The sequence below is a fragment of the Paraburkholderia fungorum genome (assembly GCF_046026025.1).
GTDB lineage: Bacteria > Pseudomonadota > Gammaproteobacteria > Burkholderiales > Burkholderiaceae > Paraburkholderia > Paraburkholderia fungorum_E.
Genome location: NZ_JAQQFL010000029.1, coordinates 1 through 114984 on the forward strand (window position 1 = coordinate 1; position 114984 = coordinate 114984).

At 60.1% G+C, this 114984-nt stretch carries 105 protein-coding genes and 3 pseudogenes (1 of these 108 only partly in view); 47 read left to right on the top strand and 61 right to left on the bottom strand.

Annotated elements, in window-relative coordinates; translation table 11 throughout:
- Positions 1 to 683: 683 nt before the first annotated feature.
- Positions 684 to 2516, bottom strand: coding sequence for a tetratricopeptide repeat protein (locus tag PQR67_RS26980; RefSeq protein WP_408465877.1), 1833 nt, complete (start codon positions 2514 to 2516; stop codon positions 684 to 686).
- Positions 2517 to 2910: 394 nt separating this feature from the next.
- Here PQR67_RS26980 and PQR67_RS26985 point away from each other — a divergent pair, with 394 nt between their 5' ends.
- The 6 genes from PQR67_RS26985 (at position 2911) to PQR67_RS27010 (ending at position 8285) form a co-directional block, all read left to right on the top strand.
- Positions 2911 to 3384, top strand: coding sequence for an NADH-quinone oxidoreductase subunit E (locus PQR67_RS26985; RefSeq protein WP_408465879.1), 474 nt, complete (start codon positions 2911 to 2913; stop codon positions 3382 to 3384).
- 288 nt (positions 3385 to 3672) lie between these two features.
- On the top strand, positions 3673 to 5514 hold the full coding sequence (locus PQR67_RS26990) for a hybrid sensor histidine kinase/response regulator (protein WP_408465881.1): 1842 nt from the start codon (positions 3673 to 3675) through the stop codon (positions 5512 to 5514).
- A gap of 11 nt (positions 5515 to 5525) precedes the next feature.
- Positions 5526 to 6275, top strand: a complete 750-nt coding sequence (locus PQR67_RS26995; protein WP_408465883.1) for a response regulator — start codon at positions 5526 to 5528, stop codon at positions 6273 to 6275.
- Positions 6276 to 6867: 592 nt separating this feature from the next.
- Positions 6868 to 7137 carry a hypothetical protein gene (locus tag PQR67_RS27000; RefSeq protein ID WP_408465885.1) on the top strand — a complete coding sequence of 90 codons (270 nt, stop codon included), beginning with the start codon at positions 6868 to 6870 and terminating at the stop codon, positions 7135 to 7137.
- A gap of 312 nt (positions 7138 to 7449) precedes the next feature.
- On the top strand, positions 7450 to 7824 hold the full coding sequence (locus PQR67_RS27005) for a CHAP domain-containing protein (protein WP_408465887.1): 375 nt from the start codon (positions 7450 to 7452) through the stop codon (positions 7822 to 7824).
- Positions 7825 to 7832: 8 nt separating this feature from the next.
- Positions 7833 to 8285 (top strand): DUF3828 domain-containing protein, encoded by a 453-nt coding sequence (locus PQR67_RS27010; RefSeq protein WP_408465889.1) that lies wholly within the window; start codon positions 7833 to 7835, stop codon positions 8283 to 8285.
- Between the two features lie 44 nt (positions 8286 to 8329).
- Here PQR67_RS27010 and PQR67_RS27015 read toward each other — a convergent pair whose 3' ends face one another.
- Positions 8330 to 8902, bottom strand: coding sequence for a P-loop nucleotide/nucleoside kinase family protein (locus PQR67_RS27015; RefSeq protein ID WP_408465891.1), 573 nt, complete (start codon positions 8900 to 8902; stop codon positions 8330 to 8332).
- Positions 8903 to 9706: 804 nt separating this feature from the next.
- Here PQR67_RS27015 and PQR67_RS27020 point away from each other — a divergent pair.
- Entirely contained in the window at positions 9707 to 10048 is a 342-nt protein-coding gene (locus PQR67_RS27020; protein ID WP_408465893.1) for a hypothetical protein, read from the top strand.
- 120 nt (positions 10049 to 10168) lie between these two features.
- Here the strand turns inward: PQR67_RS27020 and PQR67_RS27025 are convergent, their stop codons facing one another.
- Genes PQR67_RS27025 through PQR67_RS27035 form a run of 3 tightly spaced genes read right to left on the bottom strand, consistent with a single transcriptional unit; the run spans position 10169 to position 11362 of the window.
- On the bottom strand, positions 10169 to 10594 hold the full coding sequence (locus PQR67_RS27025; protein WP_408465895.1) for a DUF6691 family protein: 426 nt from the start codon (positions 10592 to 10594) through the stop codon (positions 10169 to 10171).
- Position 10595: 1 nt separating this feature from the next.
- The gene (locus tag PQR67_RS27030; protein WP_408465897.1) at positions 10596 to 11030 is read right to left on the bottom strand and encodes a YeeE/YedE family protein; all 435 of its coding nucleotides are present in this window, start codon (positions 11028 to 11030) and stop codon (positions 10596 to 10598) included.
- Positions 11027 to 11362: an ArsR/SmtB family transcription factor gene (locus PQR67_RS27035; RefSeq protein WP_408465899.1), complete on the bottom strand. Its 336-nt coding sequence runs from the start codon at positions 11360 to 11362 to the stop codon at positions 11027 to 11029. Before PQR67_RS27035 ends, PQR67_RS27030 begins: the two co-directional genes overlap by 4 nt.
- An 88-nt stretch (positions 11363 to 11450) precedes the next feature.
- Here PQR67_RS27035 and PQR67_RS27040 point away from each other — a divergent pair, with 88 nt between their 5' ends.
- The 5 genes from PQR67_RS27040 (at position 11451) to PQR67_RS27060 (ending at position 14566) form a co-directional block, all read left to right on the top strand.
- Positions 11451 to 12311: an MBL fold metallo-hydrolase gene (locus PQR67_RS27040; protein ID WP_408465901.1), complete on the top strand. Its 861-nt coding sequence runs from the start codon at positions 11451 to 11453 to the stop codon at positions 12309 to 12311.
- A gap of 232 nt (positions 12312 to 12543) precedes the next feature.
- Positions 12544 to 13131, top strand: a complete 588-nt coding sequence (locus tag PQR67_RS27045; protein WP_408465903.1) for a DUF6817 domain-containing protein — start codon at positions 12544 to 12546, stop codon at positions 13129 to 13131.
- Between the two features lie 231 nt (positions 13132 to 13362).
- Positions 13363 to 13647: a hypothetical protein gene (locus PQR67_RS27050; RefSeq protein WP_408465905.1), complete on the top strand. Its 285-nt coding sequence runs from the start codon at positions 13363 to 13365 to the stop codon at positions 13645 to 13647.
- Between the two features lie 141 nt (positions 13648 to 13788).
- Positions 13789 to 14145 (top strand): hypothetical protein, encoded by a 357-nt coding sequence (locus tag PQR67_RS27055; RefSeq protein ID WP_408465907.1) that lies wholly within the window; start codon positions 13789 to 13791, stop codon positions 14143 to 14145.
- Positions 14146 to 14260: 115 nt separating this feature from the next.
- Entirely contained in the window at positions 14261 to 14566 is a 306-nt protein-coding gene (locus tag PQR67_RS27060) for a DUF6881 domain-containing protein (protein ID WP_408465909.1), read from the top strand.
- 84 nt (positions 14567 to 14650) lie between these two features.
- On the opposite strand, the gene PQR67_RS27065 is transcribed toward PQR67_RS27060, so the two are convergent.
- From PQR67_RS27065 to PQR67_RS27090, 6 genes are all read right to left on the bottom strand, one after another.
- A complete protein-coding gene (locus PQR67_RS27065) occupies positions 14651 to 15091 on the bottom strand; it encodes a hypothetical protein (protein WP_408465910.1) in 441 nt (146 codons plus the stop codon).
- Positions 15092 to 15231: 140 nt separating this feature from the next.
- Positions 15232 to 15639 (bottom strand): hypothetical protein, encoded by a 408-nt coding sequence (locus PQR67_RS27070; protein ID WP_408465911.1) that lies wholly within the window; start codon positions 15637 to 15639, stop codon positions 15232 to 15234.
- A gap of 218 nt (positions 15640 to 15857) precedes the next feature.
- Positions 15858 to 16481, bottom strand: a complete 624-nt coding sequence (locus PQR67_RS27075) for a type VI secretion system amidase effector protein Tae4 (RefSeq protein WP_408465912.1) — start codon at positions 16479 to 16481, stop codon at positions 15858 to 15860.
- A 2-nt stretch (positions 16482 to 16483) separates the two neighbouring features.
- Positions 16484 to 17029: a PAAR domain-containing protein gene (locus tag PQR67_RS27080; protein WP_408465913.1), complete on the bottom strand. Its 546-nt coding sequence runs from the start codon at positions 17027 to 17029 to the stop codon at positions 16484 to 16486.
- 29 nt (positions 17030 to 17058) lie between these two features.
- A complete protein-coding gene (locus tag PQR67_RS27085; protein ID WP_408465914.1) occupies positions 17059 to 17313 on the bottom strand; it encodes a hypothetical protein in 255 nt (84 codons plus the stop codon).
- Positions 17314 to 17666: 353 nt separating this feature from the next.
- On the bottom strand, positions 17667 to 19973 hold the full coding sequence (locus PQR67_RS27090; RefSeq protein WP_408465915.1) for a DUF2167 domain-containing protein: 2307 nt from the start codon (positions 19971 to 19973) through the stop codon (positions 17667 to 17669).
- A 187-nt stretch (positions 19974 to 20160) separates the two neighbouring features.
- Between PQR67_RS27090 and PQR67_RS27095 the strand changes: the two genes are divergently transcribed.
- The 6 genes from PQR67_RS27095 to PQR67_RS27120 all read left to right on the top strand — a co-directional run bounded on the left by PQR67_RS27095 (position 20161) and on the right by PQR67_RS27120 (position 26968).
- Positions 20161 to 20856 carry a response regulator transcription factor gene (locus PQR67_RS27095; protein ID WP_408465916.1) on the top strand — a complete coding sequence of 232 codons (696 nt, stop codon included), beginning with the start codon at positions 20161 to 20163 and terminating at the stop codon, positions 20854 to 20856.
- A gap of 41 nt (positions 20857 to 20897) precedes the next feature.
- Positions 20898 to 22694: a sensor histidine kinase gene (locus PQR67_RS27100; RefSeq protein ID WP_408465917.1), complete on the top strand. Its 1797-nt coding sequence runs from the start codon at positions 20898 to 20900 to the stop codon at positions 22692 to 22694.
- 226 nt (positions 22695 to 22920) lie between these two features.
- Entirely contained in the window at positions 22921 to 23655 is a 735-nt protein-coding gene (locus tag PQR67_RS27105) for a FadR/GntR family transcriptional regulator (protein ID WP_408465918.1), read from the top strand.
- Positions 23656 to 24096: 441 nt separating this feature from the next.
- Positions 24097 to 25194 carry a sugar ABC transporter substrate-binding protein gene (locus tag PQR67_RS27110; RefSeq protein ID WP_408465919.1) on the top strand — a complete coding sequence of 366 codons (1098 nt, stop codon included), beginning with the start codon at positions 24097 to 24099 and terminating at the stop codon, positions 25192 to 25194.
- A gap of 8 nt (positions 25195 to 25202) precedes the next feature.
- Positions 25203 to 26192: an ABC transporter permease gene (locus tag PQR67_RS27115; RefSeq protein WP_408465920.1), complete on the top strand. Its 990-nt coding sequence runs from the start codon at positions 25203 to 25205 to the stop codon at positions 26190 to 26192.
- Positions 26192 to 26968: an ATP-binding cassette domain-containing protein gene (locus PQR67_RS27120; protein ID WP_408465921.1), complete on the top strand. Its 777-nt coding sequence runs from the start codon at positions 26192 to 26194 to the stop codon at positions 26966 to 26968. The genes PQR67_RS27115 and PQR67_RS27120 overlap by 1 nt, the downstream gene beginning before the upstream one ends.
- 46 nt (positions 26969 to 27014) lie before the next feature.
- On the opposite strand, the gene PQR67_RS27125 is transcribed toward PQR67_RS27120, so the two are convergent.
- Positions 27015 to 28445, bottom strand: coding sequence for a hypothetical protein (locus PQR67_RS27125; protein WP_408465922.1), 1431 nt, complete (start codon positions 28443 to 28445; stop codon positions 27015 to 27017).
- 443 nt (positions 28446 to 28888) lie between these two features.
- Here PQR67_RS27125 and PQR67_RS27130 point away from each other — a divergent pair, with 443 nt between their 5' ends.
- The 4 genes from PQR67_RS27130 to PQR67_RS27145 all read left to right on the top strand — a co-directional run bounded on the left by PQR67_RS27130 (position 28889) and on the right by PQR67_RS27145 (position 34114).
- Positions 28889 to 30250 carry a tetratricopeptide repeat protein gene (locus PQR67_RS27130; RefSeq protein WP_408465923.1) on the top strand — a complete coding sequence of 454 codons (1362 nt, stop codon included), beginning with the start codon at positions 28889 to 28891 and terminating at the stop codon, positions 30248 to 30250.
- 488 nt (positions 30251 to 30738) lie between these two features.
- Complete coding sequence (gene ald / locus PQR67_RS27135; RefSeq protein WP_408465924.1) at positions 30739 to 31857, top strand: alanine dehydrogenase; 1119 nt, start codon at positions 30739 to 30741, stop codon at positions 31855 to 31857.
- 276 nt (positions 31858 to 32133) lie between these two features.
- Positions 32134 to 33702: a flavin monoamine oxidase family protein gene (locus PQR67_RS27140; protein ID WP_408465925.1), complete on the top strand. Its 1569-nt coding sequence runs from the start codon at positions 32134 to 32136 to the stop codon at positions 33700 to 33702.
- Positions 33695 to 34114: a c-type cytochrome gene (locus PQR67_RS27145; RefSeq protein ID WP_408465926.1), complete on the top strand. Its 420-nt coding sequence runs from the start codon at positions 33695 to 33697 to the stop codon at positions 34112 to 34114. Before PQR67_RS27140 ends, PQR67_RS27145 begins: the two co-directional genes overlap by 8 nt.
- A 107-nt stretch (positions 34115 to 34221) precedes the next feature.
- Here PQR67_RS27145 and PQR67_RS27150 read toward each other — a convergent pair whose 3' ends face one another.
- The 7 genes from PQR67_RS27150 to PQR67_RS27180 all read right to left on the bottom strand — a co-directional run bounded on the left by PQR67_RS27150 (position 34222) and on the right by PQR67_RS27180 (position 45415).
- Positions 34222 to 35856, bottom strand: coding sequence for a D-alanyl-D-alanine carboxypeptidase/D-alanyl-D-alanine-endopeptidase (locus tag PQR67_RS27150; RefSeq protein WP_408465927.1), 1635 nt, complete (start codon positions 35854 to 35856; stop codon positions 34222 to 34224).
- Positions 35857 to 35904: 48 nt separating this feature from the next.
- The gene (locus tag PQR67_RS27155) at positions 35905 to 37146 is read right to left on the bottom strand and encodes a serine hydrolase domain-containing protein (RefSeq protein WP_408465928.1); all 1242 of its coding nucleotides are present in this window, start codon (positions 37144 to 37146) and stop codon (positions 35905 to 35907) included.
- Positions 37147 to 37492: 346 nt separating this feature from the next.
- The gene (locus PQR67_RS27160; protein WP_408465998.1) at positions 37493 to 38131 is read right to left on the bottom strand and encodes an HAD family hydrolase; all 639 of its coding nucleotides are present in this window, start codon (positions 38129 to 38131) and stop codon (positions 37493 to 37495) included.
- A 36-nt stretch (positions 38132 to 38167) separates the two neighbouring features.
- Entirely contained in the window at positions 38168 to 40630 is a 2463-nt protein-coding gene (locus PQR67_RS27165; RefSeq protein ID WP_408465929.1) for a DNA-binding protein, read from the bottom strand.
- A 183-nt stretch (positions 40631 to 40813) separates the two neighbouring features.
- Positions 40814 to 42370, bottom strand: a complete 1557-nt coding sequence (locus PQR67_RS27170) for a T6SS phospholipase effector Tle1-like catalytic domain-containing protein (RefSeq protein WP_408465930.1) — start codon at positions 42368 to 42370, stop codon at positions 40814 to 40816.
- A 66-nt stretch (positions 42371 to 42436) separates the two neighbouring features.
- The gene (locus tag PQR67_RS27175; protein WP_408465931.1) at positions 42437 to 44362 is read right to left on the bottom strand and encodes a potassium transporter Kup; all 1926 of its coding nucleotides are present in this window, start codon (positions 44360 to 44362) and stop codon (positions 42437 to 42439) included.
- A 246-nt stretch (positions 44363 to 44608) separates the two neighbouring features.
- Complete coding sequence (locus PQR67_RS27180) at positions 44609 to 45415, bottom strand: helix-turn-helix domain-containing protein (protein WP_408465932.1); 807 nt, start codon at positions 45413 to 45415, stop codon at positions 44609 to 44611.
- 155 nt (positions 45416 to 45570) lie between these two features.
- On the opposite strand from PQR67_RS27180, the gene PQR67_RS27185 reads away from it, so the two are divergent.
- Both PQR67_RS27185 and PQR67_RS27190 read left to right on the top strand, forming a co-directional pair.
- On the top strand, positions 45571 to 46698 hold the full coding sequence (locus tag PQR67_RS27185) for a DmpA family aminopeptidase (protein ID WP_408465933.1): 1128 nt from the start codon (positions 45571 to 45573) through the stop codon (positions 46696 to 46698).
- A gap of 48 nt (positions 46699 to 46746) precedes the next feature.
- Positions 46747 to 47856 (top strand): polyamine ABC transporter substrate-binding protein, encoded by a 1110-nt coding sequence (locus tag PQR67_RS27190; RefSeq protein WP_408465934.1) that lies wholly within the window; start codon positions 46747 to 46749, stop codon positions 47854 to 47856.
- A gap of 96 nt (positions 47857 to 47952) precedes the next feature.
- Here PQR67_RS27190 and PQR67_RS27195 read toward each other — a convergent pair whose 3' ends face one another.
- The gene (locus tag PQR67_RS27195) at positions 47953 to 48735 is read right to left on the bottom strand and encodes an ABC transporter substrate-binding protein (protein ID WP_408465935.1); all 783 of its coding nucleotides are present in this window, start codon (positions 48733 to 48735) and stop codon (positions 47953 to 47955) included.
- On the opposite strand from PQR67_RS27195, the gene PQR67_RS27200 reads away from it, so the two are divergent.
- Positions 48725 to 49042, top strand: a complete 318-nt coding sequence (locus PQR67_RS27200; RefSeq protein ID WP_408465936.1) for a hypothetical protein — start codon at positions 48725 to 48727, stop codon at positions 49040 to 49042. The two genes, PQR67_RS27195 and PQR67_RS27200, sit on opposite strands and share 11 nt — an antisense overlap.
- Positions 49043 to 49648: 606 nt before the next feature.
- Positions 49649 to 51190, top strand: a complete 1542-nt coding sequence (locus tag PQR67_RS27205; protein WP_408465937.1) for a hypothetical protein — start codon at positions 49649 to 49651, stop codon at positions 51188 to 51190.
- Between the two features lie 105 nt (positions 51191 to 51295).
- On the opposite strand, the pseudogene PQR67_RS27210 reads toward PQR67_RS27205, so the two are convergent.
- The 7 genes and pseudogenes from PQR67_RS27210 to tssF form a co-directional block, all read right to left on the bottom strand.
- Positions 51296 to 52384: pseudogene (locus tag PQR67_RS27210) on the bottom strand (SEL1-like repeat protein); the annotation flags it as partial.
- Between the two features lie 13 nt (positions 52385 to 52397).
- The gene (locus tag PQR67_RS27215) at positions 52398 to 53696 is read right to left on the bottom strand and encodes an SEL1-like repeat protein (RefSeq protein WP_408465939.1); all 1299 of its coding nucleotides are present in this window, start codon (positions 53694 to 53696) and stop codon (positions 52398 to 52400) included.
- Positions 53697 to 53699: 3 nt separating this feature from the next.
- Positions 53700 to 55706 (bottom strand): phospholipase D-like domain-containing protein, encoded by a 2007-nt coding sequence (locus PQR67_RS27220; RefSeq protein WP_408465940.1) that lies wholly within the window; start codon positions 55704 to 55706, stop codon positions 53700 to 53702.
- Positions 55703 to 58375, bottom strand: coding sequence for a type VI secretion system Vgr family protein (locus PQR67_RS27225; RefSeq protein ID WP_408465941.1), 2673 nt, complete (start codon positions 58373 to 58375; stop codon positions 55703 to 55705). Before PQR67_RS27225 ends, PQR67_RS27220 begins: the two co-directional genes overlap by 4 nt.
- Before the next feature lie 182 nt (positions 58376 to 58557).
- On the bottom strand, positions 58558 to 59097 hold the full coding sequence (gene tssJ, locus PQR67_RS27230; RefSeq protein ID WP_408465942.1) for a type VI secretion system lipoprotein TssJ: 540 nt from the start codon (positions 59095 to 59097) through the stop codon (positions 58558 to 58560).
- A gap of 13 nt (positions 59098 to 59110) precedes the next feature.
- Positions 59111 to 60244 carry a type VI secretion system baseplate subunit TssG gene (tssG, locus tag PQR67_RS27235; protein WP_408465943.1) on the bottom strand — a complete coding sequence of 378 codons (1134 nt, stop codon included), beginning with the start codon at positions 60242 to 60244 and terminating at the stop codon, positions 59111 to 59113.
- Positions 60241 to 61290: pseudogene (tssF, locus tag PQR67_RS27240) on the bottom strand (type VI secretion system baseplate subunit TssF); the annotation flags it as partial. The gene tssG and the pseudogene tssF, both read right to left, overlap by 4 nt.
- Before the next feature lies 1 nt (position 61291).
- Between tssF and tssD the strand changes: the two are divergent.
- Positions 61292 to 61564: pseudogene (gene tssD, locus PQR67_RS27245) on the top strand (type VI secretion system tube protein TssD); the annotation flags it as partial.
- A 155-nt stretch (positions 61565 to 61719) separates the two neighbouring features.
- On the top strand, positions 61720 to 62142 hold the full coding sequence (gene tssE / locus PQR67_RS27250; RefSeq protein WP_408465944.1) for a type VI secretion system baseplate subunit TssE: 423 nt from the start codon (positions 61720 to 61722) through the stop codon (positions 62140 to 62142).
- Positions 62143 to 62238: 96 nt separating this feature from the next.
- On the opposite strand, the gene PQR67_RS27255 is transcribed toward tssE, so the two are convergent.
- From PQR67_RS27255 to PQR67_RS27270, 4 genes are all read right to left on the bottom strand, one after another.
- Entirely contained in the window at positions 62239 to 63282 is a 1044-nt protein-coding gene (locus PQR67_RS27255; RefSeq protein ID WP_408465945.1) for an alpha/beta fold hydrolase, read from the bottom strand.
- Positions 63283 to 63537: 255 nt separating this feature from the next.
- Positions 63538 to 64854, bottom strand: a complete 1317-nt coding sequence (locus tag PQR67_RS27260; RefSeq protein WP_408465946.1) for an ATP-binding protein — start codon at positions 64852 to 64854, stop codon at positions 63538 to 63540.
- Entirely contained in the window at positions 64851 to 65591 is a 741-nt protein-coding gene (locus PQR67_RS27265) for a response regulator (protein ID WP_408465947.1), read from the bottom strand. The genes PQR67_RS27260 and PQR67_RS27265 overlap by 4 nt, the downstream gene beginning before the upstream one ends.
- A gap of 126 nt (positions 65592 to 65717) precedes the next feature.
- Entirely contained in the window at positions 65718 to 66089 is a 372-nt protein-coding gene (locus PQR67_RS27270; RefSeq protein ID WP_408465948.1) for a GFA family protein, read from the bottom strand.
- A 236-nt stretch (positions 66090 to 66325) separates the two neighbouring features.
- Here PQR67_RS27270 and PQR67_RS27275 point away from each other — a divergent pair, with 236 nt between their 5' ends.
- Together PQR67_RS27275 and PQR67_RS27280 are read left to right on the top strand one after the other, a co-directional pair.
- Positions 66326 to 66907 carry a thioredoxin family protein gene (locus PQR67_RS27275; RefSeq protein ID WP_408465949.1) on the top strand — a complete coding sequence of 194 codons (582 nt, stop codon included), beginning with the start codon at positions 66326 to 66328 and terminating at the stop codon, positions 66905 to 66907.
- Between the two features lie 244 nt (positions 66908 to 67151).
- Positions 67152 to 67376 (top strand): DUF4148 domain-containing protein, encoded by a 225-nt coding sequence (locus tag PQR67_RS27280; RefSeq protein WP_408465950.1) that lies wholly within the window; start codon positions 67152 to 67154, stop codon positions 67374 to 67376.
- 96 nt (positions 67377 to 67472) lie between these two features.
- Here the strand turns inward: PQR67_RS27280 and PQR67_RS27285 are convergent, their stop codons facing one another.
- The 16 genes from PQR67_RS27285 to nac all read right to left on the bottom strand — a co-directional run bounded on the left by PQR67_RS27285 (position 67473) and on the right by nac (position 83356).
- The gene (locus tag PQR67_RS27285; protein WP_408465999.1) at positions 67473 to 68228 is read right to left on the bottom strand and encodes an SDR family NAD(P)-dependent oxidoreductase; all 756 of its coding nucleotides are present in this window, start codon (positions 68226 to 68228) and stop codon (positions 67473 to 67475) included.
- A gap of 19 nt (positions 68229 to 68247) precedes the next feature.
- Entirely contained in the window at positions 68248 to 68844 is a 597-nt protein-coding gene (locus PQR67_RS27290; RefSeq protein WP_408465951.1) for a gluconokinase, read from the bottom strand.
- A gap of 57 nt (positions 68845 to 68901) precedes the next feature.
- Entirely contained in the window at positions 68902 to 69750 is an 849-nt protein-coding gene (locus PQR67_RS27295; protein WP_408465952.1) for a transporter substrate-binding domain-containing protein, read from the bottom strand.
- A 105-nt stretch (positions 69751 to 69855) separates the two neighbouring features.
- Entirely contained in the window at positions 69856 to 70584 is a 729-nt protein-coding gene (locus PQR67_RS27300; protein WP_408465953.1) for an amino acid ABC transporter ATP-binding protein, read from the bottom strand.
- A gap of 27 nt (positions 70585 to 70611) precedes the next feature.
- The gene (locus PQR67_RS27305; RefSeq protein WP_408465954.1) at positions 70612 to 71361 is read right to left on the bottom strand and encodes an amino acid ABC transporter permease; all 750 of its coding nucleotides are present in this window, start codon (positions 71359 to 71361) and stop codon (positions 70612 to 70614) included.
- A gap of 1 nt (position 71362) precedes the next feature.
- Entirely contained in the window at positions 71363 to 72064 is a 702-nt protein-coding gene (locus PQR67_RS27310) for an amino acid ABC transporter permease (RefSeq protein ID WP_408465955.1), read from the bottom strand.
- A 372-nt stretch (positions 72065 to 72436) separates the two neighbouring features.
- On the bottom strand, positions 72437 to 73447 hold the full coding sequence (locus PQR67_RS27315) for a 2-hydroxyacid dehydrogenase (RefSeq protein WP_408465956.1): 1011 nt from the start codon (positions 73445 to 73447) through the stop codon (positions 72437 to 72439).
- A 68-nt stretch (positions 73448 to 73515) separates the two neighbouring features.
- The gene (locus PQR67_RS27320) at positions 73516 to 76299 is read right to left on the bottom strand and encodes a phosphoenolpyruvate carboxylase (protein WP_408465957.1); all 2784 of its coding nucleotides are present in this window, start codon (positions 76297 to 76299) and stop codon (positions 73516 to 73518) included.
- 8 nt (positions 76300 to 76307) lie between these two features.
- Positions 76308 to 77066, bottom strand: coding sequence for an SDR family oxidoreductase (locus PQR67_RS27325; RefSeq protein ID WP_408465958.1), 759 nt, complete (start codon positions 77064 to 77066; stop codon positions 76308 to 76310).
- Positions 77067 to 77263: 197 nt separating this feature from the next.
- On the bottom strand, positions 77264 to 78031 hold the full coding sequence (locus tag PQR67_RS27330; RefSeq protein WP_408465959.1) for a LamB/YcsF family protein: 768 nt from the start codon (positions 78029 to 78031) through the stop codon (positions 77264 to 77266).
- 83 nt (positions 78032 to 78114) lie between these two features.
- Positions 78115 to 78576: a biotin/lipoyl-containing protein gene (locus PQR67_RS27335; protein ID WP_408465960.1), complete on the bottom strand. Its 462-nt coding sequence runs from the start codon at positions 78574 to 78576 to the stop codon at positions 78115 to 78117.
- A gap of 3 nt (positions 78577 to 78579) precedes the next feature.
- On the bottom strand, positions 78580 to 79596 hold the full coding sequence (locus tag PQR67_RS27340; RefSeq protein WP_408465961.1) for a 5-oxoprolinase subunit C family protein: 1017 nt from the start codon (positions 79594 to 79596) through the stop codon (positions 78580 to 78582).
- On the bottom strand, positions 79593 to 80264 hold the full coding sequence (gene pxpB / locus PQR67_RS27345; RefSeq protein WP_408465962.1) for a 5-oxoprolinase subunit PxpB: 672 nt from the start codon (positions 80262 to 80264) through the stop codon (positions 79593 to 79595). The genes PQR67_RS27340 and pxpB overlap by 4 nt, the downstream gene beginning before the upstream one ends.
- Positions 80265 to 80347: 83 nt before the next feature.
- Entirely contained in the window at positions 80348 to 81700 is a 1353-nt protein-coding gene (gene accC, locus PQR67_RS27350) for an acetyl-CoA carboxylase biotin carboxylase subunit (RefSeq protein WP_408465963.1), read from the bottom strand.
- A 6-nt stretch (positions 81701 to 81706) separates the two neighbouring features.
- Complete coding sequence (gene accB, locus PQR67_RS27355; RefSeq protein WP_408465964.1) at positions 81707 to 82207, bottom strand: acetyl-CoA carboxylase biotin carboxyl carrier protein; 501 nt, start codon at positions 82205 to 82207, stop codon at positions 81707 to 81709.
- Between the two features lie 222 nt (positions 82208 to 82429).
- Positions 82430 to 83356 (bottom strand): nitrogen assimilation transcriptional regulator NAC, encoded by a 927-nt coding sequence (gene nac, locus PQR67_RS27360; RefSeq protein ID WP_120342553.1) that lies wholly within the window; start codon positions 83354 to 83356, stop codon positions 82430 to 82432.
- 275 nt (positions 83357 to 83631) lie between these two features.
- On the opposite strand from nac, the gene PQR67_RS27365 reads away from it, so the two are divergent.
- The 6 genes from PQR67_RS27365 (at position 83632) to PQR67_RS27390 (ending at position 90359) form a co-directional block, all read left to right on the top strand.
- On the top strand, positions 83632 to 84840 hold the full coding sequence (locus PQR67_RS27365) for an aspartate transaminase (protein WP_408465965.1): 1209 nt from the start codon (positions 83632 to 83634) through the stop codon (positions 84838 to 84840).
- 169 nt (positions 84841 to 85009) lie between these two features.
- On the top strand, positions 85010 to 86083 hold the full coding sequence (locus tag PQR67_RS27370; RefSeq protein ID WP_408465966.1) for a porin: 1074 nt from the start codon (positions 85010 to 85012) through the stop codon (positions 86081 to 86083).
- A 207-nt stretch (positions 86084 to 86290) separates the two neighbouring features.
- Complete coding sequence (locus PQR67_RS27375) at positions 86291 to 87433, top strand: Re/Si-specific NAD(P)(+) transhydrogenase subunit alpha (RefSeq protein ID WP_408465967.1); 1143 nt, start codon at positions 86291 to 86293, stop codon at positions 87431 to 87433.
- A 10-nt stretch (positions 87434 to 87443) separates the two neighbouring features.
- Positions 87444 to 87776 (top strand): NAD(P) transhydrogenase subunit alpha part 2, encoded by a 333-nt coding sequence (locus tag PQR67_RS27380; RefSeq protein ID WP_408465968.1) that lies wholly within the window; start codon positions 87444 to 87446, stop codon positions 87774 to 87776.
- Complete coding sequence (locus PQR67_RS27385) at positions 87773 to 89212, top strand: NAD(P)(+) transhydrogenase (Re/Si-specific) subunit beta (protein WP_408465969.1); 1440 nt, start codon at positions 87773 to 87775, stop codon at positions 89210 to 89212. Before PQR67_RS27380 ends, PQR67_RS27385 begins: the two co-directional genes overlap by 4 nt.
- 112 nt (positions 89213 to 89324) lie before the next feature.
- Complete coding sequence (locus PQR67_RS27390) at positions 89325 to 90359, top strand: L-idonate 5-dehydrogenase (protein WP_408465970.1); 1035 nt, start codon at positions 89325 to 89327, stop codon at positions 90357 to 90359.
- A gap of 146 nt (positions 90360 to 90505) precedes the next feature.
- Here the strand turns inward: PQR67_RS27390 and PQR67_RS27395 are convergent, their stop codons facing one another.
- Together PQR67_RS27395 and PQR67_RS27400 are read right to left on the bottom strand one after the other, a co-directional pair.
- Positions 90506 to 91174 carry an RraA family protein gene (locus tag PQR67_RS27395; protein WP_408466000.1) on the bottom strand — a complete coding sequence of 223 codons (669 nt, stop codon included), beginning with the start codon at positions 91172 to 91174 and terminating at the stop codon, positions 90506 to 90508.
- A gap of 167 nt (positions 91175 to 91341) precedes the next feature.
- Positions 91342 to 91731: a hypothetical protein gene (locus PQR67_RS27400; RefSeq protein ID WP_408465971.1), complete on the bottom strand. Its 390-nt coding sequence runs from the start codon at positions 91729 to 91731 to the stop codon at positions 91342 to 91344.
- Between the two features lie 460 nt (positions 91732 to 92191).
- On the opposite strand from PQR67_RS27400, the gene oxlT reads away from it, so the two are divergent.
- From oxlT to PQR67_RS27420, 4 genes are all read left to right on the top strand, one after another.
- Positions 92192 to 93523, top strand: a complete 1332-nt coding sequence (gene oxlT / locus PQR67_RS27405; protein ID WP_408465972.1) for an oxalate/formate MFS antiporter — start codon at positions 92192 to 92194, stop codon at positions 93521 to 93523.
- A 64-nt stretch (positions 93524 to 93587) separates the two neighbouring features.
- Positions 93588 to 95330 (top strand): oxalyl-CoA decarboxylase, encoded by a 1743-nt coding sequence (oxc, locus tag PQR67_RS27410; protein ID WP_408465973.1) that lies wholly within the window; start codon positions 93588 to 93590, stop codon positions 95328 to 95330.
- A gap of 26 nt (positions 95331 to 95356) precedes the next feature.
- A complete protein-coding gene (gene frc, locus PQR67_RS27415; protein WP_120342772.1) occupies positions 95357 to 96607 on the top strand; it encodes a formyl-CoA transferase in 1251 nt (416 codons plus the stop codon).
- Positions 96608 to 96739: 132 nt separating this feature from the next.
- Entirely contained in the window at positions 96740 to 97171 is a 432-nt protein-coding gene (locus PQR67_RS27420; RefSeq protein WP_408465974.1) for a PAS domain-containing protein, read from the top strand.
- Between the two features lie 77 nt (positions 97172 to 97248).
- On the opposite strand, the gene PQR67_RS27425 is transcribed toward PQR67_RS27420, so the two are convergent.
- Positions 97249 to 97389: a hypothetical protein gene (locus PQR67_RS27425; RefSeq protein ID WP_408465975.1), complete on the bottom strand. Its 141-nt coding sequence runs from the start codon at positions 97387 to 97389 to the stop codon at positions 97249 to 97251.
- A 296-nt stretch (positions 97390 to 97685) separates the two neighbouring features.
- Between PQR67_RS27425 and PQR67_RS27430 the strand changes: the two genes are divergently transcribed.
- Positions 97686 to 98120, top strand: a complete 435-nt coding sequence (locus PQR67_RS27430) for a universal stress protein (RefSeq protein WP_408465976.1) — start codon at positions 97686 to 97688, stop codon at positions 98118 to 98120.
- Positions 98121 to 98159: 39 nt separating this feature from the next.
- The gene (locus PQR67_RS27435) at positions 98160 to 98315 is read left to right on the top strand and encodes a hypothetical protein (RefSeq protein WP_408465977.1); all 156 of its coding nucleotides are present in this window, start codon (positions 98160 to 98162) and stop codon (positions 98313 to 98315) included.
- A gap of 38 nt (positions 98316 to 98353) precedes the next feature.
- On the opposite strand, the gene PQR67_RS27440 is transcribed toward PQR67_RS27435, so the two are convergent.
- Positions 98354 to 98671 (bottom strand): DUF1840 domain-containing protein, encoded by a 318-nt coding sequence (locus PQR67_RS27440; protein WP_408465978.1) that lies wholly within the window; start codon positions 98669 to 98671, stop codon positions 98354 to 98356.
- A gap of 533 nt (positions 98672 to 99204) precedes the next feature.
- Here PQR67_RS27440 and PQR67_RS27445 point away from each other — a divergent pair.
- From PQR67_RS27445 to PQR67_RS27460, 4 genes are all read left to right on the top strand, one after another.
- Complete coding sequence (locus PQR67_RS27445; protein WP_408465979.1) at positions 99205 to 100368, top strand: HPP family protein; 1164 nt, start codon at positions 99205 to 99207, stop codon at positions 100366 to 100368.
- A gap of 90 nt (positions 100369 to 100458) precedes the next feature.
- A complete protein-coding gene (locus tag PQR67_RS27450; protein ID WP_408465980.1) occupies positions 100459 to 100872 on the top strand; it encodes a MarR family winged helix-turn-helix transcriptional regulator in 414 nt (137 codons plus the stop codon).
- A gap of 6 nt (positions 100873 to 100878) precedes the next feature.
- Positions 100879 to 102669: a chloride channel protein gene (locus PQR67_RS27455; protein WP_408465981.1), complete on the top strand. Its 1791-nt coding sequence runs from the start codon at positions 100879 to 100881 to the stop codon at positions 102667 to 102669.
- Positions 102670 to 102933: 264 nt separating this feature from the next.
- Positions 102934 to 103416 (top strand): universal stress protein, encoded by a 483-nt coding sequence (locus PQR67_RS27460; RefSeq protein ID WP_408465982.1) that lies wholly within the window; start codon positions 102934 to 102936, stop codon positions 103414 to 103416.
- A gap of 83 nt (positions 103417 to 103499) precedes the next feature.
- On the opposite strand, the gene PQR67_RS27465 is transcribed toward PQR67_RS27460, so the two are convergent.
- The 5 genes from PQR67_RS27465 to PQR67_RS27485 all read right to left on the bottom strand — a co-directional run bounded on the left by PQR67_RS27465 (position 103500) and on the right by PQR67_RS27485 (position 108167).
- On the bottom strand, positions 103500 to 103844 hold the full coding sequence (locus tag PQR67_RS27465) for a hypothetical protein (protein WP_408465983.1): 345 nt from the start codon (positions 103842 to 103844) through the stop codon (positions 103500 to 103502).
- Positions 103841 to 104899, bottom strand: coding sequence for a sugar-transfer associated ATP-grasp domain-containing protein (locus PQR67_RS27470; RefSeq protein ID WP_408466001.1), 1059 nt, complete (start codon positions 104897 to 104899; stop codon positions 103841 to 103843). The genes PQR67_RS27465 and PQR67_RS27470 overlap by 4 nt, the downstream gene beginning before the upstream one ends.
- Positions 104900 to 104975: 76 nt before the next feature.
- Positions 104976 to 106358, bottom strand: coding sequence for an undecaprenyl-phosphate glucose phosphotransferase (locus tag PQR67_RS27475; RefSeq protein WP_408465984.1), 1383 nt, complete (start codon positions 106356 to 106358; stop codon positions 104976 to 104978).
- A gap of 40 nt (positions 106359 to 106398) precedes the next feature.
- On the bottom strand, positions 106399 to 107916 hold the full coding sequence (locus PQR67_RS27480; RefSeq protein ID WP_408465985.1) for a mannose-1-phosphate guanylyltransferase/mannose-6-phosphate isomerase: 1518 nt from the start codon (positions 107914 to 107916) through the stop codon (positions 106399 to 106401).
- A 98-nt stretch (positions 107917 to 108014) separates the two neighbouring features.
- Positions 108015 to 108167 (bottom strand): hypothetical protein, encoded by a 153-nt coding sequence (locus tag PQR67_RS27485; protein ID WP_408465986.1) that lies wholly within the window; start codon positions 108165 to 108167, stop codon positions 108015 to 108017.
- A gap of 279 nt (positions 108168 to 108446) precedes the next feature.
- Here PQR67_RS27485 and PQR67_RS27490 point away from each other — a divergent pair, with 279 nt between their 5' ends.
- Entirely contained in the window at positions 108447 to 109694 is a 1248-nt protein-coding gene (locus PQR67_RS27490) for an O-antigen ligase family protein (RefSeq protein WP_408465987.1), read from the top strand.
- Position 109695: 1 nt separating this feature from the next.
- Here PQR67_RS27490 and PQR67_RS27495 read toward each other — a convergent pair whose 3' ends face one another.
- The 5 genes from PQR67_RS27495 to PQR67_RS27515 form a co-directional block, all read right to left on the bottom strand.
- Positions 109696 to 110889, bottom strand: coding sequence for a glycosyltransferase family 4 protein (locus PQR67_RS27495; protein WP_408465988.1), 1194 nt, complete (start codon positions 110887 to 110889; stop codon positions 109696 to 109698).
- A 53-nt stretch (positions 110890 to 110942) separates the two neighbouring features.
- A complete protein-coding gene (locus tag PQR67_RS27500) occupies positions 110943 to 112259 on the bottom strand; it encodes a lipopolysaccharide biosynthesis protein (protein ID WP_408465989.1) in 1317 nt (438 codons plus the stop codon).
- Positions 112260 to 112288: 29 nt separating this feature from the next.
- On the bottom strand, positions 112289 to 113299 hold the full coding sequence (locus PQR67_RS27505) for a glycosyltransferase family 2 protein (protein WP_408465990.1): 1011 nt from the start codon (positions 113297 to 113299) through the stop codon (positions 112289 to 112291).
- A 122-nt stretch (positions 113300 to 113421) separates the two neighbouring features.
- Positions 113422 to 114882 (bottom strand): hypothetical protein, encoded by a 1461-nt coding sequence (locus tag PQR67_RS27510; protein ID WP_408465991.1) that lies wholly within the window; start codon positions 114880 to 114882, stop codon positions 113422 to 113424.
- Between the two features lie 3 nt (positions 114883 to 114885).
- On the bottom strand, positions 114886 to 114984 hold the end of the coding sequence (locus PQR67_RS27515; protein WP_408465992.1) for a glycosyltransferase family 4 protein. Its footprint extends 1017 nt past the window's final position; 99 of the gene's 1116 nt are visible here — the last part of the coding sequence; its start codon lies off the right edge, out of view; it ends in the stop codon at positions 114886 to 114888.

The window sequence follows — 114984 nt, forward strand, 5'->3', positions numbered from 1 at the left end:
TCTGTTTCCAGGATAGCTCAGCAGCAACACAATGCCAGGTCTTTTGCAGACCTTCCTTAACAGCCGCCGACTTTCCCGTGCCACAAAACGCGCAAGTATTTCCTTTGAGCCCTCTCGCTATGGCGCTCCATCTCGTTCGGATAGGCGAGCTTTATGAGTCTTGGCAAAGTCGTATTCTTCATGCGAGCTTTGGTTGCGAAGCCTCATCGACGATAACTTCTAACTGCTGTTGGACAATGAGCAGGTGGGCGAGCGACTCTCGCTGCAAGCCGAGAGTCGTGTCCAACGAAGCGCGGCATCGGATGATGCATGGTGGACGCCCTGATCACGTTCACCTATGAAGTGCTGCCTATGGAAAAGCCGAGCATCGAAACGTACGTGGGCTGGCCAGTCAGCGTTAGATGGCGCTGTCGAATGACCGTTGTCGAGCAAGGCCAACGTCTGTTCCGGGTCGCAAGTAAGCATCCGCTTGCGGTGAGACCCGTCACTCGCATTCGCCGATGTGCGAATGACTGGAAAGTGATTCGTAGCCGCCTTATCAACGCCGATGCTCGAATGACGGCAAAGGCCGTCAACTACGGTCTTAGACCTACCATCGAAATGGCCATTCGCTGCACCCGGGCAACGATGCGTCGGGAGCCACCGCTCGCGCCGACAACCACCCACCCATCGCAAATCCCCTGCTACTTCACCCCCTCCGCCATCCTCACCAACTCCCGCCTCACCATGGCTCTCTCAATGAAATTAACCGGGCACTCCACGCTCGCCGCGTCAAAACTCTGCCTTGCGCCGGTCGCATCGCCTTGAGCCAGCCGCCACTCTCCAAGATAAGCGTCTGCTTCGCATAGCTGGCCCTCTCGATCCTGCATGCTGCTGCGATTGATAGCCGACTGCAACATCGCAGCATTCGCTTTACCCATGTAGAACGCCAGCACCGGGAACGGCCAAACAGCCGCATCCAAGTGCGCGGCCCCCTCCTCGAGGACCGTTCTATCGTCGACATTCAACCTAAGCGCAACAAGATGTCGCCAGATCGCGACATAGTACGAAGTTGCTGCCAAAGCATCGATCTTCCCTTTGCGCTGCAATTCTTGCCATCTTTCAAGGTCCGCTTCTGCTCGACGAAAGTCCCCGGTGTAAAACGACAACTGCGCGCGTCCGTAGAGGAGCTGTCCTTTGTCCGGGGCAGCGCGATTGGCGATTTCGTAGTCGTGGGCGGCGTCCTGGTATTGGCCCAGCGTGGTTTCATCGTCAGCGAGAAAGATACGGTTGTCTATATCCGTCGGGGAGATCCGCAAGATTGCCTGATATTCCTTAATCGCAGATGCGTAGTCACCTCTGTGTTCCAACGCGACCGCAAGGTCATGCCGAAGACTTATGTCGGCTGGCATCAGCCGGATTGCGCGCGCGAGAACTTCCATCGATTCTTCGCTGCGGTGTGAATGTTCAAGCGCTTCCGCCCACAGCGAGTACCCTCTCGCACTGCTCGGAGCAAGGCGGGTCGCTTCAACAAAGTCTGCAATAGCATTGTCGTAGTTCCCCTGATGATCATAGGCCAGTCCCCGCAGTCGAAGCAGAAGGTCGTCACTCGGTTGAAGTGCAATCGCTTGCGAGTAGTCAGAAATCGTGTGCGTCAAATCGCCCATTTCTAGATATGACTCCGCGCGTCCGCTGAACAACAACGCATCGCCCGGCTGCATTTTTAAGGCCGATGTGTAGGCTTCTATCGATTCAGAATACTTATGCTGATCGCGCAAGGCGATCGCCAGACCCCGCATGGAATTCAGATCGCTCGGGTCTAGTCTCAACGCGGTGTTGAACTCAGATTCGGCGCCATCCAGATTGCCCATAGTGTAAAAGGCGACCGCTTTTCCAAAATGGGCGCGAGGATCGAATGGTGCCTGTGCAATAGCGGCGTCATAGTCAAGAAGTGCGTTCTGCGCGTCGCCCTTGCCGCAATACGCATTACCTCTAGAAATATAGACGTTCGCGCTTTGATTGCCGCTATTGATAGCATGGCTAAAGCTCTCGATGGCCACGGCATATTGCTTGAGCGCGAACTGCAGGTTGCCAAGGTTCAACCAGGCGTGTGGGTCGTCATGCTGGAGTTGCAGCGCCGATGTGAAATCTCGCGCGGCCGCGTCGGTCTCGCCAAGTTGCCGGTGCGCAAGGCCACGATTGTTGAAAGCCGCCGCGGTTGGATGTATGTCGAGCGCCCGAGTGTAGTTCCGTATGGTGCTCAGGTACTGTTTCGTTTTGGCAGACAGCTTAGCCTGCTCAAAATACAGCGCAGATCTCGCGGGTGCTCCAATCGCGGGGTCGTCGCTGATGTCGCGTCCGAAGACTGCCATGGCTTCGGGGGCATGCCGATAACGCAGAAACTCGCTGCTGATATCGATAGGCTTGGTGAAGTTGGCGTATGCAGAAAGACTAACTGCCCACAATGAGAAGAGTAAGGTTCGATGGATGTTCACTATTTTTGACCGTTTCGCGCTTCTCTTAATATCGACGGTCAATTCTGAATCTTTAGGCCCGGAGGCAGGAAAGCCGCGGCGAGCAAGTCGCCGATTGTGCTTGCCGCCATGCCAATGCCTTACCCAACCAGCCAAACGCAAACACTTAGCCCGCTTGGTTGAACGCTACGCCGCTGCCTTGATTTATAATCATCAAGCCATCGGGAAACACCCGGCGGCCAGGTTTAGCAGCCTGCCTCTGTACCCGCACACCCGCTCAGGCGGGTCGTGCGTCTACCTTTGCACGTCTGTTGTTTTCAATGGGCGGGCTGTGGTGGGGGAGCCGCAAGGCTCGCCGGTATGGTATAGGCCGGTCTGCTAACCCTTCTACGTGCCCGCTCACCCACTTCCCCAAGCGAGTGTCGGGCGATCCAAGAAGTATCAGGGAGGTCGCACCATGAACACCAAATCTACAAAGCAATCCCAACCCGCTTCACGCCCGCCTGTCGACGCGCTCCAGTACGAAAAACTTGCACTCTCCACCTTCGACCTCTGCAACCGGCAATTGAGCCAACTCAACACACTGATCACACTCGGGTCTTCAATATGTAGGAATCCTGCCATCACGAGCGATGAAAGACGACGTCAGCAGACCATGCTTGAATTGCTTGTCGACACAGCAGAGCAATATCAGCGGGAGCTCGAGTGTGACCGTGAGCTGTATCAGGTGATCGCACTCGATGCGAAGGGCATCCCTCAAAGCCGCATCACCGCAAACCGTGCAGCGCGCCTTCTAGCAGAGGCATCACAAATAGCGGCGACAGAAACACCGGCAACCACGAAGCCCAGCCCGGCCAAACAAACGTCAGCCAAACCCGCAACGAGCGTAGAAGCAGACGCTGCCCAACAGCCGGCTCCCACGCAGCACTAACCATCGAGAACGTGAGCGACTTCAGTCGTTCAAATTTGTAGGATGCCTGCCCCAAAATCACAAGCATGGACGAGCGCCACAAGCAGACGTGGGCAGGCGTCGTACAAACCCAAACACTTTCAACCGTTCGCCATCGATCGAGCCCGGAAAGATGTAGCCGCTCCTGCTCTGCCAGCCGCCTCCAAACCGCTACATTTGTAGGTATAACTTTGAACCGCGCCCTGCTATCCTGTTCGAATTGCACGCTGCCCTATCCGCAGGCGGCGAATTTCCTGATCGAGCGTCGTCATGAGATCGTCGGGCCTCAGGGTGCGCAGGTTCAGCTCGGCGGCTCAGGAGCGCGCGTTCCGGTGGGACTACGCGCGCCGCTTCTCCGGACAGCGCAGACTCGCCATCGCAATCTTCACGGCGTTGTGGATCGTATTTTCCATCCGCGATTTCCCCCGGTTAAACGTACTCGATCCCGCCCATCTGCACCACAACGAACTCATTCTCCTGCGAGTCGCCGCAGCGATCGGAATGGCGATTCCCGTACTGTTCTGGACCCCGCGCGCGCTCGATGAGCGTTGGGCCGTCGGGCTGCTCAGTGTCTGGACGATCAGTTGCTGGTTCGCCACCCTGAGAATGCTGCAGTTCTATCCGGGCGACCTTGGCTGGCGGGAAGTCTATCCGGTGCTGATGCTTTGTCTTTTCGTGATATTCATGGCCTTTCGGCTTCGGGTCATCACGGCGGCCTGGTTAATCGGGATATGCATCGTCAGCTATCTGATCATGCTTTATTTCAAACCCGTCGGCGGGAGTGTCGAACTGCGCGTGGAGTCGGTGGCTGCGCACGCCACGATGCTGCCGTTGATGGCTGTCGTAGGTGTGCTGCTCAGCATCCCGCTGGAACGCGCCGCGAGGCGCGAATTCATGTACCGGCGCACCTTGCGCGCGGCCAAGGCTCGCGTCGAAGCGGCATCGCGCGCGGTCAACGAGCAGAACAGACGCATGCAAGAGCTCGTCAAGGAGAAAGAGCGATTCTTTTCATCGGCGTATCACGACATTCAGCAGCCTCTCGCCGCCATCAACCTTTTCATCCGAAGCGCCCGGACGAGGATCAGGGACGGATACTCCGTGGATCGCGAGCTCGATGTCGTCGAGGAGACCGCGTCCGACATCCTCGAAATGTTCAAGGACATTCAGGACTACAGCGAGCTGGGTTCCTATGTTCCCCATGTCGTACCAGTCGATACCCACGGCCTGTTGACCGAGGTCTTCGAGCAATACCGGGAGACGGCCCGATTGCGTGGCATCGATCTAAGAATCGCGGGGCGGCGAAGGTACCCGCCGTCCATCGAAACCGACCGATCGCTCTTCAAGCGGTCAGTATCGAATCTCGTATCGAACGCGATCAAGAACACGTCATCGGGTGGCGTTGTGCTTGGCTGGGTGCAACTGAATGACCGGCTGCGCGTCGATGTTTGGGATACCGGCATCGGCATTGCGCCCGCCCATCGGGACGCGATCTTCTCCGAGTACTATCAGATCAACAATCCGGGGCGCGACCGTTCGAAAGGGCTGGGACTGGGGCTGTCGATTGTGCATCGTGCGATCCATATTCTGCCGGGACACGGTATGAGTTTCGCCTCCGTGGAAGGGCGCGGATCGCGCTTTTCCCTTTACGCGACGGTATCGGCATCAACCCCGGCCGTCGGGGCACGTGCTCAGGATGGCGACGTCTACACGCCCGATCTCACTGGCACGTTCATGCTCCTGTGCGACGATGAACCTACCGTCCTCGAAGGCCTGCGGCGTCTTTTCTCAAGCGCGGGCGCGCTCGTGTACGCCGCCGAGTCGATGGCCGGATTCGAAGCCATCCTTGCCGATGACAGCCGCATTCCCGATCTCATCGTCGCCGATATCCGTCTGCGCGAAGGCGCTACCGGCAAGGAGGTCGCTAATCGGATCAGACGTCATTTCGCGTGGGCGGGTGTTATTCCCGTCGCATTTATCACCGGCGAGCTACTGTCCGATCACGTCCTTCGCGACTTCCCCGAACCGTTCGTGCTATTGCGCAAGTCCCCGGCCCCCAAAGACCTGCTGGCGGATATCAGCCGGTACGTGACCGCTCAGCGGAGACAGTTCTAGGAGGCGATGGAATGCGCGTACTGATCGTCGACGACCATGAACTGTTCAGAGCCGGATTGGCGCTTCTACTGACGGAGCTCTTTCCGAACATCGAGTTGCTGCACGCGAGCACATTGTCGCAGGGGGTGAATCATGCGCTTTGCGAGCTCCTGAACATCGTTTTTCTCGATCTCGACCTGCCCGATGGCAACGGTTGCAACGCGCTTGCCGAATTGAAGGAGTCGCGACCGTCGCTACCGGTGATCGTGATATCGGCCGATGAACGAGTGGAAACCATCAGTCGATGCATCCAGCTTCGCGCCATGGGATACGTGCCCAAATCGTCGCCGCCTGAAGCGCTTCGTGCGGCGATAAGCGCGGTGCTTGTCGGGGGCGTGTTCCTGCCAGCCTCCAGCATCGCCAGCCTCAGTCGTGATATGGACACTGACAAGGCTCCGGCAAATAGCCCTGCGGATAGACAGCCGCGCGCTAAATCGGAAACGAGCAATGCATCCGAGTTGGGACTCACACCGAGAGAGTTCGAAACGTTGGCGTGGCTGGCGCGCGGACTTCCGTCCAAGGCCATTGCCCTGAGAATGGGGCTCGAGGACATTACGGTACGGAAATACGTCAGTCATCTGCTTGCGCATTTCAATCTGCGGCGCCGTACAGAACTCATCGTCATGCTGGCGAATAGAGGGGTCAAGCTCGGCGTCCCACCGGTCACGGATCCGGCGCTTGACCGAAGCCTGCCGGCTGCCGGCGGGCACCCAACCGACTGACTTCAACCGGCGTGCCTTCGATCGATCGCGACCCGGTATGTCACCGGAATCGGCCGATCACAGTACCTACATCTTTCGCCGACGATTGCTGTTCACTGCCTACGCATGTGCGTTGCGACGGCGTTTCGCCTGACCAAGAATGAATATGACAGCAACGCTGATGGGGCATTCGTCGAGTGCACCCGGAGCGGTGGGTCGTCGTGATGAGCTAAACCGGCCTTGGCTCGTGCGAAACGCGGATAACGAATCGCACGAATGGAAAACTCAACGTAGATAAAGGAACCAACATGAAATCACCTCTGATAGTCGCATCCACTGTCGTGCTGTTTGTCGCGGCCAGTGTTGCGCATTCGCAAGGCACACCGCAAGCCTCTCAACCCGCCCCGCAAGAAAACACCGCGACACAAGCGTCTGACCCGAGTGCGGGGATGGAAGCATACGGCGGTACGCCCGACACACGAGTACAAAGCGGTGCAAAAAATGTCAGACCGTGCCGGGTGGATCCACAATGCAACGTTTTTTTCGGAGGGAGCTAACAAAAGTCTGACGGCGCGGGAGCCATGCAACTCGTCGATGACGAAAAGGTGAAGAAATGAAAGTGCAACCCTCGGCCGTAACCATCGCGCTATTCCTGCTCACCGCGGCCGGCGCTGCCGACTCTCAGGAAATGCAACCGTCAGACGTCGCTAGCCACTCATCCAGTCAACAACCAATAAATTCATCGCAGCGGGCGATGCCGATGGACGGCGACAGTACGTGGGACTATGGCGCCCAACCGGGCGGACGCAATGGTTACGGCAAAACCCGAGACGGTCAACCGTGCGTGGTGGGCCTATCGTGCGATATCTATCAGGGCAGCTAATCTGGGTGGCTGTGCGCGATAAACCATATAGCTGACGTAGAACCGAGCCCGCTCCAACGTCAGCTATGGCCGATGAGCCACCGGGCAGAGCCAAAACGCAACTCAGCGCATACCGCTACACAACGGTCCAAGCATGTCGTGGATGCCGAACGTCATCATCGCGAGAAACGCCACCAGCCCATTAACATAATGATCGGGCCACAATGCAACCGGCATAACATCACCGCTCCAGACCGAATTTCACCGCGGCGACGAATCCCATGTGTTAGCGTTCCAACGCGAGCGCCAACTCAATCTTTAAGGGAGATAAAAATGCCGTTCGATAAATCCTCAGCAGCGAGCTACGCAGACGACCATGCACAATCGCACAGCACAGGTAACTGCGCAAAATACGTGCGCAAGGCCATCGAATCGGGCGGAATCTCCCTGCACCACGCCCACTACGCCAAAGACTACGGCCCACTTCTTGAGGCCGTCGGCTTTCGTCAAGCGACCGGCGAACCGCAAACAGGCGATGTGATCGTGATACAGCCAGCCCCAGGAAATCCTGCAGGCCACATGGCGATCTTCGACGGCTCCGTATGGGTGTCCGATTTCAAACAAACGCACTCTGACTCTCAAGGCTTCTATCCGGGCGCGTCTTATCGACAATCGAAGCCGGCATACAAAATCTACCGATACAACTGAGACGAAAGATGAAGAAGCTATTAACCCTCGCCGTGTCGGTACTGCTGCTGGTTGGCGGCTTGCTTTTCCAGCAAAGAGCGTTCGCGGATAGCGCAACTCCTGACGCAAGCACGAAAGCGTTTTACGCCTGGTATATCAAGCTGGAATCCAAAGACACCTACCCTTTGCTGGACAAGGGCATCTATGTCTACGTGACCAAAACCACGGTCGACAAACTCCGAAGCGCTTACCGCCATAACAGGTTGCCCGGCGACGCCGACTATTTCACGAAGGTCCAGGATTACGACGAACAGGACTGGTCGAACAACATCGCAACACACCAGGCGATCATGCTCGACGATGTTGCGATTGTTCCAGTTACTTTCGGCTCGAAAGACAAGATCAGCGTGCTGGTGTTTCTGCGCAAGCAAGGCGACGGATGGAAGATCACCAAAGTCGATGACACGCTCGATTTTCAATAGCCACGCCTAATGCAAGCGGCCAGCTGCAGCCATTAGGATTGCTGCTACCCCGACAATCCGATGCCGTCCGCGCTCCGACAACGGACATTCCCTGTCTCGTCGTACACCACGATGTCGAATCCTTCGCCTGGCGCGGGCGGGACGAAATGGCGGGTGATTAGCTCATACTCCGCTTCGGATGTCTGGAACGGATGCTCGCCTGACGCGTTCCTCGCCCTTAAACGAGCTTTGCAAATTTCATCGCTCACATCCAGATAGTGAAGCCGATGATCGCACCCGGCGGTTCGAAATAAAGAGTGCCCCCACGCACGGGTGTTAGTCGTATTAAACGGGAAATCCAGAACCACCGACGTTCCTGCTGAAAGGAGCGATTGAATGTGATCGGTGAGGACCGTCTTGATGCGCCCTGCACAACGCACATAGTCGGCCAGTGTATGGATTTCGTCCGGATAAAGATGTGCCATCCATACATCTTCGCTAATCAGGATCGCCCGCTGGTCCTTCATCAAGCGCGCGGTCAGCGTGGACTTGCCCGAGGCAATTTTGCCGCAGACCATATGGAGAACCGCTGCGTTATTAGCGGCAACACCCTCAACTAACCTGCTCTCACTCGTCATTTCCAGGCACTCCGATTAAGGCCCAGAAAGCAAAAACCCGCCTTCTGGGCGGGTTGTGATTGCGTATGGTCAACCCAATAGCTATCCCGCCGAGACTGTCGCGGCGCTAATAATCGAGTTGATCTGAGATTGATTCATGTGCGAAAGCATACGGCAGTGGGCGAATCGAGACAAGCAAGCGTTGCGCTGAATAATCCAATCACCTGGAAATGACCAAAACAAAGTGGACATCGTGGCTAAAGTCAGCCATAGAAAAGCCGATATCAAGTCATGGAGTCAAGCAGACGGTTGACGATAAAACTGGTCAGGATGGCGTGAAGGAATCGAAACTGACAGTTGCGCCGACGGCTGAAGCCAGCGCGGCCAAGTGATGCTGGTTTGCTGAGTATCGCAGTGGATTCCGACACAGCAACGCCCGCATAACGCGGGCGTTGCTGTGTCGAAGCGAACGGTTATAGCAAGACCGGGAATCGTGCAACCGGCGACCGGAACGGCAGGAACATGTGGAGTCTTATTTCCCGCGAATCGGAGCCGATGCGCGCAATACCTTGGGCACGGCTATCAGCAGTTGGGAGCCTCTGCCGATGCTCGCAAACCAGGACGTTGTCACAATTGTTTCCGTTCGCGCCGTCGACCTCGGCATCGCCTCCTGGCGAACACAGGTTTTTGAAAGTTGGCCGGGCCGCCAATGGCCATCGAAGATGAATTCCCCATGAGCGTCTCGTCGGTCGGCTTACGTCTTTTGCATGACGCGGGCAACGAGACCGCGATTCTCGAGAAACGACAATTACAGGAGTAACTCGCATGAGCTTTCATACGCTAGTTTGGGTCCATCCATTCGACGGCGAACCGCTGGCTATATCGAGCGCCCAGGATGAGATTACGACGTTGCTTGACGAACGTGCTCTGAGCCACGATGTCCTGAAGAATTTGTTCGAAGCGTGTGGTTCAGCGCTGCCGGCGTCATCTCCCACTTTATTCTTTCTTGATAGCTGGTCGGTTGCCGATCTGTTCGGAGAAGTTGCTCGATGTTTACCGCACGCTTCGTTCGCGGTAAAGGGAGTCGGGGAAGAACCGCGTGACATATGGGTGCGAGAGTACGCCGACGGAGCCGCGACGTTCGAGGCCGGGCCATTCCAAGAATAAGGTAGACGTTGGCAAACCACGTTCGAAGATGCGACGTGGTGTCGAACGGCTGCTGTTGAATTGATCCGGTGTATACGGCGGGTCGCTTGGCCACACACGGGAATGTGTGCGAGGTTACGGTCAGTTGGTTTGGGTAGCGCGTGGCTCGGCCAGAGCGAAAATCTTCATGCCAACGAGCATGGCGATGACGAACAGCGTCGCTTTAAACTCGCCGCTGCCGGCGCTCACGAGGGCCGGTCCCGGGCAGAATCCTGCCAGCCCCCAGCCGGCGCCGAACATGGCGCTGCCAGCAAGTAGGCGGCGGTCAATGCGCGTCGCGGTCGGCAGCGACATGGGCGCGTTGAACACGCTCCGCTTGAGCCTGCGTGCAATCGCGAAGCCGACACTGCCAACTGCGATCGCGCCGGCCATGACAAACGCCAGTGATGGGTCCCAGTGGCCGGCGATATCGAGAAAGCCCAGCACCTTCGCTGGGTTGGCCATGCCGGAAACGATCAGTCCCGTGGCGAATATCAGACCGGCCAGCAGCGCGTTGAAAATCAGCATGTCAAAGCCCCAGCAGATGACGGGTCACGAAAACGGTCAAAAAGCCCATTGCCATGAACGTCGCGGTGGCCGCAAGCGAGCGGACCGAACCGCGCGAGAGGCCGCATACGCCGTGACCACTGGTGCAACCGGACGCATAGCGGGTACCGATGCCAACGAGCAGACCGGCCACAACGAGCACCGGCGGCGATGACGCAATCGTGACGGCCGGCAATGCCGCGAAAAGCCTGAATATCCAGGGCGCGGCAAATAGTCCGAGCAGGAACGCAGTGCGCCAGGCACGATCGCTGGATGTTGTGTCGAGCAGGCCACCAAGAATCCCGCTGATGCCGGCGATACGGCCGTTCCCGAGCACCAGCAGCGTTGCCGCGAGACCGATCAGCAAGCCGCCGGCGAGTGCGGGAAGCGGCGTGAAGTGAGCAAGGTCGATGCTCATTTCAGGCGTCCTTTGACTTTGCCGCAATAGAGGTTCGACAACGTCTCCATGATGCTTAAGACTTCGGCGCTCGCGAGACTGTAGTACATGTACTTTCCCTCGCGCCGCGTACTAACGAGGCCTTCTTCGCGCAGCACGCCAAGATGCTGCGAAAGGCTCGGCTGATGAAGGCCGACCGCCGCTTCCAGTTCTCCAACGTTGTGTTCGCCTTCGATCAGTTGGCATAGCAGCAGCAGACGGTCCTCCTGCGCCATGGCTTTGAGGAGGGCGCAGCATTTCGTCGCGGACTGCCGCAGCGAGTCGAGCGCGGCGGGAGACAAAGGTGTGTTCATCGATCGGCATCCTTCGACCTGACAATCAGGTTGACCTACAGTATATGAAAATATATATTGTTTTTCAATGTATTGACTGGAGCATTCGATGAAACCACTGGTAGAAGCGTTCTTTGATCGGACCACCTGTACCGTTACCTATGTCGTTCACGCCGGCGATGGCTCTGCGTGTGCCGTGATCGATTCGGTGCTCGACTACGACCCGAAGGCAGGCCGTACCTCGACTCAATCGGCCGACAAGGTCGTGGAATTTGTGCAGGCGCGCGGCCTGCGTGTTGAATGGCTGCTGGAAACGCATGCCCACGCGGACCATCTGTCGGCCGCGCAATATCTGAAGACACGACTGGGAGGAAGGATTGCCATCGGCGAGAGCATTCGCGCAGTGCAGGGTGTATTCAAGCGTATCTTCAACCTGAGTGCGCACCTGCCGGACGACGGTCAGCAGTTCGATCATCTGTTCACTGCCGGCGAGACGTTCCAGATCGGCGAACTGAGTGCGCACGCCATACACGTGCCAGGGCACACGCCGGCTGACGTGGCGTACCAGATCGGAGACGCGGTTTTTGTCGGCGACACGATGTTCATGCCGGACGTAGGTAGCGCACGGTGCGATTTTCAGGGTGGTGACGCGCATACGCTTTATCGCTCAGCACGCAAACTGCTGTCGCTACCTGACCAGACCCGGCTTTATATGTGTCATGACTACCCTCCGCAGTCGCGTGAACCACAATGGCAAACCACAGTGGCAGAACAACGCAAGGGCAATATTCATCTTTATGACGGCAACTCCGAAGTTGCGTTCGTCGCGATGCGCACCGCACGCGACCGGACGCTTGATATGCCTACGCTCATTCTTCCGGCTGTCCAGGTCAACATTCGTGCAGGCTCATTGCCTGAACCGGAAGACAACGGCACGCGTTATCTGAAAATTCCACTCGGCGCGTTGTAGAGCGCGCATTTACGCAAAACAGCGTCACGTTCAAGAGAGCGTTGCCGAGCGGCGATTGAAGCCTGAACGGCACGTATCTGACTGATTGGGGACGTTCACGGCCTCGCCCGGGAAGGTTGGCTCCGGGTCGACCTCAGCCGGTTGTCGTCGGACTCAGTTCGGCCACTTTGAGACGTTCGACAGGTTGGGCTAGATCGTTAACAATTCAGCACCGTTGACCGTGAGAGGGCTCATGCTTGAGCAACTACAACGCGAAGTCCGCAAGTTCGGCACCGATCAGATTTTTCATTTTGGAAGACCGCTCACATCGCATCTTGTCGAGACCAGCAGATGGCTTACGACATGGGGCAGCCCACGCGCTCTAGTTGCAGCCGGTGCCTTTCACAGTATCTATGGGACTGAAGAGTTTCGTGAAAGAGCCGTCTCGCTGGAGCGACGCCCAGAGATACGGGAGATCATTGGCGAAGAGGCCGAGGCGCTTGTCTATCTCTTTTGCCTGGCGGATCGTCATGCGCTCTTCTCTGCCCAAGCGGCAGGTTCTTACTCGGTTCCTCTTCCATCCCTTGGAACCCGCGCGGAACTTGATGAACCGACGTTCGCTGCACTTTTGGAACTGGAAGCGGCAAATATCGTCGATAGCGCATTGCATCAGGCGGACGCTCCATCCACCGCAGGACGGTTCTGGTTGGAACGGTTTGAGTCAGTCAAACCTTGGCTCTCTGACAGGGCCTACCACACTGCCCGCGACGTCTTGACGACTTGGCGCGCGGAGGCGGTTCGTGAGCGAATGAGGATGGAGGGATGGTTGACCGATATCTAGCCGGACGACTTTGTGTTGACGTCGCTCGGCTACGAAGGAATGAGTGACCGCTTTCAAGCGCGACGACTGTCCCTTGTGGGTCGACAAGGGAAATTCGCGGCGAGGTTGGGATAGGAGCCTGACGCGCGGTAGCCGAACTTCCGGGTTCGGCCAGTTTGTGCCACTCGACGTCTCCCGGACAATCGTCGACAATTCGCGCACCCAAAGGAAAAGCCATGAGGACGGCATTGGATGACGAAGGCGCTAGGTTACCTTCATGAAGTTTGGTATTGCCCAGACGGGCGCGGCAACTATCTTCCCGCATGCATCCCGCATGGGCCGGACGGAGACGCCGCTCGGAGCCTCAACGAACCTGGCAGTGAATGGGTATGGACGTTCTGGGCATCGTCACATATTCAGGCGATGAACACTTACTACGAGTTCGTCGGCTACGGAAAATACAGCGCCCGTTACGACGACGATCTCCTTCCCTATTCGCAAGCTATGTATGAACGCCAAGCCGCGTGCTTAAAGTGAGAATGACCGTCGTCCTCGGTCGTGCGACGCAGCGCGGCCATGAAGAGACGGTCGACTGATTCGCCAGGACTAGTGACAATTGCTGCTCCAGCCATATCGTGCCGTTATTAATTCGCAGGCTTTAATGTAGGGAGCATCAGTATGCGATTCGTGGTTCTTTGCGCAAACTGGCTGATAGCAGGCGCCATCGTGATCGGAATGGCTAATTCCGCGTTGCGATATCATGAAGTGGCTTTCTATCATTCGCTGGTGATCGCGCCGTTTGCCCTGGCCATTTGCGCGTTTCGCGCATGGTCACGTCGTTGGCTGAGATTTTTAGCATTTGGTGTGAACGCGGTGTACTCCCTAGTTTTTGTGGTTGGGATTGTCCAACTGTTGGGAATCTTCCAAGCCTCTTCGGCTGCGGCGTCGAGTGCTTTAGTTGCGCTGCCGTGCATCGCTAACGCTTGCCTTACGTGGCCGTGGACGAGTACCGCCAATGATCAACTTGCCGGTTGAGGAAAACTTGCCATCGGACCGGGATCGGCCAGGAACGGCGCGTCGACTCCGCCGCGCGAATCGTCGACAATGACAGTGCCGAAACAGGTCGGGGCAAACGCACGAGGAGGGAAAGATGGACGAGGCGTTCCAGCTGATATTTATCGATGTTGCATGGACACACGATTTCGAGGCGGAACCAATTCGACTCGTCTCGCAGCTTGACAACGAGCGTTATGAAGTTCGCAAGCTCGAGTTCTTCCGCGACGGCCGGGTTGGATACGCCGATGGTCACAAGTCGGAAATGGGAACTCAGCTTGGGAAGCTGCCTGTCCCGCCATTGGCCGAGATAAATTCAGATACCCAGTTCAACGCTCGCCTCATTGAGCCGACGCTGTTTAATCGCCTGTGGTCACAGCACGCCTCCGGCACCGGGGGATAAAGCGCCGTTCAGCCATGAAGAGACGTTCAACTGACAGTCGTAAGCGTGATTGCCAAGATCGTCGTTGCGACAACTCCCCCGCACTTAAATAAACGCTCTGTAGGCGTACCAAGATAGGTAGAAGGCAACCGTTCCAAAAAACAGAATTGACCCGGTGACAATCCATCGGCCAGTCGACCATTTTCGGCTGAGACCGACGTAACCGACAAATCCATAGATCATGGATGGACCCAAAAGCCATAAAACGAAGATTGTCAAAATCCACCAAGGGACGTCACAAGCATCAATTTCGTAACATCCGTGATATGGCTTTTCCGGCCAGTGGTTCAGCCGACCCAAATCGCCTAGAAGCAATGCCATGGCAAACCCGGTTGCCGTGGCAAGCAAAGTGCCCCATAGCCGCTTCATTTCATTTCCCAGAACGGAATCTGCTTTGACTTGCTCAAGTTCGCCGCCGACACGCGACGAACGGCCGGTCCGGAGCGTTAAGCGGCCTTCGTTGCTTCGATCGAGGAGCGTAGGCAAAGGCTGATCAACTGCCGGAGGCCGATGTTGACCGCGCAACTCTGACGACCACTAGTGGCCACCACACCGCTGCGATGAAAAAGGCGCGAGCGATCGCGCCTTTTCTCTGCACGATGACGACCAACCAGAATTTCAACGAATCAGTTATCGAGAATATTGCCAGGTGCACAAAGGTTCATCGACTTCATAGGCATTGATCCGCGAAGATCCTCCTTGGGGATAAGGGCGAACGCTGACCAGTCGGCTTCATTCACGTAGACCACGCCAGCTTTGCACAGCAGATGCGCTTGCCTTGGTTTCGTATCGCACCACGCACCATCTAGCGCGCATCGTTCCCATTGCGGTATGACGACGAGCGGTTTCACTGCTCCCTTATCCACCTTCGTGTACGACTGCACGTCGCGCGTCGCTATGGACATGCGCATGAAATCGAAGTTTGCACTTACTGGACGTGCAGCTTCGGCATCCGCGTAATGTCTGTGAAGGTTGACTACATAAAAGCAGGTCGCCCCAAACAGTACCGTCACCGTCGAAAGGACAGCGACCAAGGACACTCTTCTGGAGGTCAATCGAGCACCGCGCGTGAACAAGTACCCAAACAACGTGAACCCTACGAAACACGTGACGGCTATGAGGAACCATATACCGAATGACCGATTTTCGCAGTCGTATCCACACGCCGGCGCGAAGGTGAGCACTATGCAACCGGCAATCGTTCCGGTGAATGTCCCGGTCACAGCGAACACCAGAAGCGCGGCTAATCTCTTCACTTGATTTCCCAAAACAGTATTTTCTTCGATTGGCGCAAATCCGAAAATCCGAACGGTGTGCCCGAAGCAAAGGAGTTGAGGCCAAATCGTCTGCTAATGGTAGCTATAGAGTCTATCGGGCCACTTATGGTCAATCGTGCTCCGTTCCAGAGGTCGATGTGGCCGCCGCTCAGGTTGTCTGGCGAGTCGCCCTCTTGTCGCCAATACCCATAGAACAGGATGATACCCGTCCGACCTTTAACCTTTGCTTCCCAAGCAGAGCCGGTAATGTCCTCTGCGTTCGGAAGTCCACCGAATGGACGTAGCCGCAACCATTCGCCTAACTCGTATGCTCGGGTAGCCGTGGGCTTGCCGTCGAGTAGGATTCGCCCGAGCGTAGCCTTCCCTGGCATCGGTTTAACCAGCTTTTGCGAAAACGACTTCATTTCGCTTCCGACCCGATGGAACGTGACACTCATCCGTATAGCGCATTGATTCTTGTATTCCCCGGTTGGATCGTCATAAGGGTCCCCCGACGGATAGTTGTCCCACAGTTCCTGAAACGTCAGCGCTCTCAGTTCCACTACCTTGATGGAACCAGGTGTCGAGTTGGTTCGAACCACAGTCGGTTTGTTCGGCATTGTCAGTGTCCCGGTTGTTTCGCAAGGGCGGCATCGCCCCAGTAGACCGTGTAGTCGTTGACTTCCTGTGTATCGACGCGGGGCAAGTTGCCGTCCGCATCGGTACGACCAGAAAAGGTCCGGCCGTCTCCGGTCTCGATGAAATACGGATAGCCGTTCAAAACCGCTCGGGCGGTTACAGAGCGGACCTGCTCATCAAAATTGGCGTTCGTCGAATGAGCGGCGACTGCACTGCCGCAATTGGCCCGGCTGGGTAGAGACGCTTCGCTTTCCCGATCCAGGTGGCAACCGGCATCGCTGTCAGCGATCACGCGATTGTTACCGCAGGGGCATAGCACCTTGTCACCATGCACGACCGCAACGCGGCCACCTTCAGAAACGCCCTCGCCGGTTCCGTAGATCCAGTAGGCGCCTTTGCAGTTTCCACAGGTTGCCTTGTCGCCAGACAGCGCGATCTTTTTCCCGTCATCGTGCATGGTGGATGAAAAGGCCATCACAAAACCGCGAGTGGTTGTCCGATCGCCATGTCGAACCAGAGCTAGTCTCATACGCTGTCACTCCGTTGGCTGGTGTCGGATCAGTGAACTGAAATGCTGGAGCGAACGGGCACAAACGCGACCGCACGATCCCGACGGTCTGGGCTATCGTTAATCACATCCTCGTTGTCGAGCACACTACCGTCTGGGTATGTGGCTACGTCGCCGACACGTGCCATGCCCAGACTCGCGATGGCGGAACCTCTCGTCGCCGTAGTGACACGGCCGCCTCTCTCGGTGAGTGAGCCGATTGTGGCAAGCAGATAGGTGATTTCGTTGGTCGAGTCTTGCTTCATGCGCCGGTCTCCTTCAGGGTTGAACAAACTTTTCCTGAAAGCCTAGCTTTGTTTGTAGAGTCGGAGACGAGATAAATCAGAAACCATTGAAGAGATTGACAGGCATCAAAGTTGACGCCGCGCACGTTTAATCCCATGAATCACGCTAGTGCTGGCAAATTTATATGGAGTACGCAACATGACAATGAGAATAACCAACGAAGATTCCCTCAATCACGAACACGGTCGAGCGCCACAAGCAGATGTGGGCAGGCGTCGTATAAACCTAAACACTTTCCGCTTGCTGTTGTTCACCCCGCAAGCACTCGAAAAATTTTGAGCCGTCGCGCCACTCTGCGAGAAACCAGACCCCGTCACTTCCTTTTACCACGCCCCCTCACGCCCAAGGCAAGAAGCCCCAACGCAAGTACCGGCAGCACCCGCGTCAACACACTGCTCCAGAAGTGCCTTTCCTGCGCATGCTGCAACTGCTCGGGAAAGCGCTTCTCCTCCGGTGTCTGCGGCCCTTCGATATACCCCGTCAGTCCGAGCGCCGCGCGCTTGTCTCCTGGCTGGACGTCCGCATAAGTTTCGCCGGCATCGAAAGTCACGCCCTTAATCAGCGTGTCGAACGACTCCTGGGCGATCAGTGCGCGATCTTCGTTGTCAGCACCACCTATGACGATCTGCATAGCCGCGGTCCACCGTCGACCAAGCGTCGCGGTCGCCAGATACACAGCGCTTCCCCCACCGGCGCCGCCAATGGTGAAATCCTTGTAAATCCAGTCGAGGCGATGCTCGCTCGCATCCCAACGCGGTTGACGCACCCAGCTAATGTTATGAATCGTCGGCTGAGCGTCGTGCGTCTGCGCAAGAATATTGGTCGTGTGATCTTCCATGTTCTTGCGCAGCGTCTCCGGGTCGAGATCGACGTGATCGGTATCGATGTGCCCCTGCTCCATCAACAGCACGCTCATCTTCCAGGTCGCATCATCCGGCGCCAGGATAGCCATCGGCAAGGTCTCAGCCTCCTTGGCCTTGCTCGCGCTCATCATGCCGCCGGCGACCAGGCGATCGCGCAACGCACGCACCGCTTCCGGCGCGAGATAGCGGAACCCCGCGGGCAGCACCAGGCTCGCCGGTCCGGCAAGGCGCACCGTGCGCGGACCATGCTGCCAGGCGGGATCGTTCCATAGCTCCGGCGGCGGCCCGGCGAGTTGCGGCATCGAGCCGAGGCCCGTGCGCCCCGACTCGCGTTGCATCACATCGACTTGCGCATCCACGGACTCCCGCGCTTTCGCAAGCCTGACCGCGGCAATCCGGTCCGCCGGCACGGCCGCATCCTCGGGTGCCGGTGTGCCGGCTTGCTGCCGCGCGACCGCGCAGGTGGCGGCAACGTCGCGCGGCCAGATCGTCTCGCCGGCGCCGTTCAGCACCACCTGAATTCCGCAGTCGATATGCTTCACGCTCACGAGCTTCCGGCCGCTCAAATCGACCCACTCCGTGGCGCGCAGATCATGCGGCGGATCAGGATAGCTGACCTGCCAAACATCCCCGGCTCGCGGCGTCTGCGCACTGTCGTCCCAGGCGGTATCGATCGACCCATCTAGCGACACAGGGGCAATCAGCGCGTGGCCCTGCCGGTCGATCAGTTGCCAGCCTTTGCCGGGGTACCTCACCACGCTCACCCCGTCGGCGAACGGCATGACGCTCTCGTACTGAGCCGCGGGCAACACGTCCCGCCCCTGCCGGTCGATCAACGTATAAGTCTCGGGTTGCGTGGAAGTCCGGATGTGAACCCACGCCACACCGTCCGAGAAGGTGCTGCCGCCTTGCCAGTCCTTGCGCGGTTCGACCACGGGCTTCGCCGTTTGCAGATCCAGGAGACCAATGCTCGCACCGTCATCGAGCGTGTAGAAAAGCCTGCCTTCCACTGCCTCGCCACCGCCCTTGGTGGTGAACAGAACCTCGCCCTTGCTGTTGCGCAGGATCGGCCCGGAAGGACCGTCGTCGACGACCCGGTCCGGCAGCACCGCCTGGAAGTGGTAGCGCTGCATCCACGGCAAGATCACCCGGCCTTGCCGGTCGATCAACGCGATCTCCTGTTGATTGACCTCGCCACGAGTGATCTCGGCGACGCCATACGCGAACGCGCCGGCGCGCTCATAGGTGCCCGGAACGGCCTGGGCGCCCTGCGGATCGATATAGACATCCTGCGTCTGTCCGGCCCGGCGGACCGCGGCCACCCCATCGCTGAACTCGGCGGCCGCCTCGAAAATTTGTGGCAGCACCCAATTGCCATGGATGTCGATGTAACCCATCCTGGGATTGTCCCAGCGCGACGCAGGCGCGATTCCGTTACGGAAATGACCAATGTATTCGAAGCCCGGCGCGATTAACTGCTGGCCCTTTGCGTCGAGCAACCCCGCTCTTCCGGACGGCGTATTGGTGACCCACACGTCGTCCATCGCATAGAAGTTGCCCGGGCGCGGCTCGACGGCCCAGTGACCTTTGCGATCGAGCAGGCCGCATTCGTGAGTGAAGACCGTGAGACACACCGGGATCAACGCGGGCGAGTCTTTCGGATGCGTAGCCGGAAGCCCGGCGCTAGCACGCGTGGCGATCAATGCCGTGCAAACGGCAATCGTGAGGAAGCGAAATACGGGGCGCCGTTTATGCATCGGTCAGAATAAGCGTTAGTGGGCACAGAAACCTGCGAGGCAGAGGATACTTGATTCCAGGTATAGCCAGCGCGATGCGACTGGAATACCGTCATGAATCCATGTCACTATTGCCGCTGTCGTCGGTTGAGCGTTGCCGGCTGTTCCGGCAATTCCCCCACCGGTTCACTCCTCCTACGCAGCCCCTATGGCGCAAGCTTCGTCCGACACCATCGAATCCGTCCTACCCGGCCCACTCCTCATCGTCGAGGACGAACCCCCGATGCAGGTCCGGCTGCGCGCAATCCTCGCCACTCTGGGTTACACGGACGACATCCTGTCATTCGCGGGCAGCATTGCCGAAGCCAACGCGCTGCTGGCCAGCCAACCGTTCGCGATGCTGCTGGTCGACGTCGGCCTCCCGGACGGCAACGGCATCGATCTGATCCGTGCCTTGCATGGGCAGGATGAGGCATTACCGATTCTGGTAATCTCCGCCTGGAGCACCGAGCAGGTGATCGTGACCGCCCTCCAGGCGGGTGCAACGGGCTACCTGCTCAAGGAACGCGACGACGTTGAAATCGCGATGTCGATCCGCAGCGCGTTGCGTGGCGGCGCGCCCATCGACCCGTTCGTTGCCCGACGTATTCTCGATCTGACCGGACTCGCCAGGCGCCCTAACGCGACGAATGCGAAACCGCCGACGCGCTCGCCGCTCAGTCCGAGGGAAATCGAAATCCTGGTGCTGGTCAACAAGGGGCTCACCAATCGTGAGATTTCCGATGTGCTATCCCTGTCCAGGCTAACGGTCGAATGTCACGTCAAGAACATCTACAAGAAACTGGCGGTCAACTCTCGCACGCAGGCCGTATTCGAAGCCCGTACGCATGGCTTGTTGCCCTGATCTGCAGCTTCATCACGTTCCACGCTGGTGCGTCGGCCGCCGTGCCAACGCACCCCTCCGACACCCTCGTCCATCTTCGCATCGAAGCAGCCCGCTCGGACTGGCAGGCCGACAACCCGCCATCGACAGGCTGGGTTCCCGTATCGCTACCCGACGACTGGTCCTCGCGCTGGCCCGAGTTCGACGGCGTCGTCTGGTACCGGCTCTCGTGGCAGCAAGCCGATGTGGCGCATCCCGCCGCGCTGATGCTCGACTACCTGAACATGGCCGGCGCGACTTATCTCAACGGCAGCTTGCTGACACGCGACCGGCACCTGGTTGAACCGTTGACGCGCGCCTGGAACGTACCTCGCTACCAGGTCCTGAGCCCTCCCTTGCTGCGGGAAGGCACCAATACACTGCTCATCCGCGTGTCGGGGCTCTCGCAGTATCAACCCGGACTTGGAAACGTGTCGATCGGCGATCCAGCCGTGCTTGAACGTCGTTACGAAACCGAATACTGGCTGCGCCACGATCTGCAACTCTCCAGCCTTGCGGTAACAGCCACGCTCGGGTGTTTCTTTTTCGCGTTATGGCTGATGCGACGGCAGGAAGCCGTGTATGGCTGGTTCAGTTTGATGTCGATCGCGTGGTGGTGGGTGGCGCTCAACCAGTTGGCAACCAGCCCATGGCCGTTTGCCAGCACCGACGCCTGGGAAAGCGCCAACTCGATCGCGTTGATGATTTACAGCGCCGCATTCACGATGTTCTCGATACGTTTTTGCGAGCGGCGTTTGCCACGCATCGAGACCGTACTCTGGCTACTCGTGGCCGTGGGCACGGCGGTCATGCTCGTGACGCCGCACAGCCATGCGGGCGCAACACGCGCTGTCCTGACAATCGCGCAAGCCTGCAGCTTTTTCTCAACCTGCTTTGCGTTTGTCTACGTCGCGTGGCGTCACGGCCGCACCGATCATCGCATCCTGTCGATTTGCATCGCCATTTTCCTGGCCGCCGGGGTGCATGACCTGCTGACGTTTCTCGGCATCTTTCACGACAATCGCTACTACTCCGCCCTCACCTCGCAATTGCAGATGATCGGTATGGCGCTGGTGCTGGCCTGGAATTTCGTCGCCAATCTGCGCCGCATCGAGCGATTCAACGAAGAGTTGAGCATCACAGTCGACGCAGCCAGGGGCGAACTGGCGACCACGCTGCACCGCAAGCACGAACTCGAAGTCGCCAATGTCAGGCTCAACGAACGGCTCAATCTCGCCCACGATCTCCACGACGGCTTAGGCGGCACGCTTGTTAGCAGCATTGCCACTCTCGAGCACACACCCCACGGCATTCCGTCCGGACGCTTCCTGTCGATTCTGAAAGAACTGCGCGACGATCTGCGCATCATCATCGATACGGCTTCTAACCAGCGGCCCGGCGAATCCCCGCTGGCCGATCAGATCGGTCCGCTGCGGCACCGCCTTACGAGCCTGCTGGAGAACCACGGCATAGCATGCCGCTGGTCGATCGCCGGTCTTGACGAGTGTTACCTGCCTGCCTCAAAGAGTATCGACGTCATGCGGATTCTTCAGGAAGCCCTGACCAACGTCTTCAGACACAGCCGCGCAAGCCAGGTTGAGATCGACCTGCACAGCGACGAGCGGACACTCGCACTCGCCGTTCGCGACAACGGAATCGGCTTCGATCCCGGCGCGCTCCAGCAACATGCCGGGACCGGCATGCGCAGCATGCAGGCGCGCGCGCAGCGGCTTGGCGGAACGCTGCGCATCCGATCCGCGGCCGGCGTCACCGAACTGGCTATGCAGGTGGCGCGAACGGAAACTGAGCGTCTTCGTTAGGCAGCGAGCTCGCCCCCTTTTCAGGGCGATGCGGCTGCATCATCGATGCGAGTGCAGCATCGGCACTGACACCAGGCGGCACGCCGAATATCGCGTGCTATGCTTGGATCAGTAACCTGTCTGCAAGAAAACAACCCGCCTCCGTGCCGACAACAAGGCAAGCGCCATCCAGAACGCTGCACGGACCGGCACCAGACTGCGCCGGACACGACCGCGATCGCCGACCATGGACTACCGTCATCTGCAACAGCGCAAGAGCTTGCACGGTCGCATTGTGCAGGAGCTCGGCATGGAGATCGTCGGCGGGAAAGTACAGCCGGGCCAACGCCTGCCTGCCGAGACGGTGCTGTGCGAGCGCTATGGCGTGAGCCGCCCCGTGCTGCGCGAAGCCACCCGTGTGCTCGTGGCAAAAGGGCTGGTCGTGTCGAAACCGCGTGTGGGCAGTGTGGTGAAACCTCGCGCCGATTGGCACATGCTGGACCCCGACGTCCTGTTCTGGACCATCAACAGTGTTCCGGAAGGCGAGTTCTTCGGTTCGCTGCTGACCGTGCGCCGCGTGATCGAACCCGCGGCGGCGGCACTCGCCGCCACGGCCGCGACAAGCGAGGATCTTGCGCGCATTGCATCGGCGTACGAGCAGATGGAACGTGCGGATACCGCAAGCGCGCTGCTGAATCCAGATCTCGAGTTTCACCGCGCCATCATGGCCGCCACGCATAACGACCTGCTGGCCTATATTGGCAACATGCTGTCGCTTGCCTTGTCGGAATCGATCAAGTTGACGAGTCGCCATCCCGACACGCATTCACTGTCATTGCCGCGTCACAAGGCGATTCTCACCGCAATCCAGAGCCGTGACCCGCTGGGCGCGCGACAGGCAAGCCTGGTCCAGCTCGACAATGCGCGCGCGGACGCCGAGAGCGTTCTGGAAACCGGCGGCCAGTTTCAGACGCAACCCTGATCCGAATCTGGCGGCTGAGTCCTCGCCGAACCATCGGGCAGAGCGCAGCGGACGCTCCCGTCACTCCTCTTTCATGCGGTAAGTTGATAGTCATACTATTCAACCGGCACGTTGTGCAGACCAATTCGGCTACCTATGGCCCGCGCTGAACAAGGCCGGTCTGTTCCATCATCGTGTTGCGCCGCATCGCCGGACACGCAGACGAAAGGCCGCGCTGCACCGCAAAAATTTAATTAGTCCGACTAGTTAAGGGTATACATCGATTAGTAGGTAAAAGGGCGTGATATAGCATTTTCTGGTGGGTTGTCATGCGTACGCGCGTGCACGTGGGTTTCATGAAAGAAATGATGCCCGGCTCCGGTGCTGTTCTTGCCGGAGCTTTTCCTGCTTGCGCCGTCATGGACAGTGAAGTGTTCACTAATTGAGAGACGGGAGATTGAAATGGCGCAAGCGAAGGAAGACAAAGACGAAGTGCAAGGCACGCGTCGGGGATTGTTGCAGGGCGCGGGCCTCTCTGCGGCCCTCGCGCTCATGGGCGGCATGGCTGGAATGGGTGGCATGATCACACCGGCCATGGCGGCCGAAGGCGGTTCGTTCCCGGCCCACAAGCGCTGGAAAATCGTCTTCGTCAACCACGTCACGACGAATCCGTTCTTCGTTCCCACGCAATACGGCATCCAGGATGCGACTGCCATGCTGGGAATGGACTACCAGTGGACCGGCTCGGCCAATGCCGACATCGGCGAAATGGTCAACGCGGTCAACGCGGCGATCGCCGCGAAAGCCGACGCCATTGCCGTACCGATCGTCGACCCGAAGGCGTTCGACAAGCCCATCCAGGCCGCGCTCGACGCCGGCATTCCAGTCTTCGCTTATAACGCCGATGCGCCGTCAGGTTCGACGAATCCGCGCCTCGCCTATATCGGTCAGGATCTCTATCTGTCTGGCTATCAGATGGGCGAGCGAATCTCAAACCTCATCGACAGCGGCCTCGTCGCGCTCTTTATCGCTACGCCGGGCCAGCTCAACATTCAGCCGCGGCTTGACGGCGCCGCGGCCGCGATCAAGAAATCGGGCAAGAAGATCGACGTGCAGACCATCGCCACCGGCGCGACCGTCAACGAAGAACTCTCGAAGATCAAGTCCTTCTTTCTCGGCCACCAGGATCTCAAAGGCATGTTTGCCGTGGACGCGGGCAGCACCCAGGGCGTCGCCGAGGTGATGAAGGAATCCAATCTGCCGTCCAAAGGCGTGCACGGCGGTGGCTTCGATCTGTTGCCGCGCACGGTCGATCTGATTCACGAGGGCTTCCTCGACTTCACGATCGACCAGCAGCCGTACGTGCAGGGTTTTTATACCGTCGTGGAGGCGTTCATCTTTCTCGCCTCCGGTGGGCTGGTCGGGCCGGCCAATGTCAACACGGGTCTGAAGTTCGTCACCAAGGGCACCGTCGACCCGTATCTGACCACGTCGACGCGTTATGAAGGCAAGAGCACGAAAGCCCAGATCGTGCCACGCACGGGTGCGATCAAAGGGTGACCTCTCCCGTGACGGACGTTCAAAAAACCACAATACGTCCGAGGCGCTGGTCAAGCGCGCTCGGACGGTCCAGCGAAATTCGCATCTTTGCGGTCGCGCTGATCCTCAGCATCTACTTCGAGAGCGTCAACCACGACTTCCTGCTGACTAGCGCGAGTCTTCAGAATCTCTCGCAATTCATCGCTCCGGTCGCGATCATTGCCTTTGGCGAAATCATGCTGATGATCGGCGGGGAGATCGATCTTTCCGCCGGAATGGTCTTTGCGTTTGCGCCTTTCATCATGTATTTCGCCATCGAAGCCGGCGTGCCCGCTTGGCTCGCGATCATTATCGGCGTGATTGCAGCGGGCCTCGTCGGTTTGATCAACGGCGCGGTGACGGTGTATCTGCGCATCCCCTCGTTCGTGACGACGCTCGGCACTTTGTTCTTCGTGAACGGCCTCACGCTGACGATCTCGCGGGGCACGCCGGTTTCGCCACCGGAAGATTCCGCGTTAGCCGCGTTCATGGGCGGATGGGGTTACAGCGAGATCATCTGGACACTTGCCATTGCCGCCTTCATGCATGTGTTGCTTCGTCACACGCGCTGGGGTTTGCATACGATCGCGTCGGGAGCGAATCAGCTTGGCGCGAGCGAAGCGGGGATACAGGTCAGGCGTCTGAAGCTCGGCAATTTCATTATTGCCGCTGTGCTTGCCGGGTTGACCGGGATTCTGGAAGGTTTTCGTATCACATCGATCGATCCGCAAGCAGGCGGTAATCAGATCATGTTTCTTGCGGTGGCCGCTGCCGTGATTGGCGGCACGCCGCTCGCCGGTGGATCGGGCACGATCATTGGTGGACTGATCGGTGCGGCGGTACTCGGCATTCTCAACGACGGCTTCACGCTGATCGGCATCAACGCGTTCACCTTCAACATGATTCTCGGCGCGGCGATTCTCGGGGCCATGATCTTCAACATCCACGTGGTTCGTCTCGCGCGCAAGGGAGAGTTGTGATGGCCGAGGTGCAGGGGGTGCTGGAAGCGCTGCGCGGCGAAGATATCGTCAAGCGTTTCGGCGCGGTCACCGCGCTCGATGGCGTATCGCTAACACTCAGACAGGGTGAGATTCTTGGCGTGCTTGGCGACAACGGCGCGGGCAAATCGACGTTGATCAAGATTCTGACGGGCTTTCATCAGCAGACCAGCGGCAAGCTGTTTATCGGTGGCGAGGAGACGTTGCTTCGTTCTGTCGATCACGCCCGCTCGCTCGGCATTGAATGCGTCTACCAGGATCTGGCGCTGGCCAACTCGTTGAGCATCTATCACAACATGTTTTTGAACCGCGAGATCATTCGCCGGGGGCCGTTTCGTTTGTTGAACAATCGCGCGATGCGTGAGCGCGCCGCTGAGTGTCTTGAGGAAATCGGCGTGCATGTGCCCTCGGTCGATCTGCCGGTCGAGCAGCTTTCCGGTGGACAGCGGCAGGCTATCGCGGTCGCTCGTGCGGTCAATTCGAATGCGAAGATCTTGCTGCTCGACGAACCGCTCGCCGCGATGGGTGCCCGTGAGGCTGGGCTGATTATCGATCTGATTCTTCGGCTCAAGAACAAAGGGGGGTTGTCGATCGTCATGATCATGCACAACTACGCGCAGACGCTCGATATCGCGGATCGGGTGATGCTGATGCAGCGTGGACGTGTGACTTATCAGCGCGAGGCCGCGAGTACGTCGGTCGAAGAACTGATGGATATCGTGCGGCGTGAGTATCGGGCAATGCGGGCGGCGGGCTAACGGCGAACCGTTGCACCCGCCTCAACCGATACAACACGTCGGACTCCTAGCAAGGGGTCACGGTAGAACCCTGCGCGCCGCACCGGATAACGTCCCACACCGCTTTGCTCGTAAAGTATCCCCCGTGCGCTGAAACCGGATTTTCGACGACAAGGAAGCGAGTCGCGTTGCGCACATAGACGTTCACGAATTGCAACGGATCGCGTTCATACTCGGGGGGAATCGACCATGACAGCAGATCGTCCGTATCGCTGAATGCCACAACGTCCAGTTTGGGACTCGCCGCCGGGACGGATTTCAGTGTAGCCGCCGGGACGGATTCGGCCTTCGCTGAAGCGAGAAGGCAGATGACGTCAGTGCACGGCCCCTGATCCGCAGCCGCGGCTGGCTGCCCCCCCACACCGACCGCCGGCTTGTGCGTAGCAGTCTTCGACGTATCCTGCGCCGTGATGTTGGCCATCCCGAGGAATGTGAGCTGGTTGGCCATCATGTAGATGACGGGCGTATTCGCCAACATTCCATGCACGTAACGCGTGGCGCCGGGGAATTCCCGCGTGAGCGCTGATTGATCCACACCCGGCGCGTTCTTTCCCAGCAGGCCTAGCAGCGTGTCATACAGCAGCCTGCTGCCGAGGCTGTGAGTCACGAAGATATACAGTGTTCCGGGATCCACGCGAGCCTCCCTCCAATCGCACGCGGGGTTGGGACCCGCCGGATTGAGCGGCGCGACCTCTTGCCCGGTTAATGCATGACACAGCGCATCCGCCATTCCCAGTTGCATAACGGTGTGGTACTGGCCCATATAGATGGCTGCGTCCGCCATTTTCCGATCCAGAATATTTTCCTTTACGACGCGGTTCAGTAGCAGTCTCGAAGGCGGCTGTGCCGGGTAACTCTCATCGACGTCCAAACACGAAAAAAAACCCGGTTCGGTGAAATCGTCCCGGAGCCGGTCATTCTTGACCCATTGCGTCAGCGGCGACCATGTCACCTCGATGGCTTCGACAGGTGTCTTTGTGGGCTGATACGTAAAGTTCTGCGCGCTGAGCGCAACAAAGGATTGCTCATCGTAGGGATGCGGCTTCCCTTCCGAGGGCGTCAGGAACTCGTTGCTGTATATCCGGTTCTGGGCGACGGGTTCACTTGTCCCCGGGTCGAGGCCAATCTTGCGTGCCATGTCATTACCGAGCCAGCCTTCGGTCTTGCTGTCGCCGCTGAGTGCATATCCTGGACAGAAGTCGCCCACTCCGTGGATAAAAATCAGTTTGATGTTTGTTACGTCTTTCCCGACATACATACTTAGCGGCTTTACGGTACCCGTTGGATTGCCGGGTAGATCGGCAGGCTTATATACGGCGGGGGTCGAGCACGCCGAAAGCAGTACGAAGGGCAACGCGATTGCACATCCGACGGCCGGGTTTTTCAAACGAATTTTGAGGCTGGTGATTCGACGAAACAGCCGGATAATCTTGTTCATTATGTCCTCACTGTTTTCAACCGATGCTGCAACATGCGCAGCTACATCGCGGCGTCACGGCCGATAGCGTTTATGCGCCAGGGTCCGTCTCATTCCGCCCTCCTGTGCCAGCATTGAACGCAGTGAGACTGCCCGTCACGATGTGAACCGCGATGGATTACTGAAACGGCAATTTTTGAAAATCACGGCACACTTGCCGCCATAGTGTTCTTCAACGACTCAAGGGATTCAGTTCTTAAGCGCTCCCTGCTCGACGTGCCGTTATCGTCATTCTGTACGTACTGCCTATGGATATAGGCGACTTGAAGAGTCTGTTCAAGCACTATCTGTTATCCATGACACGCGTGCGTATTTGACACGTGATAGACCATCGCCTACTTTAGAGAAGCTGCCGTAAGCGCAATCGCCGTCGATCGAAGAACGAAAGCTCTCCGGAGACCACAATGCCAGTCCCTACCCAGGATCCGTTCTCCCGTGGTGGCAAGACCGTGTTTCGTCGCCGGCAAGTGAAAAAGCGGCCGTCACGCACAATTCCGCAAATCGCGAAGCGGAAACTGCTGCCTTGGGTAACCCTCGTCCTCGGCTTTCTCCTGGGAGTCGGGGTCATCGTTTCAATACTCGAGGGTATCTATCAGCCGGATGGATTCACGATCACTACGATAGACGTACCGAAAACGCTTCTGGAACGTGGCCTTTCTTCGACCGCTGTTTCTGAACGATTGAGCGACAACATACAAAAAATCGTCGCCGATGCTTCGCAGCAACTTCAGGGGCCGCCCAGAGAACCCCCTGATATTACAATTCCCACCACGGGCATGTCGACCCAGAAGCTCGTAGCATGGATAAATTCCTACCTCCCCGAAAGCTGGCACCATTCAATAAATGGAGAAATTATCTCCAACGACTCATCAGGCCAGTCGTTCACCGTTGCCTTCCGAATGAATGGAAGGGCATTGCGAAAACAGACCATATATGCAAACGATATAAACACCGGTCTCGATCATGCGATGCGGCAAATTTCCATGGACATAATGGAGAAGATTGACTTATATCTGGTCACAACGGCTCTCATCGTAGATAGCAAATATTACGAAGCCGAGGACCGAGTGGACGAGATACTGTCTACCTATCCGCCGGATAGCCGAAAAATCCAGGCTGCCTGGAATCTGAAAGGTTATCTTGCCGAAAAGCGTGGGGACATCGTTGCGGCCAAAAAATACTACCGCATCGCAAACACCTCGACATCGATGGACAACCTCGCTGGCATCGAATTGAATGAATGCATGAAGGATTCGGAAAAATGCGATATTGACGAGATACAGAGCATTTACCAAAAGGCGGTGGATCTCAAGCCAGAATCGGCTTATGCGCATTACGCACTAGGAAACTATCTCTATCAAATCGGCTTCGAGATGTGCGACAGCGCGAAAAGAGATAGCGTATATCTTCAGTCTGAGAACGAACTCTCCAAGGCCATTCATCTGGATGGGACAGATGCAAACGCCTACGCCGGAATGGGGTTGATCAATTATTTTAAATATGATTCTTCCGGGCGCTCTGTATCGCTGGGCTATCTTGCGGCGGCCGTTCGACGAAACGCAACAGACGATAACCGGAAGAGTCAACTGACACTCCTTAGGATCATCGAACAGGATCCGAGGGTGAAATTGTTTGCGGCGCGAAACCCGGAGGACAACATGATAAGAAATGTCGCGGCTCGCGACAGCGCGTGCGCAACTAGTGAATCCGGAGCGGGCGCAGTCGCGTCGGCCCGTGGGCAATCTGCAGCCCTTCATGTGCCTTGACTGTCTCTTCGGGTTGCGTACTTTCGCAGGAAATGGGTGTCAGCGTAGCGCCGGGAGACAGGGAGAAAACAGGGAGAAGACATCGAGAAAGCAGGACTAGATACATACCCTTAGTCCTGCGATGTAAGGTGTTGGACACACCTCGCTGTATTCAGGTGTTTCAACCAAATTTCACCACAATTACATTAACAACCCCTACCACGCCGCCGATAGTATTGTGGAAATCACTACTCGTAGCAGGACTTAGCACCTACGTCACGCTCGGTTTCCGCACGCATCCCGTTCCGATGCTACCCCTCACATCCTTCTGCTTGGCAGGCGCCCGGTGATGGCGTCGCCAACTGGTGAATTCGGGTAGTCGGTGGCTCCTGCCGCCTGCATGCGTTAGCGTCGTCGGCGCCTCCCTCGCCAACGCTCTCCGCTCGTGCTGAGCGTCTGAGGAATCAGAACATTTCGCGGCAGACCGGCAGTCCCATCCAGGAGGCAATATGCACATAGGCGTTCCGAAGGAGATCAAGAACCACGAGTATCGTGTCGGACTCACGCCGTCTTCCGTGCGAGAGATCGTCGCGCACGGACACAGCGTGGACGTCGAGACGGGTGCTGGCGCAGGCATCGGCGCAACGGACGACGCGTACCGCGCCGCGGGCGCGCAGGTTGCGTCCAGCGCAGAAGCGGTGTTTGCCGCTGCCGACATGATCGTCAAGGTGAAAGAGCCCCAGGCGCCCGAGCGTGCGATGCTGCGCCGAGGACAGATTCTTTTCACCTATTTGCACCTCGCGCCCGACCCCGAGCAGTGCGCCGATCTTGTCCGGAGCAACGCGATCTGCATCGCCTATGAGACTGTCACGCAACGCGGCGGCGGACTGCCTCTGCTCGCGCCCATGTCCGAAGTGGCGGGCCGCATGTCGATTCAGGCGGGCGCGTTCAGTCTGGAACGCGCGCACGGTGGCAAAGGCATCCTGCTCGGCGGCGTGGCCGGCGTGCCCTCCGCGAAAATTGCGATCCTCGGCGCCGGCGTGGTCGGCACCAATGCCGCGCAGATGGCTGTCGGCACCGGTGCGCAGGTCGTCGTAATCGACCGCAATGTCGATGCGCTGCGACGCATGGACCGGCTGCTGGGTGCACGCGTGATCACCGTGTATTCGAATCAGGACAACATCGAACGATACGTGCTCGATGCCGACCTCGTGATCGGCGGCGTGCTCGTGCCCGGCGCCACTGCGCCCAAGCTCGTCACGCGCAAGATGGTTGATGCGATGAGCCCCGGCTCCGTTATCGTCGATGTCGCGATCGACCAGGGAGGATGCTGCGAAACAGCGAGGCCCACCACTCACGCGGACCCCACGTACAAAGTTGGCGAAGTCGTCCACTACTGTGTCGCAAACATGCCTGGCGGTGTGCCGCGCACGTCCACCTATGCGTTGAATAACGCGACCCTTCCCTTTGTTCTGCAAATCGCCGACCAGGGCTGGCGCAAGGCGCTTACCGACGACGAACATCTGCGTCGTGGCCTGAATGTCGCGTTCGGCAAGGTGACCTGCCCCGAGGTCGCCGAAGCCCTGGGCTACACCTGCGAGGATGCAGTCGCCGTCGTCACTGAATAGCAAAAACATCGAGGCGAAGCGCGGGCGGCGTAGCCGGTCGCGCTCTCGAGTCAACCTGGTGGCGAAATTCGCCCCCTGTCAGCCGTCCGGGTAACCTGGTAACGGACAGTCGCACGTGGTGACGAGAAACGGTTCATAGTCTAAATTCGTCTTAAGCCCAATGTCAGCGGAAACAGGCTCATCCCTTTGCGATCCGGGATGCCTCTGATTTCGTTTGCCATCGTTTCTCTCCAGTCGGGGCACCACGTCCTTATGTCGAGAATGACCACACATGCGATGAGCCGCCGGCACCTGCTGACGCTGATCGGCAAGAACCTCGGCGCGGCCGCCATGATGCAAGGCATGGACACGCTTGGGTTCGCCGCTGCCTCGACCTACGCCGGACCGATCAGACTCGATGGCGCACCGAAAGGAACGCGAATTCTCGTGCTCGGTGCGGGCATGGCCGGCCTCGTCGCGGCCTTTGAGTTGAGGAACGCGGGGTACCACGTGCAGGTGCTCGAGTACAACCATCGCGCGGGTGGTCGGGCCTGGACTGTCCGGGGCGGTGATCGCTATACGGAACTCGGCGGCGCCACCCAGACCTGTGATTTCGCGGACGGGCTTTATCTGAACCCAGGGCCGTGGCGCATTCCGTATCACCACCAGGGCGTACTCGACTATGCAAAGCGCCTGAAGGTCCCGCTCGAGCCTTTCATTCAGGTCAATTACAACGCATATCTCCATTCGACGAACGCTTTCGGTGGCAAGCCGCAACGATTCCGGGCGGTGCAGACCGACTATCAAGGCTATGTCGCCGAACTGCTTTCGAAAGCAATCCACAAAGACGCACTCGATGATGCGTTGTCGGTCGAAGATGCGCATCGCCTGCTCGAATCCCTGCGCCAATGGGGTGCGCTCGGTCGGGATGGTGCCTACCAGGCGAGCCGGCGCAGCAGTGAGCGCCGCGGATTCGCGACCCCGGATGGGGGTGGACTGATGCCCGGAGCCGTGCCGTCCGAACTGCTCCCGCGAGACCAGTTACTTGCATCGCGTTTGTGGCAATGGCTCTCGTCTGGAAATGAGCAGGATTTTCAGAGCACCATTTTCCAGCCCGTCGGCGGCATGGACAGGATAGCCCATGCGCTTTATTCGCAGGTCGCAAGCGCTGTAGTGTTCAACGCCAGAGTCACGGCCATCGCGCAGGACGAGCAAGGTGTCACGGTGCGCTATACCGATACGACCACCCGGACCGAACGAAACGCGCACGCGGATTGGCTGGTGTGCACCATCCCACTCTCGATTCTGAGCCAGATCGACATGGCGGTCGGCCCGGCCATGCGCGCCGCGATCGATGCGGTGCCCTACGAGACATCGGTGAAAATCGGCTTGCAATTCGGCCGGCGATTCTGGGAGGAAGACGAGCAGATCTACGGTGGCATCACGTATACCAACCTGCCGATCTCGACGATCGGCTATCCGGCAACCGGTTACGGATCGGCCGGTCCTGCGGTGCTGCTCGGCGCTTATATGTGGGGACCCGCCAGCTATGAGATGGGTGCGCTGCCCCCTGCCGAACGGATCGCGGTGGCATTGAGCCAGGGCAGCCAGATTCATCCACAGTACGCCCGCGAGTACCAGAACGGCTTCGCGATGAGCTGGAGCCGATCGCCGTTCACGAATGGCTGCTTCGCTGCATGGACGGATGCGTTGAGAGAAGCGCACTACGCGAACCTCTGTCAGATCGACGGACGGATCGTCCTTGCCGGAGAACACGCTTCGCATATCCCCGCATGGCAGGAAGGCGCCGTGCTCTCGTCGCTGGATGCGATCACCCGGCTGCATCGGAGAATCGTCAATGGATAGGCCGACGCTGATCCTCCGCGCGACGCTGATGGCCTTGCTGATAGGAAGCGCGACGTTGCCGGCTCGGGTCGCGGCACAGGACGCCCCGCGAACCTTCACGATTTCACCGGGCTACCGCTTCACCGAAAAAAGCGGCGAAGCGCTTTACAACGCTACCTGCGCGGGATGCCATATGCCGGATGGAAAAGGCGCACAGGGCGCGGGCCACTATCCGGCGCTCGCTGGCAACCCGGCAGTCGAAGCGGCACCCTACGTCATCCTCAACGTGCTGCACGGCCGAAAGGGGATGCCATCGTTTGACGACGAGATGAATGACGATCAGGTCGCTGCTGTTGTCAACTACACGAGAACCCATTTCGGCAATCGATTTACCGGAAGTGTCACGCCGAGCCAGGTGAGAAGTCTGCGCTGAGTTCGGGTGGAATGGCTCGCCAACCGCCGCAAATCAAGCACGGCATGGACGACCGGGCGCACGACCGACGGCAGTTCATCATCTATTCGACATACTGAGCGGCGATGCTATTGGAGCTTCCAGAGCATCGCCGCAATCGTGCCTTCGTCCTGGAAAACGTTCAGCACGTCCGCGATGTCCGTGATCGCGACATTGTTCACCGTCAGAAAGAACACGATCCGGCGGCCGCTCTGCGCGTCGATATACCCGGCGAGTGCCTGCGCTTTCAGGATCGGCGTTTTGGGCGCGGACGGGTACACGCCGACATAGGTGCCCGTTTTCGCATGCACCTGGCCTTTCGCGCCCGCCAGCGTCGCGTCGGCTTCGAAATTCGTGATCGTGGTGAGCGATCCATCCACGCCCAGCGTGGGCATCGAATCGAAATACGTCGCAAAATCCGGCTCCGAGCGCATGCCGCGCAGCATCGCAATGACGGCTACGCCATTCGCGGTTGTGTCGCCGCCACCGCTTCCGTCGATGAAGTGATACTGGCCCGGCGAAATGTTGAACGTCGACGCCAGTTCGCTCTGTTCCGTCGCGAGCGAGGCGGCCATCGTCGTCGAACCGTTCTTCGCGAGCCCGAACAACATCAGGGTCACGTCGGCGCCGATGTTGTAGCTGACTTTATTCACGTACCGGACGTCCTGCGCGAACGGTGCGGACGTGAGTTGCGCCACCTGCTGCGCGCTCGAGTACGAGCCTTGCGTGGGCAACAACTGCACCGGGTTGGCCGCAACGGGCGCCGCCGTCACCGTCACGCCCGCGCGCGCCAGCGCCTCGATGAATACCGTGCGCGCGTAGTTGGACGGCTCGGTCACGCGAAACGTGCGGATCAACGGATACGCATTGGTCGGAAACGGCACGAGACCCGCCGGCACGTTGCCGCTCACATTGCCCACGCAATTCGGCGACCCGATGCACAGCGGAGGCTCCGGATTGAGCCCGATGGCCAGCGCCGACGTCGCACTGCCAGTCGTCAGTGTCGATTGCACGACGAACGCCGCGGACTTCGGACGCCAGTCGAATGGAACGGCCGAGCCTTCCGCGCTCTGATCGAGCGTGACATCGACCAGATCGTCGTTGACGAAGATCGGCCGCACATCGAACTCCTCGCGGAAATCGAACGGTTCAAAAAGACGGTCGTCGATCGCGACATCGCCGTTGATCGTCTTGATGCCCGCGGCGGCCACCTGTGCCGCAAGGGCGTTGTACCCGGCAAGCGGGTCGGGTGTGGACAGCACCGCATTACCCAGGGAATTGGCTTCGTTGTGATCGAAGGTGGTGAGTGCAATCGTGCCGTCAGGATTGGCACGGCCGCCCATCGTCAGATCGCCGCTCGCCACCAGAATCAGATTGCCGTTGAGCGTGCCGCTCGCGTCGACCGTGCCCTGCCGGTAAACCGGTGTGACGAACTGGTGCTGTGCGCCGAGTGCATTGAGCGCGTTGCCGGTCGAAAAGACCTTGCGCACCGAGGCAATGAACATCTGTGCGCTGGAGTTCAGATCGTAGATCACGTGCCCGGAATCGAGGTCGACCACCTGCATCGACCAGCTCGCATTGCTGTAGGCGGGCTTTTGCATCACCTGCATGATCGAATCGGGGACCGCCGTACTCGAATTGACCGACCCATCGCACGACACCAGAAGAACCGCAGTTGCAATCACGGCCCAGCGCTTGCACTGCCGGTTGATTGTCGCGTTCATCGCAGGTCTCCAGATTCGATTTATCTTTTGCGATTCGGAAGGCTCGGATCAAGGCCTACCCTCGTCCGGCACTTCCGCAGCCTTGCTGAGCTCTCCGATCAGAATTTGCGCGATCACATTGGCGGGGGCGCGTCCATCAGGCGATTCAGCGCTTGTAGTCCATGTGATGATGGTGGTTTGCGTCGTCGGGTCGTATCCCATGAACGTGTTAAAGCCGGGAATCTCGCCGGTGTGTCCATAGAACGTGCCGAACTTGGCGAGGCCGAGGCAGTAACTCGCGGAGTTCGGGTCCGACGGTGCGACCGGCGTGCAACTGGCCAGCCGCTTCGCCTGCATATCGGCATTCAGATAGCCGCCGCCGACCATCCGCTGGACGTAGGCGGCCAGCTCCGTCACAGTCGATATGCCGGAGCCCGCCGTCCAGGCCCACGACGTGTTCACGCCGGTCACATCAGTGGGCTGCAGCGTGCCGTTCTTCGCAGCCGCCTGGAGTTCGGGGGACAGTGCCGAGCTCGTAGCCGTTTCGGCGTTCGTGCCCCACTGGTAGCCGTGCGGCGCCGGCGCTGGCAGCGACGTATCGTTCTGCGGCGGCATGAAGGTATTGGTTAGACCGAGCGGCGCGAAGAGGCGTGCTTCCATCGCGTCGGCGGCGCTCATTCCCGTGAGTTGCTCGATGATGAGTCCGAGCAGCACGGTATTCGTGTTCGAGTAGCCAAAGGCCGTGCCCGGCGCAAAATCCTCCGGCTGGCCAAACGCGATGCTGAGCAATTCATCAGTGGTCCACACTTTGTTCGGCTGCGCATCGAGTGTCTGGTTAAAGGTGAGATCTCTCGAGTAGTTGTAGAGTCCGCTTTGCATCGACAGGAGTTGCTCGATCGTGATCGCGCCGCCGTTGGGCACATTTGCGATGAACTTGCTGACAGGGTCACTCAGATTCAGCTTGCCCTCCTGCACCAGTTGCAGAATTACCGTGCCGGTCCAGGTCTTGGTCACACTGCCGACGCGAAAGTGCGCGTTGGTCGGAATTGGCGTGTTGGTGCCTCGCACCGCGGTGCCGAACGATTCGAGCCAGTTACCGCTCGGCGATTGGACGTAGACGACGGCGCCGGCCGTCAGCGTGTCTGTGAGCAGTTGATTGATCTGCGGGCGGGCTGCCGTGACATAAGCCGGCTCGCCGGACAACGAGCTGCCGCCACACCCGGAAAGAGGGAGTCCGATGACCAGTGCGAGGGCATGTACGTAGATTGCGAACGCAGACTTCGGTTGTGAACACAAGCGGGAGAGAGTCATTGATTTTCCCGTTTCGATCGTGCCGCAATGCCTTCCCGAAAGCGAATCGACAGGTGACTTGCCTCTGCTCACCAAGCACGTCGAATCGCCGACGCGTCAACCGTCCGATAAAGCCGCGCGGCGCTGCAATGCCTGAATGGCAGTGCAGCGGCTTTACCGCTTTCAGTTTCTCGCTAAGCAACTATAGGATGTAGTACGCGTGTATGAATGCAATTGATGCAAACATTGCGATTCGGGAAAGGAAATTTGACTGAAAAAGGCGATTTCAGCGTGACGTGCACGCACTGAAAGAAACTTAAGCAATGCGACCGCCAAATGGCGACACTGATGCGCCTTCATTCCCCCGCTACTCGTCGATGGAATGCATTTCACCATGACCGCGCAGCCAGCCATGATCAGCAAGCGCAAGCATTTCTTTGTCGCCTCGACTATCGCCATACGCATGGAGCACACGCGGCGGCTCGTTGCCGAACCATTGTTGCAATCTCCGCACTTTTTCTGCTCCCCAACAGTTCGGCGAAGCGAGGCGCCCGGAAAAGCGATCGTCACGAAACTCGAGCTCGGTTGCAAGTACAGCGTCGAATCCCGCCCCCCTGGCCCAAGCTCTTAGATAGAGCGCCGGGGACGCGCTCACCAGCACGAGTTGGTGACCATGCCGCTTATGCTCCTGGATTCTCTCGACCATTTCAGGTCGGATAAGGGCCGACAATCTATGCTCCACAAATTGCCGCGCAGCGTCCTCCAGTTTTGGCCGTGTCATTGCACCGATCGTCGCTGCAAGAAAATGCGCTTTCGCGACGCCCCGGTCGGACATACCGATCAGCATGCGGGCCATCCATGGTGCCGAGCGAATCGCACCGTAGACGAACCGTGGATTACCGACCGTATACTGGACAAAATCACGCAGACTGTCCAATACGGTGATGGTGCCGTCAAAATCAAAGGCGGCAACCACCCGCCCCCCGCTGGATGGAGATCTATCCAGATTCGCGGTATTGCGTTGGTTTGTTGAATCCGCCAATCAACGCTCGACTTTCGACATCACTGCCGTCGTCGGGTCATACCGGTAGCCCTTTTGCGAAAGCCGCTCGGCCATCGTCGCGCCGATAAGCTTCTGCTGCGCATCCCGCGATATCAACTCGCTATCCGGCTTGAAGCGCTCGAGTTCAGACGAAAGCTTGCGAATGAGCGCCACTTCCCCTGTGCTGCGTGAGTCGATGAACAGGAGTTTCTCGTTGGCCGAGCCGAGTCGGTCCTTGAGATCCTTCGCGTGCGTCACCCACTGTTCAGCAATGGCGCGAAGCTCGTTAAAAGCCTTCTCATGCGCTTTGGCCTGCGCCGCGATCTGGCGTTGCAACTCGGCGATTTCTTCCGCTGAAGCAGATTCGGACGCCTGATTGGCAAGTTGATGACTGCGCCGCGCTTCTTCCGCGCGAGCCTTCTCGACTTCTGCGAGACGCTGCGCCAACATCGCCGCGTGCTGTTCGGCGGCCTCTGCCCGTTCCTTTGCAGTAGACGCATCCTGTGAAATCTGGGCCAGTTCAGCGATCGCGGCCGCCTTCGCCGCCGTCATTGCGCTGACCTGCTCCCTCGCCTCCTCGAGTTCACGGGCAACACCTTGCAGTTCATTGCGCTGAACCGACGCTTCGCCGCTCCGTTCAGCGCTTGCCTGACGCTCCGCTGCAAGCGTGCTGCGCGCCTCACCCAGTTCAGCCTCGATCGCAGCGAACCGCGCCAGGCTTTCACTCGCCTGCGCGGTAGCCGCTTCTGCGCGCGATGACGCCGCGTCGGCCTCCTGTGACCATCGTTCCGCGTCGGCCGACTTCGCCTGCTCGACTTCTGCGAGACGTTGCTGCAACGTCGCCGCATGCTGTTCCGCGGCCTCTGCCTGCGCCTTGGCCGTAGAAGCGTCTTGTGCAACCCGTGCCAGGTCAGCGCTCGCAGCAGATGCCTCTTGCGAGACACGCACCAGCTCAGCATGTGTGGCAGAAGCATCCTGCGAAACGCGGGCAAGTTCAGCATCCGCCGCCGCTTTCGCGTCAGTCATCGCGCTAACCTGCTCTCGCGCCGCCTCAAGCTCCCGACTCACACGCTGCAGTTCGCCAAGTTGAGCCGACGCTTCCTCGTTCCGTGCTGCGCTCGTCTGACGCTCTGTTGCAAGCGCGAAGTGCGCCTCATCCCGTTCAGCCTCCAATGTGGCGGCCCGCGCCAGGCTTTCGCTCACCTGCGTGGCAACCGCTTCTGCACGCGAAGACGCCGCGCTCGATTCCTGGGCCCACCGTTCCGCTTCGGCCGACTTCGCCTGCTCGACTTCCTCAAGTCGCTGCGCCAACGTCGCGGCGTGCTGTTCCGCGGTTTCTGCCCGCTCCTTCGCGGCAGACGCATCCTGCGCAACCCGGGCCAGTTCTGCACTCGCTGCAGATGCCTCTTGCGAGACTCGCGCCAGTTCAGCATGCGCGGCAGACGCATCTTGCGAAACCCTCGCGAGCTCGGCATCCGCCGCCGCTTTCGCGTCAGTCATCGCGCTCACCTGCTCCCGCGCCGCCTCAAGCTCCCGGCTCACGTGCTGCAATTCGTCGAACTGAATCGCGGCTTCTTCGCGACGCGCTGCGCTGGTCTGGTGCTCCGCTTCAAGCGCGTGACGCGCCTCATCCCGTTCAGCTTCCAGTCCGGCGACCCGCGCGAAACTCTCGTTCGCCTGCGCCGTAGCCGCCTCCGCGCGCTGTGACGCCGCGCTCGCCTCCTGCAACGCTTTGTCCGCTTCGGCCGACTTCGCCTGACAGTCGAAGCCGAGCGAGCCGATCTCCTGCCGAGCCTCGTCGAGCTCCTGCTTCATCCGCGCGATTTCGTCGTTCTGGTTCGACACAGCAGCGGCCAGTTCCTCACGCGTCGTGCGCGCCTCGTCAAGTTCCGCCCTGGTGTGCTCCAGCGCGGCCTGTTCCACCGACACGCGCTGCGCCAATTCCTCGGCTCGCGCCTCGCCGGCTTCGGCGCGGCCAGTGGCGGCTGCGAGTTCCGCGGTGAGACGCGCGGATGTATCTTCGGCGGCGCCCAGCGCGTTCGTCAGCGCAATGTGCCGCTCACGCTCGGCCGTCACTTCTTCGGCCGACTTCTGGTACTCGAGTAAAACCTCGTCCCATTCCGCACGAACTGCGTCGATCTGCTGGTTCACGGCACTCAGATGCTGACTGATCGCCCTGTCAGCGTCTCCCTGAGCGGCCATCCAGAGCCGATCCGCAGCATTCATCATGGTTTCGGCAAGATGCGCCGGCAAGCCGGCCTGCACCTGCACAGGCGGCATAGCGGATGCAACGGGTTGCCGCGCTTCGCGCCAGCGTTGCAAGGCCGCCGCGATGGCAACGATCGACCCGCCGGGAATCTCCGGCCAAACGGTCACTGGGGAAACTTTCCTGCCGTCCTCGACCATGCGATCCGCGATTGCCGCGACCCGTTCATCCGTGGTTGTGTCTGCGTCCGTGAACATAAGCGCCTCAAAGCTCAATGTGGCTTGCCAGAAAAAAGAGTACCCAATACGTTACTCTATTCGAGCGTATTCCCGATGAAAGGACTGTAGGTTTGCTTATACCGCGCGGACCAGCAGGTTCGCGGGTTCAGTAATGGCGGTCACAAAGGCCACGTCATCGACGCCTGACAAATGCCTGACGCGTCATGATGGTTGACCTGATCCAAAGCCTCCCGGTGCCGTTGCAGGCGCGGTCAGGTCTTCGTCTGAAGGCGTGTATGCCGCCGCTTTGCCGGCCGGCATACCCGTCGACTCGACAATCTCAACCCGCAGACTGCCTTGATTATTCCAGTACGCCCAACTGGCGTCGTTGGCAAAGCAATACAGGTAGCCCGAATAGGGAGCCCTGATCTCCACCTCTTTGCCAATTCTGAAGTAGAAGGGTTGAGGCGGCTCGCCTGCCTCGTCAGGTTCCCCGGGATATGAAATTGCACCGCAGAGTTCGAACCAGTTCGCCCCCTTGACCCGCCTGGTCCAGGCAAACAGGCGCTGCAGCCAGTTACCCGGCGTTCCTTCCGCGCCGGACGCGCTGTCCCCGTCCAGCCACGTCTGACCTTCAGGCACCTTGAACCGGTAGCGCACCCCTTCCTTCATGAAGATACCGGTCCAATTCCACAACGGGCTGGCGAAAACCCGCACCTGGACCGGCACCGCCGGGTTTATGTTGGGTCGATAGGGCGCCTGAAAGATGGGCGGACTCGCCTGCCGCGCCAATGCCAGCTCCGAGATCGACTCAGAACATATTCGTGAGCCCTTCGCCAGATGCGGAAAGGCCCGCGGACGAAAGCCGATTTTCCGGTAGAAGCCAGTGAGTGAGTTGTGGAGAACGCCATGGACCGCGGAGAGCGACAACGGGTCCGCATGCGCTAACTGCTTCAGCATGTCTGACTGGAACACCGCGCCACACTGCGCGGCCTCGGAAATCATCCATTTGAGCGTGGCATCGGACAGGCCGGTCTCCTTGTAGCCACCGCCAACGTCGGCGTGGACGCCCGGGAACCACACTTGCGTCACGCGCACCGGATCGCAGCCATCCGCGTCGGTCCACAAGGTCGGAAAGAAGTTGTTCCGCTGCTCATCAATGGCAAGCGCTTGTACCGCGCGTTCGACCTCGGGCGAAAGCCGCGTGTCATGAAATTCGAAACGCTGTCTGCCGAGACCGAATAGCTCCGCAATTTCGGGGACGCCGAGCGCGCCCACCGTCTCCCACACCCCAAGGAAACGAATGGGCGGCGGCTTGCCATGCGCGAGGCGGAACCGCTCCTGCCGGCTGATGTTTGCCGGCATTTTTGGGTCGAGCCGGTACAGGTTCCACGCCTCTTTGACCAGCGCCCAGGTTGCCGCGTGAGGCAGCCCACAGTGATGCAACATGCCCACCAGGCTTCGCGCCGTGAACGCGCCGCGAGAGAAGCCGATCACGAAGATTTCAGACCCTTCTTCGTAGTGATCGGACAGCCACTTGTACGCGGTTCGAATGTCACGGGAGAGGCCAAGCCCCAGCGCACCGTCGACGATCCGACGCACCCGGCCTTCGTTCGCGCCGATGCCGACGTGATAGTACCGGAGCTGCTCGACGCCCTCTTCACCGTGATCGCTTAAGGCGTTGAAAAAGCGAACGACGTTGGTTGGAACAGGCACCCCCTGGAACTCGTCGCTATCCGAGTTCCATGTGCCGTCACAACAAACGAAAAGTCTTTTCATGTTTGTGGTCCTTCTCGTCCTTCCCGTCCCGCGAGACCTTCATCACGCAGTGCAACAACTGTCACCTCATAGTTCGACCCGTGAGCCCAGCTCGATCACCCGGTTTGAGCTCAACTTGAAATAAGCCGCAATGTTGCCGATATTGTGCGCCATCACGCTGAACAGTCGTTCGCGCCACACCGGCATACCCTTGCCGCCGGTTGCCACCACGGTGGCATGACTGAGGAAATAGGACACCTGCGCCGGATCGACCACCAGGCCTTTCGGCTCGCAGTCGCGCAACGCTTGCGGCAGGTTGGCCTCGTCCTTGAAGCCGTAGGCCACGAGGATGCTGTGGCAGTTGTGGCCCAGCGGCGTGATTGTCACGCGCTGCTCGCGCGGCACATAGGGTACATCCCGATTGATGACATGCACGAACAGCACGCGCTCGTGCAGCACGTGGTTGTGCTCCAGGTTGTTGACCAGCGCGTGTGGCACAGTGTTGGGGTCAATGGTCAGGAACGCGGCGGTGCCGGGCACGCGTATCGTTTCCTTCGCGAACAGGCAGTCCAGGTATTTGTCCAGCGGCAACGCGCCGGCATGGACGCTGGCCTCTTCGATCATCAACCCACGGCCACGGTACCAGGTGGACATGATGACGAACATGATGGCGCCCAGCAGCAGCGGGAACCATCCGCCATCCACGAACTTGAGCAGATTGGCCGAGAAGAATGCGAGGTCGATGAGGAAGAAAAAGCCGGTGGCGAGCACGCACAACAACCAGTTGTAGTGCCACGCGTAACGCACCACGTAGAAGGTGAGGAAGGTGGTGATCATCATGGTGCCCGTTACGGCGATACCGTAGGCCGAACCCAATGCCGTGGAAGAACCGAAACCCAGCACGGCGCCCACCACCGCGATCAGCAGCAACCAGTTGATCGCGGGTACGTAGATCTGGCCGACCTCGCGTTCAGAGGTGTAGACGATACCCATGCGCGGCATGAACCCGAGTTGCATGGCCTGCTTGGTCATCGAAAACGCGCCGCTGATCACCGCCTGCGACGCGATCACGGTCGCTACCGTGGCCAGCACCACCATCGGGAACAGCGTCGCCGACGGGAACAGGTGAAAGAAGGGGTTGTCCACGGTCTTGGGGTCCGACAGCAGCAGCGCGCCCTGGCCCAGGTAATTGAGCGCCAGCGCGGGCAGCACCAGAGCGAACCACGACAGGCGGATCGGCGGCGCGCCGAAGTGGCCCATATCGGCATATAGCGCCTCGGCGCCGGTCAGCGCCAGCACCACCGCACCGAGCGAGACGAAGGCTCGCCAGCCGTTGCGCAGCAAAAATTCGAGGCCGATGAACGGATTGAAAGCGTCCAGGATGGCCGGCGCGCGGCCGATGGTCAGCAGTCCCGTCACCGCGATCACGCCAAACCACAGCACCATCACCGGCCCAAACACCGCCCCGATGCCGGCCGTGCCATGCCGCTGCATCAGGAACAGGGCGATCAGCACGACCAGCGCGATCGACACCACGTAGGGCTTGAGCAGCGGCTCCGCCACTTGCAGTCCTTCCACGGCGCTGAGCACCGAGATGGCCGGCGTAATGACGCCGTCGCCGTAGAACAGCGCCGCGCCGAACACACCGGCCAGCAGCAGGCCGTTGCGCAGGCGCGGCCGGTCCATCACCGAACTGGAGGCCAGCGCCAGCAGCGCCATGATGCCGCCTTCGCCGTGGTTGTGGGCGCGCATGATCAGCGTCACATACTTGAGCGTCACCACGATGATCAGCGACCAGATGATGAGCGACACCACGCCCAGCACGTTGAAGCGGTTGAGCACGAGCCCGTGGCTCGAGTCGAATACCGTGCTCATGGTGTAGAGCGGACTGGTGCCGATGTCGCCGAACACGATACCGATGGCGGCCAGCGCCAGTTTGGGCATCGACCCGTGACCCCTTTCTGCGGCATGGCCGCCCTGGTCGCCCGCTTGCGGGCCTGAAGACGATTCCATGAATGGCTCCTTCTCAGTGAGTGAGGGCCCCCGCCAACGATTTTTGCGCCGTCCCGAGCGCCTGGTGGCCCGTCGCCTGCTTTGAGCTAAACAACGGCCTGCCTATCGATAACAGCGTATAAAAAAAAGGGCGCGTTTCAAAGCACTCCTGATACGGATATCCATGAATGTCGGCTGGCGCCTGCATCGGGCGGGATCCGGCGAGGTCGCTCGTTTTCTGCCGTCATGGGTTGGAGCCCGTTCGCCTTAGCCTGCTTCCGGGTCTTCACCCATGATGAGTAGAAATAGCGTCGCCTGGGATGAGATGTTCAGCTTCCTGTAAAGATTGCGCCGATGGACCTTCGCGGTGGCCGGTGAGACGCCGAGTTGCCTGGCCATATTCTTGGTCGAATGACCGGCCAGAATCATCAGCGCGACTTCAATCTCGCGATTGGTCAGCGACGTATTGGAACGCTTGCGCAACGCCTGTTCGAAGTGAAGGCGCCGATCGGTTCCTGCGGGTGAGCTCACCGGTGGCGGCGGGAGTGCCGCTGTTTGTGCCGACAGCGCGTGGCACATCAACGGAAGCAACCATGCGCCGTAAAGGCAAAGGGTGCCGATTTCAGTGGAGCTAAAGCGGCGTTCGCTACCCAGCGACACGGACAATGTTCCGCCCGTGGGTAGCGGAGTCAAAAACTGGACCTCGTCTTCCAGTACGTTCACCGAAAAATAACGGCGAAAGTATTCGGTTTCCCTGAAATGATCGGGCGCCACTTCGTCGAGGCAATACACACCCGGACTGATCGGGCCCAGGCTGAACTGATAGAAAGGGTCTAGTAAGTAGACGCTATTCAAATACCCTTTGAACAGTTCGTCGTGCGGCGTGCGCGCCTGGATTTCCGCAATCAACTGGGGCGTTCCGTTGGGCCAGAAGATCACGACCACCCAGTTGTCGACGTGGACCACTTTGCGCAACAGATCGATCAACGCATGCCAGAACTGTTTGTCGTCGAGTTTTTCGACAAGACGTCCAAGCCGCTGATGAAATGCGACGTCCGATACTTCAAGCTGCATGCCGGTCTCCCCCTCTACCCCCAAGAGGGTAGGCCGCATTATCGTTCTAGCCCTTCGGCCTGATTTTCACTCGCCGCGCCCCACCCTACCATCTCCGTACCCCGACGCATGCGCGTCGACAGGCTTGCTCGCAACGAGCAACACAGGAGAACAGTATGGGTATCAGAGACATCGGTGTTCGAGTGGGTCAAGGCACGCCCGGCCCCTTTAACGCCATCACCGACGTGCAAGGCGTAAGAGTCGGTCATCGTACCCTGGTCGAAAATCGGGCAGACGCTTCGATTCGAACCGGCGTGACGATCATCGAACCGCGCCCTGGCATCGCGCGGTTCGAGCCTTGTTTTGCCGGGTGTCACGTGCTCAACGGAAACGGCGATGCCACCGGCCTGGAATGGATACGCGAATCCGGCCTGCTGACCACGCCCATCGCCTACACCAATACGCACAGCGTCGGCGTGGTTCGCGATGCACTGGTCGCCGCCGAACGCGCATCGGTCGGCAATAGCCAGTACTGGTGCATGCCGGTGGTGCTGGAAACCTTCGATGGGGTGCTGAACGACATCTGGGGCCAGCATGTCACCGCGACGCATGTCCACGAGGCGCAGTCGCAGGCCCGCAGCGGCCCGGTCGCCGAGGGGTCGGTCGGGGGCGGCACCGGCATGATCTGCCATGAATTCAAAGGCGGCATCGGCACGGCCTCACGCAAGCTCGCAGCAGAGGACGGCGGCTGGACCGTCGGCGCGCTGGTCCAGGCGAACTACGGCCGTCGCGACGCACTGCGTGTCGCCGGTTATCCGGTGGGCGAAGTGCTGCGGGATCTGCCGTCGCCATTCGACAGACGTCAGGCGGGTGTGCCCGGAATGGGGTCGATCGTGGTGACGCTGGCAACCGACGCGCCGCTGCTTCCGCATCAGTGCGAGCAGCTTGCCCGACGCGCAGGCGTTGGACTGGCCCGGGTGGGCGGCGGCACCGAATATTCCAGCGGCGACATTTTCATCGCCTTCTCGGTAGGCAATCGCGGCATACCGCCGGCGGATTACGGCAAGGCAAGCGAACCCGTTATCAATCTGCGCAGCGTTAGCCACGATTTCATTTCTCCGCTATTCGTTGCGGCGGCGGAAGCGGTCGAAGAGGCCATTCTCAACGCGCTGGTTGCGGCAGAAGACATGCGTGGACGAGGCGTTCATGTTCCCGCGCTCGGCACCGCCCGGCTGCTGGAAGCACTGGAACAGGTCGGCTGGCGCCGCGGTGCCGATCAGACGAACCGCCCGTTCGCTGACTGACGCGTCTTCCCCTTGCATGAGTTCCTTCATTAAAACCGAAAGGTCACTATGACATCCCGCCATCTCATCACTGTCGTCACCGGCATCCTCGCAGCATCGGGGATGCTCGCGGCAACCGCAAACCATGCCAACGCGGAAGAACTGAATGTCTACAACTGGTCGGACAATATCGCCGACGACACCGTGTCGGGGTTCGAAAAGGAAACCGGGATTCACACGCGATACGACGTCTATGACGGCGACGATACGTTGCAAGCAAAGTTGCTAAGCGGTTCATCGGGCTATGACATCGTGGTGCCGTCGTCCAGCTATGCCGGCAAGCAGATTGAAGCGGGTGTGTACCGGAAGCTCGACAAGAGCAAGATTCCAAACCTCGCCAATCTCGACCCCACACTCATGAAGATGCTTGCGTCGGCCGATCCGGGCAATCAATACACCGTGCCCTGGTCATGGGGAACCGACGGCATCGGCTACAACGTCACGAAAGTGACGCAAATATTGGGCAAGGACGCGCCCTACGATAGCTGGGATTTGTTGTTCGATCCGCAATATGTGTCGAAGCTGAAGACCTGCGGCGTTTCCGTGCTCGATTCCGCGGAGGACGCATTCTCGGTTGGGTTGATTTACCTGCATAAGGATCCCAATAGCACCAATCCGGCGGATTATCAGGCCGTGTATAAGCTGCTCAAAACAATTCGCCCGTACATCACCCAGTTCAATTCTTCCGGCTATATCAATGATCTGGCTAACAACGATGTCTGCATCGCGCTAGCGTGGTCGGGCGACGTCGGGATCGCCAAGCGGCGCGCGGAAGAGGCCCACCGCGCCTATGAGATTCGCTACGTCATTCCCAAAGGCGATGGCGTGCTGTGGTTCGATCTGATGGGGGTTCCTAAAGATGCGCCTCATCCGGAAGCCGCGATGCAATGGATCAACTACATCCTTCAGCCCAAGGTTAGCGCGGCGATTACCAATCAGGTCTTCTATCCAAACGCTAACGCCGCTGCGCGTGCTTACGTGAAACCGGCCATCCTCGATAACGAAGCGGTCTACCCGCGCGGTGAAAAGATGAAATCGCTCGTCCTGTCATTGCCTTTGCCGGCCGATATCCTGCGTCTTCAAAACAGGCTATGGACGCAACTGAAGTCCGGACGATAACGTTGGTGCGGATCGGGCCGCGCAAGCGGCCACTGCGCATGAACGCCGACGACAACCCGACTCGCCGCTCGATCGCGTGAGTCGGCCGGGTTGTCCTCACTGACCGTAGACGTCGAAGTCGAAGTACTTTTTCGCGATTCTGTCGTAGGTGCCGTCCGCGCGAATGTCGGCGATCGCATGGTCGATCTTCGCCTTCAGGTCGGTATCTTCCTTGCGCAAACCGATCGCGGTGCCGGTTCCCAGCGTCTTCGCATCGTAAAGCGCATTGCCGGCGAACGCGAAGTCCTTGCCTCGCGGTGCGCGCAGAAATCCGACCTCAGCCTGCACGGCATTCTGCAGCGATGCGTCGATACGCCCCGCTATCAGGTCCGAGTAGACGAGATCCTGATCCTGATAGGACGAGATCACCGCGCCAGCCGGCTCCCAGTACGTCTTCGCATACGTTTCCTGGATCGAGCCCTGCTCGACGCCGATTCGCTTGCCTTTTAGCGCTTCCGGCGTCGGCACGATCGTCGAACCCTTCTTCGCGACGAGGCGTGTCGGGATACGGAATACCTTCGACGAGAACGCGATCTGCGTCTGACGCGCGGGCGTCATTGACATCGTCGACAGCACGCCGTCGAACTTGCGGCCTTTCAGTGCGGGAATCATCCCGTCGAAGGCGTTTTCAACCCACACGCATTGTGCGTTCAGACGGCGGCAGATCTCATTGCCCAGATCGATATCGAAGCCGACGAGCTTGCCATCAGCGGCTTTCGATTCGAACGGCGGATAGCTCGCGTCGACACCGAACCGCACGGTTGACCAATCCTTCGCGATGGCGCTGCCGGACGATACGGCGAGCAGCGCAATCGTCAGGGTTGCAAGCATGGATTTCATGTTTTTCCTTTCATCGTTCTTTAAAGACATGCGCGGCGTGAAGGAACAACGGCAGACGTGCGGTCAGCACGCGGCCATGCCGGGATCGCTTTCCAGGGCCTTATCCGGCGCGCGGAGCCCGACATTCGACCTGAATCCTCCCGCCCTTACAAATGCATTAAACAAATCACTTCATGCAGTTGATGCATACATTGAAGCTGCGGCGGTGTTCGAAAACTGCGGCGGCGGCGTAAATCCAAACGCGCGTTTCCAACACGCGGCTCGATACATCGGACTCCATATTATGATGAATCGAACTTTTGTCTGAACTATCTGTGCCGCACGATAGCGTAACGGCAAGGTTACGTTCGATGTGGTGGGAACACGTAACGTCCTGGACGTAACATGCGCCGTTCTGTTCCGTCATTGTGTTTCGCACTCCATCTGGTCTATCGCATCCAGCAAGGCCGCGCGCCACTAGACGCCAGTCATGCCGACGCTATCAATACGCGAATCGTGCCTCGCTGTGTCGCCGTCGCATTGGCTCGGAACTTGCAGCGGCAAAATGCCCGAGCAAGCCAACTCCGAGCATGGCGCTACCGTAGCCGGCTCCAGAACTAAACGAAGGCGACGCACACACACGCGGTGTCGGGCTTAAAGCAACCGTTTTTGCAAGACCGATCAGCGGTTTTCCGGGGGCACTGATTACACCTTTGACCAATCAGGACGCGATTTCATCGCGAAAGGACTAATCATGGCTCCCTTCAAACGCACTCTAGTTGCGTCGGCAAGCGCACTCGTATGGTGGTCACTAGCCACGTCGGCACACGCTGGAGATGTCACGTCCACTCCGCCTACCTCAATGACGCAAGGCGGCGGATGGATGACCACCGGGCAACCGGGATCGGGATTCTCATGGACAGGAGGAAACGGCATGCCCACCGGGTGGACCGGCAGTGGGTCCGGTGTCAGTAGTGGGTCTGGTTTTGGCGGTAGCACGACCTGGGGCGGTGTGACGGTTTCCGGCTCGGGGTACGGCGGCGGTTTTGCGGGTGGCGGCCTTGGTGGTTATGGCGGCGGTTACGGCGGCGGTTCTGGAGACGGCGGCTCTGGTGGTTCGGGCGGTGGGAACGGCGGTGGATCTGGGAATGGTGGACACGGTGGCTCTGGAGGCTCTGGAGGCTCTGGAGGTTCCGGTGGCTCTGGCGGCTCCGGTGGCTCGGGTGGCTCGGGTGGCTCCGGCGGCTCGGGTGGTGGGAACGGCGGAGGTTCCGGAGACGGCGGCAATGGTGGCTCCGGCGGCTCGGGTGGCTCTGGAGGCTCCGGCGGTTCCGGTGGCTCGGGCGGCTCGGGCGGTTCTGGAAACGGCGGCCACGGCGGTTCGGGTGGTGGGAACGGCGGCGGTTCCGGAGACGGCGGCAATGGTGGCTCGGGCGGCAATGGTGGCTCCGGCGGTTCAGGAGGTTCCGGCGGCTCGGGTGGCTCTGGGAACGGAGGTCACGGCGGCTCGGGTGGTGGAAACGGCGGCGGTTCCGGTGACGGCGGCAATGGTGGCTCGGGCGGCAACGGTGGCTCCGGCGGTTCAGGAGGCTCGGGCGGCTCGGGTGGTTCTGGAAACGGCGGCCACGGCGGCTCGGGTGGCGGATACGGCGGTGGCTCCGGTGACGGCGGCAACGGTGGTTCGGGCGGGAATGGTGGCTCCGGCGGTTCGGGCGGCTCAGGCGGTTCGGGTGGCGGATACGGCGGCGGATCTGGAAACGGCGGTCACAACGGCGGCGGCTCCAACGGAGGAGGCTCCGGCAACGGCAGCGGCAACCAGACCACCAGCGGTCTCCTTGACCCGATCCTGAATCTGGTCGTCAGCGTCGGCGCCGTTAGCGTGCCTATTCTGCCAATCACCGTGGGGAACAACAGCGGCAGCGGAAACGGCAACGGCGTGGGCAACGGCGCGAACGGTGGTTCAAAGGGCGTTACAGGCGGATCGAGCGGACATAGCAACGGTGGTCTGCTGGCACCTGTAACCGCGTTGCTCGGCGGACTGTCGTTGGGCTCGGTGAGCGGCGGCTCGCAAGGCAGCAGCGGTCCCCTCGCACCGGTGACCACCCTGCTCGGCGGACTAACCGGCACCCTGGGAGGCGGCACCTCGCAAGGCAGCGGTCCTCTCGCACCGGTAACCACCCTGCTCGGCGGACTGACCGGCGGCCTCGGAGGCGGCACCTCGCAAGGCGGCGGTCTTCTCGCACCCGTGACCACCTTGCTCGGCGGACTGACTGGCGGCCTGGGAGGCGGCACCTCGCACGGATCGTCGTCAAACTCCTCGAGCAGTCCGGTGGCGCCACTGAACAACCTGGTCGGGACACTCACAGGCGTACTCGGTGGCACAAGCGGCGGCTCGTCTCCACTCGCTCCGTTGACGAACCTGCTCGGCGGCCTCACGGGTGGACTCGGCGGCGGGACCACGCCGCCCAAGCACTAACCGCGCAACGCGTGGTGCCCCCAAAACACCACGCACGCGACAGCTTGGGTGCAATAGAAAGCAACCTGCCGGACCTGACCAGCATCATAGTTTTGCGATGTCAGGCCCGGCCCGCATCTGCGTGCCCAGCACCACGCGCGCCAGCTTCGCCGGCTCGCCTACATGGGAAGTCTTGCTGGCCGCAGCCGGGAGCGGCAGGCCCGTCGTCGGGTCCAGATTCTTCTGCTTCGCCAGCCGGTTGATCAGTTTATCTGACGGTTGTGGCGGAATCTGCGCCTGCTTCTTTTCCCATTCGAATGTGCCGTCCCATGTCGGCAGTGGTGCAGGGGGCAGCGGAACGATTCTGTCTATATCGGGAACCGTCGGCTTGCTCAACTGGTTGTCAGCAAGAAAATCCCATATCAATTTATAGCGGCGCGAGCGCTCCGGATCTTTGGAAAGGTCAAGAAAGAAGCCTTCATCCGCCGCGGGGGGCGCCAGGAAGGATTTCTCAAGGATCATGGCCGATACACTGTTCCCCGCAGCCACGCCTTTCTGGTATGTCAAAGTGGCGGCTGAATATAATTTATCATCTTGTAGATCCACACCTAATTCCAACGCCGCCTTTCCATGCCCTTGATCAGTTGCGCATTGCCGCATCTGTCTGGCAATATCTGGCGCCTTGTCGAGGGGAGCCAATAAGTCGGCAACGTAGTACTGCGCATCCGCATTGCCCAGATCCGCCGCCTTGCGGATGTACTTCAGCGCCATCTCCCTGTTCTGCTTCAGGCCATATCCGGAATTCAGGTAATAGCCAATGTCGTAGTAACCCGTCGGAATCCCCTGCTTGACCAGTTCGGTCGCCCATTCAACAGCCTCACGCGCAGCGTCCGGTGAACTCGCCATCCCCTGCGACACCAGTTGCTGCACGTTATGGTTCGCCTTGTAATGGCCGTGTGCCGCCGCAATGCGGTAGTAACGCGCCATCTCGTCGAAGTCCTTCGGACCATCCCGCGTCTGCAGATACCGGCCGTAACGGAACAACGCATCCGCATCCGGATTGAGCGTCGGCAGACGGTCGGCCTCGTGGGTGCAGGTGAACGCCAGGTTGACGCGGACACCCTCCAGCGCCGACGCGCCAGGCAACGCATCACCCCGGTTCGAACAGCCGCTCGCCAGTACAACGAATAATGCAACCAGTACGGGATATCTCATCGGTTCGCCAGCGTTACGCCTGATCCTGGTAAGCGGTCAGTGTCCACACCACGTCCGTGGTGTAGCGACGCTTTCCCAGCAGGTTGTCGAGCCATGCTAATACGCGCGGTCTGTACACATCCAGCATCGGCAATGTTTCACCCTTGCGGAAGCGCTGTGTCGTCTCGCCGCGCAGGTCTGCCCCGATCTGTGTGCACCACACGCCACTTTCCGGACAGCGTGCACCGGCCCGCATCTGCGTGCCCAGCGCCACGCGCGCCAGCTTCGCCGGCTCGCCTACATGGGAAGTCTTGCTGGCCGATGCCGGGAGCGGCAGGCCCGTCGTCGGGTCCAGATTCTTCTGCTTCGCCAGCCGGTTGATCAGTTCATCTGACGGTTGTGGCGGAATCTGCGCCTGCTTCTTTTCCCATTCGAATGTGCCGTCCCAGGCCGGCAGTGGTGCCGGAGGGAGCGGAACGATCCTGTCTATATCGGGAACAGTCGGCTTGGCCAACTGGTTGAGGTCAAGAAAATTTCCGATCAATTTATAGCGGTGTGAGCGCTCTGGATCTTTGGAGAGGTCAAGATAGAAGCCTTCATCCGTCGCGGGGGGCGCCAGGAAGGATTTCTCAAGGACCATGGCCGATATACTGTTCCCCGCAGCCACGCCTTTCTGGTATGCAGACAGTGCATCGCGGTATTGCTTGCTGTATTTGAGATCAACTCCCAAGTCCAAGGCAGCCTCCCCGTGACTCTGATCGGCGGCACACTGCTGCATCTGTCTCGCAATATCTGGCGCCTTGTCGAGGGGAGCCAATAAGTCGGCAACGTAATACTGCGCATCCGCATTGCCCAGATCCGCCGCCTTGCGGATGTATTTCAGCGCCATCTCCCTGTTCTGCTTCAGGCCATATCCGGAATTCAGGTAATAGCCAATGTCGTAGTAACCCGTCGGAATCCCCTGCTTGACCAGTTCGGTCGCCCATTCAACAGCCTCACGCGGAGCGTCCGGTGAACTCGCCATCCCCTGCGACACCAGTTGCTGCACGTTATGGTTCGCCTTGTAATGGCCGTGTGCCGCCGCAATGCGGTAGTAACGCGCCATCTCGTCGAAGTCCTTCGGACCATCCCGCGTCTGCAGATACCGGCCGTACCGGAACAACGCGTCCGCATCCGGATTGAGCGCCGGCAGACGGTCCGCTTCATGGGTGCAGGTGAACGCCAGATTGGCGCGGACGCTCGATATGTCGGAAAAACCGGGCAAGTCATTCTCCTTCGAACAGGCGGTCAAGGTTGTGATCGTTAACAACAAAAAAGTGGCAGCAATTTTCATTTCCTAGTCCCAACCGGATCGTTTCGGGTCTGCCCTATGGAACTCAACAAGGGACGCATATGGCGCTTCATTATTTTTTCGCCGAATTTGGTTTTCTCTAAAAATATTCCCCCAACTCTTAAATGCACTTGCAGCATCCAATCTCCCATTCGCATCCTTAACCCCCACCCCGGCCGCAATCCCATTTACCTTCGTATGAATCCCCCACAACTTCTCCCTCAGCGGCTGCGTCACTCGCATGGACTCGTGGCAGATATTCAACTCACTATCCACCTCCATGCTACGAAGATTGACGTTGGCCGAACCATGCGTCATAAAAACGTCGTCAATGATCATCAGCTTGGAATGGATATACACCTCGTCCCATGGCTTCCCTTTCGGCGTATCCGGTGGAACGAGCGTGCAGATATGCACATTGAGCCCCGGGATATTCAATTTCTGCGGATCCTCCGTCCTCGCCTTCTCCAGTTGCGCTTTCAGTTCGCTCACCCGCTGCGCAGCCACAGCAGCGTCCTGCTGGCAGGCGGCCATGTTGTTCACGGCATACTGCGCCGAGTTGGAGAAGGGATCGACCTGCATATGCATGGCACGATCGAGCGCCTCGTCCGCCGCCTTCTGCGCACTGAGCGCCTCGTCGTACCGCCTGCCCAGATCGTCGCCCCGTTCCAGCTTCGCGACACCCGGCAGAACATCCGCGCGCCCCAGCGCATTGAGCATCTGATACGTGCTGACCGTGCCCAGGCCGATCCCGTCATCGCTCGAATTCGTGACGACAAACAGGTACAGCGGCGTTTTGCGGCCACCCTGCTGGTAGGCCTTCACCAGATTGGTCAGCTTGTCCGCCAGCGGAGGAAAGCGGAAATACTGATTCTCGATGTAGATAAAATTGCTGGTATTGTTGACGGCCTGAAGGTAAATCGATTCGATATCCTTAACACCGCGCTTTCCCTCCTGTGACTGGGTCCGCACAATCTGCGCCATCACTGGCACGTCGCCCCTGCCACAACGCATTGCCGGTTCCTTCGCCGATGCGCGCTGCTTTCCCAACTGCTGTCCCGTTGCCTTATCCCACGCCTGACAGAAATTGCTGTTCAGATCGATCAAAACCGGCCCCGTCACCCTGGCGGAGATGTCCTGCCGTGGGTGAAACCCATTGCGCCCCATCTGGGGATGCATCCGCAGACTGCCATGGCGGCTGGTGTCCCAGTATTCGTCGAGCGTGTTGTGTCCCATGACAAAGCCGGTAGCCAGTTCGGGATACTCGTAGTCGATCAGCACCATTTTCTGATGATGTGAGGGTGCGCCTCCCATCGCCAGGCTATTCTTCACCTTCGCGCCCGTACCACGTCCGGCATAGTCACTGTCGAATGCGGTACGCCAGGCGATTTCTGCATGCTCCTCCAGACTGAAATCGCGCGTCGCGAATTCGATGTTGTCGAACGCCGGATCGCGCCAGTGCCGCAACGCCCGGTTAACCGCGTGCTCCGCGCCCTTTCCCATCGCATTTAGTGGCAAGGTCAGAAGATCAGTCCCTGTCAGTTCCGTTCCCGGTCGATTTTTCCTGTCCAGCTTGACTTGCTCGTACCACCAGCGATCGAATTCCTGCTGTGTCGAGTTCCGGTTATCCGCCGACGTTGTGAGCCGCCCGCCCGGCATCATGTTCTCCATGAACTGCGCGACGTGAGCCTTATCTCCCCATACCAGCAGACGCACCTTCACCTTCCCGCGCGCCATCTCCAGCAGCAACTGCCCGATTGGCCGCGAATCCGGGCCACCGCGCCTGAAATACATCGACGGCTGGAATCCCCAGCAGATGATGTCGATGCTGTGTTGCGCCAAAGCGATCGCATCATGCACGGCGCCGAACGCTTCTTCTCCATTCACCAGCGGTTGATGCGTCGCACGCTTTGGTTTGTACTCGGCCTTCTGCAAATAATGCGGCAACGTCAACGTCGCCGTGTTCCCGCAAGATTGCGCAATCGGTGTAGTAATTGCTGCGGATTCACTCATGACTGGGCTTCCGTATCGTGTGCGTCCGCGTTGGGATTAAGCAAGCTGTAGTAGTGCTGACGGTGAGCAGCGCGATCTTCTCCATCGCCGTCCTGCCCTTGCTCGAAAAAATGAAAACCCTGGTTCGCCAGTTGACCATTGGTCGCATCTCCCCTGAACTCGTCGCTCACCGGGATGTTGTAAACCACGCCATTTGCCAGTTCGAGTCGATAGGACTGCGTGCCCGGGCGATGGTCCACAGTAATTCGCCCTGTGGCATCGGTCAGACCCTGCGCGACCAACCCGCCCTGCGCATAGAGCTTGTATGGGACATCTTGAGGAATCGCCTGCATCGCGGAGGGTGAAGACGCCATACCCAGGATCAGGCGCTGCGCCGGCAGACTGTTCGGCAGCGTACTGCTGATCTCTGCACTGGCTGCCCTTTGCCTGCCCCAGAACGCGCACTTTTCCAGAATGTCGCCGGGCGTGCCGCTCTCGATACGATTGGCGTTGATCCTGATGTACGACCCGCCTGCGCCAATCCAGACTTCCTTTTTCGCGCTCAGTACCAGCCGGCCCCCAGTGCTGGTGATCGTGATGTCCTTCAGCGCGGCCAGCGCCATTTCATCGCTCTGCGCCTGAATCTCCACCTTGCCCATGGCAGCAAATAGCTTCATGCCCAGTTTCTGCGCAAATAGCGAAACTGCTTCACCGACCGTCACCGTAAATTTTTTCAGCACACCGATGTCGGCACAACCACCGGCGGTAAAAAACAGACTCTTTCGCGCCGCCAGTTGAACATGATTGCCGGAGACCATGCCGATACCTTCCGGAGCGCTCATCAGCACGCCCGCGCGCGCCAGCCCCTTGAGCGTGTCGTCAAGCAGCGATTGCTGCCCGGCTACGTCGGCTGCGAGCGCCCGCGCGTTTTCTGCTGCATCGGTCAGCGCCTGCATCTGCTGCATCGCCAGTTCAAGCCTCTGTACGGCTGCCTGCATATCCAACTGCTCGCCGTTTGCCGCGAACTGTGCGTCGGCCGACATCAGCACGCCCTTTGCGCCCCGGATTGCAACGTGCCCGTCCGTGCGCAACTCCGCGCCCTGTCCACGCTCGTTAGTACCACCGTCCACCATGTGCCCAAGATTGAGCTCACTGGTCTGATACGGCGTAGTCAGATGGATATGCTCGCTACCCTCCTTATCCTCCATGCGCATCTCGTTCTGCGCGACGGTACGAATCAGGTTACGGGTGTGATTCAGGTTGTTGACCAGGTCCGGATGCAGACTGTCGTGCATCGCCCCGATAATCACGGGCCGGTCCGGATCACCGTCGGTATGAATGATCGCCACCTCTGCGCCGTCAATCAGCGGGAAGTGATGACCATAGTTGTCACCGCTATATGGCTTCGCCAGCCGCACAGGCCGGCTTGTGCCCCCCGGACTCCACGTGTCGAGATCGAACGGCAGCCTGATCACATACCAGCCTTCCTCCGTCAGATACGCCCGTTTGTAGTCGCCAGGCGAGGTGATGCGCGCCGGCAGGATGCCGTTGATAACAGGCCGCGCCGCCACAACAACCGGCGTGCGCCAGACGCGGTCAGACGGAATCGCGGTAAACGTATTCGAATACGCCTGCTTACGTCCACCACTGGACGAGACAGAGACGATGAACAGCCCGTGCGGTGCATCGGAGAGTTGCTCATCAAGGTTCAGGACCTCGCCCGCCTCGAGCGCAAACACATTGCCCTCGCCTTCGAAGGTGATCTGCTGTGCCAGATGTGCTTCGTGCCGCAACTGCGCGATGCGCTGCCCTTCCTGAGGCGTTTCGTAATGCTCACCCCAGCGGTAATCCACCGCGTTCGTGGTCTTATCGTCACGCGCCGCATTCTGCTCGACGAGCAACGACACACCTGCCTGACGATGGTTGTAGTCGTTCAGCCGGATCGCCTCGGGCACGCGCCGCATGTGGCGCTCAATCGACCTGACGGACTCGGCCCCGGCACTGGTCAACCCGGCATGGTGCCGGAACGGCACGATGCGCTGGTTACGCGCATACGCATCAAGGTCGTCACCGAAGACCATCACCTCCTGGTCCTTCGCCTGCTCGAAGCGGAACCACATACCCACGTCCGCTGCAATGCGCTGGATGAAGGCAAAGGTCGTCTCGTGATACTGGGTGATGTAGTCGTGACGCCTGTACTGCGCCCGCAGCCTGAACCTGAAGTCGACGCCTTCGCGATACCCATAGTGACGCAACGTGCTCGTGATGATTTCCTGCACCGACTGCTTCTGGAACAACCGGCTGGTCACTGTGCGGGCGAGATCGGTGAGTCGTGGCTCGATAATCAACCGGTAACGCGTCTCGTCGGCCGAAGTATCGAACTGGTCGAACTGCGTTACAACGCCATGAACGGTGCGCGCCGGCGGCATCTCGCTGAATTGCGACGCGTTCTCGCCAAACATCCTGAGCAGATGGTCGGCGTTCGGGTCGACGGGGTCGATCACGAACCTCGCAGGCCGCCCCAGCACCTGGTCCATCGGAATGTCGGCAACGGGGCTCGTGAACTCGATCTCGTAGCGATACAGACGGCTGACACCTTCGTCGCCCGCGAACTTCAGTACTGAGAAAGGTGCCGGATGCGGCGCGAGTTTCACCTCATAGGCCTGGGACGGCAGAACCATGAACCCCATCAACGACTCCCCTGAAAATGCATGACACGAGACGACGACGTTGGGACGCGCTGCGCTCGCATCCCAACGGGTTGCACCAGGTACACCGAATCAGCTCTTTGCCTTCGGCATCTGCGACACCAGCGACAGACCAATGTCCATCCCCTCCCATTCACTGCCTTCGATGCCCGCGCCCCGGTTCATCATTCCGGCCGCGATTTGACGGGATCAGTGGTGGCGACCAGTTCGCGATCGACCAATTCGAGCTTCAGTGGCGCATCCGCCGACAGCTTCTTCTTCGGAATCACGCGACGCCAGCTTCCGTTCGAATCGGGGTTCCGGTAGAACGCGACAACGCCCACGTATTGCGTATCCGGCTGCATCGGCTGCGACACGCTCGCGGAAGCACCAGGGTTGACTACGGTCGCAACGCTGTCCTGCAGATCCTGCACGAGGACTGTCTTGTCGTTTTTCAGCAGATCGTCATACGACGCTTTGTCGAAGAGACTGCGATCCTTGAGTTGGTACACGCGCACGGCGACCGACGTCGAGCGCATGGCTTCGTCGGGATTGACCGACGCGCGCGCGATGAGATCGACCTTCAGCACCTTGACCTGCTTGTAGAAGACTGCGTGATACGCACTCGAGGACGAGTCCGATACCGCTTGCCATGCGCCACATGCGCCAAGAATCAGACTGGCGGCAAGGAGCGTGACGGTCATCGTAATCGGGCGGAAAGACATAAACACTCCAGATTCAGTCGGACGACGCTAGAAATGGGTTCGGCCCCGGCACCGGAAACGCTTCATAAGAACCGAGCGCGATGGTGATAAGACGTTCGTTATCCGAAGGAAGCACCGTGGTCCAGGCAAGACGAGGCGCCGGGCCTGCAAGCGTCGTGCCGATTTTCGGCGCTGGGGCGATACGCGACGATACTTGCATGCACAGGAACACGTCGGCCTTCGTACCGGCGTACAGACGGATAAAGGCCATCAGTTCGCGGTGCAGCCACGCGCCAGGCAACAGGTCGTGGGCCTGCTCCGCACTCGCTGGCCGCAATGTCACGCGTGCGGCGCGGCTCCGATAGGCGAGGCGCGTGCCTAACACGTAAGCGCCACCGAGGCCACGACGCCTGCACTCGCTCTGTGCACCGCCAGCACTACCCGCACTGCCCGCACCAACCGCCGACGTGAGCGGTTGAGCCTTGCCCGCACGTTTGAGGACCGGGAAGAACTCGTCGACACGCACATCGACGCCGGGCACGGCCAGCGCAACGACGCCCGCAAGACCTTCAGGCGTGCGTGTGCGCTGGATCAGCAGTCCCAACAGCGCGAGGACCCGCGAGTCGGGCAGCCCGGCGCGCGCGGGCTTGTCCCCCCAACCAAAACCCGCCAGCGAGAGCAGTTTGCGTGAATGCGCATCGGTGCCGCCGGGACGGAAGCCGATCGGATAGCGATACTTTTTCCACGCGCGATACAGCAGCGTGACAAACCGGTGATTGAACTGATCGAGAAACGCTTCGAGCGCTTCGTGTCCTTCTGTTCGCAGCACGATGTCGTCGATCATGTGCGAGGGCATGGCCGCATCCACGCCGTACAGGCCCATGAACGTCGTGCGCACGGTCGGCGGGGCATTGGGTCCGTACGCGAAACCCTCCTCGTCAAACTCGATCGAGGCGATTTCGCCGGCCGGAAAACCGACGCGAGCGCGCGGACGGAATCTCACCGGTTCGTGTTCCGGCGTGTCGAGCGTGCCGAAGCCGGGGTGCTCCGGTACACGCACTTCAAGCAACTGACATAGCTGCATGAAGTTCATCATCGGAGCACGTGCCAGCAGCGACGCGACCAGCGGCTCCAGATTGTTGGCTAGCGCCTCCGGTTTCAGATTCATAGCGGAGAGCGCAGCGCCTTGCTGCGCGGCCATTCAGTGCGTTGCTGCGAGGGCAAACTCACCATCGCAAGCTTCGTGAACAGATTGATTTCCGCATACAACGCGAAGAAGCGGTGCAGCAGTTCACCGAACAGCATTACATCGCCGACGCCCGCGAATGCGTGACTGTCGAGCGTGACCTCGATCAGCACACCCCGTTCGACCGAACCGCCCGACACCTCTTCAAGCAATTCCTCCGAGACGTGGAGGATGCCCGCGAGCCGCCGGCGGTTCAGCTCGTCGTTGGTCCAGTCGTAGAGCGCGAGTGCACCGCGCAGCACTTCCGCGTCCATCATCGACAGAAAGTTCGGTGCAAGGTGCGATAGCACCCGCCACTGGAAGCGGTCGCCGGTGGGCGGGTAAAGCGGCAGCGTGGGCGCCACCAGATTGCGCACGGCCGAGACGTTCGGCGTGCTCCCGCCCAGTTCGTTGATGTTCGCTTCGCGCAGGCCCTTTCTGGGCAGCATGCCGTTCGTGCCCGTCACGCGTAGCGACAGGTTTTCCGCCGGCAGATCCTCCATCGTCTCCCACACGTGACCGCCGAGGATGACCCACGTGTCATGCAGCCCCGTCACGCCTTGCCTCACGCGCGTATGGAAGTACCGCTCCGGCGCCTCATGGCGCAACATCCCGCCGCGATGCCGGAACGTCGCGAACGGCACATACTCGTAACGCTGCGCGCTGCCGTGATCGAACGACTCGATCGCATCGACTGAATAAGTTTCGACGTTGGCCCCCTGGTGGCCGGCGGCCACGACCCGGTATTCCGTCTCGTGGTGATTGACGTCGATCGGTTCAGCGTCGAGCGGAAACAGGTTGATGACTGGCGTGCAGAAGAGCCGCACGTTCTCCACCGTGAAGCGCTGGTCAGACGGGTAACCCTGTTTGAGCAGGATTTCCAGTTCGAACCTGAACGCGTTCGGTGGCAGCTTCGCCACGTCCAGACCGCACAGGTCAACGAACGGAAACTTCTCGCGGAACGTGAAATATTCGAGTAGTAACTGAAACTTGTACAAAGCGGTCACGAGCGGCCAAACGCTGAAGTCGATCGAGATCAAGTGGTACAAGATCGACGATGCGGGCAAGGAGAAGGAGTACTTCAACACCAGGCTCGATAATGTAAAGGTCGTCGCGGTCAAGCCGAAGATGCTCGACATCAAGAACCCGGCCTACGAAAAACACAACCATCTCGAAGACGTCGAATTGCGCTACGAGAAAATCACGTGGTCGTACAAGGACGGCAACATCATTCACGCCGATAGCTGGAACGAACGCTCGTAAGGTTCCGCGGGCAACCGGCACCGGCTACCTGATCGCCCGGATCAGGACGCGTGCCGGTCGTTTCGCCGGCCCGCCGTGCACGGGCTGGCGCCTCGTGTTCATACCCCAAAGCCGCTCGCGTTTCGGGCATTTTTTGTCACCTGAAGGAGCATGCAATGCCAGTGGGCCCTTCGCTGTACGACAAGCTGCTGGGTCAGATCGGCGGTGAACCGCTGGACGCCTACGACGACAGGACACTTGAGATTCTGAGCATCCAGCAGAACATCCGCCGCATCCTCAACGCACGGGCAGGCGCACTCAAACACCTGCCCGCTTACGGATTACCCGATCTGACGAACATCTATAAAGCACTGCCCGCTTCCGCGCATCTGCTCAAGCAGCAGATGGAATCGACCCTGCTGGTGTATGAGCCGCGTATCCGGTCGATCGACGTGGAGTACATCGACAACCCCGATCCCGGCGTGCTGGTGAGCTACGAAATGACATGTCACCTGAAGAAAGCCGGCCTGGTACGGTTCGGAACGTACTTCGAACCGCCAGGCCGCATGCGTGTGCAGCGGATTCAAGGGGAACGTTGAAGCGGGCCGGTCAGGAGAAATGGTTTTACTGCAACGATCTCGCCCCCCGCCACCTCGACCCAGGCTCAGCAACCGAGTAAGTCGCCTTGCGCCCGCTTAAAGACGTGCGACATCGACGATGGCATCGGCAAATGCCTTCGGTGCTTCCTGCGGCAGGTTATGCCCGATGCCTCCGTCGATATTCCGGTGCAGATACTTGCCGGTGAACTTCTTCGCGTAGGCAGCCGGATCGGGATGTGGCGCACCGTTGGCATCGCCCTCCATGGTGATGGTCGGAACCTGGATGACCGGCGCCTTCGCCAGACGCGCTTCGAGTTCGTCGTATTGCGGTTCACCCTTGACCAGCCCCAGACGCCACCGGTAATTGTGAATCACCACCGCGACGTGATCCGGATTGTTGAACGACTCAGCCGACCGCTCGAACGTCGCGTCGTCGAAACTCCATTTCGGTGACGCGATATGCCAGATCAGCTTGTTGAAGTCGTGGCGATTCGCTTCATAGCCCGCATGGCCACGCTCCGTGGCGAAATAGAACTGATACCACCAGGCCAGCTCCGCCTTCGGCGGCAGTGGCGCCTTGTTGGCCTCCTGGCTACCGATCAGATAGCCGCTTACCGACACCATCGCCTTGCACCGCTGCGGCCACAGGGCGGCAATGATATTCGCCGTGCGCGCGCCCCAATCAAAGCCGCCCAAAATCGCCTGGTCGATCTTCAATGCGTCCATCAATGCGACGATGTCGACGGCAACCACCGCCTGCTGACCGTTGCGAGGCGTATCCGCTGACAGGAACCGCGTGGAGCCGTAGCCCCGCAAATACGGCACGATGACCCGATAGCCCGCGGCGGCCAGCAGTGGCGTGACCTCGGCGAAACTATGGATATCGTAGGGCCAGCCGTGCAGCAGGATAACGACCGGTCCATTCTGCGGGCCGGCTTCCGCATAACCCATACTGAGTGTTCCGGCGTTGACCTGGCGGATGTTGTCGAAGGAGACAGCGCGGGTTCCCACGTTCGTACTGGATGACGTGCCGTTCGACTGCGCCCGGGCGAGTCCGCTCAAACCCAACTCCATCAAACTGATACCAGCAACTGTCGTCCCAAGCAGACGACGACGTCGCGTATTGATCTGGTCCGGCATCGTTGATTCTCCTCTTAGATTATCTACACAGGCGCCGTGCCGAATCGCACATGCCCTCGATTGATGTTGATCAGCCTCGCGGCCTGGCAAAAACGCATGTCTGATTTGCGGACCAGACAATCTCGCCAGGAGGTATTAGAACCCCCGAAGGTATCTGACTTGTGTCGGCGAGGAGCGCCTGCGCAACCCACTGTATCTGCCAACGGCGCTGATACAGTGGAATACAAAGACGGCTGGACCGTTGACGGAATCTAGTTAAAACCTTTTCAGCAAAAGCCTGGCTTCCAGGCCGCCGTCGGGTCGGTTATGCAACGACAAGACCGCGTCCATCGCCAAGGCGAGCTGCCGCGCAATCGCGAGACCCAGGCCGGTGCCGCCGGTTCCGCGATTGCGCGATCCTTCCAGCCGGTAGAACGGTTCGAACACGGCTTCGAGCGACTCCGCCGGAATACCCGGCCCGCGATCGAGTACCGAGACCGTCACCTGCCCTTCGCGCGAGGCGGCTACTCTGATCTCGGCCGATCCACCGAACTTCAGCGCGTTATCGACGAGGTTGCCCACGATCCGCCGCAACGCCTGAGGGCGCGTCACCAGCGCCGTATCAATTCGCCCATGTAGCGACACCTCCTTACCGGCGTCGACATAGTCGAACACGAGGCTGTCGAACAGCGCATCCGGATCGATACGAAGCGGCGCCTCACTGGCGCCGTGCATGGTGCGCGCATACGTGACGCCTTCCTTGACCATCGCTTCCATTTCCTGCAGGTCCTGCTGCAGCTTGGCCCCTTGTGCGCTGTCGTCCATGACGTCGATGCGCAAACGCATGCGGGTAATCGGCGTTTGCAGATCGTGCGAAATCGCCGCAAGGATCTGCAAACGCTCGGTCATGTATAGCCTGATGCGGTCCTGCATGGCATTGAACGCGCGCGCGGCGCGTGCTACTTCATCCGGTCCGTCTTCGGGCAGGCGTTCCACTTTCAGGTCCGGGCCCAGCGTGTCGGCTGCCCGCGCCAAGTGGCTCAACGGGCGTGTCGCCAGCCGTACCGCCAGCCAGCAGCACACGGCCAGCACCACGAGTTGCAACACCAGCACCCACGACAACCAGAGCGAAAGCGGCGCGCCCGGCATGGGGTGGTAGTCGATCGTCAAGGGCGTGCCGTCGCTCAACTGTAGATGGACCTGCAGACGGTCCGGGTCACCCGGGACGGCATTGGCCGTCAGCGAATAGCGCTTGCCGATGCCATCCGCGATGGATTGAGCCACCCTCGCCGAGAGCGTCGCATCCGGAGGCGCGCCCGCGACCCCCGCTCCCAGATTGAAGGTATAGGTGCGTCGTGCCAGCCTTGGCAACCATTCGGCGCGCTCATTAGCGGGCAAATGATCGAGCAGCGCGACCGAACTGGTGACCTCGCGTTCGATGTAACCCATCATCACGTTCGTCATGGTCTGGTCCCGTTCCGTCATGGTGAGCCAGACCGAAAGCGTTTGCACCAGCGCGAGGCTGACAAAGAGAATCAGCGCAAGCCGCGCGAACAGCGTACGCGGCCAATGCAGCAATGCCTTCAGCTTCATGAGTGGCCTTCGATCATGGTCACGGCCGCCGAGAAGACATAACCCTCGCTGCGCAACGTCTTGATGTAACGCGGTTCGCGCGCCACGTCCTGCAGACGCTGCCGCAAGCGGCTAACCAGCAGATCGATCGAGCGGTCGAACGGGTCGGCCTGGCGGCCCTGGGTCAGATTGAGCAATTGATCCCGCGTGAGCACGCGCTGTGGATGATCGAGAAACACGCGCAGCAAGCGATATTCCGCGCCGCTCAGGGCGACCATGGTGCCCTCGGCGTCGAGCAGATGGCGCGCGGTGGTGTCGAGCCGCCAGTCGCCGAAGCCGATCATCGGCGCGGTTTCCGTCACCTGCATGCCGGGCGGCAGCATCCGCGCGCGGCGTAGCACGGAGCGGATGCGCGCGAGCAGTTCGCGCACGGCAAACGGTTTGGACAGGTAGTCGTCGGCACCCATTTCCAGGCCGACAATGCGATCCGCTTCTTCACTGCGGGCGGTCAGCATGAGTACCGGCACCGAACGGAACTTGCCCGCACGCAGTTCCCGGCACAGCACAAGGCCGTCTTCGCCGGGCAGCATCAGGTCCAGCACGATCAGATCCGGTGCGCCCTGTTCGAGGACCGCGCGCATCTGCCGGCCGTTGGCGGCCAGCGAAACGCGCATCTCGTTCTTCTCGAGATAGGTGGCGAGCAATTCGCGGATGCCGCGATCGTCGTCGACGATCAGGACGTGGTCGGTGTTTTCCATCAATGGATCAATCCTTTCGACGATTGACACGCACCCGGTTCACGTTGACCAGCGAACAGTGCACGGGGTGTGCGAGTTCCGCCGCCAATCCGCCCGCCAGGAAGGCGAGAATCGCCATCAACCGTCTCATGCATCCTCCACGACGGACAGACTGGCGCCATTGGCCACGCTGGCCTCCAGCGTATACGGATCGACGCCCGCGAGGCAACCGATGTTGACCCGCCACAACTGCGGGTCCCGACGTGTCTGGTGGAACGGATAAATACCGCAGTGCTTGCAGAAGTAGTGTTTCGCGGTGCGCGTGTTGAACTGGTAGAGGGTCAACGCTTCCTCTCCCTGCAGGATATTCAGTTCACCTGCGGCGAACGGCGGCGTCATCAGCGCGCCCTTGCGCCGGCACAGGCTGCAATTACAACGCGCGGCGGGGACGACATCGGTACGGACTTCAAATTTCACGGTCCCGCAATGACAGGATCCTTTCAGCAATTCGGTACTCATGGGGTGCTCCGCAGTAGGCATGGCTGCTTTATAGCCCAGTACGCGCGACGCTTTGTATCCCAATGTATCTGGGCATTCTCCTGACACAAAACATTGCAGCCGAGCCACGTTGGCGACACAAGCCAGATACGAACGGGCGTTCCAATGCAGCCATGTTCACCACTGAAATACCCGGCGCGACGCCCCGGCCCACGGCCGGAGCGCCGCTCGAATCCCCTCCCTGAAAGGACGCTGACATGCTCTCCCGACTCAAAACCACGGCTACCGCCGCCCTGTTCGCCGCAACCGTGGCCACCGGCGCCGCCGCCATCGCAACGCTCGTCGCAAGTCCTGCTGCCAGCGCTGCAGCCAGTTCCGCCGTCAATCAGGGCAACAGAAACGCGGCCGCACCTGAGTTCACCGGCATCGACAAATGGCTCAATAGCGATCCTCTGACCATGCAGCAATTGCGGGGCAAGGTTGTGCTGGTCGATTTCTGGACCTACACGTGCATCAACTGCATTCACGTGCTGCCCTACGTCAAGACCTGGAATCAGAAATACAAGGATCAGGGCCTGGTCGTGGTCGGTGTCCACACGCCCGAGTATCCGTTCGAGCGCGACACGGACAAGGTCAAGGCGGCGATCAAGCGGTTCGACATCACCTACCCGGTCGCGCAGGACAACCGCTACGCAACCTGGCGCGCCTACGACAACCAGTATTGGCCCGCGTTCTATCTGGTCGACAAGAAGGGCCACGTGGTCTACACGCACTTCGGCGAAGGCGACTACGGACAGACCGAGGCGCAGATCAAGGCCTTGCTGGCGGAAAACCCGTGATTCGTATCGCAATGTATCTGGGCATCGAAGCGATACAGAACATTGCAATTGAGCCGGTTTCCGGACACAAGCCAGATACGTCGGCACGTTTTAATGCATCAACGCCGGACGCAAGAGACAAGAGGCAAGAGGCAAGAGGCAAGCAATCTCGGAGATGACGGACCGAACCGCTGCCCTTGCTGCTTCATCTCCCGGCGCCTTCCTTTTATTTGATTAGTTCTCGGAGAACGACATGAAAACCTCAATGATCGCCTTGGCCTTCGCTGCATTCGCAACAACTGGTTTGGCTCACGCCTCCGGTGCGCCGGCAGCAACCGCGGATCAACCAGGCGCCGCACAAGTGCAGCAATGGAACCCGAACCAAAGCGGCGCAATGCAGAAGACGCGCGCCGAAGTTCGTCACGAACTTGTGCAAGCCGAGCGGGACGGCCAACTCGCCTATCTCAGCAATTTGTATCGGGGCAGCTAATTAGCGGAACGCAGTTGGGTTGAATTCCGCTTCAAGTACGGAAGCACGGTTTGAACCGGCTCCACGAGACGGCTACGCAGCGACGTCATCGACGCGCTACAGCGTAGCCGTCACTCCGCCGTCCACATAAAGAATGTGGCCGTTCACAAAGTTCGACGCGTTGCTCGCCAGGAATACGGCAGCACCGACGAGATCTTCCACATCGCCCCAACGCCGCGAAGGTGTACGTCCAATCAGCCAGTTGCTGAACGTTTCATCCTTGACGAGCGCCTCGGTCAATTCCGTCTTGAAGTAACCCGGCCCAAGGCCGTTGACTTGAATTCCGTGCTGCCCCCAGTCGATTGCCATGCCCTTTGTCAGCATCTTCACCGCGCCTTTGCTCGCGGTATAGGCCGCAATGTTGGGACGGCCCAGTTCGCTTTGCACCGAACAGATGTTGACGATCTTGCCGCGCTTGCGAGCAATCATATGACGCGCTACTGCCTGGCCGACCAGGAACACGCTGTCGACATTGGTCTTCATCAGCTCTTCCCATTGAGCATGGGAAAACTGATCGAGCGGCGCACGACGCTGCATGCCCGCGTTGTTGACGAGAATGTCGATCGCACCGATGTCGCGCTCGATATCGGCAACCGCGGCGTCGACCTCAGTGGCCGACGTCACGTCGAAACTTGCGGCATGAACAGTCGCGCCCTCGTTGCGCAAACGGCTGACAGCCTCCGCCAGCCTGGCCGTGCTGCGACCATTGAGAATGACTTCAGCGCCGGCGCCGGCCAATCCTTTGGCGAGCGCATAGCCAATCCCGGTACTCGACCCGGTAATCAGAGCACGCTGCCCCGACAGATCAAACATCTTCAGATTGCTGTTCAACTCAACTCCTCTTTGACGCTGGTTTGTCCGATTTCTTCGCAACACCGTGAACCGCGCTCAGCCATTGCAACACATCTTTCATGCTAAACGCACAGTCCTGCGCGGCAGAGAGATAGAGTACACCGGCTTCTCCCACGGGCGACTCGAGATTCATGAACTGATCCGCGACGAGTGTTGCCGGAAACTTGTGATCAAGCCGTCCAGCCACCCTTGCAACCGCCTCGGACAGACTGATGTCGAGAAAGACAAATTTCAGATCGGCGACGCGTGCGCGCAAGCGCCTGCGATAGCTGCGCCTCAACGCGGAACAGGACAGCACGGCCGTTCCACGGATATCGTTCATCCGCTCGGCAAGGCAGTCCAACCACGGCTCCCGGTCACTGTCGCACAGCGCGATTCCCCGGCCCATCTTGTCCTGGCTTTGCGCCGAATGGTACTCGTCCCCCTCGATAAAAACGCCTTCGAGCGCACCGGCCAACTCACGCGCAAGCGTCGATTTTCCCGAACCCGATACGCCCATCACCACTATTTTATGCATCACGTTGTACATTCCAGCCACGTTGTTCCGGCTTGCGATCAGCGCAATCGCGCCGGCCATTCAACCGGCAAGCGGTGCGCGAATCAGATCGCACCGCCACCTCACACGCTTCCCGCTTCAGGACACCGGCGTGAACTTGAGCTGGTCGATCGGCGTGACCTTATCGGTTCGGGTCAGGCCGTACGGCGTTTTCGGTCCAAGCCACTTGTTGAAGATGCTGCTCATCTCGCCGCTCTGCTCCATCGACGCCAGCGCCTTGTTGACCGCCCCCAGCATGCCCGCCTCGTTCTTGCGCAAGCCCACCGCGATCGGCTCGATCAGCATCGGCTCCGACGCAATCGCCACCGCGCCATCCGTGCCATCCACCTGCTTTGCAATCTTTATCGCGGTCATCTGATTGGTCACGAAGCCTTTGACCTTGTTTTGCTCGAGTGCGAGAAACGCCGAACTGGTATCGTGGAAGGTCACCGCCTGGCCATCTTTGATCGAAATGGGAATCGACTGCGCCGAAGTCGAACCGTCGGCGGCACTGATTTTCTGACCCGTGAAATCGCCCAGTTTCTTGTTCCCGTCGGCTTTCTTCACGACAAGAACTTCTTTGGTGGAGTAGTACGAATCGCTAAAGGCAATCTGCGTCGCGCGAGTTTTGGTGTAAGCCAGGTTTGCGACCACGATGTCGACGCGTCCAAGCTTCAACTGCGGAATCCGCGCCTCGACAGCCAACGGCTCGAGCTTCGCCTTCACGCCCAGTTGTTTTGCCACGGCGTTGCACAGGTCAACATCCATGCCTTCGAGCTGACGCGTCTGTGCATTGGGGTACGAGAACGGCTCGACGTTCGAATACACGCCACAGCTCACTTCGCCGCGGCTCCTGATATCGGCCAGTTGATCAGCATGAGCCGGTGCAACCGATGCAAGCGCACCGCCCACAACCAACATCCCCGCGAAAATCTTCTTTACCTGCATCGTGATGCTCCTGAAGTTTATGTGTAAAGCCATCGACTGCTGATCAAAGGTGGTCAATCCGGATCTATCTTGCGAAAGCCGTTCCGCCTGCAACGCCTCCTCGCCTCAATGCATGCGGAGATCGGACAGGAATCTCTGCGCGCGTGCGTGTTTGGGGCGTAGAAAGAATTCCTCCGGTTCCGCCGTTTCGAGAATTTTCCCGGCGTCCATAAACCAGACGCGATCGGCGACCTCGCGTGCAAACCCCATCTCATGCGTGACGCACATCATCGTCATACCTTCTTGCGCGAGACTCTTCATTACGTTCAGCACTTCGCCGACCATTTCCGGGTCGAGCGCGCTGGTGGGCTCGTCGAACAGCATCGCCGGCGGGTCCATCGCCAGCGCTCTTGCGATCGCCACGCGCTGCTGCTGACCACCCGACAGTTGCGGCGGAAAGGCACTGGCCTTGTTCGACAAACCGACGCGAGCAAGCAAATCTGCCGCTTTGCGTTCCGCATCCGCGCGCTTGAGGCCGTTCACGCGCATCGGCGAAAGCGTGATGTTGTCGAGTACCGACAGGTGCGGAAACAGGTTGAATTGCTGAAACACGAAGCCGACGCGGCTGCGGTACGCATTCAGACGCAGCTTCCTGTCATGAATGTTTTGACCATCGAAGAAGATCTCACCACGGTTGATCTCCTCGAGCCGGTTGACGGTGCGAATCAAGGTCGACTTGCCCGACCCGGATGGCCCGCAGACCACCACCACTTCGCCTTTGCGAACCTCGGCGTTCACGTCCACGAGCGCGTGATATTCGCCGTACCATTTGTCGACACTGGAAAATTTGATCATGCGAATGACCTCGGAGTAATTGAACGTTTAGTTCTCGGTGGGCAGCGGATCGTTCAGCGCAACCGCGCCTGCCTTCTGCGTCTTCGTGACAGCACCGGCCCGTCTGCGTGTCACGCGCCGCTCCAGATATTGCGCAAGCTGCGTCAGCGCGTAACAGAGGGCGAAGTAGCTCAAGGCAAGAATCAGGTACACCGCGAACGGTTTCGTCAGCAGCCGATTGTTGATCTGATCCGCCGCGAAAGAGATCTCCTGAACGTTGATGATGTAGCCGAGCGAGGTCTCCTTCACCGTCGATACGAACTGCGTGACCATGCTCGGCACCACGTTGTAAAGTGCCTGTGGCAGGATCACCGCGCGCATGGTCTTCATGTAGCTCATGCCGAGCGCTCTCGAGGCTTCGGTCTGCCCTTTCGGCAACCCCTCGATGCCCGCGCGGATGATTTCCCCCAGGTAGGCGGAGTCGTAAATAACCAGCGCGCACAGCATCGTGACAAACCCGGTAACCGGAAAACCGGTCAGAACAGGCACGAGAAAGTACACCCAGAAGATCACCATCAGAAGCGGAATGCCCCGCACCATGTAGACGAGACCCGTGGCCGGCGCCCGCAGAACCCGGTAAGGACTGATCCGCGCCAGCGCGACCAGGATACCTAAGGGAAACGCGATGACGAGCGCCGAAAGCGACAGCAGTATCGTCAGCACGATGCCGCCTAGCGGACCATGCGGATACTGCCCGATGAGCAGCAGAGTCCAGTTGTCGCGCAGAATGTCGAACATGTCACTTCACTCCCGGAATACGGTAGTGCGCCGCGATTCTGGCACCGCACAACATGATGACGAGGGAGAGGCCGAGATACACCACCGTCGCGACGAAATACGATTCGAAGGACAGGAAGGTTTCATTCTCGATCTTGCGTGTGACATACGTCAGCTCGGCCGCGCCGATCGCCATCGCAAGACTCGTGTTCTTGAACAGCAATACCGCATGATTGACCATCGGCGGAATCGCATTGCGCAGCGCCTGCGGCAGCACGACGAAACGCATGCCATTCAGAAAGTTCAAGCCCAGCGCGCGCGACGCTTCGTACTGGCCGTAGGGAATCGCACGCAAGCCGCTGCGGATATCTTCGGAGAGATAAGCCGCGCTGCACAAGCCGATCGCCACGACCGCAAAAATGAACTGGCCGTTATAGTTGTTCAGCAGTGTCTGCAATGAGTCCGGCAGGATGGTCGAAATGCCGAAATACCAGAACAGAATCTGGACCAGCATCGGCACATTGCGGTGATAGGCCACGAACGCCGCGACGAACGCCGTCGCAAGACGGTTGTTGGTCAGGCGGATCAGCGTGAGAAGAATGCCCACGGCCAGCGAGAGAATCCACGCCAATGCCGCCATCGCGAGGGTGAGTTCGACCCCATGGAGAAACAGCGCGCCATAGTCGCCTTGCAGCACCGTTGCCAGGTCAAAATGAAGTTTCATGTAGCACGTCCCAATGAATCGGATCGAAGCGACGATCCTGGTCTGACTCGACCTGCGGCACCATCGTTATCCCGCCGGAAGCCGTCGTTGGCTTGCGCGTTGAATTGATACTAGCTCGCGAAAAAAGGCCGTTGCAGAGGCCTTTCTTCTGGTGCAATAAGTTTCGGGAATGATGGCTCGGGACGGCTTCCAGCCACGGTATAGCTGTGGTTCTGCATGGTGGTTGTCTCCAGTATGCGGCGCCTCTGCGGGCGCCTCATCGGTTAATGCGCCCCCTCGATCGGAGCGCTTTTTGTTGCCAGACGACGGCCAAACAACGCCGGCGCAGCGTACCGCGCCGGTCATCGCTCAGTTCACCGCTCAGTTCATCTCTCACGCTGTCGCGGTCGGGCGCGTCAGCACCTGCGGGTTCACCGGCGTGGGCGGTTTGCCCGCCGACGCGCCGTACCCCAGGGCGGCAATCAAATTGTCTGCGCAAAGCGCGGCCATCGCGCGCCGCGTGCTGACCGATGCGCTGCCGATATGCGGCGTCAGCACCACATTCTTCTGCGCAAGAAGCGCCGGGCAAACAACCGGTTCGCCTTCGAAGACATCCAGACCGGCCGCCGCGATGCTACCTTCGTCGAGCGCCACCGCAAGGGCGGCATCGTCCACCACGCCGCCGCGGGCGATATTGGTCAGCGTCGCGGACGACTTCATCTGCTTGAGCTCCGCCGCGCCGATCGCATGGTGCGAGCTGGCCGAATAAGGCACCACGATGATCAGGTGATCCGCCTCGCGCAACAGCGTTTCCTTGTCGACATAGCGTGCCCGGCAGTTCTCCTCGACATCCGGCGCCAGCGGCGAGCGGTTGTGATAGATCACACGCATGCCAAAACCGAATGCGCCGCGCCGCGCTATCGCCTGCCCGATACGTCCCATGCCGAGAATGCCGAGCGTCGAGCCGTGCACGTCGCTGCCGACGAACATGTCGTAGCGCCCAGTCTTGGTCCATTCGCCGGCGCGAAGAAAATGTTCCGACTCGGTGATGCGTCGCGCGGTGGCCATCATCAGCGCGAAACCGAAATCGGCGGTGGTATCCGTGAGAACGTCCGGCGTATTCGTCACCAGCACGCCGCGCGCTGTACAGGCATCCACGTCGACGTTGTTGTAGCCCACGCCGATATTGCACACGGCCTTCAACTGCGGACAGGCGTCGAGCAAGGTCGCGTCGATCCGGTCGCTGCCTGCCGTCATCGCGCCCACCTTCCCTTGCAGGCGGGCAATCAGCTCCGGTTGCGTCCAGATCGTGTCGTCCGGATTGTCGGTCACGTCGAAATTCGCGCGCAGGCGATCGACGATGTCCGGGAACGACGCACGGGTAACCAGTACCGATGCATGCATGGAAAACCTCCTTGTTGGGCTCTGATGAACGATCGTCTCGCGCGGACGTCGCGCAAGGGTCGAATGGGTTAGCCGAATGCGCCGACCTCGTGGGTCACCGCAGTCGATATTTCGCGAATGCAATCGAATAGCCGCGACATCGGCATAAAAATCTCGGCGTGCTCGCGCGCGTACGGTCGGGTCGCGCGAGGTCCGGCCGGTTCGGCATAATCAAAAGCAATCGAGTGATCGGTGTTCTCCGGGAAAATTTCCGCCAGCAAGGGCAACACCGCCGGCATGTCGAGGCCGATGATCGCGCTGTGCAATCCCTCCGCCGTCACGCCAGGACGCGGCGCGAACTCGGGAATATGCGTGGCGTGTAGCCAGATCCGATGAATCAAAGCGAGCCGCAGCGCGTGCAGCAGCGTTTCCCGATCGCTCATCCCCACCCGGTCCGGCCATGCGGCACGCAGGGCGAGGTCGTCAGCGAGCGCGCGGCGAAACATCGCCTGTAACGCGGCCGATGCGCCAGGGCGATCGAGCGTCGAGGCGACAGCCAGCAACGCGGCGCGATGCTTGCTGTCGGTGGCATGAAGCGCGCGATCGAGCCACATGCCGGGGTCCAGTGTCGAGACGACCGCACGAAGCACTTCGATATCCGAGTGGGCGAGCGCGCAGCGCGCGAAGTCGAGCGCGCGGCGAAAGCGCCGGCTGCGCTCGCGCATCTGCGTGAACGCCTCAGGTTGGCGGGCGGCGGCCGCACCCAGCCCGTGCAAGGTGTTTGCGCACCAGCCGAACTGCTGCAAGATCGCGTTGTTCGGAATGGCCCGCAACTCGCGCGGATGTTGAATACGCGTACGTGTGGCCGCGCCGTCGCTCTGCCGCGCGGCGGGCCGCGATCCTGTACGGTCCAGCAGCGCCGGGCCGAATGCACCGAGAATCGCGGTGTACCCCGCATCCTCGACGAGCTCGGTCATCGTGGCGCGGATCGAACCGAAGAAGTCGGCTGCAAAATCTGGATCGGCGTAGATGGGATCGTCAACCGGGCCGACTGGGCGGTGGAATGCGTGCTCAGCCAGGCGCGCGACGGTCGCAAGGGCCAGTTCACGCGTACCGAACAGGAGATAACCGTCGCCACCCTGAAACGCGCTTTCCTCGCGGACCGGATGACCCGCATCGTTGAGCGCGTGCCGCGACGCCGTCGGAGAAAGATACTTGAGGCGGTCGGCCAATGAACCCGGGTGGGCTCCCCGCCCAATGCTCTCGCCATGCGTGTCGAACAGCACGACTTCGACACCATGAATGCCGTGCCGCGCGAGTGTCTGTGCAATCTTCAGACGCAGCCGTTCAATCAGAAAACTGGCGGCCAATTGACCGACATAGCGCCCGGAGTCGGAGTAGCCGAACTGCAATGCGATACGTCCATGTAGCTGCACATAGGCGCGGTAATGCGCGCTACTGAGCGCTTCGTCGAGCACGTGCGCGCCATGTTCGAGCGCTTCCGCCGTTTCGAACAGCGGGCTGATTTCGATGTGCCGTTCAACGCCAAACAGCTTCGCGAGCCACAATGCGGTGAGCAGTGTGTAGCCGCTCTCGGTTTCCGCGATCAGAAACCGCACCGGCGTCGAGCCATCGATATGCTTCACCAGTTGTGCCACCGTCATCATCATCCGCACCGCCGTGGCCTGCTCGACCAGCAGTGAGCCGAAGTCGACCGGAACGGCGTCCACCTTGTCGAGCGCCACGTTGATTGCGGCCAGCATCGCGCGGCGATGCGAAGGTGCATCCACGGGATCGATAATGTTCAGGCGATGACGCGCTGCATTGTGCAACTGGGTGGCATTCAGGCGGACGTGCGTATGGGCGAGTGCCAATCCATGCGCGGCAAGACCCGCGCGCGCGACGCACAAGGCGAGCCGTTCGCTGCCGGCCGCCTGTGCGATCGCGTCTTCGAAGAGCGCGAGCAACGGTGCCGACGAAACGCATGCTTCGTCGCGACGCTCGATCAGTGTCTGCGCGAAATGCGACACGCGTTGCGGGTCCGGGCTCGACGGGCACGCCGCGATCTGCACGTCGAGCGCCGCAAGAGCGGTATCGACCCGACGCGCGAGTTGCCGCGCACTCGCAATCTCCAACAACTGCGCGCGAAGCCGTGCCAACTGAAGACGCTTGATGCGCAATCGCAGGCACAACGTATCCCACCAACCGATGTCCGTGCGCCCATCCGTGTCGTAGCCAACCCACGTTGAAATCACCAGCGGCTGCGGAACCAGCGTCGTCCAACGCGCGGGCCATGCATCGCGCGCCGCCGATAGCAACGCGGCATTGAAGCGATCCAGTGCGTCACGGCCATTGGCGATCGCGACAGCCGCCTGCTCGAACTCGTCGACCAGCGTGACCGGTAAAGGCCGATGCGATTCGAACGGCTCCAGCGTCGCGCCGCACGCGCGTTCCGCGAGATGCCGCCCGACCTGCGGTGGCAGCGCAAACGTTGGATGGCCCGTAAATACCGCCGCATAGCGCGTGCGCTCCAACTGGGCACGAAACTCGTCCCAGCCGGGCTTGTCTTTCGAATCGCCTGAAAACAGCACGTTGCGCGCAACCTCGGCCAACGCGTTTTCATTCACCTCCGGATCGACACTGCCGACGTAGCGTGCAAGACGCGCGGCACGATCCGAGAACGCCTGATCTCGAAGGTGACGGATCAGCGCCACGACAGCGTCGTGGTCGAGCTCATCGCTCTCGATCCGCCGCATGACGTCGAACGCAATCGACAGAACCGGATTGCCGAACGGATCGCCGTTCGCCTGGGCGCGGGTGCGCGCTACCAGTGCGAACAGCCGGTCTGCCAGGGCGGCGGGATTCGAAGACATGCTGGCAATTACTCGTCGTGGCCGGCCGGGTCGCGTTTGATCGTCGTCAGGCCGCCGGGTACCTGCAACGTAGGCAGGATTTCCATATTGCTGATGTTGACGGCGAGCGGCGCGGCGATCGCAAAAGCGATGGCATCGGCAATATCGGACGGCAGCGGCAATTCGAAGCCGTCGATGAACTGCTTGCGCGCCGCCTCGATGTCGCCATGCACGTGGCCAAAAATATCCGTGGCGACCCGGCCCGGGCAGATCTCCGTCACACGCACACGCTTGCCGGTCGCGTCCACACGCAACTGGCGCGACAACGCGTGAATGGCGGCCTTCGTCGCGTGATAAATGGAGTTGCCGTTGAAGTTGTAGATCGCCGCGATCGAACTGATGTTGACGATGTGGCCACGATCGCGCGCCACCATGCCCGGCATGGTGAGGCGCACGAGATGCAGAACCGCTTGCAGGTTGACTTCCACCTGCACGTCGATGTCTTCGACACCGGCATCGAGAATCGAGCCCTTGCGCGATACGCCGGCGTTGTTCACGACGATATCGAACGGCACGTCCTGCGTCAGTCTGGTGACGGCCGGCAGATCGCACACGTCGATCGCATGCGGGATGCAACCGGTTCGCCCGGCCAGCTCATTCAGACGATCGGCGTTGCGGGCGAGCGCGTGCACTTCGAGTCCTTCACGGCAGAAGCGCTCGACGATCGCAGCGCCCATTCCGGTCGAAGCGCCTGTCACCAGCGCGGTCTTATAGTCTGAAAACGGCATGAGTAACCTCTATCTCTTGTTCTGAACGGTCGCCCTTCGAGGCGTGCGATGAGCCTGTTACCAATGTATACGCCGGGAAAACACGGAGCAAAGACGGATTGGCTTTGTAGCGATAAGACTGGCTTATGGTTGGATCGCGGGTTGAACTGCGCGTTGAACCACCCAGCCTGGCCAACGCGGCTTGCCCCCTGCGACGCCTAGCACACGAGCTTCGACACCGGCACAACCCGGCCCCCCGCCGATTCGATCACACCCCGCACCGTGCGCGCGAGCTCGACGGCGCCGGGCGTATCGCCGTGCAGCAGGATCGACTGGACCGCGATCTTGAGCTTCTTGCCCGTGATCGTCGTGATCGTGCCCTCTTCGAGCAGCGCTTTAACGCGTGCAAGGACGGCAGCCCGATCCTTGATGACCGCGCCGTCCAGCTTGCGCGACACCAGCGCGCCTTGATCGTCGTAGGCGCGGTCGGCGAGGAACGTGTTCGCCGTACGGATCCCGATGTGGTCGGCGGCCCGTTCGATCTCCGTATTCGTGGACACGCTGATGATCAGATCGCGATCGAATTCGGCAACCGCCCGCACGAGTGGCTCGGCCAGCTCATACGACGCTGCCGCCATATTGCCCAGCGCGCCGTGAAAGCTCATGTGCGTGACGCGATGGCCCGCCGCTTTCGCGATGCCCGCCAGCGCGCCCAGTTGATACACCACGTAATTCGCCAGTTCGAGCGGGTCCGCCTGAATCTGCCGCCTGCCGAAACCCATCAGGTCGGGAAAGCCGACATGCGCGCCCACATCGATGTTGCGCGCCAACGCCATCCGTACCGTCTTGTCCATGATGACCGGGTCGCCCGCGTGATAGCCGCATGCGACGTTGGCGGAGGAAACGATCTCGAGCATCGCTTCGTCCTCGCCCATCCGGTACGGCCCGAAGCCTTCGCCCAGGTCCGCGTTCAGATCGATTTCCACAATCCACTCTCCATTCTTCAGGCGGTCCGTGCCGGACAATCCACCGCGGACAACACCGGCTCAACTTCACTCTGTCTAACCCTCTACGCCAACGGCGACAGCTCGATCAATCGGGTTCCATAGCCGACCGTCGCACCATGCGCGGCGGGGATCCGCTTGACTACCCCTGCCACTGGCGCGACCACCGGCACGCATAGCTGCGCAATCCGCAGCAAGCCGACAATGTCGCCTGCCTTGACCGGCGTACCTTCATCGACCATCGGCGTGGAACGCGCCGGATGCGTGGTCAGAAAGATGCCGGCGGACTTCGCGGTAATGCTGACGGCCTGTTCGTTCAGCAAAGTTTCCGGCGTACCCGCTCGTCCCGCAGAACTTACAGGCACGGCCGCCACCGCATCCGCGCCCGCAAAGCAGGAAGCCTGTTCCATGGTCAACCGAACGGTCGCCCCGGGCCTGCTGATTTCGATGAACTCGATATCGACCGCTGCCAGCCACGACGTGATTTGCCGAAGCTCGCCGATATCCACTTCGATTTTTTGTGTCATGTTTCAATGTCGGGAAGGACGGAACAGCGCAACGAGATTGCGCACCTTGACGAGATAGCTGTGCAGCTCTTCCAGCGCGATGACGGCGTCCGCATAGGTCGTCTGAACAAAGCGAATCTTCGTACCAATGCGCGCCTGCGCAAGCCGCCACAAATCGGCTTCGATCACGGTGCCGATCTTCGGATAGCCGCCCGACGGCTGCGCGTCCCGAAGCTGAATGATCGGCTGTCCGCTATGCGGCACCTGGATCACGCCCGGCACGATCCCATGCGAGCGCTTTTCGATCGCATGCGTCGCAACCAGAGTCGGACCGGCGAGGCGATAGCCGTATCGGTCGCTCTGCGGCGTCACTTTCCAGCCATCGCGCCAGAACGCCTCCAGCGATTCCGGCTGATAGCAGTCGTACTCCGCGGCGGGCAGCACGCGCACCACGGTTTCGCCGGAGTCGGCGGCGGGCCGCGCTAACGGAGCCGGCAACGCATATTCGGGCGGCACGGTGCCGAATCCCGCCGCGTTGACGGGATCTTGCAGCACGGCCGGGTTTGCCGCGCCGGCCAATCCGACGGTCTTCACCACATCGCCCTTCTGCAACTGCCGGCCGTTGTAGCCGCCGAACTGGCCGCGCAACTGCGTGCTGCGAGAACCGAGCACCACGGGTACATCCACCCCGCCCGCCAGCGACAGATAGCAGCGTGTGCCGCTGGTCGGCACGCCGATCGTCAACACGTCGCCCTGTTTCGCCTGCACAGTCCACCACGGCAGTACCGGCCGATCGCCGAGACGCGCCGAACAGTCCGCGCCGGTGATGGCGAATGCAAGATCTTCAAGGAAGCGGATACGAAACGGAAACATCGGAATTTCGATGCCGGCCGCGTCGTCCGGATTGCCAAGCAATAGATTGCCGATCGCGAGCGCCAGGCGGTCCATCGCGCCCGCCGTCCCGACGCCGTAACGCAGATAGCCTTCACGCCCCTGGTCCTGCACCGTCGCGAGCGCGGCCGAAGACAAGATCTCGATCATGGAACAATCCTCTCGACGCGAAAACGGATCATGTCGCCGGGGGCGAGCGTCGCCGGATTGTCACGCGTGGGGTCGAAGAACGACATCGACGTATGACCGATGGTGTTCCAGCCACTCGGTCCCGCCGATGCCGAGACCCCCGTCTGCACGCCGCCGATCGACACCGCGCCGCCGGGCAAACCCAGCACCGGCACCTTGCGTCGCGGTGTGGCGATGCGCGGGTCCATTCCGCCCAGATAGCAGTAACCCGGATGGCTGCCGAGCGCATAGACCGTATAGAGCGGCGCGCAATGCAACTGCACCACCTCGTCGACGGACAAACCGGTGTGACTCACCACGTCCTGCAGATGCGGTCCGAACGCCCCCCCATACTCCACCGGCAACTCCACCACCTTCCCTTCGATCCGCAATTCGCCCGCCGTGGCCCACGCGTCGCGTAATGCGGCGCCGAGGGAATCCGGGTCCGCGGGGGGCGTGGAGAACGTCAGCATCAGATTGGTCACGCCCGGCACCGCTTCGCGCACGCCCGGCCAGGATTCGACCTCGCGGGCCAGCGTCCAGATGCGGCGCTGCGTGCGCAGATCGAGTGCGCCCGGCGCTTCGAACAGCATGGCCGTCGTGCCCAGCATGCTGATGCAAAGCGGCTGCTCCGATTCATCCTGTTTCATTACAAGGGCGGTCCTCTGTGAATCCCGTCGCAGCCGTTCGACTGCGTCCGCGTGCACGATCGACGCAGGTTCAACCGTCAGCGTCATGTCTGTTTCCTCTTGGCGAGCCAGCGCTCCAGATGATGAATATCGACCCCGCCCTCAACGAATCCTTCGTCCTCGAGCATGGCCTGATGCAATGGCACGTTGGTGCGAATGCCTTCGACGCGCATCTCCGAGAGTGCGACGCGCATGCGCGCCAGCGCCTCTTCACGGGTTGCGCCGTGCGTGATCACCTTGGCGATCAGCGAGTCGTAATACGGCGGTACGACCGCGCCGCCGCTCATATGCGAGTCCACCCGTACGCCGTTGCCGCCCGGCAGTTCCCACACGGAAATCTTCCCGGGGCAAGGCGCGAAAGTGAATGGATCCTCGGCGTTGATGCGGCATTCCAGCGAATGACCCAGCGGGCGAATATCCGACTGACGAAGGGTCAACGCGTGCCCCTGGGCGATCCGGATCTGTTCGCGCACGATGTCGATACCCGACGTCATCTCCGTCACGGGATGCTCGACCTGCAAGCGCGTGTTCATTTCGATGAAATAGAACTGGTCATGCTCGAACAGGAATTCGAAGGTACCCGCGCCGCGGTAATTCGTCTGCCGGCAGGCTTCGACGCAGCGCTCGCCCACTTGCCGGATCAGCGCCGGGTCGATGCCGGGCGCGGGCGCCTCTTCCAGTACCTTCTGATGACGCCGTTGCAGTGAACAGTCACGCGAGCCGAGCCACAACGCATTGCCATGCGTATCGCACAAGACCTGAATTTCAACGTGACGCGGATGCTCGAGAAACTTCTCGACATAAAGCTCGGGTTTGCCGAACGCGCGGCGCGCTTCCTCGCGCGTCACCGAGACGGCCTCGAGCAACTGCTCGGGGCCCGGCACGACGCGCATGCCTCGACCGCCACCGCCGCCCGCCGCCTTGACGATCACCGGATAGCCGATGTCTTCGGCCGCGCGCAGGATCTGCGCCGGGTCGTCCGGCAGACCGCCGTCCGGACCCGGCACACAGGGCACGCCCGCCGCGCGCATGGCCCGTTTGGCGGCGACTTTGTCGCCCATGGTCCGGATGGACTCGGGTTCAGGGCCGATGAACGCCATGCCCGCCGCCTCGACCTGCGCGGCAAACTCGGCGTTTTCCGAAAGAAAACCGTAGCCGGGATGAATCGCCTGCGCGCCGCTCGCGTGCGCCGCGAACAGGATCGCGGTCCGGTTCAGATAACTCTGTCCAGGTGCGGCAGGACCGATGCACAACGCCTCGTCGGCGAGCCGCACATAGCGTGCCCCGGCGTCGGCCTCGGAATGCACGGCGACGGTTTTAAGGCCTAGTTCACGACAGGCGCGCTGGATTCGAAGCGCGATCTCACCACGATTGGCAATCAGTACCTTGTTGAACATGGTCGATCAGCCGATCCGGAACAGGGGCTGTCCGGATTCCACTTCGCTGCCCGGCGTCACGAGAATCTCCAGAATCGTGCCGCTGAGTTCGGACTCGATCGCGTTGAACATCTTCATGGCCTCGATCGTGCAGAGCACCTGTCCCGCTTCGATCGTGTCACCAGGATTCACGAAGGGCGCCTCACCCGGCGCCGGTGTCAGATGAACCACGCCGAACATGGGGGCGCAGACAAGTTGCGCTTCAGCTTTTTCGTTGGCGGGGGTTGCGGGGGCTACGCGGGCTGCATCGGCTGATGACGCCGGTTCGCCGGGCGGCGTTTGGGCACCCTGCACGCCTGAGGCGGACGTCGTGGCAACGGGCTCGTCGCCCAATGGCGCATCGGCCCGCTTGCCGCGCCGTTTCGCCTTCACGAGCTTGACCCGTTCCTCGCCCTCGATCACTTCGAGCTTGGCTAGCGGCGATTCCGCCAGCAGGTCGATCAGCGCCTTAATCTTCTGGAGATCCATCTTTGAGTCCGTGGCCGGTTGGACGCACGCCGGTCGACTGGCATGCGCGAAGCGCCGTTGGGGCAGCATGGCAGCCGATTCGATCTCCGGTTGCCTCGCCCGCGTGACGGCTAGCCTCGTCGCTCCGGTTCACTGCGAACCGGGCGATCGACGATGGACTCAATGTATCCGGCGCATAAAAATTGCGCCAAGACGGTTTGGCTTTGTAGCGATAAGGCGCGCTTATGTATCGGCGCCGGACTCGAAGCGCACGTCGAGCGCGAGGTCGCCCGCCAGTTCCAGCAGGATGTCCTTGACGGCCGCGGCGGGCTCGGAAAGCGGCAGGTGGTCGGACAGACACACCGAAAGAGGAATCTTGATGACGGGCGAAACGATCCGGCATTGCACGACGTCGCCCGCCGCCGCCACGACCCGCGCGGTGGAATCGGGCAGGATAGTCGCGCCGATACCCGCGCTCACTGCCGCCGACAACGTCGACGCGGATTCGATTTCGGCCACCACCTTGGGGATCATCTGCACGCGCGCGAACCCCTCGTCGACGTACTTGCGCAGATAGTTGTACGGACGCGGCAGCAGCAAAGGCACGTCGCGCAATTCAGTCACGCCGATCTGCTCCTGCGTGATTCCCATGCTGCGCGGCGCGACGAGGAACAGTTCCTCATTCATCAGAAGCTGGAACGAGAGGCCGTGTACGGGCTTGTCGCCATACAGCACGGCCATATCCATGCGCCCGTTCATGATCAGCTCACTGAGCGTGGTGCCGAAATTCTCGTTGATGTAGAGAAGAATATCCGGATGCCGGGCGCGCACGGTACGCAACAGCGGCAACGACAGCGCCGACGCGCCAGTGCCTGGCGCGAGCCCGACCGACACCTGGCCGGACAGCGTCTGACCGGCGCTCTTGACGTCGGCCTGAGCCTGTTCGTACTGGCGCAGGATCAGTTGGGCGTGGCGATATAGCGTCGCGCCCGCCTCAGTGGCGGTGACACCCCGCTTGGTGCGCACGAGCAGTTGTTGCTGGAACTCGTCTTCGAGCGTGATCAACTGCTGGCTCAGCGCCGGCTGGGCTATATGAAGCACCTCGGCCGCCTGCGTCAGGCTGCCGATATCGACGATCTTCACAAAGTACTTCAAACGCCGCAGGTTCACGGTAGTCGCGTCTCAACGTTAAGGGATGGCAACAATGATAGGGCAAGCGCCGTCCGCCGCACAGTGCCGAAAGAAACTTCCCGAGCGCCCCGGTTAGGCGAAAAACCCCGCCTGTCAGCGTATTCCCGCATGAACCTCGCTCAGCAAACGCCAAACGCGCACGCGCTGCGCCGCGTCATAAGCGGATGTTATTGCGCCAGCGGAAAGACATCTTGGCTTGAACTTTTTCGCGCGCTTAAGGTGAGGCCTCGTCAAATGCCGTTGAGGAGTCAAGAGTGAGTGCATCGCGAATTGCCGCCCGCGTCCAGCGAATCAAACCTTCACCGAGTAGTGCCGCGGCCGACCGGGCCGCGGAATTGCGGCGGCAGGGCAAAACCATCGTCAACCTCGTGGTCGGCGAACCCGATTTCGACACGCCGTCGCACATTCGCCAGGCCGCTTTCGACGCCATGGAGCGTGGCGAAACACGCTACACGCAAACGGCGGGCACCCCGGCGCTGCGCGCCGCCATCGCGGCAAAGCTGCAACGCGAGAACGGTCTCTCATACGATCCGAAGCACATCATCGTGACGTGCGGCGCCAAGCACGCCATCTTCAATGCGCTCGCCGTCACCGTGGAAGCCGGCGATCAAGTCCTGATTCCCGCCCCGTACTGGGTGTCTTACCCGGACATGGCGCTCGCCTGCGACGGCGAACCGGTCGTCGTGTCCTGCACCGAGGAAGACGGATTCAAACTGACGCCCGCAAACCTCGAAGCGGCGATCACGCCGCGCACGCGCTGGCTAATCATCAATTCGCCGACCAATCCGACCGGCGCGACGTATAGCGCCGGGGAACTGCGTGCCCTGGCGGATGTGCTGCTGCGCTACCCGCAGGTGCTGGTGATGATGGACGACATCTACGAACACATCCGCTTCGAAGGCGAAGCGTCGCAACACCTGCTCTCGATCGAACCCGAACTCGGCTCGCGCACCCTCGTCGTCAACGGCGTTTCCAAAACGTATGCGATGACCGGCTGGCGCATTGGCTACGCGGCCGGCCCTGCCGACCTGATCGCGGCCATGGACACGCTCCAGTCCCAATCCACCAGCAACGCGAGTTCGATCAGCCAGGCCGCCGCGCTCGCGGCGCTGACCGGCGACCAGACGTTCGTGCAGCAATCCGTGCAGACCTACAAGGCGCGCCGCGACCGCGCGCTCGAAGCCCTCAACGCGATTCCCGGTATCAGTTGCAAAACGCCGGGCGGCGCCTTCTATCTGTATGTCAATTGCGGCGGCATGATCGGCCGCACCACGCCGCAGGGCAAGCGCCTCGAGGGCGACGCGGATGTCGTTCTGTATCTGCTCGAGCAGGCCGGCGTCGCCCTGGTTGCCGGTTCGGCCTATGGCGTTTCACCTTTCTTCCGGATGTCGATCGCCACGCGTGTCGAGACTATCGACGAGGGCTGCCGGAAGATCGCCGCTGCCGTTGCGGCACTGACCTGAGAACACGGCGACGACGCGAATACATCACTCAGCGTAGCGTCGTCGCTTTGTAAAAAGAAATGCCGCGCCAAGAGGACGCGGCAGTCGGCTTGGAGTTTCAACTTTCGTCAATCTGCAAGGGGATCTATTCGTGAAAAATCATACATTAGTCATACTAACTGGTTTTGGATTGGCAATCTCCGGAATCGCACACGCGCAGTCGAGCGTCACCTTATACGGCATCATCGACGAAGCGGTGCGCTATGACACTCACCAGAACAAGTCCGGCGGGAAGCTTTTCACGATGGGCAGCGGCGGCCAGATCCAGGGTAGCCGCTGGGGTCTGCAGGGCACCGAGGATCTTGGCGGCGGGTTAGCCGCCATTTTTCAACTCGAAGGCGGCTTCACGCCAAATACCGGTGTGACACAGCAATCCACGCCGTCGGGCACTGCCCGTCTGTTCGGCCGCACCGCGATGGTCGGGCTGAGCAGTACCGCCTACGGCACGTTGACGATGGGACGCCAGTACACGCTGGTGCATGAAATGGGGTGGACGCACGATATTTACGCGTTCGCCAACTACACCGGCACGGTCGGCTTTCAGGGCGCCGGACTTACCGGCGGCGGCCGTCTGGACAATACCGTGCGATACACCTCGCCGACACTCGCCGGCTTCACCCTCAAGGGCGCCTATACGTTTGGCGGCGTAGCGGGCAGCATTCATCAGAACTCGTCGCCGGCTGTCAGCCTCTCGTACGACAAAGGCCCCTTGAGCGTCGGCGCGGCCTACCAGGTCGTCAACGACATCGGCGGCCTGACGCCCGCAACCAGCACCTATGGCAGCACCTACTTCGGCGTAACGATCCCGGACAGCTCGCAAAAGATCTTCACCGCGGGCGCAACCTATAAGTTCGGCGCGGCGAAGGTGTTCGCTTCGTATATCTACAGCCACGTCTATCCGGCCGATTATCGCAACGACTCGTTCTCCACCGCGCTCCAGTACTACATCACGCCGGCACTCGTACTCGATCTGCCGTTCTACATCGACTTCGTTCATCACGCGGGCCAAAGCGGCACCCGTATCACCGGCGGTCCGACGTTCGATTATTTCCTCAGCAAGCGCACCGACGTCTACGTCGGCGTGGACTACAACCACCTCACCGGCGCATGGACGACCCTCGCCGCCGCTTCCGGCTCGAATCAACCGTTCTACGGCTACAACTCGCTGTTCGAAGCCACGATCGGTCTGCGTCACAAGTTCTAGGATCGACCGGGTTTTTTGCCGCGCTTTTTGCCGCGCGTTTTTCCTCGCTATTCGTCTGTCCGGTGTCACCCGGCGCCAGCAGACCTCTCCGCAGGTCAGGCCACATCGGGCCGCGCAGTCCTGTCCCGATCGTCGACGCGTAACACCTGAATCAGAAGGCGGCCCTCGAACCGCCCATTTCGTCCATCCATCCCAGGAGGAACACTCATGAATATCGGCATTCCTGCCGAAAGCCGCGCCGGTGAGACACGTGTCGCCGGCACGCCGGAAACAGTCAAAAAGCTCACCGCGCAGGGGCATACCGTTCTAGTGCAAAGCACGGCGGGTGAGCAGGCCCATTTCCCGGACACGGCTTACGCACAGGCCGGTGCAAGACTCGTCGGCCCTGCCGAAGCCTTCACCGCCGATCTCGTGCTGAAGGTACAGACCCCGACCGAAGTCGAACTTCAGCACATGAAGCGCGGCGCGATTCTCGTCGGCATGCTCAACCCGTTCGACGGGGATCAGGTCGCCCGAATTCGCGCTGCAGGCGTAGCCGCGTTCGCACTCGAATCGATTCCGCGTACCAGTCGCGCGCAAAGCATGGACGTGCTGTCGTCGCAAGCCAATATCGCGGGCTACAAGGCCGTGCTGCTGGCAGCGAGTTTGTACCAACGATTCCTGCCCATGCTGATGACGGCCGCGGGCACCGTCAAGGCGGCCCGCGTACTCGTGCTCGGCGCAGGTGTCGCGGGCCTGCAGGCGATCGCCACGGCAAAGCGGCTCGGCGCGGTGATCGAAGCGTCGGATGTGCGGCCCGCCGTCAAGGAGCAAATCGAATCGCTGGGCGCCAGGTTTCTCGACGTCCCGTGCGAAACCGACGAAGAGCGTGAAGCCGCCCAGGGGGTAGGCGGCTATGCGCGCCCCATGCCGGCTTCGTGGATCACACGCCAGAGCGCCTTGGTCCACGAGCGGGCCAGACAGGCCGATATCGTGATTACGACCGCGCTGATTCCCGGTCGCACGGCCCCCACGCTGCTCACCGAAGAGACCGTCCGCGAGATGAAACCGGGCTCGGTGATCGTCGATCTGGCTGCCGGCAGAGGGGCCGGCGTGGGCGACCGGCATGGCGGCAATTGTCCGCTGACCGAAGCGGATGCGGTGGTGCTGCGCCACGGCGTCCATATCGCCGGCTATACGAATCTGCCGGCCATGGTCGCGACAGATGCCTCTTCGCTCTACGCGCGCAACGTATTCGATTTTCTGAAACTGATCATCGATACGGATGGCAATCTGAAGATCGATGCCAGCGACGATATCGTCGCGGCGACCTTGCTGGGTCACGATGCTTCGATGCTGAAAACGGCATAAAGAGACCGTCATGGAACTCATCACTCATACCACCACCAATCTCATCATTTTCGTTCTGGCGATCTATGTCGGCTACCACGTGGTCTGGAACGTGACCCCTGCGCTGCATACGCCGCTCATGGCCGTCACCAACGCGATATCCGCGATTGTCATTGTCGGCGCCATGCTGGCGGCGGGACTGACCGTGGGCGGCGCGGGCAAGGCATTCGGCGCGCTCGCGGTGGCGCTCGCGGCGGTCAACGTATTCGGCGGCTTCCTCGTCACGCGCCGCATGCTTGAAATGTTCCGGAAAAAAGAGCCTAAAAAGGCCACCGCAAACGAAGCCAACGGAGTCTCGCGATGAGCATGAATGTCGTCACCTTGTTGTACCTGGTCGCCTCCGTGTGCTTCATCCAGGCGCTCAAAGGGCTGTCGAATCCGAAAAGCGCCCGGCTCGGCAATGCCTTCGGCATGGTCGGCATGGCGCTCGCCATTCTGACGACCATCGCGCTGATTGCAAAACAGGCGTCTTCGCTCGGCTCGGATCTGATGCTCGGGCTGACGGTGCTCGTCGTCGCGCTCATTATCGGCGGTGCGGTCGGCACCGTGGTTGCCGCGCGCGTCGAGATGACCAAAATGCCCGAATTGATTGCGGCCATGCACTCGTTGATCGGACTGGCCGCCGTTTGCATCGCCTACGCGGTGGTTTCCGAGCCGTCCGCTTTTGGACTAAGCGCAATGGGCGGCGAGCTGCCCTATGGCAATCGCGTGGAATTGTTCATTGGCACCTTTATCGGCGCGATTACATTTTCCGGATCGGTGATCGCGTTCGGCAAGCTGTCGGGCAAATACCGGTTCCGCCTGTTTCAAGGCGCACCGGTCGTCTATCGCGGACAGCACGCACTCAATCTGATACTCGCCATCGCAATGGTGGGCTTCGGAATCGCATTCTTTCTGACCCAGTCATGGCTGCCCTTCATCGTCATGACGGCGATCGCGTTCGCGCTTGGCGTGCTGATCATCATTCCGATCGGCGGCGCCGACATGCCGGTGGTCGTCTCGATGCTGAACTCGTACTCGGGCTGGGCCGCCGCGGGCATCGGCTTCTCGCTGAATAACCCCATGCTGATCATTGCCGGATCGCTGGTCGGTTCTTCCGGCGCGATTCTTTCGTACATCATGTGCCGGGCGATGAACCGGTCGTTCTTCAGCGTGCTGCTCGGCGGCTTCGGCGCAGAAACCGCGACTGAAGGCGGCGCCAGGCGGGAACAGCGCCCGGTCAAATCGGGTTCCGCCGACGACGCCGCGTTCCTGCTCGGCAATGCGGAATCGGTCGTGATCGTTCCGGGCTATGGCCTCGCGGTCGCGCGAGCCCAGCATGCGCTGAAAGAGTTGACCGACAAGCTCACCAGCAAGGGCATCGACGTCCGCTATGCGATCCATCCGGTGGCCGGCCGGATGCCGGGTCATATGAACGTGCTGCTCGCGGAAGCGGAAGTGCCGTACGATCAGGTGTTCGAAATGGAGGACATCAACGCGGAGTTCGGCCAGACCGACGTCGTGCTCGTGCTCGGCGCCAACGACGTGGTCAATCCCGCCGCGAAGACAGACCCGGGCTCGCCGATCGCCGGCATGCCGATTCTGGAGGCTTATAAGGCGCGCACGGTAATCGTCAACAAGCGGTCGATGGCATCCGGATACGCCGGTCTCGACAATGATCTGTTCTATATGGACAAAACGATGATGGTGTTCTCCGACGCCAAGAAGGTCATCGAGAACATGACCAAAGCGCTCGAATAGGCATCCATAAGCGACGATTATCGGCCCAGACAACATCGCTCTTTGTCGGACGGGGTATCAGCCGCTACCGTATAGCGTGCTGACCCCGCATTCACCGTTATAGGCACTTACCATGCACGCACTCGTCATTCACGCCCCCCTCGACCTGCGCATCGAGGAGGTTCCCACGCCTGAACCGGAGGCCAACCAGTTGCTCGTGCGGGTTCGGGCGGGCGGCATCTGCGGGTCCGATCTTCACTACTTCAATCATGGCGGCTTCGGCACGATTCGTATCAAGGAACCCATGGTGCTCGGCCATGAGGTGTCGGGCGCCGTCTCGCGTGCGGGACCCGGTGTGACGGACATGCCGGCCGGTACGCGGATCTCCATCAGCCCGAGTCGGCCTTGTGGTCTGTGCCAGTACTGTCAGCAAGGGCTGCAGAACCACTGCCTGGATATGCGCTACTACGGCAGCGCGATGCGCACACCGCACGTGCAAGGCGCTTTCCGGCAGGAGATCGTGATTGACCGTTCACAGGCGCATGTCGTGGCGGATTCGTTGAGCGATGCGGAAGCCGCGATGGCCGAACCGCTGTCCGTCGCGCTTCACGCCGTTCGCCGCGCGGGTCCGTTGCTCGGCAAGCGGGTACTCGTCACGGGATGCGGCCCGATCGGCGCGTTGATCGTGGCGGCCGCGCGCAGAGCCGGCGCGGCGACGATCGTGGCAACCGACGTGAATACACTGCCGCTCGACAGCGCGATAAAAGTGGGCGCCGACCTTGCGCTCAATATCGCGGAGACGCCGGACGCGCTCAAGCCGTTCGCCGCCGACAAGGGCAGCTTCGACGTTCTGTTCGAGGCGAGCGGCAACGCGGCGGCATTGCGCGGTGCGTTCGACGTGCTCAAACCGCGCGGCGTGATCGTCCAGGTCGGTCTCGGTGGCGACATCGCCTTGCCGATCAACGTGATTGTCGCCAAGGAGTTCGATCTGCGTGGGGCGTTCCGCTTTCACGAAGAGTTCGCCGTTGCCGTCGAACTGCTGAACAAGGGATTGATCGACGTGAAGCCGTTGATCTCCGGCATTTTCCCGTATCAGGATTCGGTCAAGGCGTTCCAGACTGCGGGTGACCGTTCAAAATCGATGAAGGTGCTGGTGAGTTTCGATTGATCGCGCAAGTCAGGCGGCGGCGAACGCGGTAATCCGCGTTCGCCGCCGTGTGTCCACGCATGGCGCATGCCACGACGATCATAGACCGCAAAGAAACCGACGTCCCACTGCGGACGTCGGTTCTCGCTCTGCTCTTACTGGGTTGCTCAGTTATTGCAGCGTGCTTCGAGCGCATCGATAAACGCGCGGTTCCAGCGGCCTTCTTTCATCGCCCGCATGGTCTCGGCTTCCGCTTCCAGAACGGCCAGCGCTTTTTCGATGACATGCTCGGCATCTTCCTGCGCAATGGCCAGCAGACCGTCCTGATCGCCGACCACGATGTCCCCCGGGTTCACCACCATGCCACCCACCGACACCGTCACATTGATCTCGCCCGGGCCGTCCTTGTACGGCCCCCGGTGCGTGACACCCCGCGCGTAAACCGGAAAGTCCCGATCGCGAATTTCCGCGACATCGCGAATCGCACCATCGACAACCAAACCAACCACGCCCGCATGGGCGGCGTAGAAAGACAGAATTCCGCCGACTACCGCATTGTTGAGATCGCCACCGGCGTCCACGACCAGTACGTCGCCTGGGCGGCAAAACTCCAGGGCGCGCAGGTACGTCAGGTTATCCCCGCCTCGTGAGCGCACGGTAACCGCGGTGCCCGCCATGGTTTTTTTGCCGGGCCGTTGATAAGGATGGAGTCCCACGCTGCCGATGTTGCGATGCATGTTGTCGCTGAGCGCGGAGACAGGAATATCACGCAACGCGGTAAGGATCTTGTCGGCAGCTTGAGGCGCCGAAGGGTTTTTCCTGATGGCTTTGTACATGGTCGATCTTCGCTTCCGGGTAGAGGGGGGCGGCTCATGCAGGTCAAAGGCGAACAGGCACGACGCCGCTGTCACACGGCTATAACGGTATATCTCCCCCACACATCGCGCCAAGACTGGTTCGTTCTTGCACGATAGGAAACGCTTATGAAACGCACGTGCCGCGTCTAGACACCCGCCAGTGCAGGCAGATCGATCTCGTACGACGCGCGCTCGCGCCGGCTGCTGATGCGCGGCTGACGTGCCGCCTGGCTCGGATATGCCTCGCTCTCGACACGCCTCGGCAGGATCACCGGATAGCGGGCGTTTTTCCTTTCGAGAATGGCCCGGCTTAGAAAGCCGGGGCTATACGCATTGAGCAGGTGCGCATGGTGCGCTTGGATGTAGGCCGCAATCCGCGCCTCCTCACCATCGATCATGGCTAACAGCGCAAGCGTGCTTGCATCCCAACGGAAGCGCAGACCGAGCTCCTCGAATGCGCTGTTGTAGGCGCACAGTTGCGCATCGACTTCCGCATCATGCGCGCTCTCGTAAGCGTCGGACTGGGACGGGTTCATGGTCGTCTCCTTCAGGAAAATGGCATGACCCAAGAATAGGAGGACGTATCAATAAACAATAGTTAAAGTTTTTTCGAAAAACGATAGTGTTTTATGTATACATCGCTCTCACTCCGCAACTGTGCCCGAGTCGGGATACCTGGACCGCTGCGTTGCGTCTCTCACCACCCTCCCAGTCAGAAGCGGCAAACCCATCCATTAGCCATACCGAATACAAACCATAAAATGTTTTAATTTTTACTTATCGCTGTTCACGCGCAGCATCCCCTCAGACGCGCTCCACGCCAAACACCTGTCACCCCGTTGTCGTGAGATCGGCGGCTAAAGCTTTTCGTTAGTGCAATTCCCCTGGCCGACCACTGGCGCTTCATTGCCCTCAGACACATCGGCAAAGAAGCGATTCGATCACGTCAGTCCAACGCGCCAATCGAGCGTGACGGAACTATAGGAGACGAATGACATGGGACATTCCAACGTATCCCAGAGCGGCAGAACGGCGTTCACGCATCACCGCTGGGTGCAACTGGCGATCGGCATCGTGTGCATGGGACTCGTCGCGAATCTGCAATATGCGTGGACCCTGTTCGTCGTACCGATGGATAACGCCCACCACTGGGGCCAGGCGGCCATCCAGACCGCCTTCACTGTCTTCATCGTGACCGAAACCTGGCTCGTGCCCGTCGAAGGCTGGCTCGTCGACAAGTTCGGGCCGCGTCCGGTGGTGATCGGCGGTTCTGTGTGCGCGGCGCTCGGCTGGATCATCGACGCACATGCAAGCACGCTCGCCGAGCTCTACATCGCGGCGGTCATCGCCGGCATCGGCGCGGGCTGCGTGTATGGCACCTGTGTGGGCACGGCGCTCAAATGGTTTCCGGACAGGCGCGGTCTCGCGGCCGGTTTGACCGCTGCCGGTTTCGGCGCCGGCGCGGCCGTAACCGTGATTCCGATCGCCGACATGATTCAACGCTCGGGCTACCAGCACACGTTCATGTTCTTCGGCATCTTTCAGGGCGTCTGCATTCTGCTGCTCGCCACCCTGCTGATCCGACCGAAACCGCCCGCCACCGCGATCGCGGCCAAACGTGTGGTGGCAAGCAAGATCGACTACACGCCCGGCGAGATGATCCGCTCACCGCTCTTCTGGGTGCTGTATCTGATGTTCGTCTTCGTCGCGGCCGGCGGCATCATTGCCACCGCGCAGCTTGGGCCGATCGCGAAGGAATACGGCTTTGCCAAACTGCCCGTGAATCTGCTGGGCGTCACGCTGCCGCTGCTCACCATGACGCTGTCGATCGACAATCTGTGCAACGGCTTCACGCGCCCGTTATGCGGCTTTCTGTCGGACCGCATTGGTCGCGAGAACACCATGTTCATGATCTTTCTCGGCGAAGGCGTAGCACTCCTCGGGCTCATGCAGTTCGGGCACAACCCCTACGCGTTCATGTTCTTCGCAGCAGCCGTATTCCTCTGCTGGGGTGAGATCTTCTCGATCTTCCCGGCAACCTGCGCGGACACGTTCGGCAGCAAATACGCCGCCGCTAATGCGGGAACGCTTTATACCGCGAAGGGTACCGCGTCGATGCTGGTGCCGATCGCATCAGTGCTGTCCGCGAACGGCGGATGGAGCACCGTGTTCATCTCCGCGGCGGTGATCTCGATCGCGGCAGCCGTGTCCGCGAAATTCATCCTCGCCCCCATGAGAAAGCGTTGGATCGAGAACTCAGGCGCGCCAGCCGGCGTGGTCATCGCTGAAGCGCGGCTGCAGCCGTCGCCTGGCGGTTCGCCCGAATAAACAACACCGTGAGCGCGCAACTCACGACGAATCCCACGAAGCCCCGTGACCAAGGAGACACATCATGGCAGAAGCCGATAGGCCCGCAGCAGAAACGACCCCGAATCAACAGGCAACCGAGACGACCGATGGATTTCATCTCGTCATCGACGCGCTGAAACTGAACGACATCAACACGATCTTTGGTCTTGTCGGGATCCCGATCACCGATCTCGCACGGCTTGCGCAAGCCGAAGGCATGCGTTTCATCGGCTTTCGGCATGAACAGCACGCGGGCAACGCAGCGGCCATTAGCGGCTTCATGACGCAGAAGCCGGGGATCTGTCTGACGGTATCCGCACCGGGTTTTCTCAACGGCCTGACCGCGCTCGCCAACGCCACCACCAACTGCTTCCCGATGATCCTGATCAGCGGCTCGAGCGAGCGCGAGATTGTCGATTTGCAGCAGGGCGATTACGAGGAAATGGATCAATTGAATGCGGCCAAGCCGTATGCGAAGGCCGCGTATCGCGTGTTGCATGCCGAAGATATCGGCATCGGCGTGGCGCGCGCGATCCGCGCGGCGGTGTCGGGCCGCCCGGGTGGCGTCTATCTGGACTTGCCGGCCAAGCTGCTCGCGCAAACGCTGGACGCCGTGAAGGCGCAGCAGTCGCTGGTCAAGGTGGTCGACGCCGCACCGCGCCAGTTGCCGGCGCCGGAGTCGGTCAGCCGCGCGATCGATGTGCTGAAGAGCGCGAAGCGTCCGCTGATTCTGCTCGGCAAGGGCGCCGCCTATGCGCAGGCTGACGCGGAAATCCGCGCGTTCGTCGAGCAAAGCGGCATTCCGTATCTGCCGATGTCGATGGCCAAAGGTCTGTTGCCCGATACGCACGAGCAATCGGCGTCGGCCGCGCGCTCGTTCGTCCTGCAGGAAGCCGACGTCGTCGTGCTGATCGGCGCGCGTTTGAACTGGCTGCTCTCGCATGGCAAGGGAAAAACGTGGGGCGCGGCGCCGAAAAAATTCGTCCAGGTCGATATTTCACCGACCGAAATCGACAGCAACGTCGCGATTGCCGCGCCGGTGATCGGCGATATCGGCTCATGCGTGGCGGCCTTGCGCGCCGGCCTCGATGCGGGATTTGCGAAGCCGGACACGGAATGGACCGGCGCGATTGCCGAGCGCAAAAGCAAGAACCTCGCAAAGATGGCCGCCACGCTCGACCAGAACCCATCGCCGATGAATTTCCACAGCGCGTTGCGCGCGATCCGCGATGTGCTGAAGACCCGCCCCGACATCAACGTCGTCAACGAAGGCGCGAACACCCTCGACTACGCACGCAGCATCATCGATATGTCAGAGCCGCGCAAACGCTTCGATTCCGGCACGTGGGGAATCATGGGCATCGGCATGGGTTTCGCGATTGGCGCGGCGGTGACGAGCGGCAAACCCGTTGTCGCGATCGAAGGTGACAGCGCCTTCGGCTTCAGCGGCATGGAGCTCGAAACCATCTGCCGTTACGAATTGCCGGTTTGCACGATTGTGTTCAACAACAACGGCGTATATCGCGGCACCGACGTGAACCCGACAGGCGGCAAGGACGTCGCGCCGACGGTGTTCGTGAAGGGCGCGCGCTACGACAGGATGATCGAAGCATTCGGCGGGGTTGGCCACCATGCCACCACCCCGGAAGAGCTGACGAAGGCATTACTCGAAGCGATTGCCTCGGGCAAACCGACTTTGATCAATGCCGTGATCGATGAAGCAGCCGGCACCGAAAGCGGCCGTCTGACCAATCTGAATCCGCAAAGCGCGGCGATGAAAAAGTAATCCAGCGTAACCACGGAGAAACCAAAGTGACCAAACCTCTCGAAGGCATCAAGATCATCGACTTCACCCACGTGCAGGCCGGCCCTGCATGCACCCAGTTGCTCGCCTGGTTCGGCGCCGACGTGGTCAAGGTCGAACGGCCCGGCTCGGGCGACGTGACGCGCAACCAGTTGCGCGACATCCCCGACGCCGACGCGCTTTATTTCACCATGCTCAACAGCAACAAGAAGTCGCTGACGTTGGACACCAAGAAGCCCGAAGGCAAGGAGATACTCGAAAAGCTGGTGCGTGAATCCGACGTGCTGGTCGAGAATTTCGGGCCGGGCGCGTTGGACCGGATGGGTTTTTCATGGGAACGCCTGAACGAACTCAATCCGAAGATGATCGTTGCGTCCGTGAAAGGCTTTAGCGACGGTCACCACTACGACGACCTGAAGGTCTACGAAAACGTCGCGCAATGCGCGGGCGGCGCGGCGTCCACCACGGGCTTCTGGGACGGTCCGCCGACCATTAGCGCTGCTGCGCTCGGCGACAGCAACACCGGCATGCATCTGGCCATTGGCATTCTGACCGCGCTGCTTGGGCGCGACAAAACCGGCAAGGGTCAGAAGGTCGCTGTGTCGATGCAGGACAGCGTGCTGAACCTGTGCCGCGTGAAGCTGCGAGACCAGCAACGGCTGGAACGCGTGGGTTATCTCGAGGAGTATCCACAGTATCCGCACGGCGAATTCAGCGACGTGGTGCCGCGCGGTGGCAATGCGGGTGGTGGCGGTCAGCCGGGTTGGGTGCTCAAGTGCAAGGGCTGGGAAACGGATCCGAACGCGTACATTTACTTCACGATCCAGGGCCACGCGTGGGAGCCGATCTGCAAGGCACTCGGCAAACCGGAGTGGATCAGCGACCCGGCCTACAAGACCGCCGAGGCGCGTCAACCGCATATCTTCGAGATCTTCGGCACCATCGAAGCATGGCTTGCCGACAAGACCAAATTCGAAGCGGTCGACATCTTGCGCAAGTTCGACATTCCGTGTGCCCCGGTACTGACCATGAAGGAACTGGCCAACGATCCCTCGCTGCGCGCGAGCGGCACGATCGTTGAAGTGCCGCACAAGAAGCGCGGTTCGTATCTGACGGTCGGCAGTCCGATCAAATTCTCGGATATGAAGCCGGAGGTCACTGCATCGCCGCTGCTCGGCGAACATACGGACGAAGTGCTGGCAAGCCTTGGCTATAGCAAGCAGGACATCTTCAATCTGCGTGAAATCAAGGCGGTTTAGCGATTGAGCCGTGTCAGGCCGCGTGCCCGTGTGTATGCTCGGGCCTGTGGAGACGGCGCCCTTCGCGGACGCCGTCTCCAGGTATCCGAGTATCCGGTTCAGAAATCCGCGTTTTACATTCCGGGGAGCACCATGCAAACAAGCATCGACTTCGAGCAACTCGTCAACGCAATCGGCGACGCGATCGTCATTTCGGATGCCGAAGGCAGCATCACATTGTGGAACCCGGCAGCCGAACGCATGTTCGGCTTTACGCAAAGCGAGGCGCTGGGAAATTCGCTTGATCTGATCATTCCGGAGCGTTTGCGCGGCCGCCATTGGGACGGTTATCACAAGACCATGACGACAGGCGAAACCCGCTATGGCAATGACGTGCTGCGCGTGCCCGCCGTGCACAAGGACGGGCACTCGCTATCGATTGCCTTCACGGTTGCGTTGCTGCATTCGCCGCAAAACGAACTGACGGGAATTGTTGCTGTGATTCGCGACGAGACCAGCCGCTTCCAGGAGGATCGCTTGCTGCGCAAGCGCCTCGCGGAACTGGAAGCGGTCGCACGCGCGTAGACAGCCGAAACACGGCCACCGGCGCAGCTAGCGCGCCGGGCAGGCCACGTGCTTAACGCATCACTCCGGCCGTCATATCACTCGACAGGCGGCTCGCCTTCGCCTCGTTTCCTGGCGGCCTTATCTTCCGCTTCGTCACGTTTCGGTATCTTGCTTTTTTCGTTATCGCTGTGCTTCACCGGCTGCGGATGCCTGAGTTTTTCGTCGACGTCAATCATGGCTCTCCTCCCTCGCCCTTGCTGATCACCCCGCGGCAATCACGGGGCCAGTACCGCAATGCGGCAAAAATCACACTGCTGCGCTTTGCCGGCATCGATCACTTCTCCGCCCCCGAATCAGGGCCACGACAGACGTCATTGCCGGACGTCTAAATATCTCATGTTGTGATGTTCGACCGATCTGTCAGGCTCGTCAAGAGGGCCATCCGGTCATGCTGCCATGCTGTCGAGTCAGACACCAACATATGTCATGTCGTGATATATAATGAAATCAAGGATTCACTTCAGAGTGCGCCATGGCCCCGTTCAACCGGATACTTCTCTGTTACGACGCCACCCCGGAGGGGCGGCTCGCGTTGCGCTACGGTGCGGCCCTTGCGCAGCAGCTGCAAGCTGAAACCCATCTGCTCTCGATTTTCGACTGCACACATTGGGCAGGCGGATTCGATGTTCTGTCGTCGATGAAATTCGAGTTCGATGAGCAGGCGTCGCGAGAAACGCTACGCGAAGGAATCGACTGGCTACACACATGGGGTGTGACCGCAACGGGACACTATTCAGCTGGCAATGCGATCGATCAGATTTCCCGTCTGGCGGATTCATTGAGGGTGGACCTGATCGTCATCGGACATCACCCGCACGGTTTCTTTGCGCGCTGGTGGACAGGCGAGAACCACGCATTGCTGCTCGACCGCGTCTCTTGCGGCGTCCTGTTCAAAGTGGCCGCCTGACAATCCTGCGTGTTTTCTAATCGGGAGGCGAAGATGATAATGGATCTTCTGGTACAGATCGCAGTTGCGGCCGCAGTGCTGGTGATGGTGATTCTTTTCGTTATCGCTCAGGACACGCGGCCCAATCCTCGTGAACGGATTCTCCGGCACGCAGCCAGCAAACACTGGTGGAACCGCACGCGCCACGAACCTTAATGCCGCTTGCGGCATCGACTCGCGCGGTTGTCCCGCCTCTACAGCCCCCAGATAATGTCGGCGTTCTGTTTGCTGGCTTCGCGCATCATGTCGAGAAATGGCCAGGCCCGCTGCGACAGCCCGCTGCTGGATTCCTGCCGGCGTTCGCGGGAATACTGCAGCGATTCGAGGGCAATCTCCGCTTTGTCATCGTCCGAAATCGCCGCTTCGAGGCGGCTGATTGCACGCGGCAACTCGTCATGAAGGATGACCCCACGCGTATCGAGCCGCTTGCCCACAAGACCCAGCAGGTACTGGGCAAGGTCTCTGAGCATCACGACATCGGGCGTAGCGGGTGATTGAAACGTGATCAGCATAACGACTCCTTGCTTCGATCCGCATTGCACCAGCGCACCGGAAACCCTTCGGACTCACCGCGCAGGACTGGCGCAACGCATCTTTCGCACTGTGGTGCAGTGCGACCCCGACAACCGGCGCTCATTTCCTGAGGCAACGGCTGGGGCCTCCACGATGGCCGGCTTTGCGCATCGGCGCGCGACACGGCATCCCCAAGGGCGCGTGCCATCCGGGCAAATCATCTTTGTAGTTTCATCCGGACTGCGCCTGTCAAGAACCGATCATCAGAAGGCCTGTCTCTATTTTATATCACAACATGATCCAATCAAGCTGAAAATGGGATCGGGCGGGCCACCTGTGGCCAGACGTGGAATAAGTCCGACCCGCGTGTCAGCGAAAATCTGACGGATCACGGCGCTGCGAAACGTACTTTTATATCACAATGAAATATAATCATGACGACATGTTCTTTCGCTTCGTAGGAGTTTGGCCTTAAGGTGTGCTGCCGTCCTACGTGATACCCACCACCCTTCCTACTCGAACCCTGTCCCCCTTGTCCCGTTACGCTCTGATCCGCTGGTTTTCCGGCTTTGCCCCCCATCCCATCGCCGTCCGCTGGCCCGAGCGCTTCAGATCGTGCCTCGGCGCCTTGCTTGGCATTGCGTTCACTGGCGGGACCATGCACCTCCTTCTGGGACCAGCGGCAAGCATTCCGCTGCTTGTGGCGCCAATGGGCGCTTCGGCCGTGCTGCTGTTCGGCGTGCCTGCCAGTCCACTCGCGCAACCGTGGTCCATCATCGGCGGCAATCTCGTTTCCGCTACGGTCGGTGTGGCCTGCGCAAACTGGATCGCCGACCCGGTGGGCGCCGCCGCGCTGGCCGTCGCGCTGGCAATCTGCGCGATGTTCGCGTTGCGGTGCGTGCACCCGCCCTCGGGCGCGGTCGCCCTCACCGCGGTTCTGGGCGGTCCGGTAGTACACGCTCTGGGCTATCGCTTCGTGCTCGAACCGATTGCGATCCAGTCAGTGGCGTTGCTGTGCGCGGCAATCGCATACCACGCGGCTACCGGACATCGATACCCGCACGTCGCCCAGAGTTCGAGCCGGAGTCCGGCAGCATCGGCTGCGGCATCGAACGAAGGTTTCACACGCGCGGATCTCGAGTCGGTGCTGAGCCGGCGCGGCGAATTGCTCGATATCGACACGGACGATCTGGAATCCCTGCTGCGCGACGTTCAGTTGCAGGCCTACGCGCGCACGTTCAATGAACTGACCTGCGCGGACATCATGTCTCGTTCGCTGGTCGCGGTGTCGGCCACCACGCGAGCTTCCGCCGCCTGGAGTCTGCTGAAACAGCGCCACATCAAGGCACTCCCGGTTACTGACGAGAAGCAGCACGTGATCGGTATCGTGACCCGCACTGACCTTGTCGACAAACGCGCTTTCGGCAAAGTGTCCGGTCTGTCGTCGCCCGTGCAACGCTGGTTCCGGCGCAGCATCACCCCGGCGCCGCTGGTCGGCGCCCTGATGAACATGGACGTTCGTACGGTCGACGCGACGACCCCGATCGTCGAGTTGGTGCCGGTGTTCGCGAACTACGGGCACCACCATATTCCCGTTCTGGACGCGAATCAGCGGCTTGCGGGGATGATCACGCAGGCCGACCTCATCGCGGGGTTGTATCGGCAGGCTTACGCCCAGCGGCAACGCGCGGCATAGCGCCATCGTCGATATCTGAGAGCTGAACACGCGCATAAATATCATGACATGATACAATTTGCGTCTTGCCCATTTCCTCCCAGCACGCCGATGAAAACACTCAATCGTGGCCTCACCAAGGCGGACTTCGCGCAACTGTCCGAGTTTCGCTACCAGATGCGGCGCTTCGAGCGTTTTTCCGAGCAGGCCGCCCAGGGCGAAGGGATTACGCCATTGCAGTATCTGCTGCTCCTGCATATCAAGGGGTATCCGGAGCGCGACTGGGCCACCGTCGGCGAACTTGCCGAACGGCTCCAGGCCCAGCATCACGGTGTAGTCGCGCTGGTATCCCGCTGTGAGGCGCTCGATCTGGTTCGCAGAAAGGTCAGCGAAACGGATCGCCGCCAGGTCGAAGTTCATCTGTTGAAAGCGGGCGAGGCAGTGCTTGCCCGTCTCGCCGAAATGCACCGTGCCGAACTGAAGTCGCTCGAAGGCGCGTTTAATGTTCCCAGGATTGATTTTTGAGTCACCATGAGTCTCGATACCCATAAACGCGATTTCTCTTCCAACGCACGGCTTCCCGGCATTTCCGCACTCGCTGCGGGTATCGGCGCCCTTAGCACGCTCGCCGCGTTCGTGCTGCTGAGCCTGATTCATCTGTTCACGAATCTGTTCTTCTTCCAGCAGTTTTCGTTTGCGGACCGCTCGCCGGCCGTCAACACGCTGGGTATCTGGGTGGTGATCATTCCTGTGATCGGCGGCCTTATCGTCGGTTTCATGGCCCGTTACGGATCGGAGAAGATTCGCGGGCACGGCATTCCCGAAGCGATCGAAGCCATTCTGTTCGGCAAAAGCCGCATGTCGCCGAAAGTGGCGATTCTCAAGCCGCTCTCGTCCGGCATTGTGATCGGCAGCGGTGGGCCGTTCGGCGCCGAAGGCCCGATCATCATGACAGGCGGCGCATTGGGATCGCTGATCGCGCAATGCGTGAAGGTCACCTCCGCGGAACGCAAGACGCTGCTGGTGGCCGGCGCGGCGGCGGGCATGACCGCCGTCTTTGGCACACCGGTGGCTGCGGTCCTGCTGGCGGTCGAACTGCTGCTGTTCGAATGGCGCCCGCGCAGTTTTCTGCCGGTCGCCTTGGCGTGCGCGGTCGCGGGGTTTGCCCGCGCGGCGTTCTTCGGCACGGGGCCGCTGTTTCCGCTTGAGACTGCGCCTCCCGGCGCGTTGTCGCTGCTGTCCTGCGTCATTGCGGGTCTGATGTCCGGTGCGCTCGCATCGGGTCTGTCGGCCGCGTTGTACAAGACCGAAGATCTGTTCGGCAAGCTGCCCATTCACTGGATGTGGTGGCCCGCGCTCGGCGGCCTCGTGATCGGCATCGGCGGCTTTATCGAACCTCGCGCACTGGGGGTCGGCTACGACGTGATCGGCGACCTGCTGCACCAGCACATTGCCATCCAGATCGCGCTGGCGATCCTGGTCGTGAAGGCAGTCATCTGGGTCGTGGCACTGGGTTCGGGCACCTCAGGCGGCGTCCTTGCGCCGTTGCTGATGCTCGGCGCGGGGCTCGGCGTCGTGTTCGGCCATGTGCTGCCGGGCGGCGAACCGGCCCTGTGGCCGCTCGTCTGCATGGCGGCCACGCTCGGCGCCACGCTGGGTGCGCCGTTGACCGCAATCGTATTCGCCTTCGGCCTGACCCACGACAGCAACGCATTACTGCCGCTGCTCGCCGCAACGCTCATCGCGCACGGGTTTGCAACGGTCGTCATGAAGCGCTCCATAATGACCGAGAAAATTGCCCGACGGGGTTATCACATTTACCGGGAATACGGCGTCGATCCGCTTGAGCGCCACCACGTCGACGAGGTGATGTCACGCACGGTCGAGACCATCGATGGCGAGATATCCGTGGGCGAAGCGCTGGAAACGTACTTCGGCACGACCCAGACCCATCGCGCCTATCCGGTCGTGCATCAGGGCAAGCTGGCGGGCGTCGTCGATCGCGCGGTGCTGGAAAAAATTCGCTGCGACGAGACAGAGCATGCGCTCGACTCGCGCCTCTACGAAGTGTTGCGCCATCGCTTGCCCACTTTTGCATTGCCCGGTGAAACCTGCCGGCTCGTGGCAACGCGGCTGGCGGTGCACGGCCTCGAGCGGTTGCCCGTGGTCGCGGATGCCGAAACGTTGCAACTGATCGGCATTGTGTCGCGCAGCGATCTGATCAAACCCTCTCTTGCCCACTTCGACGAAGAACACAAGAAAGAACGCTTCCGGCGCTTGCGAGTTCCCACCGGCAAGCGGCACTTTCCGCCAGTACCCTGAGTTAGCGACCAGTCAGCACAGTCAGCGGGCAATCAGCTCCAACAACAGTTACGCCCGCTCTGTGTGCCCCTTCGGGGGCACTTCCTCCTGTCTTTCCCATCCCCTCAATCAGCATATATATCTCACAAAGTGATATATACTGATTTCATGCGATGTAGTCCCATCGCTGCGCTACGGCGCTCTTGAGCGGCTCCTCCTAACGGCTGCGCTTCGGCCGCCCGGCTGCCAGATAGCGCCGGTTTCTGAACCGGAGAAAATGACGATATGTCTGCATTCGGGCGCATTCTGCTGTGTTATGACGCAACCCGTGAAGGGCGGCGGGCGTTGCGTCACGGCGCCTCATTAGCGGAGCAGATGAAGGCGGAAACGCACCTGCTTGCCGTTCTGACCAACCCGGTATGGTCGCAGGGAGCCGATATTGCGTCTGCTGTGCCGTTCGATGCGCTGGAGCAGTCCGCGAAGGAGCTACTCCGCGACGGCATTGAAAAACTCACCGCACGTGGCCTGATCGCAACGCCTCATTTCGCCATTGGCGACCCTCTGGACCATATTCCGTTCTTTGCCCGCGAGTTGAAAGTCGACCTGGTTGTCGTGGGGCATCGAAGAAGCGGCCCCCTGCGCCGATGGTGGAGCGGCAAGAACGATAGATTGCTGCTGGACAGGGTTTCCTGCGCCGTACTGGTCGCCATGGACCCGGAAGACGATAGCGCTTACGAGCCAGTAGAGGCGCTCTCCGCACATGCATAGGGGCATCGGGAAAAGCGCGCAGCAAACGGTCCAGTGCGTAACATCCTCGCCATACGTGGGTTCCACGCAGTAAAGCGCCGGCGCTACTTACCACGCCCGATCGACACCAGCTTTTTCACGCGTCGCGCCATATTCACGAGCATACCGTCAGACTTGTTCGCCGACGGCCGTCTGTGCGGCATACTCCGGAGGTCGTCCCAGTCTTCTTGCAGCGCGCGCGCATGGTCGGCGGCGTCGAATGGCCACTCGACCACCACCGCTCTCAAGACGGCGGCCCGCGGACCCGTCTCGGCGCTGTCGATATACGCGTTAATCGCCAACGCCTCCTGCTCAGCCGCTCGCTGAGAGTCGGCGACAATGAAGTCGTTAAGTCCCTCGATATGAACGCACCATAGCCGTTCGCTCACGTCCTGTCTCCGTATACTCATGCCACCGCTCTTAGCCGCTCCCACTTTAAATCCGAAAAACAGGGGCCTTGCGTGGCTTCACTGAACTTCACGTCGTTATGTACTCCGTTCCATTCCATGACCTGAACGTTTTCGTCCGCATCGACGGTCACATCCCATCCTATGCATCGAGCAAAAGGAATCTTCCGATGCAGATCGAGGACCATCGCAACGCATTGCGCAAATGCCGGAATCTTCACACCTGAGAAGCGGACGCCCGAATCTGGATGCTCTGCAATCGCACCCCAGTCATTCATGTAGCCCTCACGCGCCAATTCGCCACTCGCCAGATCGACCGGCACGCAGATGTCGTGGTCGCTTTGAACGTGCGTATCGTCCGCTCTTCCCAGCCGGAAAAAACAGGCTCGAATGGAGATGCCGCCGGCGTCGTCTACCACTGTCGTAAAACGCAACGTAGCAACGGGCTTCGAAGCAAAGGCATTGAACACGCGGTGCTGAATGATGAATTTCTGAATCACCCCATTGCCGAGCGATTTGATCGTCTCGCGGTTGAAATTCCCTCTGTCAAAGAGGTATACACCCTTACCCTGGCCGGACCCATCCAGCTTGAACACGACCCTGTCGCAACGCCCGAACACGACGCCCTCGAGTTCGCGCTCTGGAATCACAATACTTGTGTCCGTAAAAAACAGGCCATTGGCGAAGTAAGCGATATCCGGAAACGCATCGCCGCCGAAGATCAGACGTGATATCGGCTTCAGGTCGGACAGCTTGCCGTACGAGCCCTTCATGCTCGGCACGACCACGCTCCCGTAGTAGTTGTCCGGAATCCATCCTTCCTTGAACGTTCCACTGAACGCCGTGTAGACGCGAAGCCACGGTGCGTAGACGGCGCTCCCGAATACATCGCGCGCGTAGGTATCGGCCAACTTCAGATGCGCCGGGTCGGCTTTTCCATACTTCTTCTGCAGAAACTGCAGCACTTGCCCGGCCTGGGCGCCATGATCCCGGTGAAACCTGAATTGGGCCACCCTTTTCAACGACCGTCTGACCACGCGTTCTACATCGAATGACATTGTCTCCATCCTTGAAGGCAGTAGCACCGACAAAGGCGCTACTCCAGTACCGTATTACTGGGGCCTCGATCTAAGCTCAGTAAGCGTTAGGATGATGAAACCCCTTGAATACAGTCGCAAATATGATTTTTACGTCGAGTCTGAATGACCAGTTCCTGAGGTAATACAAATCGTGCGCAACACGGCCCTCCATCTTTTCGATGCAATCGGTCTCGCCACGAAAGCCGTTAATCTGTGCCCATCCGGTAATACCGGGCTTGATGCGGTAACGATGAATGTACCCAGAGACGATGTTCTGGTAGAGATCGTCATGCTCAAGCGCATGCGGTCGAGGCCCCACCACCGACATGTCGCCGCGCAGCACGTTAAAGAACTGCGGCAATTCATCAAGACTCGTGCGACGAAGGAATCCGCCCACTTTGGTGATCCGAGGGTCGCCCCGCGTCGCCTGTTCGAGCACGCCGTGCTTCTGTTCATGCAAACGCATGGTGCGAAACTTGAAGATAGTGAAGACGCGCCCGTCCGCGCCTTTTCGACATTGTTTGAAAAACACCGGTCCGTTCGAACTGAGCTTAACCGCAATTGCACAGGCAAGCAGGATAGGCGAGACCGCAATCAGCGCGCCCAGTGCAAAGAGACGATCGAACAACTCCTTCTGCACCAATGCATTGGGTGGCAACGGCGACGCGGCCAGATTGATAGTCGGCACACCCAGCAGGTCCGTGACACTGCCTTCAAACAGCGCTAACGTACGCACGTCGGGCATGAAACGTATGTTGATCAGATCATTGCGGAACTCATTGACGAGCTTGAGAATTGTGCGCTCCTCGGTCAGTGGCAATGCCAGCCACACTTCACCGATCTGTCGCTCACGAACGTATCGGGCAAAGCTCGCATGCTCTTTAAACACACGCACCGCTGTGGTGGCCACGGCCGTGGTATCGGCGCGAACGTTATACAGCGCGTTCGGGCGAAACCCCGCAGCCGGATTCATCTCCATCTTGTGAATGATCTCGTCGCAATGATCCCCGCACGCCGCCACGGCAACGTGCTGCAAATTCAGACCCGCGTTGCGCGCCCGGCCAAGCAGCATGTGTGTCATCATGCGGCCGGCAATCATCAGGCCACCTGAAAGGCCCGTCCAGTACGCAAACCAGAGACGCGAGACGAAGTCGATTCGATGCAACGAGAACATCAGCGCCATCGCGCAGACCTGCACGACTAACCAGCCGAGCGCGACCTGCCCTGCCAGGGTTCTTTTGGAGCGTCCGCGCCACGATTCGTACACACCGAGCGTTGGAAACACAGCCAGCGAGAACGCGGCGGCGAAAGCCACGAACGCAAAATAGAAGCCTCGTTGAGAAGCATCGTCGAAGCGGATCCTGGAGGCCACGAGTGCGCCGGCCAGGATCATCGCCACGTCGAATAGTCTTGCCAGTAGACCCGTAATCAATCGCATCACAGCCCCTTAGTGCACGCACCTGGTTACCGGAGCTGATTCAACCGCACCGTCCGTAGTTATCGTCAAATCTGACGATGTCGTCTTCGCCCAGGTACGTTCCCGACTGAACCTCAATGATCTGCAGCGGTACGCAACCGGGATTTTCCAGACGATGGTGTATGCCAAGCGGAATGTAGGTCGACTCGTTCTCGCCGAGAAGGAACTGTTTTTCGCCGCGGGTGACAAGCGCCGTGCCGCTTACAACAACCCAATGCTCCGCACGGTGGTGATGCATCTGCAAGGACAGGCGTGCGCCCGGCATGACGACGATTCGTTTCACCTGAAAACGATCGCCATGATCGATCGAATCGTAAAAACCCCACGGCCGGCGGACTTTTCTATGCGCGTCGGCTTCCGGCGATTTGTCGCGCTTGATGCGTGACACGAGGCCCTTGATGTCCTGCACATGCGAGCGATCTGCAACCAGCACGGCGTCGTCGGTATCGATCACGATCATGTTGTTCGTGCCGACACACGCAACCAGCCTGCCGCCCTGCGAACGCGCATAAGTAGCGGTTGCGCCTTCGAACAGCACGCGCCCGTTCGACGCGTTGCCGCACTCGTCCTTTTCCATTGCCTGCCAGACCGCATCCCACGAACCGAGATCCGACCAGCCCGCTTCGAGCGGCACCACGATTGCGCTGAACGGCGAATCGGGTTTGCCAATATGCTCCATCACAGCGTAATCGATCGAATCGGATGGCGAACGTAGAAATCCGGTGGCATCGGGAATGACGCATTCGTCCGTTTTCTTGGCGCCTTGATAGGCCTCGACACATGCAGCGTGTATCTCCGGCTGGAACCGTTCGATAACAGCGAGCCAGACGGATGAACGAACCACGAACATGCCGCTGTTCCACCAATAGTTGCCGGATTCAATATATTGCGCCGCGAGTTCCGCAGCCGGCTTCTCGACAAAACGCTCGATGCGACGCGCTCCATCCGGTAGTGCTTCACCGAGGCGGATATAACCGAATGCCGTGTCGGCCCGGTCCGGCGGAATACCTAGCGTAGCGATCTCGCCCTTCAGCGCATGACGTGCTGCAATCTCGATCGACTGGTGAAGCGCCTCCAGATTTGCAATGGCATGATCTGCGGGCATGGCGACCAGGATGGCATCCTGCCCATCCGCGCATGCCGCCAACGCGGCAAGCGTGAGCGCCGGTGCCGTGTCCCGACGCGCCGGCTCTACGATGATGCGCGCATTCACGCCAATTTCCCGCGCCTGTTCGTACGTCGCGAAGTAGTGCTCGGCCCCGCACACAACGAGCGGATCCTCTGCAATTTCCCACGTCGTGCTGAAGCCCGCCATCCGGCCCATGGTGGCCTGAAGCAAGGTCTGGTTGCCGATCACGTCGATCAACTGCTTTGGGAACTGTTCACGTGACACCGGCCACAGGCGAGTACCCGATCCACCGGCGAGAATCACTTGCACGAGCGGCGGATAGTCCTCCACAACCTGATCGATCGCCTCGCTATCCATCTCGCCGGCAACAACTACCGTAACCTTGCTCATTTCAAGCTCCTTTACATTGAAACCGGCTGGCGGACGAAATCCTCACGTCCACGCGCAACGCGTTGCACCGTCAATCGCGTCGCTGGTTTCTGGTGTGATCAATGACAGGACAACTGTGTCGAGCGGACAAAACCAGCGGTCCACTTCGCGGCGACAAAGATGCACGCGTTGACCGTCAATCCAGGTCCGACCGGAAAGCGTGGATAGCCTTGCGGATCGATCGCAACTGCATGGCGTTCGAGTAACGACACGCATCGACTTCTACCGGCAAGCTAGCGCCAAAGAGCAGTACTTGATGAGTTTCATCATAGTCAAACTTCGCTGCACCACAGCATTTCTGGCGCGAACCGTTGAGGTTTTGGCCCGGCTCGTTGGACCTGCTTTATCAAGCACACCAAAGAGGTTTCATTTCCGCAACTGATGCGACACGCAGGTTGGAAATCAACTTATAGCCGTGGTACCGTTGATGTGAACGACTCGAAGTTCTGGTACGCCATCTGCTGTACGCCATCCATTCACCTGGAGCCGCAATGGCTTACATATCGCTACTTGCACTATTCCTGACAATCACCAATCTGGTCCCCGTGAGTGCGATCGGGCTGGTGCCTCTCGCCTTTTGTCCATGGCGTTTTTTTGGACGCAGCTATCCCGCGTTCATGACGCCGCTCATCGCATTCACGCTGCTGGTCATTGTTTCCACATTGCTCTACGATCCTCGGTCATTCCTGGAATTCGATTTCTATCGGCGTGACGGTAATTTCTTCATCTCTTACGCGCCTATTTTTGCCGGTTGCCTGTACACGCACCGTTGGGATCTGAATAAAGTACTCCGCACTTTCTTTGTGTTTGCGGTGGTGATCAACCTGCCGCCCTACGCTTACTACATTGTCCACAACGGGTTACTCAGCATCTTCGCGAGTCCCGACAATAGTTTTGGCAGTTATTTCATTGCTCGCAACGCGGCAGGCGGGTTCTTCGCCATGCTGTTTTGCCTTGGCATCGCATGCTATCTGCACCGGCGCAGCAAGCTGCTGCTGGCCCTGCTCGCCGGTAATGCCCTGATGCTGTTCTCCACCTATAGCCGTGGCTCGCTGCTGGGCGCCCTTGTGATTCTTCCCTACCTCTATTTCGGTCGCAAACGCTGGATGCTGGCGAGCTTGATCGCCGGCCTTATCGCCGGCTCCATGGCGATGGCGATCTACCATACGGATCCGCGGGTCGACTATATGGGCTACACCTTCACGATCGAGAATCAGGATGCCAAGGTCGCCAATCTGGACATTCGCTACGAATGGTTATGGCCGCGCGCGCTTGCGTACTTCGAGCAGAGCCCGATTGTCGGCATCGGTTTCGGCTCGTTCGACGATCATATCGGCAGCGTGACTGATTATTTTCATCTACTGGGCGTCGCGTCAGACAAGATCATCGAGCATAGCGACTCGCATGCTCACAATTCTTACCTGAACATTCTTGCGGAACTCGGTCTGGTTGGACTTGCCCTGATGCTGGGCTTCTACTGGAAACTGATTGAGTGGAGCAAACACGGCGCAGCCGCCGCGGCGCTATTTGGTGGCGGACAGAACTTCGCCGCCTTCAGGTTCGTCGAAATCTCTTCTGTTTGCCTGCTTGTCATGGCTGCGACCGAACATCGTCTGGTCTCGCCATCGAATGTTCTGATTCTCGCGCTCGTCATATCCCTGTTGCTGGCAGCGCGATCGGTCAACAACGCCGCAATCGACCACCTTCAGCAGAAGGCAAATAGCGGCGCGCGACTCTGACTCACGACACGACGTCAGCGTGCTGACGCTGGTCGACGGGCAGTTGCTGGCTCGTGACCGGATAAGGCAGAAAGTGTTCGAGGCCTCCATAGGGGAGTCGGGAGTCGATAAAGCTCGTCAACGCCGCCTTGAAGTTCTCCGAAGAAAAACGCTCCGCGTTTCTACGACAAGCCCGGGGATCGAACAGACCCGCATTGCGCTCAAACCGGCTTACTGCCGCCAGCAACGACTCCGGCGTCTGTTCGCCAAAGAACACGCCAGTGGGCCGTTCAAGCGGCAGACCGATGACAGACTCGAGCGCGCCACCCCGGCCGAATGCGATGACCGGCGTTCCGCATGCCTGGGCTTCCACCACCGAAATGCCGAAGTCTTCTTCCGCGGCAAACACAAACGCACGTGCGCGCCGCAAATGATCGACAAGCGTATCGAACGGCTGGTGACCCAGGATCGTCACGTTCTGGCCGGCCACCGCCTTGATCTTCTTCATCTCGGGGCCGTCGCCAATCACCACGAGGCGGCGTTCAGGCGTCTGCGAGAAGGCCCGCACGATCAGATCGATACGTTTGTACGGCACCATACGTGAGGCCGTCACGTAGAAGTTGTCCTTCTGCGTGCAGATCGTCATGTTTGCCAGGTCGACCGGCGGGTAAATGACAGTTGCTTCGCGCTGGTAGGTTTTCCTGATTCGCCGCGCGATGAACTGCGAATTCGCCAGAAGATGATCCACACCGTTCGCCGAGCGCGAATCCCAGCCACGAATGTAGTGCAGCAGGACGCGCGCCAGGATCGACTTGATACCAGTGCTCAGATGAGACTCGTTGAGGTATTGATGCTGTAGATCCCAGGCATAGCGAATGGGTGAATGTATGTAACTGACGTGCACCTGGTTCGGTCCGGTAAGCACACCCTTCGCCACCGCGTGCGAACTGGAAATGACGAGATCGTAGCCGGACAGGTCGACCTGTTCGATCGCGATCGGCATCAATGGCAGGTATGCACGATAACGTTTGCGCGCCATAGGCATCCTCTGAATGAAGGACGTCTTGACGGATTTCCCTTTCACGCAATCGCGGTCTTCCAGAAAATCGACAACCGAAAAGATATCCGCTTTCGGGAAACATTCGATGATGTTCTTCAGCACTTTTTCCGCACCGCCCGACACCACCAACCAATCGTGAACAATAGCGACTTTCACTTCAACCTCCCGTGAGAATACGTCCGACATCTTTCCTTTTTCTGCCCCCGGCTTCATTCATCCTTTGCGGCACCTGTCTGCGGCCGGAAACCGCACGCAACCCGAACCATTCCCAGCGCCCGCTGGCCTCCCGGTACGAGGCCAACCAGTTCGAGGCGAATCACAACAACCATCAATATGACCGATAGCATCGCCTCGCCGATCACCCGGGCGAAGGCGATTCCAACGGCGCCATACCTCGGCGCAAGAATCAGCGCCGCCACCAGATTGATCAGACCGGACGCAATGCCCACGATGGCAAGCAAACGATCCTTCCTTCGCGGCACGAATACGTAGCCCGCCACGAACTCGTTAAAGGCCGCGAACGGGAACATCCACGCAAAGATCTGCAGGACGTGAGAACTGGGTTCAAAGGAGGCGCCAAGAATCAAAGGCAGCACGAAGGGCGACAGCGCTAACGCGCCACAGAAAATCAGCAATCCGTATCCCATCAGCAGCGTTGCGCCGCGCCGGGTCGTCTCGTGCGCCCCTTGCATATCGCCCTGCGCGAGCTGCCGCGTGATGGTCGGAATGAATACCTGCGCCGCCGGCCCCATTAGCGCGAGCGCGATCGTCGCGAAGCGTTCCGCCGCGCCGAAATAGCCAACCTGATCGGGTGTGGACAACAACGTCAACAGGTAAGTGGAGGATGCCGTGAATACGACCGAGCCGGACGAGTAAAGGAACAGCATCGTCGAATTTCGCACGAGCGGAACGATGCCTGCCAACCTGAGACGCGGCCAGCCCAGTTGATAGATCGTGAGACCGTAGGAAACGATCGAGGACGCCACACCGGCGATCAGAAGACTCGCAAGCACCCATACCGCGTCATTGGGTCCTTTTACGAAGCTCAAAACCAGCACAAGGCTTAGTAGAAAACCGAACACCTCGATGATGATGGGGGTTCGAAACTGGTGACGTCCCTGAAACAGCCAACCGAGATTCATGCCGGATACGATCCCCAGCAAGGTAGCCAGCACACCGATCAGAGGACGCTCGGACAAGATCGGCGAACACATCGTGGCAATCAGGCCGATGCTTCCTCCCACCATGCCGTGTACGATGCGCGCGCTCACATGCAACGAGAAGATGTCGTTGCATTCCTGATTCGATTGCGCTTTCGACACGTCGCGCATGCCGACCGGGCTAAACCCGTAATTGACGAGCATCCATATCACGTTCATCAGCGACATCGACGCCAGTACCCGGCCGTAGCCGGCTACGCCGAGCATCCTGCCGTAGAACGGCACTACGATGATGAGGTACACGTACCTCATCAAATAGCCGCCGTAGACAAACCCGATAATCCGAACGCTCTTTCGTCTATCCATGCCGTTCTCCGTGCGCGCGTTTCGGGACTTCAACGCCCAACCACGCGACGGCGGGCAAGCGGGTTGGCGATATACCGCGCCACGAAATCAGAAAGTGGCGAGTAAGGAACGAGACACAGACTCGACAGTAGAAGCGTGCCGAGTTTCTTCTTGAGACTCCAGAACGGATTCGCGACGATGGTGTGCAAATAGTGGCCAGAGTCCCGCGTCATCCAACGCCACCGGTTTTGCAGCGTCGCCCGATAGACGCTTGAGCAGAAGCGGGTTTTCTCGAGTGCGAAGTCGTGAAACATTGGCGCGAGCTCCACCTGGAGCCGCGTCCTTGCGATGTTGCGCAAGATTTCCCATCTCAGGTTGACGGCTTCCGGCGCCTTGTTGAGCTGCTCCGAGTTCGCGAATGACACCGTCTCACCACCCGCGTTGTGCACGCGATAGCCCCCCAGCGACTTTCGCACTGCGGCCACACGGCCGACGAGCGCCACGCCGTAGATCGCATAGAAGTCCGCGCCGTAGCGGTTGATACCGGCCTCCGGAACCGGAAAAATGCACCTGAGCGCGCTCACTCTGTATGCATTGCCTGACGCCGGCGGCGACGGATACAACCAGCCATCCAGCAACAACTTTCCGCACTCAGCGGGAGGTTCGACGTGGGGCACATAGGCTCCCGTCGACGCCCCCGTGCCGTCCATGACGTCAAGGCGATACTGCACCTTTGCCCAATCGCCGGACGCAAAGAGCCGCATCACTTCGGAGACCGCGCCGGGATACAGCACGTCGTCGGAATCGAGAAAAATCACATAGTCCGTCTCCAGCACCTCGATCGCCTGGTTGTAAGCGGACACCTGGCCACCGTTTTCCTTGAATATCGATGAGATACGCGTCCCGAACTTCTCAATGATTACGCGCGACCCGTCCGTCGAGCCATCGTCGACGACCATGACCTGCGTCGCCGGATAGTTCTGCCCGAGCGCCGATTCGATCGCAGTGGCCAGATAGTTCTCGTAGTTGTAGTTGCAGATCACGACAGTGACGTGGTTCATGGTATGTCGACGCTATCCAGAGGTTCGATCAGCCGGAATCCGGCGACCGTAAAACGACCGACGCTTGCTGCAAGTACTTAAATTCGCACGCGTTGAGCATCGTCTTGATTGATCCCGTTCACTTACGCGACTCCGCGAACAACGACATAAGCAAGGTGCCTGGGCGGCTTGTTGTCGGCCCCATTGACCCGATCCGGCACCTTGAAGCGGATCTTCAGGGTCTGGTCGCTCCACGCCAGCGCAACATCGTCGCGAGCACTCGCCGTGCCACTCAGCGCGTCGATGAACTCCACCTGGGCATTGCGTGAAGAAGACGGCCTGAGCTCCCCCACGGCGACGCTTTGCCAACCCGGCGCTCCGCTGACCTGCATCACGACATCATGGCCGGACAGCAACGCACTTCCAGAAACCCCCGGATCGAACTGCAACGGCTTTGAAAAACTTGCCAACGATCCGTTCGCCGCCTTGTTCAGGATGACCAGGCTTCGACCAGACACGTTGTATGTCCGTCTGGGTGGACCGCGATGCGTCAGACGGAACGGTTCATAACCATCCCAGTGGTAAATCATGGACAGATACTTGTTCGCATGGTCCCAGTTTCTGTCCAGCGCCCATACGGCGAAATCGAAGAAATAGCGCGGTAAATAGTGCGGGTCCTTCATGTACGCGTCACCGATTTCCGTTTGCCAGATACCTCGCGCGGGCCCGTTCCTGACGTACTGCTGATACAGGGAATCCAGATCGGCGACAGGAAGATAATGTGTATCGATGTAGTCGACCCAATCCAGCATCCGCTCCTTCAACACGGGGCTCCGGTACTCAAGCCATGTTCTGAAGTTGTCGAGACCGCCCTGGTCCGGCCATCCGCCATAAACAACGTACGCGTGATACCGGCGGATGATGCGCGCCGCCGGAATATGAATCCGCTCGACGTAATCCTGCATGGCACGCTCATACGGTTTTGCGCTCTTCACGTTCCCGGCGGCATCCGCGCCATGCCAGAAGGTCGCTTGAGCAAGTCCGCCCGACAGCCTGCCCGCCGCCTCATTCCAGATCTGGAAATAGCGCAGGTTATAAGGCGGTGCGGAATAGGTACGAACCACGGCTTCCACATATCGCTCCCACACCTCCACGTCCACTGGCGCCGAGTTGCCGTCCCCTGGCACGCTCGCATTCCACGTGGGCGTATAACCGAGTTGCAGGAGCGAGCCGATCCCATTGCGATCATTCGCGATCAACGCCGGCGGCAGGTCGCTATCGAACGCAGAACTGGTCTTGTCGATCCGCATGACGTCTTGTGGCCCATCGCGCTGACCCGGGCCCACCGAGTCGCGCCCCCAACTGATGCCCATTGCGCGCCACATCTGAACGTCGCTGGCCGCACCTGCCCAGCCATTCGAACCGATCAACTCCGTCATCCTGCGACCCCGCTCGCCCGGAAGCCGCGACTCGGCCGTGAACGACGCCGCGGTCTTGCCACGCGCGAGCGGGCTCCCCGCTGCGGCGAGCGCAGCGAGCAGGCGCAACGCCCGCCGTCTGCCGGCGAGGCTTGTGACCCGGTTGATTCGCCTGGTCACAGACATGGGCTAGCCCGCCGACGCACTGGGCGCCAGTTCCGACAACTGATCGCCGGTATGGCCGTGCAGAACCTGCAGCACCTTTCGCGCCGAGAGTTCCCAGCGAAA

Excerpts from the sequence above, each read along its gene's own strand:
- PQR67_RS26985 (WP_408465879.1), top strand. The coding sequence starts at position 2,911 with ATGAACACCAAATCTACAAAGCAATCCCAACCCGCTTCACGCCCGCCT.
- PQR67_RS26990 (WP_408465881.1), top strand. The coding sequence starts at position 3,673 with ATGAGATCGTCGGGCCTCAGGGTGCGCAGGTTCAGCTCGGCGGCTCAG.
- PQR67_RS26995 (WP_408465883.1), top strand. The coding sequence starts at position 5,526 with ATGCGCGTACTGATCGTCGACGACCATGAACTGTTCAGAGCCGGATTG.
- PQR67_RS27000 (WP_408465885.1), top strand. The coding sequence starts at position 6,868 with ATGAAAGTGCAACCCTCGGCCGTAACCATCGCGCTATTCCTGCTCACC.
- PQR67_RS27005 (WP_408465887.1), top strand. The coding sequence starts at position 7,450 with ATGCCGTTCGATAAATCCTCAGCAGCGAGCTACGCAGACGACCATGCA.
- PQR67_RS27010 (WP_408465889.1), top strand. The coding sequence starts at position 7,833 with ATGAAGAAGCTATTAACCCTCGCCGTGTCGGTACTGCTGCTGGTTGGC.
- PQR67_RS27015 (WP_408465891.1), bottom strand. The coding sequence starts at position 8,902 with ATGACGAGTGAGAGCAGGTTAGTTGAGGGTGTTGCCGCTAATAACGCA.
- PQR67_RS27020 (WP_408465893.1), top strand. The coding sequence starts at position 9,707 with ATGAGCTTTCATACGCTAGTTTGGGTCCATCCATTCGACGGCGAACCG.
- PQR67_RS27025 (WP_408465895.1), bottom strand. The coding sequence starts at position 10,594 with ATGCTGATTTTCAACGCGCTGCTGGCCGGTCTGATATTCGCCACGGGA.
- PQR67_RS27030 (WP_408465897.1), bottom strand. The coding sequence starts at position 11,030 with ATGAGCATCGACCTTGCTCACTTCACGCCGCTTCCCGCACTCGCCGGC.
- PQR67_RS27035 (WP_408465899.1), bottom strand. The coding sequence starts at position 11,362 with ATGAACACACCTTTGTCTCCCGCCGCGCTCGACTCGCTGCGGCAGTCC.
- PQR67_RS27040 (WP_408465901.1), top strand. The coding sequence starts at position 11,451 with ATGAAACCACTGGTAGAAGCGTTCTTTGATCGGACCACCTGTACCGTT.
- PQR67_RS27045 (WP_408465903.1), top strand. The coding sequence starts at position 12,544 with ATGCTTGAGCAACTACAACGCGAAGTCCGCAAGTTCGGCACCGATCAG.
- PQR67_RS27050 (WP_408465905.1), top strand. The coding sequence starts at position 13,363 with ATGACGAAGGCGCTAGGTTACCTTCATGAAGTTTGGTATTGCCCAGAC.
- PQR67_RS27055 (WP_408465907.1), top strand. The coding sequence starts at position 13,789 with ATGCGATTCGTGGTTCTTTGCGCAAACTGGCTGATAGCAGGCGCCATC.
- PQR67_RS27060 (WP_408465909.1), top strand. The coding sequence starts at position 14,261 with ATGGACGAGGCGTTCCAGCTGATATTTATCGATGTTGCATGGACACAC.
- PQR67_RS27075 (WP_408465912.1), bottom strand. The coding sequence starts at position 16,481 with ATGCCGAACAAACCGACTGTGGTTCGAACCAACTCGACACCTGGTTCC.
- PQR67_RS27080 (WP_408465913.1), bottom strand. The coding sequence starts at position 17,029 with ATGAGACTAGCTCTGGTTCGACATGGCGATCGGACAACCACTCGCGGT.
- PQR67_RS27085 (WP_408465914.1), bottom strand. The coding sequence starts at position 17,313 with ATGAAGCAAGACTCGACCAACGAAATCACCTATCTGCTTGCCACAATC.
- PQR67_RS27090 (WP_408465915.1), bottom strand. The coding sequence starts at position 19,973 with ATGCATAAACGGCGCCCCGTATTTCGCTTCCTCACGATTGCCGTTTGC.
- PQR67_RS27095 (WP_408465916.1), top strand. The coding sequence starts at position 20,161 with ATGGCGCAAGCTTCGTCCGACACCATCGAATCCGTCCTACCCGGCCCA.
- PQR67_RS27105 (WP_408465918.1), top strand. The coding sequence starts at position 22,921 with ATGGACTACCGTCATCTGCAACAGCGCAAGAGCTTGCACGGTCGCATT.
- PQR67_RS27110 (WP_408465919.1), top strand. The coding sequence starts at position 24,097 with ATGGCGCAAGCGAAGGAAGACAAAGACGAAGTGCAAGGCACGCGTCGG.
- PQR67_RS27120 (WP_408465921.1), top strand. The coding sequence starts at position 26,192 with ATGGCCGAGGTGCAGGGGGTGCTGGAAGCGCTGCGCGGCGAAGATATC.
- PQR67_RS27125 (WP_408465922.1), bottom strand. The coding sequence starts at position 28,445 with ATGAACAAGATTATCCGGCTGTTTCGTCGAATCACCAGCCTCAAAATT.
- PQR67_RS27130 (WP_408465923.1), top strand. The coding sequence starts at position 28,889 with ATGCCAGTCCCTACCCAGGATCCGTTCTCCCGTGGTGGCAAGACCGTG.
- ald (WP_408465924.1), top strand. The coding sequence starts at position 30,739 with ATGCACATAGGCGTTCCGAAGGAGATCAAGAACCACGAGTATCGTGTC.
- PQR67_RS27140 (WP_408465925.1), top strand. The coding sequence starts at position 32,134 with ATGAGCCGCCGGCACCTGCTGACGCTGATCGGCAAGAACCTCGGCGCG.
- PQR67_RS27145 (WP_408465926.1), top strand. The coding sequence starts at position 33,695 with ATGGATAGGCCGACGCTGATCCTCCGCGCGACGCTGATGGCCTTGCTG.
- PQR67_RS27150 (WP_408465927.1), bottom strand. The coding sequence starts at position 35,856 with ATGAACGCGACAATCAACCGGCAGTGCAAGCGCTGGGCCGTGATTGCA.
- PQR67_RS27155 (WP_408465928.1), bottom strand. The coding sequence starts at position 37,146 with ATGACTCTCTCCCGCTTGTGTTCACAACCGAAGTCTGCGTTCGCAATC.
- PQR67_RS27165 (WP_408465929.1), bottom strand. The coding sequence starts at position 40,630 with ATGTTCACGGACGCAGACACAACCACGGATGAACGGGTCGCGGCAATC.
- PQR67_RS27170 (WP_408465930.1), bottom strand. The coding sequence starts at position 42,370 with ATGAAAAGACTTTTCGTTTGTTGTGACGGCACATGGAACTCGGATAGC.
- PQR67_RS27175 (WP_408465931.1), bottom strand. The coding sequence starts at position 44,362 with ATGGAATCGTCTTCAGGCCCGCAAGCGGGCGACCAGGGCGGCCATGCC.
- PQR67_RS27180 (WP_408465932.1), bottom strand. The coding sequence starts at position 45,415 with ATGCAGCTTGAAGTATCGGACGTCGCATTTCATCAGCGGCTTGGACGT.
- PQR67_RS27185 (WP_408465933.1), top strand. The coding sequence starts at position 45,571 with ATGGGTATCAGAGACATCGGTGTTCGAGTGGGTCAAGGCACGCCCGGC.
- PQR67_RS27190 (WP_408465934.1), top strand. The coding sequence starts at position 46,747 with ATGACATCCCGCCATCTCATCACTGTCGTCACCGGCATCCTCGCAGCA.
- PQR67_RS27200 (WP_408465936.1), top strand. The coding sequence starts at position 48,725 with ATGGATTTCATGTTTTTCCTTTCATCGTTCTTTAAAGACATGCGCGGC.
- PQR67_RS27195 (WP_408465935.1), bottom strand. The coding sequence starts at position 48,735 with ATGAAATCCATGCTTGCAACCCTGACGATTGCGCTGCTCGCCGTATCG.
- PQR67_RS27205 (WP_408465937.1), top strand. The coding sequence starts at position 49,649 with ATGCCCACCGGGTGGACCGGCAGTGGGTCCGGTGTCAGTAGTGGGTCT.
- PQR67_RS27215 (WP_408465939.1), bottom strand. The coding sequence starts at position 53,696 with ATGAAAATTGCTGCCACTTTTTTGTTGTTAACGATCACAACCTTGACC.
- PQR67_RS27220 (WP_408465940.1), bottom strand. The coding sequence starts at position 55,706 with ATGAGTGAATCCGCAGCAATTACTACACCGATTGCGCAATCTTGCGGG.
- PQR67_RS27225 (WP_408465941.1), bottom strand. The coding sequence starts at position 58,375 with ATGGGGTTCATGGTTCTGCCGTCCCAGGCCTATGAGGTGAAACTCGCG.
- tssJ (WP_408465942.1), bottom strand. The coding sequence starts at position 59,097 with ATGTCTTTCCGCCCGATTACGATGACCGTCACGCTCCTTGCCGCCAGT.
- tssG (WP_408465943.1), bottom strand. The coding sequence starts at position 60,244 with ATGAATCTGAAACCGGAGGCGCTAGCCAACAATCTGGAGCCGCTGGTC.
- tssE (WP_408465944.1), top strand. The coding sequence starts at position 61,720 with ATGCCAGTGGGCCCTTCGCTGTACGACAAGCTGCTGGGTCAGATCGGC.
- PQR67_RS27255 (WP_408465945.1), bottom strand. The coding sequence starts at position 63,282 with ATGCCGGACCAGATCAATACGCGACGTCGTCGTCTGCTTGGGACGACA.
- PQR67_RS27260 (WP_408465946.1), bottom strand. The coding sequence starts at position 64,854 with ATGAAGCTGAAGGCATTGCTGCATTGGCCGCGTACGCTGTTCGCGCGG.
- PQR67_RS27265 (WP_408465947.1), bottom strand. The coding sequence starts at position 65,591 with ATGGAAAACACCGACCACGTCCTGATCGTCGACGACGATCGCGGCATC.
- PQR67_RS27270 (WP_408465948.1), bottom strand. The coding sequence starts at position 66,089 with ATGAGTACCGAATTGCTGAAAGGATCCTGTCATTGCGGGACCGTGAAA.
- PQR67_RS27275 (WP_408465949.1), top strand. The coding sequence starts at position 66,326 with ATGCTCTCCCGACTCAAAACCACGGCTACCGCCGCCCTGTTCGCCGCA.
- PQR67_RS27280 (WP_408465950.1), top strand. The coding sequence starts at position 67,152 with ATGATCGCCTTGGCCTTCGCTGCATTCGCAACAACTGGTTTGGCTCAC.
- PQR67_RS27285 (WP_408465999.1), bottom strand. The coding sequence starts at position 68,228 with ATGTTTGATCTGTCGGGGCAGCGTGCTCTGATTACCGGGTCGAGTACC.
- PQR67_RS27290 (WP_408465951.1), bottom strand. The coding sequence starts at position 68,844 with ATGGCCGGCGCGATTGCGCTGATCGCAAGCCGGAACAACGTGGCTGGA.
- PQR67_RS27295 (WP_408465952.1), bottom strand. The coding sequence starts at position 69,750 with ATGCAGGTAAAGAAGATTTTCGCGGGGATGTTGGTTGTGGGCGGTGCG.
- PQR67_RS27300 (WP_408465953.1), bottom strand. The coding sequence starts at position 70,584 with ATGATCAAATTTTCCAGTGTCGACAAATGGTACGGCGAATATCACGCG.
- PQR67_RS27305 (WP_408465954.1), bottom strand. The coding sequence starts at position 71,361 with ATGTTCGACATTCTGCGCGACAACTGGACTCTGCTGCTCATCGGGCAG.
- PQR67_RS27310 (WP_408465955.1), bottom strand. The coding sequence starts at position 72,064 with ATGAAACTTCATTTTGACCTGGCAACGGTGCTGCAAGGCGACTATGGC.
- PQR67_RS27315 (WP_408465956.1), bottom strand. The coding sequence starts at position 73,447 with ATGCATGCATCGGTACTGGTTACCCGTGCGTCGTTCCCGGACATCGTC.
- PQR67_RS27320 (WP_408465957.1), bottom strand. The coding sequence starts at position 76,299 with ATGTCTTCGAATCCCGCCGCCCTGGCAGACCGGCTGTTCGCACTGGTA.
- PQR67_RS27325 (WP_408465958.1), bottom strand. The coding sequence starts at position 77,066 with ATGCCGTTTTCAGACTATAAGACCGCGCTGGTGACAGGCGCTTCGACC.
- PQR67_RS27335 (WP_408465960.1), bottom strand. The coding sequence starts at position 78,576 with ATGACACAAAAAATCGAAGTGGATATCGGCGAGCTTCGGCAAATCACG.
- PQR67_RS27340 (WP_408465961.1), bottom strand. The coding sequence starts at position 79,596 with ATGATCGAGATCTTGTCTTCGGCCGCGCTCGCGACGGTGCAGGACCAG.
- pxpB (WP_408465962.1), bottom strand. The coding sequence starts at position 80,264 with ATGAAACAGGATGAATCGGAGCAGCCGCTTTGCATCAGCATGCTGGGC.
- accC (WP_408465963.1), bottom strand. The coding sequence starts at position 81,700 with ATGTTCAACAAGGTACTGATTGCCAATCGTGGTGAGATCGCGCTTCGA.
- accB (WP_408465964.1), bottom strand. The coding sequence starts at position 82,207 with ATGGATCTCCAGAAGATTAAGGCGCTGATCGACCTGCTGGCGGAATCG.
- PQR67_RS27375 (WP_408465967.1), top strand. The coding sequence starts at position 86,291 with ATGAATATCGGCATTCCTGCCGAAAGCCGCGCCGGTGAGACACGTGTC.
- PQR67_RS27380 (WP_408465968.1), top strand. The coding sequence starts at position 87,444 with ATGGAACTCATCACTCATACCACCACCAATCTCATCATTTTCGTTCTG.
- PQR67_RS27385 (WP_408465969.1), top strand. The coding sequence starts at position 87,773 with ATGAGCATGAATGTCGTCACCTTGTTGTACCTGGTCGCCTCCGTGTGC.
- PQR67_RS27390 (WP_408465970.1), top strand. The coding sequence starts at position 89,325 with ATGCACGCACTCGTCATTCACGCCCCCCTCGACCTGCGCATCGAGGAG.
- PQR67_RS27395 (WP_408466000.1), bottom strand. The coding sequence starts at position 91,174 with ATGTACAAAGCCATCAGGAAAAACCCTTCGGCGCCTCAAGCTGCCGAC.
- PQR67_RS27400 (WP_408465971.1), bottom strand. The coding sequence starts at position 91,731 with ATGAACCCGTCCCAGTCCGACGCTTACGAGAGCGCGCATGATGCGGAA.
- oxlT (WP_408465972.1), top strand. The coding sequence starts at position 92,192 with ATGGGACATTCCAACGTATCCCAGAGCGGCAGAACGGCGTTCACGCAT.
- oxc (WP_408465973.1), top strand. The coding sequence starts at position 93,588 with ATGGCAGAAGCCGATAGGCCCGCAGCAGAAACGACCCCGAATCAACAG.
- PQR67_RS27420 (WP_408465974.1), top strand. The coding sequence starts at position 96,740 with ATGCAAACAAGCATCGACTTCGAGCAACTCGTCAACGCAATCGGCGAC.
- PQR67_RS27425 (WP_408465975.1), bottom strand. The coding sequence starts at position 97,389 with ATGATTGACGTCGACGAAAAACTCAGGCATCCGCAGCCGGTGAAGCAC.
- PQR67_RS27430 (WP_408465976.1), top strand. The coding sequence starts at position 97,686 with ATGGCCCCGTTCAACCGGATACTTCTCTGTTACGACGCCACCCCGGAG.
- PQR67_RS27435 (WP_408465977.1), top strand. The coding sequence starts at position 98,160 with ATGGATCTTCTGGTACAGATCGCAGTTGCGGCCGCAGTGCTGGTGATG.
- PQR67_RS27440 (WP_408465978.1), bottom strand. The coding sequence starts at position 98,671 with ATGCTGATCACGTTTCAATCACCCGCTACGCCCGATGTCGTGATGCTC.
- PQR67_RS27450 (WP_408465980.1), top strand. The coding sequence starts at position 100,459 with ATGAAAACACTCAATCGTGGCCTCACCAAGGCGGACTTCGCGCAACTG.
- PQR67_RS27455 (WP_408465981.1), top strand. The coding sequence starts at position 100,879 with ATGAGTCTCGATACCCATAAACGCGATTTCTCTTCCAACGCACGGCTT.
- PQR67_RS27460 (WP_408465982.1), top strand. The coding sequence starts at position 102,934 with ATGTCTGCATTCGGGCGCATTCTGCTGTGTTATGACGCAACCCGTGAA.
- PQR67_RS27465 (WP_408465983.1), bottom strand. The coding sequence starts at position 103,844 with ATGAGTATACGGAGACAGGACGTGAGCGAACGGCTATGGTGCGTTCAT.
- PQR67_RS27470 (WP_408466001.1), bottom strand. The coding sequence starts at position 104,899 with ATGTCATTCGATGTAGAACGCGTGGTCAGACGGTCGTTGAAAAGGGTG.
- PQR67_RS27475 (WP_408465984.1), bottom strand. The coding sequence starts at position 106,358 with ATGCGATTGATTACGGGTCTACTGGCAAGACTATTCGACGTGGCGATG.
- PQR67_RS27480 (WP_408465985.1), bottom strand. The coding sequence starts at position 107,916 with ATGAGCAAGGTTACGGTAGTTGTTGCCGGCGAGATGGATAGCGAGGCG.
- PQR67_RS27490 (WP_408465987.1), top strand. The coding sequence starts at position 108,447 with ATGGCTTACATATCGCTACTTGCACTATTCCTGACAATCACCAATCTG.
- PQR67_RS27500 (WP_408465989.1), bottom strand. The coding sequence starts at position 112,259 with ATGGATAGACGAAAGAGCGTTCGGATTATCGGGTTTGTCTACGGCGGC.
- PQR67_RS27505 (WP_408465990.1), bottom strand. The coding sequence starts at position 113,299 with ATGAACCACGTCACTGTCGTGATCTGCAACTACAACTACGAGAACTAT.
- PQR67_RS27510 (WP_408465991.1), bottom strand. The coding sequence starts at position 114,882 with ATGTCTGTGACCAGGCGAATCAACCGGGTCACAAGCCTCGCCGGCAGA.